99 protein-coding genes, 2 pseudogenes and 2 riboswitches (2 of these 103 cut by a window edge) are annotated in these 114,531 nt (G+C 69.7%); of the genes and pseudogenes, 40 read left to right on the forward strand and 61 right to left on the reverse strand.

What is annotated here, in order from left to right:
- The 4 genes in view from SALPAC6_RS0117225 to SALPAC6_RS0117240 are tightly spaced (at most 15 nt apart) and all read left to right on the forward strand, a layout consistent with a single transcriptional unit that may run on beyond the window.
- Positions 1–1,263, forward strand: the 3' portion of a protein-coding gene (locus tag SALPAC6_RS0117225; RefSeq protein WP_018254618.1) for a hypothetical protein. The gene continues 147 nt to the left of window position 1, outside the view; the window shows 1,263 of its 1,410 coding nt (coding positions 148–1,410); the start codon falls outside the window, past its left edge; its stop codon occupies positions 1,261–1,263.
- Positions 1,260–2,600: a VWA domain-containing protein gene (locus SALPAC6_RS0117230; protein WP_018254619.1), complete on the forward strand. Its 1,341-nt coding sequence runs from the start codon at positions 1,260–1,262 to the stop codon at positions 2,598–2,600. Before SALPAC6_RS0117225 ends, SALPAC6_RS0117230 begins: the two co-directional genes overlap by 4 nt.
- A 15-nt stretch (positions 2,601–2,615) precedes the next feature.
- On the forward strand, positions 2,616–3,728 hold the full coding sequence (locus SALPAC6_RS0117235; protein ID WP_018254620.1) for an ATP-binding protein: 1,113 nt from the start codon (positions 2,616–2,618) through the stop codon (positions 3,726–3,728).
- Positions 3,725–6,541: a DUF5682 family protein gene (locus SALPAC6_RS0117240; RefSeq protein WP_018254621.1), complete on the forward strand. Its 2,817-nt coding sequence runs from the start codon at positions 3,725–3,727 to the stop codon at positions 6,539–6,541. The genes SALPAC6_RS0117235 and SALPAC6_RS0117240 overlap by 4 nt, the downstream gene beginning before the upstream one ends.
- Positions 6,542–6,770: 229 nt before the next feature.
- On the opposite strand, the gene SALPAC6_RS0117245 is transcribed toward SALPAC6_RS0117240, so the two are convergent.
- The 8 genes from SALPAC6_RS0117245 to SALPAC6_RS0117285 all read right to left on the reverse strand — a co-directional run bounded on the left by SALPAC6_RS0117245 (position 6,771) and on the right by SALPAC6_RS0117285 (position 13,038).
- Positions 6,771–7,658 carry an alpha/beta fold hydrolase gene (locus tag SALPAC6_RS0117245; RefSeq protein WP_018254622.1) on the reverse strand — a complete coding sequence of 296 codons (888 nt, stop codon included), beginning with the start codon at positions 7,656–7,658 and terminating at the stop codon, positions 6,771–6,773.
- On the reverse strand, positions 7,655–7,972 hold the full coding sequence (locus tag SALPAC6_RS0117250; RefSeq protein ID WP_018254623.1) for a DUF2516 family protein: 318 nt from the start codon (positions 7,970–7,972) through the stop codon (positions 7,655–7,657). The genes SALPAC6_RS0117245 and SALPAC6_RS0117250 overlap by 4 nt, the downstream gene beginning before the upstream one ends.
- A gap of 90 nt (positions 7,973–8,062) precedes the next feature.
- Positions 8,063–8,638 carry a hypothetical protein gene (locus tag SALPAC6_RS0117255; protein WP_018254624.1) on the reverse strand — a complete coding sequence of 192 codons (576 nt, stop codon included), beginning with the start codon at positions 8,636–8,638 and terminating at the stop codon, positions 8,063–8,065.
- A 106-nt stretch (positions 8,639–8,744) separates the two neighbouring features.
- Entirely contained in the window at positions 8,745–9,401 is a 657-nt protein-coding gene (locus SALPAC6_RS0117265; RefSeq protein ID WP_018254625.1) for a helix-turn-helix domain-containing protein, read from the reverse strand.
- Positions 9,402–9,498: 97 nt separating this feature from the next.
- The gene (locus SALPAC6_RS0117270; RefSeq protein WP_018254626.1) at positions 9,499–10,458 is read right to left on the reverse strand and encodes an asparaginase; all 960 of its coding nucleotides are present in this window, start codon (positions 10,456–10,458) and stop codon (positions 9,499–9,501) included.
- 93 nt (positions 10,459–10,551) lie between these two features.
- Positions 10,552–11,394, reverse strand: a complete 843-nt coding sequence (locus tag SALPAC6_RS0117275; RefSeq protein ID WP_018254627.1) for a BKACE family enzyme — start codon at positions 11,392–11,394, stop codon at positions 10,552–10,554.
- Between the two features lie 109 nt (positions 11,395–11,503).
- The gene (gene ygfZ / locus SALPAC6_RS0117280; protein WP_018254628.1) at positions 11,504–12,613 is read right to left on the reverse strand and encodes a CAF17-like 4Fe-4S cluster assembly/insertion protein YgfZ; all 1,110 of its coding nucleotides are present in this window, start codon (positions 12,611–12,613) and stop codon (positions 11,504–11,506) included.
- Positions 12,610–13,038, reverse strand: a complete 429-nt coding sequence (locus SALPAC6_RS0117285; protein ID WP_018254629.1) for a Fur family transcriptional regulator — start codon at positions 13,036–13,038, stop codon at positions 12,610–12,612. The genes ygfZ and SALPAC6_RS0117285 overlap by 4 nt, the downstream gene beginning before the upstream one ends.
- A gap of 133 nt (positions 13,039–13,171) precedes the next feature.
- On the opposite strand from SALPAC6_RS0117285, the gene SALPAC6_RS26235 reads away from it, so the two are divergent.
- A complete protein-coding gene (locus SALPAC6_RS26235) occupies positions 13,172–14,083 on the forward strand; it encodes an aminotransferase class IV (RefSeq protein WP_050563457.1) in 912 nt (303 codons plus the stop codon).
- On the opposite strand, the gene SALPAC6_RS0117295 is transcribed toward SALPAC6_RS26235, so the two are convergent.
- Positions 14,040–14,633, reverse strand: coding sequence for a nitrobindin family protein (locus SALPAC6_RS0117295; RefSeq protein ID WP_018254631.1), 594 nt, complete (start codon positions 14,631–14,633; stop codon positions 14,040–14,042). The two genes, SALPAC6_RS26235 and SALPAC6_RS0117295, sit on opposite strands and share 44 nt — an antisense overlap.
- Positions 14,633–14,734 (reverse strand): small membrane protein MtfM, encoded by a 102-nt coding sequence (mtfM, locus tag SALPAC6_RS31035; RefSeq protein WP_018218112.1) that lies wholly within the window; start codon positions 14,732–14,734, stop codon positions 14,633–14,635. Before mtfM ends, SALPAC6_RS0117295 begins: the two co-directional genes overlap by 1 nt.
- 13 nt (positions 14,735–14,747) lie before the next feature.
- Between mtfM and SALPAC6_RS0117305 the strand changes: the two genes are divergently transcribed.
- Entirely contained in the window at positions 14,748–15,122 is a 375-nt protein-coding gene (locus SALPAC6_RS0117305) for a DsrE family protein (protein ID WP_018254632.1), read from the forward strand.
- Between the two features lie 3 nt (positions 15,123–15,125).
- Here the strand turns inward: SALPAC6_RS0117305 and SALPAC6_RS0117310 are convergent, their stop codons facing one another.
- Both SALPAC6_RS0117310 and SALPAC6_RS0117315 read right to left on the reverse strand, forming a co-directional pair.
- A complete protein-coding gene (locus tag SALPAC6_RS0117310; RefSeq protein ID WP_026189778.1) occupies positions 15,126–15,977 on the reverse strand; it encodes a hypothetical protein in 852 nt (283 codons plus the stop codon).
- Positions 15,978–16,032: 55 nt separating this feature from the next.
- Positions 16,033–16,488, reverse strand: coding sequence for a winged helix-turn-helix domain-containing protein (locus SALPAC6_RS0117315; RefSeq protein ID WP_018254634.1), 456 nt, complete (start codon positions 16,486–16,488; stop codon positions 16,033–16,035).
- 258 nt (positions 16,489–16,746) lie between these two features.
- On the opposite strand from SALPAC6_RS0117315, the gene SALPAC6_RS0117320 reads away from it, so the two are divergent.
- Complete coding sequence (locus SALPAC6_RS0117320) at positions 16,747–21,111, forward strand: S8 family serine peptidase (protein WP_018254635.1); 4,365 nt, start codon at positions 16,747–16,749, stop codon at positions 21,109–21,111.
- A gap of 215 nt (positions 21,112–21,326) precedes the next feature.
- On the opposite strand, the gene SALPAC6_RS29470 is transcribed toward SALPAC6_RS0117320, so the two are convergent.
- Positions 21,327–21,836, reverse strand: coding sequence for a hypothetical protein (locus SALPAC6_RS29470; protein WP_162561480.1), 510 nt, complete (start codon positions 21,834–21,836; stop codon positions 21,327–21,329).
- A 5-nt stretch (positions 21,837–21,841) separates the two neighbouring features.
- Positions 21,842–31,663, reverse strand: coding sequence for a polymorphic toxin-type HINT domain-containing protein (locus SALPAC6_RS0117325; protein ID WP_026189780.1), 9,822 nt, complete (start codon positions 31,661–31,663; stop codon positions 21,842–21,844).
- Between the two features lie 580 nt (positions 31,664–32,243).
- Here SALPAC6_RS0117325 and SALPAC6_RS0117330 point away from each other — a divergent pair.
- Complete coding sequence (locus SALPAC6_RS0117330) at positions 32,244–34,259, forward strand: tachylectin-related carbohydrate-binding protein (RefSeq protein WP_018254636.1); 2,016 nt, start codon at positions 32,244–32,246, stop codon at positions 34,257–34,259.
- Between the two features lie 241 nt (positions 34,260–34,500).
- On the opposite strand, the gene SALPAC6_RS28020 is transcribed toward SALPAC6_RS0117330, so the two are convergent.
- The 3 genes from SALPAC6_RS28020 to SALPAC6_RS0117340 all read right to left on the reverse strand — a co-directional run bounded on the left by SALPAC6_RS28020 (position 34,501) and on the right by SALPAC6_RS0117340 (position 36,390).
- Positions 34,501–35,292, reverse strand: coding sequence for a pentapeptide repeat-containing protein (locus tag SALPAC6_RS28020; protein ID WP_223874229.1), 792 nt, complete (start codon positions 35,290–35,292; stop codon positions 34,501–34,503).
- Entirely contained in the window at positions 35,282–35,707 is a 426-nt protein-coding gene (locus tag SALPAC6_RS28025) for a hypothetical protein (protein ID WP_080516543.1), read from the reverse strand. Before SALPAC6_RS28025 ends, SALPAC6_RS28020 begins: the two co-directional genes overlap by 11 nt.
- A gap of 443 nt (positions 35,708–36,150) precedes the next feature.
- Positions 36,151–36,390: a winged helix-turn-helix domain-containing protein gene (locus tag SALPAC6_RS0117340; protein WP_018254638.1), complete on the reverse strand. Its 240-nt coding sequence runs from the start codon at positions 36,388–36,390 to the stop codon at positions 36,151–36,153.
- A 195-nt stretch (positions 36,391–36,585) separates the two neighbouring features.
- Here SALPAC6_RS0117340 and SALPAC6_RS0117345 point away from each other — a divergent pair, with 195 nt between their 5' ends.
- Both SALPAC6_RS0117345 and SALPAC6_RS30370 read left to right on the forward strand, forming a co-directional pair.
- A complete protein-coding gene (locus SALPAC6_RS0117345) occupies positions 36,586–36,990 on the forward strand; it encodes a DivIVA domain-containing protein (RefSeq protein WP_018254640.1) in 405 nt (134 codons plus the stop codon).
- Positions 36,987–37,182, forward strand: a pseudogene (locus SALPAC6_RS30370) (hypothetical protein). The gene SALPAC6_RS0117345 and the pseudogene SALPAC6_RS30370 overlap by 4 nt, the downstream one beginning before the upstream one ends.
- Positions 37,183–37,209: 27 nt before the next feature.
- Here SALPAC6_RS30370 and SALPAC6_RS0117350 read toward each other — a convergent pair.
- The 5 genes and pseudogenes from SALPAC6_RS0117350 to SALPAC6_RS0117365 form a co-directional block, all read right to left on the reverse strand.
- Positions 37,210–37,545: a DUF1416 domain-containing protein gene (locus tag SALPAC6_RS0117350; protein WP_018254641.1), complete on the reverse strand. Its 336-nt coding sequence runs from the start codon at positions 37,543–37,545 to the stop codon at positions 37,210–37,212.
- Entirely contained in the window at positions 37,542–38,390 is an 849-nt protein-coding gene (locus SALPAC6_RS0117355; RefSeq protein ID WP_018254642.1) for a sulfurtransferase, read from the reverse strand. Before SALPAC6_RS0117355 ends, SALPAC6_RS0117350 begins: the two co-directional genes overlap by 4 nt.
- Before the next feature lie 182 nt (positions 38,391–38,572).
- Positions 38,573–38,709: pseudogene (locus tag SALPAC6_RS31305) on the reverse strand (Ms5788A family Cys-rich leader peptide).
- A gap of 36 nt (positions 38,710–38,745) precedes the next feature.
- The gene (locus SALPAC6_RS0117360; protein ID WP_018254643.1) at positions 38,746–39,537 is read right to left on the reverse strand and encodes an LmeA family phospholipid-binding protein; all 792 of its coding nucleotides are present in this window, start codon (positions 39,535–39,537) and stop codon (positions 38,746–38,748) included.
- Positions 39,538–39,653: 116 nt separating this feature from the next.
- Positions 39,654–40,685, reverse strand: coding sequence for a hypothetical protein (locus tag SALPAC6_RS0117365; protein WP_026189781.1), 1,032 nt, complete (start codon positions 40,683–40,685; stop codon positions 39,654–39,656).
- A 242-nt stretch (positions 40,686–40,927) separates the two neighbouring features.
- Here SALPAC6_RS0117365 and SALPAC6_RS0117370 point away from each other — a divergent pair, with 242 nt between their 5' ends.
- From SALPAC6_RS0117370 to mshD, 3 genes are all read left to right on the forward strand, one after another.
- On the forward strand, positions 40,928–41,647 hold the full coding sequence (locus tag SALPAC6_RS0117370; RefSeq protein ID WP_018254645.1) for a winged helix-turn-helix transcriptional regulator: 720 nt from the start codon (positions 40,928–40,930) through the stop codon (positions 41,645–41,647).
- A 122-nt stretch (positions 41,648–41,769) separates the two neighbouring features.
- Positions 41,770–42,684, forward strand: a complete 915-nt coding sequence (locus SALPAC6_RS0117375; protein WP_018254646.1) for a polysaccharide deacetylase family protein — start codon at positions 41,770–41,772, stop codon at positions 42,682–42,684.
- Positions 42,685–42,709: 25 nt separating this feature from the next.
- Positions 42,710–43,633: a mycothiol synthase gene (mshD, locus tag SALPAC6_RS0117380; RefSeq protein ID WP_018254647.1), complete on the forward strand. Its 924-nt coding sequence runs from the start codon at positions 42,710–42,712 to the stop codon at positions 43,631–43,633.
- 60 nt (positions 43,634–43,693) lie between these two features.
- Here the strand turns inward: mshD and SALPAC6_RS0117385 are convergent, their stop codons facing one another.
- From SALPAC6_RS0117385 to SALPAC6_RS0117435, 10 genes are all read right to left on the reverse strand, one after another.
- Positions 43,694–44,449: a winged helix-turn-helix transcriptional regulator gene (locus tag SALPAC6_RS0117385; protein WP_018254648.1), complete on the reverse strand. Its 756-nt coding sequence runs from the start codon at positions 44,447–44,449 to the stop codon at positions 43,694–43,696.
- Positions 44,450–44,466: 17 nt separating this feature from the next.
- Positions 44,467–45,333, reverse strand: a complete 867-nt coding sequence (pstB, locus tag SALPAC6_RS0117390) for a phosphate ABC transporter ATP-binding protein PstB (RefSeq protein ID WP_018254649.1) — start codon at positions 45,331–45,333, stop codon at positions 44,467–44,469.
- Positions 45,334–45,394: 61 nt separating this feature from the next.
- Positions 45,395–46,315, reverse strand: a complete 921-nt coding sequence (gene pstA / locus SALPAC6_RS0117395) for a phosphate ABC transporter permease PstA (protein WP_018254650.1) — start codon at positions 46,313–46,315, stop codon at positions 45,395–45,397.
- Positions 46,312–47,259 carry a phosphate ABC transporter permease subunit PstC gene (pstC, locus tag SALPAC6_RS0117400; RefSeq protein WP_018254651.1) on the reverse strand — a complete coding sequence of 316 codons (948 nt, stop codon included), beginning with the start codon at positions 47,257–47,259 and terminating at the stop codon, positions 46,312–46,314. The genes pstA and pstC overlap by 4 nt, the downstream gene beginning before the upstream one ends.
- Before the next feature lies 1 nt (position 47,260).
- Complete coding sequence (locus tag SALPAC6_RS0117405) at positions 47,261–48,214, reverse strand: PstS family phosphate ABC transporter substrate-binding protein (RefSeq protein ID WP_018254652.1); 954 nt, start codon at positions 48,212–48,214, stop codon at positions 47,261–47,263.
- Between the two features lie 248 nt (positions 48,215–48,462).
- The gene (phoU, locus tag SALPAC6_RS0117415; RefSeq protein ID WP_018254653.1) at positions 48,463–49,107 is read right to left on the reverse strand and encodes a phosphate signaling complex protein PhoU; all 645 of its coding nucleotides are present in this window, start codon (positions 49,105–49,107) and stop codon (positions 48,463–48,465) included.
- 163 nt (positions 49,108–49,270) lie between these two features.
- Positions 49,271–50,161 carry an NUDIX hydrolase gene (locus tag SALPAC6_RS0117420; RefSeq protein WP_018254654.1) on the reverse strand — a complete coding sequence of 297 codons (891 nt, stop codon included), beginning with the start codon at positions 50,159–50,161 and terminating at the stop codon, positions 49,271–49,273.
- Positions 50,162–50,214: 53 nt separating this feature from the next.
- Positions 50,215–51,219 carry an inorganic phosphate transporter gene (locus SALPAC6_RS0117425; protein ID WP_018254655.1) on the reverse strand — a complete coding sequence of 335 codons (1,005 nt, stop codon included), beginning with the start codon at positions 51,217–51,219 and terminating at the stop codon, positions 50,215–50,217.
- A 3-nt stretch (positions 51,220–51,222) separates the two neighbouring features.
- Positions 51,223–51,849 carry a DUF47 domain-containing protein gene (locus tag SALPAC6_RS0117430; RefSeq protein WP_018254656.1) on the reverse strand — a complete coding sequence of 209 codons (627 nt, stop codon included), beginning with the start codon at positions 51,847–51,849 and terminating at the stop codon, positions 51,223–51,225.
- 615 nt (positions 51,850–52,464) lie between these two features.
- Complete coding sequence (locus SALPAC6_RS0117435; protein WP_018254657.1) at positions 52,465–52,971, reverse strand: DUF402 domain-containing protein; 507 nt, start codon at positions 52,969–52,971, stop codon at positions 52,465–52,467.
- A gap of 137 nt (positions 52,972–53,108) precedes the next feature.
- On the opposite strand from SALPAC6_RS0117435, the gene SALPAC6_RS0117440 reads away from it, so the two are divergent.
- On the forward strand, positions 53,109–55,160 hold the full coding sequence (locus tag SALPAC6_RS0117440) for an ATP-dependent DNA helicase (RefSeq protein WP_018254658.1): 2,052 nt from the start codon (positions 53,109–53,111) through the stop codon (positions 55,158–55,160).
- Between the two features lie 15 nt (positions 55,161–55,175).
- Here SALPAC6_RS0117440 and SALPAC6_RS0117445 read toward each other — a convergent pair whose 3' ends face one another.
- Entirely contained in the window at positions 55,176–56,453 is a 1,278-nt protein-coding gene (locus SALPAC6_RS0117445) for an AI-2E family transporter (RefSeq protein WP_018254659.1), read from the reverse strand.
- Between the two features lie 181 nt (positions 56,454–56,634).
- Between SALPAC6_RS0117445 and SALPAC6_RS0117450 the strand changes: the two genes are divergently transcribed.
- Positions 56,635–56,973, forward strand: a complete 339-nt coding sequence (locus tag SALPAC6_RS0117450; RefSeq protein ID WP_018221608.1) for a GroES family chaperonin — start codon at positions 56,635–56,637, stop codon at positions 56,971–56,973.
- An 85-nt stretch (positions 56,974–57,058) separates the two neighbouring features.
- On the forward strand, positions 57,059–57,226 hold the full coding sequence (locus tag SALPAC6_RS29730; protein WP_018218073.1) for a hypothetical protein: 168 nt from the start codon (positions 57,059–57,061) through the stop codon (positions 57,224–57,226).
- A gap of 47 nt (positions 57,227–57,273) precedes the next feature.
- Here the strand turns inward: SALPAC6_RS29730 and SALPAC6_RS0117460 are convergent, their stop codons facing one another.
- The gene (locus tag SALPAC6_RS0117460; protein WP_018254660.1) at positions 57,274–58,842 is read right to left on the reverse strand and encodes a PrsW family intramembrane metalloprotease; all 1,569 of its coding nucleotides are present in this window, start codon (positions 58,840–58,842) and stop codon (positions 57,274–57,276) included.
- 24 nt (positions 58,843–58,866) lie between these two features.
- A riboswitch (SAM riboswitch) is annotated at positions 58,867–58,986 on the forward strand.
- A gap of 44 nt (positions 58,987–59,030) precedes the next feature.
- On the opposite strand from SALPAC6_RS0117460, the gene SALPAC6_RS0117465 reads away from it, so the two are divergent.
- Positions 59,031–60,275, forward strand: coding sequence for an aminotransferase class V-fold PLP-dependent enzyme (locus tag SALPAC6_RS0117465; RefSeq protein ID WP_018254661.1), 1,245 nt, complete (start codon positions 59,031–59,033; stop codon positions 60,273–60,275).
- Between the two features lie 62 nt (positions 60,276–60,337).
- Here SALPAC6_RS0117465 and SALPAC6_RS0117470 read toward each other — a convergent pair whose 3' ends face one another.
- Positions 60,338–61,582: an FUSC family protein gene (locus SALPAC6_RS0117470; protein ID WP_018254662.1), complete on the reverse strand. Its 1,245-nt coding sequence runs from the start codon at positions 61,580–61,582 to the stop codon at positions 60,338–60,340.
- A gap of 276 nt (positions 61,583–61,858) precedes the next feature.
- Between SALPAC6_RS0117470 and SALPAC6_RS0117475 the strand changes: the two genes are divergently transcribed.
- Positions 61,859–63,253 carry an FAD-binding oxidoreductase gene (locus tag SALPAC6_RS0117475; RefSeq protein WP_018254663.1) on the forward strand — a complete coding sequence of 465 codons (1,395 nt, stop codon included), beginning with the start codon at positions 61,859–61,861 and terminating at the stop codon, positions 63,251–63,253.
- Between the two features lie 49 nt (positions 63,254–63,302).
- Here SALPAC6_RS0117475 and SALPAC6_RS0117480 read toward each other — a convergent pair whose 3' ends face one another.
- The gene (locus SALPAC6_RS0117480) at positions 63,303–65,114 is read right to left on the reverse strand and encodes a glycerol-3-phosphate dehydrogenase/oxidase (protein WP_018254664.1); all 1,812 of its coding nucleotides are present in this window, start codon (positions 65,112–65,114) and stop codon (positions 63,303–63,305) included.
- A 160-nt stretch (positions 65,115–65,274) separates the two neighbouring features.
- Here SALPAC6_RS0117480 and SALPAC6_RS0117485 point away from each other — a divergent pair, with 160 nt between their 5' ends.
- The 3 genes from SALPAC6_RS0117485 to SALPAC6_RS0117495 all read left to right on the forward strand — a co-directional run bounded on the left by SALPAC6_RS0117485 (position 65,275) and on the right by SALPAC6_RS0117495 (position 69,038).
- Positions 65,275–67,701: a S8 family serine peptidase gene (locus tag SALPAC6_RS0117485; protein ID WP_026189783.1), complete on the forward strand. Its 2,427-nt coding sequence runs from the start codon at positions 65,275–65,277 to the stop codon at positions 67,699–67,701.
- A gap of 117 nt (positions 67,702–67,818) precedes the next feature.
- Complete coding sequence (locus tag SALPAC6_RS0117490; protein WP_018254666.1) at positions 67,819–68,748, forward strand: GNAT family N-acetyltransferase; 930 nt, start codon at positions 67,819–67,821, stop codon at positions 68,746–68,748.
- Positions 68,749–68,834: 86 nt separating this feature from the next.
- Positions 68,835–69,038 (forward strand): hypothetical protein, encoded by a 204-nt coding sequence (locus tag SALPAC6_RS0117495; protein ID WP_018254667.1) that lies wholly within the window; start codon positions 68,835–68,837, stop codon positions 69,036–69,038.
- 57 nt (positions 69,039–69,095) lie between these two features.
- Here the strand turns inward: SALPAC6_RS0117495 and groL are convergent, their stop codons facing one another.
- Together groL and SALPAC6_RS0117505 are read right to left on the reverse strand one after the other, a co-directional pair.
- Positions 69,096–70,718: a chaperonin GroEL gene (groL, locus tag SALPAC6_RS0117500; protein ID WP_018221617.1), complete on the reverse strand. Its 1,623-nt coding sequence runs from the start codon at positions 70,716–70,718 to the stop codon at positions 69,096–69,098.
- A gap of 607 nt (positions 70,719–71,325) precedes the next feature.
- Positions 71,326–71,529: a cold-shock protein gene (locus SALPAC6_RS0117505; protein ID WP_007073263.1), complete on the reverse strand. Its 204-nt coding sequence runs from the start codon at positions 71,527–71,529 to the stop codon at positions 71,326–71,328.
- Positions 71,530–71,739: 210 nt separating this feature from the next.
- Here SALPAC6_RS0117505 and SALPAC6_RS0117510 point away from each other — a divergent pair, with 210 nt between their 5' ends.
- Together SALPAC6_RS0117510 and SALPAC6_RS0117515 are read left to right on the forward strand one after the other, a co-directional pair.
- On the forward strand, positions 71,740–72,276 hold the full coding sequence (locus SALPAC6_RS0117510) for a GNAT family N-acetyltransferase (RefSeq protein ID WP_018254668.1): 537 nt from the start codon (positions 71,740–71,742) through the stop codon (positions 72,274–72,276).
- Positions 72,277–72,433: 157 nt separating this feature from the next.
- Positions 72,434–73,273: an SAM-dependent methyltransferase gene (locus tag SALPAC6_RS0117515; protein WP_033666375.1), complete on the forward strand. Its 840-nt coding sequence runs from the start codon at positions 72,434–72,436 to the stop codon at positions 73,271–73,273.
- A gap of 146 nt (positions 73,274–73,419) precedes the next feature.
- Here SALPAC6_RS0117515 and paaN read toward each other — a convergent pair whose 3' ends face one another.
- The 3 genes from paaN to thrC form a co-directional block, all read right to left on the reverse strand.
- The gene (paaN, locus tag SALPAC6_RS0117520; protein WP_018254670.1) at positions 73,420–75,093 is read right to left on the reverse strand and encodes a phenylacetic acid degradation protein PaaN; all 1,674 of its coding nucleotides are present in this window, start codon (positions 75,091–75,093) and stop codon (positions 73,420–73,422) included.
- 52 nt (positions 75,094–75,145) lie between these two features.
- The gene (locus SALPAC6_RS0117525) at positions 75,146–76,144 is read right to left on the reverse strand and encodes a GNAT family N-acetyltransferase (RefSeq protein ID WP_018254671.1); all 999 of its coding nucleotides are present in this window, start codon (positions 76,142–76,144) and stop codon (positions 75,146–75,148) included.
- 239 nt (positions 76,145–76,383) lie between these two features.
- On the reverse strand, positions 76,384–77,670 hold the full coding sequence (thrC, locus tag SALPAC6_RS0117530) for a threonine synthase (RefSeq protein ID WP_018254672.1): 1,287 nt from the start codon (positions 77,668–77,670) through the stop codon (positions 76,384–76,386).
- A gap of 10 nt (positions 77,671–77,680) precedes the next feature.
- A riboswitch (SAM riboswitch) is annotated at positions 77,681–77,816 on the reverse strand.
- 530 nt (positions 77,817–78,346) lie between these two features.
- Here thrC and SALPAC6_RS28035 point away from each other — a divergent pair.
- Positions 78,347–78,874: a hypothetical protein gene (locus SALPAC6_RS28035; protein WP_223874227.1), complete on the forward strand. Its 528-nt coding sequence runs from the start codon at positions 78,347–78,349 to the stop codon at positions 78,872–78,874.
- A 714-nt stretch (positions 78,875–79,588) separates the two neighbouring features.
- On the opposite strand, the gene SALPAC6_RS0117535 is transcribed toward SALPAC6_RS28035, so the two are convergent.
- The 3 genes from SALPAC6_RS0117535 to SALPAC6_RS0117550 form a co-directional block, all read right to left on the reverse strand.
- Positions 79,589–79,987 (reverse strand): transposase, encoded by a 399-nt coding sequence (locus tag SALPAC6_RS0117535; protein ID WP_450097614.1) that lies wholly within the window; start codon positions 79,985–79,987, stop codon positions 79,589–79,591.
- 425 nt (positions 79,988–80,412) lie between these two features.
- Entirely contained in the window at positions 80,413–81,360 is a 948-nt protein-coding gene (locus tag SALPAC6_RS0117545) for a phosphotransferase (protein WP_026189784.1), read from the reverse strand.
- Positions 81,357–81,938 (reverse strand): HD domain-containing protein, encoded by a 582-nt coding sequence (locus tag SALPAC6_RS0117550; RefSeq protein ID WP_018254676.1) that lies wholly within the window; start codon positions 81,936–81,938, stop codon positions 81,357–81,359. The genes SALPAC6_RS0117545 and SALPAC6_RS0117550 overlap by 4 nt, the downstream gene beginning before the upstream one ends.
- A gap of 36 nt (positions 81,939–81,974) precedes the next feature.
- Between SALPAC6_RS0117550 and SALPAC6_RS0117555 the strand changes: the two genes are divergently transcribed.
- Positions 81,975–82,433: a hypothetical protein gene (locus SALPAC6_RS0117555; RefSeq protein WP_018254677.1), complete on the forward strand. Its 459-nt coding sequence runs from the start codon at positions 81,975–81,977 to the stop codon at positions 82,431–82,433.
- Here SALPAC6_RS0117555 and SALPAC6_RS0117560 read toward each other — a convergent pair.
- Positions 82,430–83,032 (reverse strand): hypothetical protein, encoded by a 603-nt coding sequence (locus SALPAC6_RS0117560; RefSeq protein WP_018254678.1) that lies wholly within the window; start codon positions 83,030–83,032, stop codon positions 82,430–82,432. The two genes, SALPAC6_RS0117555 and SALPAC6_RS0117560, sit on opposite strands and share 4 nt — an antisense overlap.
- A 192-nt stretch (positions 83,033–83,224) precedes the next feature.
- Here SALPAC6_RS0117560 and SALPAC6_RS0117565 point away from each other — a divergent pair, with 192 nt between their 5' ends.
- Together SALPAC6_RS0117565 and SALPAC6_RS0117570 are read left to right on the forward strand one after the other, a co-directional pair.
- On the forward strand, positions 83,225–84,427 hold the full coding sequence (locus SALPAC6_RS0117565) for a helix-turn-helix domain-containing protein (RefSeq protein ID WP_018254679.1): 1,203 nt from the start codon (positions 83,225–83,227) through the stop codon (positions 84,425–84,427).
- A 26-nt stretch (positions 84,428–84,453) separates the two neighbouring features.
- On the forward strand, positions 84,454–85,281 hold the full coding sequence (locus SALPAC6_RS0117570; protein ID WP_018254680.1) for a TIR domain-containing protein: 828 nt from the start codon (positions 84,454–84,456) through the stop codon (positions 85,279–85,281).
- Positions 85,282–85,365: 84 nt separating this feature from the next.
- Here the strand turns inward: SALPAC6_RS0117570 and SALPAC6_RS0117575 are convergent, their stop codons facing one another.
- Positions 85,366–85,599 (reverse strand): winged helix-turn-helix domain-containing protein, encoded by a 234-nt coding sequence (locus SALPAC6_RS0117575; protein ID WP_018254681.1) that lies wholly within the window; start codon positions 85,597–85,599, stop codon positions 85,366–85,368.
- Between the two features lie 194 nt (positions 85,600–85,793).
- A complete protein-coding gene (locus SALPAC6_RS28045; RefSeq protein ID WP_026189785.1) occupies positions 85,794–86,030 on the reverse strand; it encodes a GntR family transcriptional regulator in 237 nt (78 codons plus the stop codon).
- Between the two features lie 333 nt (positions 86,031–86,363).
- On the opposite strand from SALPAC6_RS28045, the gene SALPAC6_RS26240 reads away from it, so the two are divergent.
- Entirely contained in the window at positions 86,364–86,723 is a 360-nt protein-coding gene (locus SALPAC6_RS26240) for a DivIVA domain-containing protein (protein ID WP_033666382.1), read from the forward strand.
- 30 nt (positions 86,724–86,753) lie between these two features.
- On the opposite strand, the gene SALPAC6_RS0117590 is transcribed toward SALPAC6_RS26240, so the two are convergent.
- The 3 genes from SALPAC6_RS0117590 to SALPAC6_RS0117600 all read right to left on the reverse strand — a co-directional run bounded on the left by SALPAC6_RS0117590 (position 86,754) and on the right by SALPAC6_RS0117600 (position 91,258).
- On the reverse strand, positions 86,754–87,653 hold the full coding sequence (locus SALPAC6_RS0117590) for an ABC transporter permease (RefSeq protein WP_026189787.1): 900 nt from the start codon (positions 87,651–87,653) through the stop codon (positions 86,754–86,756).
- Positions 87,653–90,505, reverse strand: coding sequence for an alpha/beta fold hydrolase (locus SALPAC6_RS0117595; RefSeq protein ID WP_018254684.1), 2,853 nt, complete (start codon positions 90,503–90,505; stop codon positions 87,653–87,655). The genes SALPAC6_RS0117590 and SALPAC6_RS0117595 overlap by 1 nt, the downstream gene beginning before the upstream one ends.
- Positions 90,506–90,622: 117 nt before the next feature.
- A complete protein-coding gene (locus tag SALPAC6_RS0117600; RefSeq protein ID WP_018254685.1) occupies positions 90,623–91,258 on the reverse strand; it encodes an SAM-dependent methyltransferase in 636 nt (211 codons plus the stop codon).
- A 230-nt stretch (positions 91,259–91,488) separates the two neighbouring features.
- Here SALPAC6_RS0117600 and SALPAC6_RS0117605 point away from each other — a divergent pair, with 230 nt between their 5' ends.
- Positions 91,489–93,804, forward strand: a complete 2,316-nt coding sequence (locus tag SALPAC6_RS0117605) for an AAA family ATPase (protein WP_018254686.1) — start codon at positions 91,489–91,491, stop codon at positions 93,802–93,804.
- On the opposite strand, the gene SALPAC6_RS0117610 is transcribed toward SALPAC6_RS0117605, so the two are convergent.
- The gene (locus SALPAC6_RS0117610) at positions 93,798–94,307 is read right to left on the reverse strand and encodes a GNAT family N-acetyltransferase (protein ID WP_026189788.1); all 510 of its coding nucleotides are present in this window, start codon (positions 94,305–94,307) and stop codon (positions 93,798–93,800) included. The two genes, SALPAC6_RS0117605 and SALPAC6_RS0117610, sit on opposite strands and share 7 nt — an antisense overlap.
- Before the next feature lie 217 nt (positions 94,308–94,524).
- On the opposite strand from SALPAC6_RS0117610, the gene SALPAC6_RS0117615 reads away from it, so the two are divergent.
- On the forward strand, positions 94,525–94,740 hold the full coding sequence (locus tag SALPAC6_RS0117615; RefSeq protein WP_018254688.1) for a hypothetical protein: 216 nt from the start codon (positions 94,525–94,527) through the stop codon (positions 94,738–94,740).
- Between the two features lie 33 nt (positions 94,741–94,773).
- On the opposite strand, the gene SALPAC6_RS0117620 is transcribed toward SALPAC6_RS0117615, so the two are convergent.
- The 4 genes from SALPAC6_RS0117620 to SALPAC6_RS0117635 all read right to left on the reverse strand — a co-directional run bounded on the left by SALPAC6_RS0117620 (position 94,774) and on the right by SALPAC6_RS0117635 (position 98,323).
- Positions 94,774–95,211, reverse strand: a complete 438-nt coding sequence (locus SALPAC6_RS0117620; protein WP_018254689.1) for a DUF3263 domain-containing protein — start codon at positions 95,209–95,211, stop codon at positions 94,774–94,776.
- A gap of 196 nt (positions 95,212–95,407) precedes the next feature.
- Positions 95,408–96,421 (reverse strand): ABC transporter permease subunit, encoded by a 1,014-nt coding sequence (locus tag SALPAC6_RS0117625; protein ID WP_018254690.1) that lies wholly within the window; start codon positions 96,419–96,421, stop codon positions 95,408–95,410.
- Positions 96,418–97,335 carry an ATP-binding cassette domain-containing protein gene (locus tag SALPAC6_RS0117630; protein ID WP_018254691.1) on the reverse strand — a complete coding sequence of 306 codons (918 nt, stop codon included), beginning with the start codon at positions 97,333–97,335 and terminating at the stop codon, positions 96,418–96,420. Before SALPAC6_RS0117630 ends, SALPAC6_RS0117625 begins: the two co-directional genes overlap by 4 nt.
- 202 nt (positions 97,336–97,537) lie before the next feature.
- Positions 97,538–98,323, reverse strand: coding sequence for a DeoR/GlpR family DNA-binding transcription regulator (locus tag SALPAC6_RS0117635; RefSeq protein ID WP_018254692.1), 786 nt, complete (start codon positions 98,321–98,323; stop codon positions 97,538–97,540).
- A 184-nt stretch (positions 98,324–98,507) separates the two neighbouring features.
- On the opposite strand from SALPAC6_RS0117635, the gene SALPAC6_RS0117640 reads away from it, so the two are divergent.
- Genes SALPAC6_RS0117640 through nagA form a run of 3 tightly spaced genes read left to right on the forward strand, consistent with a single transcriptional unit; the run spans position 98,508 to position 101,508 of the window.
- Entirely contained in the window at positions 98,508–99,437 is a 930-nt protein-coding gene (locus SALPAC6_RS0117640; RefSeq protein ID WP_018254693.1) for an SIS domain-containing protein, read from the forward strand.
- Positions 99,434–100,402 carry an ROK family protein gene (locus SALPAC6_RS0117645; RefSeq protein ID WP_018254694.1) on the forward strand — a complete coding sequence of 323 codons (969 nt, stop codon included), beginning with the start codon at positions 99,434–99,436 and terminating at the stop codon, positions 100,400–100,402. The genes SALPAC6_RS0117640 and SALPAC6_RS0117645 overlap by 4 nt, the downstream gene beginning before the upstream one ends.
- Positions 100,399–101,508, forward strand: a complete 1,110-nt coding sequence (nagA, locus tag SALPAC6_RS0117650; protein WP_018254695.1) for an N-acetylglucosamine-6-phosphate deacetylase — start codon at positions 100,399–100,401, stop codon at positions 101,506–101,508. The genes SALPAC6_RS0117645 and nagA overlap by 4 nt, the downstream gene beginning before the upstream one ends.
- Positions 101,509–101,521: 13 nt before the next feature.
- On the opposite strand, the gene SALPAC6_RS0117655 is transcribed toward nagA, so the two are convergent.
- Positions 101,522–102,733: a DUF4032 domain-containing protein gene (locus SALPAC6_RS0117655; protein ID WP_018254696.1), complete on the reverse strand. Its 1,212-nt coding sequence runs from the start codon at positions 102,731–102,733 to the stop codon at positions 101,522–101,524.
- A 42-nt stretch (positions 102,734–102,775) separates the two neighbouring features.
- Between SALPAC6_RS0117655 and SALPAC6_RS0117660 the strand changes: the two genes are divergently transcribed.
- Complete coding sequence (locus SALPAC6_RS0117660; protein WP_018254697.1) at positions 102,776–103,612, forward strand: phosphatase PAP2 family protein; 837 nt, start codon at positions 102,776–102,778, stop codon at positions 103,610–103,612.
- Between the two features lie 360 nt (positions 103,613–103,972).
- Positions 103,973–104,542: a carbonic anhydrase gene (locus tag SALPAC6_RS0117665; protein WP_026189789.1), complete on the forward strand. Its 570-nt coding sequence runs from the start codon at positions 103,973–103,975 to the stop codon at positions 104,540–104,542.
- 100 nt (positions 104,543–104,642) lie between these two features.
- On the opposite strand, the gene SALPAC6_RS0117670 is transcribed toward SALPAC6_RS0117665, so the two are convergent.
- The gene (locus tag SALPAC6_RS0117670; protein WP_033774551.1) at positions 104,643–106,565 is read right to left on the reverse strand and encodes an NAD-binding protein; all 1,923 of its coding nucleotides are present in this window, start codon (positions 106,563–106,565) and stop codon (positions 104,643–104,645) included.
- 113 nt (positions 106,566–106,678) lie between these two features.
- Here SALPAC6_RS0117670 and SALPAC6_RS0117675 point away from each other — a divergent pair, with 113 nt between their 5' ends.
- Positions 106,679–108,205 carry an FAD-dependent oxidoreductase gene (locus tag SALPAC6_RS0117675; protein WP_018254700.1) on the forward strand — a complete coding sequence of 509 codons (1,527 nt, stop codon included), beginning with the start codon at positions 106,679–106,681 and terminating at the stop codon, positions 108,203–108,205.
- A gap of 24 nt (positions 108,206–108,229) precedes the next feature.
- On the opposite strand, the gene SALPAC6_RS0117680 is transcribed toward SALPAC6_RS0117675, so the two are convergent.
- Positions 108,230–109,105, reverse strand: a complete 876-nt coding sequence (locus SALPAC6_RS0117680; RefSeq protein WP_018254701.1) for an enoyl-CoA hydratase/isomerase family protein — start codon at positions 109,103–109,105, stop codon at positions 108,230–108,232.
- 64 nt (positions 109,106–109,169) lie between these two features.
- Positions 109,170–109,640: an MSMEG_6728 family protein gene (locus SALPAC6_RS0117685; protein WP_018254702.1), complete on the reverse strand. Its 471-nt coding sequence runs from the start codon at positions 109,638–109,640 to the stop codon at positions 109,170–109,172.
- Positions 109,641–109,885: 245 nt separating this feature from the next.
- Between SALPAC6_RS0117685 and SALPAC6_RS0117690 the strand changes: the two genes are divergently transcribed.
- Positions 109,886–111,055, forward strand: a complete 1,170-nt coding sequence (locus tag SALPAC6_RS0117690; protein WP_018254703.1) for a UDP-N-acetylglucosamine--N-acetylmuramyl-(pentapeptide) pyrophosphoryl-undecaprenol N-acetylglucosamine transferase — start codon at positions 109,886–109,888, stop codon at positions 111,053–111,055.
- Between the two features lie 66 nt (positions 111,056–111,121).
- On the opposite strand, the gene SALPAC6_RS0117695 is transcribed toward SALPAC6_RS0117690, so the two are convergent.
- Positions 111,122–112,399, reverse strand: coding sequence for an APC family permease (locus tag SALPAC6_RS0117695; RefSeq protein WP_018254704.1), 1,278 nt, complete (start codon positions 112,397–112,399; stop codon positions 111,122–111,124).
- A 55-nt stretch (positions 112,400–112,454) separates the two neighbouring features.
- Between SALPAC6_RS0117695 and SALPAC6_RS0117700 the strand changes: the two genes are divergently transcribed.
- Genes SALPAC6_RS0117700 through SALPAC6_RS0117710 form a run of 3 tightly spaced genes read left to right on the forward strand, consistent with a single transcriptional unit; the run spans position 112,455 to position 113,787 of the window.
- Positions 112,455–113,111 (forward strand): helix-turn-helix transcriptional regulator, encoded by a 657-nt coding sequence (locus SALPAC6_RS0117700; protein WP_026189792.1) that lies wholly within the window; start codon positions 112,455–112,457, stop codon positions 113,109–113,111.
- 14 nt (positions 113,112–113,125) lie between these two features.
- The gene (locus SALPAC6_RS0117705; protein WP_026189793.1) at positions 113,126–113,488 is read left to right on the forward strand and encodes a cupin domain-containing protein; all 363 of its coding nucleotides are present in this window, start codon (positions 113,126–113,128) and stop codon (positions 113,486–113,488) included.
- 2 nt (positions 113,489–113,490) lie between these two features.
- A complete protein-coding gene (locus tag SALPAC6_RS0117710) occupies positions 113,491–113,787 on the forward strand; it encodes an antibiotic biosynthesis monooxygenase family protein (RefSeq protein WP_018254707.1) in 297 nt (98 codons plus the stop codon).
- Between the two features lie 106 nt (positions 113,788–113,893).
- Here the strand turns inward: SALPAC6_RS0117710 and SALPAC6_RS0117715 are convergent, their stop codons facing one another.
- Positions 113,894–114,531: the 3' portion of an NAD(P)/FAD-dependent oxidoreductase gene (locus SALPAC6_RS0117715; RefSeq protein ID WP_018254708.1), read on the reverse strand. 550 nt of this gene lie beyond the right edge of the window; only the last 638 of its 1,188 coding nucleotides appear in the window; the start codon falls outside the window, past its right edge — the gene reads right to left on this strand; it ends in the stop codon at positions 113,894–113,896.

The following is a 114,531-nucleotide window of genomic DNA, read 5'->3' on the forward strand; positions in this document are numbered from 1 at the left end:
GCCGGCGCGCTGTCGACCACCCCGTTGGCGAACCTGGTGGCCGAGGCGGTCGACAAGATCGCTGCTGGTTCGGGAACCCCGGAGTATGTCGCTGCGCTCGCTGGAGCGCGCTCGGCGGTGCTCGGAGCGGTGCACGATGCCCTGCTCACGCAGGTCGACGTCGCCCTGGGTCGCAGCCGCGCGCTGTGGACGCCGGTTCCGGCCGCCGTACCCGGCGAGGTGTCGCCGGCCCTGGCCGGGGCGCGCGCGTGGTTGTCCGAGGTGGCGGTGACCGGGTGGCACGGCGTCGACCACGAGTTGGTGGCCGAGGCCGGGTCGGTGGTGGAGGCGGCGTTGGCCGTACCGGAACTGCGGCGGCTCGCGGTGCTGCTCGACGGTTTCGCCGCCGAGCTGCGCGCCTGCGTGCCGGTCGCCAGGATGGTGCAGGTGCCGCAGCGCCGCTGGGCCGACCTGTGGTCCCGTGGGGTGCTGCTCGCCCAGGACACCGCCACCGGCGATGCCGCGCTCGACGTCGCCGAACGGGTGTCGGGACGGCTGCTGCCGCTGGCGGTGGACGTGCACGAACACGACACCGCGGTACAGATCCAGGTGCACGCGATCTTCGAGCCGGCCGATGGCGGGTCGCCCCGGCTGGTCCGTACCGCGGTGGGCGCCGCGAAGGTGGACAGCATCGGTGGTCCGGCGCTGTGGCGACTGCTGCCGGCGCACCCCGTCCTGCTGGCGGCGCTGGCGCAGCGGTGCGGTGTGCTGGTGGCCGACGTACCGATACGGGGTGCGGACATGCACTGGCAGGACGACCGGGCGCGGCTCGACGAGCCGGTCGATCCGTTCGCCGCGGCACGGGTCCTGCTGCCGGATGCCCTGGCGGCGGCACCGCATCCGTTGGACCGGCACCCGGCTGGGATCGCCGAGCCTGTCCTGGTCGAGGAGTACGCCGTCAGTGACCAGGAGGGTGGGCTCACGGTGGAACTGGACGGCCACCGCCTCGCCGTGGCGGTCGACCGACTTCCCTCCTGTGGTCCGCTCACCCCGGAGCTGGTCGCCGCCTCGTCGGCATGCCTCGGGCTGCTCCGGTGGGATGCCGGCCGGTGGCTGCTGCAGCCGGTGGCGGTGCAGGCCACCGTCAAACGCAAGATCATCACTGTGCACACCGGCGACTGGGCGTGCGGGGTCACCGACGCAAAGGCCGCGAAGGCCGACGCGAAAGCGGGCGACGCCGTGACGGTGCTGCGGGAACGGGCGGGACGGTTGCTGCGCCGATGAGCCTCCACCATCACGATCGTGCCGACGAGAATCGGCGGCAGGTGCTCTACTGGCGGCTACTGGCCCGGCTCTTCGACCCGACCGAGCAGCCCACGCTGGAAGCGGCGAGCCTGGCCGTGGTCGAGGACCTGGAGCTCCCGGCCGCGCTGTTGGACCCGGGTGTCTCGGTGGACACTGTGATCCAGCGCCATCCGGCACTCGCCGCGGAGCTGCGCGGCCTGCTCACCGCTGCCGAACACGCGCCGGAGACCGACGCCGCCACACCGGAACCCGGCCCGGCCGAGGTGCGGCGGGCTGCGCTGGTGTCGAAGGTGTTGCTCAACGTGTTCGCCGCCGGCACCGGGCCGGTCAGCGCTGGCCGGCTGGCCGGGTGGCAGTCCGACGCCGGCTGGTTCGAGCAGGCGCTCGGCGCCGAGCCGGGCGAGCTGCGCCGGCAGGGCGGTACGGGGCTGGGAGGCACACTCGCCGCGCTGGAGGGCGACCTGGTACGCCGGATGCACCTGCGCGAGGTGCTCGCCGACCCGGTGCTGGCCAGCCAGCTTACGCCGAGCATGTCGCTGATCGAGCAGCTGTTGCGGGACAAGGCGAACCTGTCCGGGGTAGCTCTGGCCAACGCCAAGGCGCTGATCCGCCGGTTTGTCGACGAGGTTGCCGAGGTGCTGCGCACGCAGGTGCAACAGACCAGCGTCGGCACGATCGACCGGTCGGTACCGCCGAAGCGGGTGTTCCGTAACCTCGACCTCGATCGCACCATCTGGCAGAACCTGACCAACTGGAGTCCCGAAGACCAACGGCTCTACGTCGATCGCCTCTACTACCGGCACACCGCCCGCCGTACGACGCCGGCTCGGCTGATCGTGGTGGTGGACCAGTCCGGTTCGATGGTCGACTCGATGGTCAACTGCACGATTCTGGCGTCAATCTTCGCCGGGCTACCCAAGGTGGATGTGCATCTGATCGCGTACGACACGCAGGCGCTGGACCTGACCCCGTGGGTGCGCGACCCGTTCGAGGTGTTGCTGCGCACCAAACTGGGCGGCGGCAACGACGGTCCGGTCGCCATGGCGATGGCCCGTCCCAAGATCGCCGAACCGCGGAACACCGTCCTGGTGTGGATTTCGGATTTTTACGAGTTCGACCGTTCGCAGCCGCTGTTCGACGGCATCGAGGCCGTACACCGTTCCGGCGTGCGATTCATCCCCGTCGGCTCAGTCAACAGCTCCGGCCAGCAGAGCGTCAATCCCTGGTTCCGGCAACGCTTCAAGGACCTGGGCACCCCCGTGATCTCGGGTCACATCCGCAAACTCGTCTCCGAGCTCAAGAACTTTCTTACCTAGGAGTCCAACCCCCTCATGTCTGAGATGCTGCGTGCCCCTGTCGAGGTCAAGTACGCCGACGAACTCGACTACCTGGCGTCGGTCGACACCGATCCGAAGCCGTTTTCCTGGCGGCTCAGCCCACGCATGGTCCGGCTGTTCGTCCTCGGCTCCGAACGCGCCGACGGCCTGGACCGGGTGATCCCACAGAAGTGGTTCGGCGACCGCAGCTTCGTCGAGCGCAGCATCGTCACCTTGGCCTCTGACCGAGGTCTGCTGCTCATCGGTGATCCCGGCACCGGCAAGAGCTGGCTGGCCGAGCTGCTGGCCGCCGCGATCTGCCGCAACTCCACGCTGGTGGTGCAGGGCACCGCCGGCACCACCGAGGACCACATCAAGTACTCATGGAACGTGTCCATGGTCATCGGCCGGGGGCAGTCCCGGGAGTCGATGATCCCGTCACCGATCATGACCGCGATGGAACAGGGCACTATCGGCCGCTTCGAGGAGCTGACCCGCTCCACCAGCGACGTACAGGACGCACTCATCTCCATCCTGTCGGAGAAGTACGTATCGATTCCGGAGCTGGACCACGACAACATCGTCTTTGCCAAGCCGGGTTTTTCGATCATCGCCACCGCGAACAGCCGGGACCGCGGGGTCAACGATCTGTCCTCGGCACTGAAGCGACGGTTCAATTTCGTCCGGATCCCGGTGGTGACCAACAAACGCAGCGAGGCGGAGATCGTCCGATTCCGCACCGAGGAGCTGCTGCGCCGGCACCGCATCGAGGTGGAGGTGCCGCCCACCCTGCTGGACATCCTGCTGCAGAGCTTTGCCGACCTGCGGGCGGCTGCCGCAGGGGCGACCAGCGATGACGAGAAGCTCGAGTCGGCGCTGTCGACGGCGGAGCAGATCGGCGTGCTGGAGGACGCCATCCTGCACAGCCAGTTCTTCGGTGATCGGGCGTTGCGGGCCGAAACCCTGGCCGGGTCGCTGATGGGGTCGTTGGCCCGGCGAAGCCCGGAGGACCTGGCGATCCTCAACAAGTACCTGCACGGGGTGGTGGAGCCTCGGGCCAAGCAGGACGGTGACGGCTGGAAGGGCTTTCTCGACGGCGGCCGGCACGCGATCGCCGCTCTATCGTGACCGCGCCCGTCGCAGGCGGCCCCTTCACTGGTCTGCGCCACCAGCTCACCGCCGCCGCCGCTGCCTTCGCCGATTCCCCGGACACCCTCGCCAGCATCCTCACGGGTATGGTCGACGACGTTGACCGGGCTCTCGCCGTGCCGCTGGAGATCTTCCCGGTGTGCCACCACTCGCCGGCCTCGGCGTTGGCCGTGGTGCGCCGACTACGCGAGAAGCAGCCCCAGGTGATCTATCTGGAACTCTGCGAGGATCTACGACCACTGCTAGATGAACTACGCAACTGCCGGCTTCCGGTGGCGGTACAGGCCTTCGCCTCCGAACTGGACGGCCACCCGAGTGAGTGGGGCCCGCTCAGCGTCGTCGCACCGATCACCGAGGCCTCTGCCGAATACCAGGCCATCGTGTACGCCCTCGAGACGCCCGGGGTCGAACTGGTGCTGGTAGACCGTTCCACCGACCACGTCTTCCAGTGGCTGCCCCGCACTCCGGAGCCGCAGTCAGACCCTGCCTTCCAGGCGGGCGAGGAGGGGGGCCGGCCCGGTGACGACGCTGCCCTGCACGGCGACGCGGTGGGGGTGGAGATCGGTGACCTGCGCCCCGGCTTCGCGGAGTTGGAGGCCTACCTGCTGCACCACGGCAAGGTGCGGCACTGGTCGGAGTGGTGGGACCAGTACGTCGAGCAGCCCCTCGCCGACGCCGACCACGACACCTATCGGCAGGTGATGGTCCTCATCGGCAGCCTGTTCCGCCGGCTACGTCCGGCTCGCTCCGAGCGAGCCTACCGCGACGAAGACCGTGAGCGATACATGTGGACGCGGATGCGCGAACACCTCGCCGCCTCCGGCGTTGACCCCGGCCGCTGCCTCTACGTCTGCGGCGCCTTCCATGCCGCCAGTCAGGTCGAGCAGTTCGGCCTCACCCCCGACGCCCCCACCTACGAAATCAGCCCGCGTACCGGCACCCGCTGGCAGTACGGGCTCATCCCGTCCAGCCATTCCGCCATCGAAGCGCAGTTCGGCCTGGCCCCCGGTTCGGTCTCCATCGCCGCGGCGACCTGGACGAAGGTGTTGACACGCTCGGGTCTCACCCCGTATCGGCTGGGCGGGCAGCGCGGCACCCGCGGCCGTGGCGGGCGAAACGGGCGGGGCGCCGCCGCACCTGCCACCGGCCCGACCGACCGGCTCTCCGGTTTCCTCGCCGCACCACCCGAGCTCAACGGACTCGACGAGGCGGAGCTCCGCGGCTGGTGTGTCGACATCATCCGGCTCGCCCGACGCAACGGCTACCTTGCCAGCACCGCCGACGCGATCGCCGTCTACGAGACCGCCATCCTCCTCGCCGGTCTACGCAACCAGACCCGCCCCACCCCGTACGACTTCGCCGACGCCGCGGTCACCTGTATCGAGAAGGACGTCGTCCCCGGCCGGCGGGACGTCCGCCGGCTCTGCGAGATCCTGCTCGGCGGCGACCGAGTCGGCCAGGTCGGCTACGCGGCCCTTCCACCGCTGGCCCGCGATGTCCACGAACGTCTCCGCCCACTCGGCTTGGACCTGAAGAAGCGTACCGTCCAGCGGGCTCTGCTCGATCTGCACGCAGACCCCAGGCTGGCACCCTGCTCCGATCTGCTCTGGATGCTGCGGTACCTGCTCCCGCACGACGCGGTTCGTCCGATTATGGGAGAGCGGCGGCTGGGTCACCGTTCCATCCAGGAGAGTTGGGATGTCGCTCTCGGCCGCAACCAGCGCGCCCTGATCGAGCTGGGCTACGAGGGCGTCACCGTGGAGCAGGTACTGGAGCAGCGGCTACGTCGTGCGGTACGTGGGCCAGAGGCGACTACTGCCGGAGCTCTGGCGGCCATCGAGGATGCCATCCGACTGCTTGACAGTCCTCGTCTGGTCGACGAACTCGGCGCTCGGGCTGTGGAGCTACTCGCCGCCGAGCGCACTGTCGATGACGCCCCGGACGTGCTGCGCCGGATCCGCCGGCTACTGACGCACCACCGCGCCACCGCGACAGCCCTGCCGGGCTGGTGCGAGGCGTTCGTGGCCGCCGGATACACGCACTACTGCACTCTGCTGCCGAGCGCGTTCGTCGACGAGCAGGCCGGGGTCCGGCAGGTCGGCGCCATGCTCGGCTTCCTGTTCAGCATGGAGAGCCTGGCGTTGTCCCTCGGCTGTGACCGGACGCAGCTCGAACTCGCCGTTGCACAGGCGCACCCGGAGGCACCCGCCAAGGTGGCCCTGCACTGGGCGGCCCAACACCAACTGGGCCTGCTGCCCCTCGCCGAGTTGCGCGGCCGCTGCACCGAGCTGCTGGCCAGCCCACTGGTGGTGCCGATCTTCCCGCAGTATCTCTCCGGCTTCGTACAGGCCCTCGACCCGGTACCCGGGCTGGCGTCGTTCGTGGTCGAGCTGATGTCGAGCGCTTTCGCTCAGCTACCCGACCCGATCCTGCTGCCCTGGCTGCCCACCCTCATCACCACACTGCGCGAGCACGGCCCGGAGCTGGTGCCACTGCTGATCCGCGAGGCGGCACGCACCTTCCCCGGCACCCTGCCCGCGCTGGACACCTGGGTGCCGCCCTGGGCCACCGCCACCCCACAGCCGGCCCCTGCGGTCGTGGCGGCGGGGCCGGCAGTCGGCCTGCTGACCGACTATCCCGACTCCCTGGACGCGATCGCCGCGCTGCTCGGCTGCTCCGACCCGTGGCGGCAGCACGGCCAACTCGCTCATACCGAGGCAATGGCGCTTCTCACCCAGCATCCGGACACCGCAGCAGCCGTGGTAGACCTCCTGCCACAGAAGGCACGGTGAGCGACATCGACCTCGACCAGGCGTCGAGGTCACCCTCGGATACCTGACTTCGACACTCGCGCCCCGGTTACAGCAACGAGTGCGCCGACGGTGCAGCTTATGATCGAGTTCGTTGGCGATGGTGTTGAACTCAACGAGCCCTTTCGAGCGGTTCAGCGAGCAGTTCTCTCACTTCATTGCCAAGAGGAGCGAATCGTTCACACGTCGCATTGACGGGCCAGGTGGAGGGCTACTCGTTGAGGAAGGTAGAGATGCGCTCCCGCAGGTCGGCACGCTTGGCCCAGAGGACACCAGGCCGGTCGTACACGTGCAGGGTGGCCTGGGGCAACGCGGCGGCGAGCCGCTCGGCGACCTCGACTGGATGCAGCTCGTCGCCCACACACCCGATCACCAGGGCCGGCACCGCGACCTTGGCGAGCTCCGTGGCGTCGCGGACCGGCACCGATTCGGGCAGGCCGACCAACCCCGAGGCGAGACCGTCCCGCATGAGCTGATCGAGGCGCTGCCGTAAGTACGCCCAGCCGGCCGGCGTGTTCCGGACGGCCGGTGGAAGCTCCAGCTGGACCACCTCCGCGAGCTGACCGACATCACCACGGTCGAGCGCGTCGAGCAGCGCTGTCAGCCGGCGGCGGGCGGCATTGCCTCGCGGCTGGTCCACCACCGCCGGCAGATAGAAGACCAGCCGGTCGAACCGCGTCGGGCTGTCGGCGAGTAGCCGGCAGAGCGCACCCGCGCCCAGGCTCGCGCCGAACGCCCGGGTAGCGCGGCCCCGGTCAGCGACCGACCGCAGGTCGCGTGCGAGATCGTGGTAGGTCCACGGCCCGGGCGGGGCGGCGGAGCGACCATGCCCACGGAACTGGAAGAAGAGCCGACGGCCGGTAACACCACTGCCGAAGGGACGGGTGGTGGCGATGCCGCTGCCCAGACCGTGCGCGAAGACGGTGACCGGATCGCCGGCGCCGGTGACCAACTGCTCCAGGTGGACGCCGTGCGGGGTGGCGACCAGCTCGGTCTCCGGCTCCGGCAGTGCGGGCCGACCGGTGCGGGGAGCACTCGGCCCGGGACCCCAGGTGCGGGGGCCACCATCCGGTGGGGGTGGCCACCGGAAGCCTCTCACCAGGAGGTCCCCCGGCCACCCCGGAGGTCCCGCAGACCCGTGCGGACGTCGAGCAGATAGATCAACCCAGCGGCGATGCCGACCAGGCCAAAGAGGCTGATCGGGCCGAAGCCAAGCAGGGTGAGCACCAGACAGACGGCGAGGATCGCCGCCCAGGCACCCTTCGGCAGGGTGCCGACCGCGGCGAACGCGTCGGACCGCTGGGTGATGACGTGGACCAGGGCGACTCCCTGCACGATGAGTGCGAAGACGAGCAGGATCAGCTCTATCACGTCGCGGACGGCAAAGGCGAAGATCGGCGCGGCGATGGCCATGCCGGCAAGCTTATGCCGAAGACCCCGGAGACGTACGCCAGGCTGCTTCCGGGGTCTTCGGCGCCATTGGGCAATCGCCCGTCGGCACGGTCAGTCGCGGGCCGGCGGGGTCCGCTTCGTCGCGCGCGGTGACTTCGTTGACGAGGTGGCCGGCTTGCCGGCGGCCTTGGTGGCACGCTTCGTGACGGCGGGCGGCTTGACCTCGGCGGCCTCGGCAACCTGCGCCGGGGTGGGCGGGGCCTGCTCGGTCCTCTCGATGTCGGTGTTCACCGTGTCGGCGGCTTCGAGCACTCCAGCGCCGACGACCCGCTCCCCGTGGCCGACGAGCGCACCGTAGGTGGTGACTGCCCGCTCCTGCGCGGCCTGGGCGCTGGCGACCACGACGGCTGCGTTGCGGGTGGCGGTCTCCCGAAGCCGGCTGAGGTCCAGGTCGCTGGCGGCCCGCCGACGCAGGTTCTCGGCGGTGACGGTCGCCGTACGCCACGTCTCGGTGGCCTTCTGGCGCAGCTCGGCCCCGTCTACCGCGCTGAGGTCGGCAGCGACCCGGTTACGCAGCTCGGTCACGGCCGCGGGAAGCTTTCGCAGCTGCTGGTAGGCCAGATCACCGACACCGGCGGCGGCATAGATGGGAGCGGGGATCCGACTGGTTTTGGGCTGACTAGTCATCATTTCTCCTCTTCGACCGCGTCGGCGACCTCGGGGTCGCCCTTCGGGCGGACTGCTGCACTGGCGTCGGGACGGAAAACGGAGGCGGGGTCGATGACGGTGCGACTCACGCACCGCCGGTCGGCGTACCCCCGGTCGTCGTTGGGCCGGTCACCGCGATGTTGGCCAGGTCGGCGGAGGCCCCGGACGGCTGAGCTGGGCTCGGCTCCGGTTCGGTGGTGCGCGGACCGGCGACCGATTCGGTGGTGACCGTGCCGGGCGCGGACTCGGTGATGGCGGACGGGGCGGCGACCGGCTCGGTGGTGACCGTGCCGGTCGCGGACTCGGTGATGGTGGACGGGGCGGCGACCGGCTCGGTGGTGACCGTGCCGGTCGCGGACTCGGCTGACGCCGCGTCGGCGGCGGCGGTCGCCTCCGCGAGCCGCGCGTTCTCTCGACGGAACGTCTCGTAGATCTGGGTGAGCGACTGCTTCTGCGCCATGGTCAGGTCGGGGTCTGCGGCTATCGCGGCGAGGACGCCCTGCCCCTCGCGGTCGTCCAGCAGCCCGGCCCGCAGGTACATCGCCGGAGTGGAGACCCGCAGCGCGCTGGCGAGCTGCTGAAGCACCTCCGCGCTGGGCTTGCGCAACCCGCGCTCGATCTGACTCAGGTACGGGTTGCTGACTCCCGCCTGCTCGGACAGCTGCCGGAGGGAGATCTTCGCACTCCGGCGCAGGTCACGAATGAACCCGCCGATGTTGGGAAGGTCTTTACCACTGGCCATAACTCCACACTAGCTCGCGGTGCTAACTCCTGCAAGCAAAATGCTTGCCAGAGTTAGCACCGGGTCCAACCCGCACCGCACTAATTCCGCCAGGTAGCTACCAGAGTGACCGGACGGCGCCTACCGGCTGCCCCCCGCCGAGGAGCGGGACCTCGGCGAACTCCGCCAACGCTGGTGCGGTCATCCCAAGCCGACGCAGCGCGGAGACCAGCACCGGCATCCGGGCCCGGCCGGCGCCATCGTCGATCTTCACCGCAATCGCCCCGACGCCGGGGACCGCCGCGGCGATGACCCCCTCCACCCCGATCTTCGCGAGTAGCCCCGGCACAGCCCGCATCACCCGGCTGTCGTCGGCCCGCGTGCCGCCGACGATCTCCGGATGGGCCCGCATCGCGTCCGCCACCGCCCGCTCCGGCGAGCCCGGCTCCGCCTGCACCAGCCGCAGGTACGCCAGCGCGAGGCCAGACAGCGACACGGCCAGCACCGGTGCGCCGCAGCCGTCGATTCCGACCGCCGCCGCCGGCTCGTCGGTGAACTCCTCAACCGCTGCTCGCAGCCGCTCCTGCAACGGGTGCTCGCTGCGCCAGTACCCCTCCCCGGGCCAGCCCGCGGCCTGACAGGTCAGCCGCATTCCAGCGTGTTTTCCGGAACAGTTCATCTGAATCCGGGTCGGGCCGCCGCCGGCACGCAACACCGCCGCCCGCGCCTCCTCGTCCGCCGGCAGGTCCGGCGGGCAGTGCAACGCGGACTCGTCGAGCCCGGCCCGCGTCAACAACCCACCGACCCGGGCCCGGTGAAAGTCCTCCCCCCTGTGGCTCGCCGAGACCAGGGCGAGGTCAGCCGGGTCGGCGAGCCGCAGCCCCGCACGGATCATTCCGACCGTCTGCAACGGCTTGTTCGACGATCGGGGGAAGATCGGCGACGTCACATCCCCCGCCCTCGCCACCGCCGCGCCAGTCGCGTCGAGCGCCACCACCGAACCGCGATGCACGCCCTCCACGAAACCCGACCGGACCACCTCAGCGAGCGGAACGCCGCCCTCGTACGTCTTTCCCACGGCGTGGACGTTACCGCCCTTCGGGAACGTCCAGCCGAGGGGCGACCAGGGAACTGGGAACGCAATGTCAGGGGGCGCCCCTCAACACACCACTTACCGGTGAAGGGCGGGCACGCCGAGCAGTTCCCGGGCCTGGGCGGTGGCGAGCGGAGGACGCTGGGCGAGCTGGGCGAAGCCGACCGCGCGGGCCACGAGCTGCATGTTGGACTCGACCGGCTGCCCCTTGGCATAGGTCACCGTGTCCTCCATGCCCACCCGGAGGTGTCCGCCCGCCGAGAGCGAGGCCAGCAGGACCGGGAGCGTGCTCCGACCGACGCCGGTGGCCGAGAACGTGGTGCCCGCGGGTAGGTCCCTCAGCATCTGCTCGGCGGCGACCAGGGCCGCTGGGGTGCCGGGCATTCCGCCGGGGACACCCATGACGAAGTCGACGTGCACATGCCCGCCGGCCGGCAGGCCGTACCTGCCGAGCAGGCGTTGCAGTGCGGTGAGGTGCCCCAGGTCAAAAATCTCGTACTCCGGGACAATGCCCCGCTCCTGCATCCGGGTGTGCAGCTCGACGATGAACTCCCATCGGTTGAGAAACACGTCGGTGCCGAAGTTGACCGTGCCCATCGTGCAGGAGGCCATGTCGGGGGCGGCATCGAGCACGGCGAGCCGGTCGGCCTCCGGGTCGGTCACCGCGCCACCCGAGGAGAGCTGCACGACCAGGTCGGTGCGTTCGCGAAGCGCCGCGACGGTCTCGCGCAGCCGCCCCTGGTCGAGGGTTGGCTGCGCCGCACCGTCCCGGACGTGGACGTGGACCACGGAGGCGCCCAGGGCCTCGCACTCCTTCGCGGTCAGCAGCAGCTCATCGAGGGTGACCGGCAGCGCCGGCACCTCGGCCTTGGCCGACTCCGCCCCGGTCGGGGCAACCGTGATCAACGTCCCTGTCGTCATGCCCGGATCCTAGTCGCCCGACCGGCGACCGATCGATCGAAAGTCTTCCGGTATCCCGGCCGCCACACCGGAACCCTTCCGCCGCAACGGCGTCCGCAGGGGCCCTTCCCTAGCTGTCGATCATCGCGGCGGTCTCCCCGACCACCAGCCGGGCGTCGTCGGGCACGTTGCGCTTGACCACCGCCAGGGCGACCTGGCCCAGCTCGTGGTGGTGCACCGCGGTGCCGACGAAGCCGACCGTCCGCCCGTCCCGAGTCACCGGAGTGCCGGCCGACGGTGGCTGGTCCGTGGTCACCCCGTCCAGGTGCAGGAGGACAAGCCGACGCGGCGGTCGACCCATGTTGTGCACCCGGGCCACCGTCTCCTGCCCCCGGTAGCAGCCCTTCTCCAGGTGTACGGCCGGCCCGACCAGACCCACCTCCGCCGGAATGCTCCGGTGGTCGGTATCCAGCCCGACCCGAGGCCGGCGGGCGGCCACCCGCACCGCCTCATACGCCCAGAGCCCGGCGACCGGCACGTCCGCGTCGCGCAGCTCGGCTACCACCCGGCCCATCGCCTCCCGAGCCACCAGCAGGTCGATGCCGAGGGGGCCACGGCGGGCCCAACCCCCGATCGGTAGCGCGCGGACGTCGTAGCGCACCGTCGACCGGGGCGGCACCGAGCCGGCCCGGAACTTCGGGCCGGGCACCTCGAGCAGGTCCGGCTCTGCCAGGCCGGAGACGCCGAGCGTCGCCACGGTGTCCACCGCCGCCGGCCCGACCAGCGAGAGCAGGGCGTACTCCGGCGTCACGTCGCGCGGCTCCACCTTGCTGAAGAAGCGCATCCGCTCCAGATACCCGAGCAGCCCGCCGGTGTCGCCCGGCTCGGTGTCCAGCCAGGTCGTACCGCCCTCCTCGGCCACCATCGCGTGCTGCTCGACGTGCCCGTGCGGGGAGAGCACCAGCAACTCGGTGCCCTGCCCGGCAGGCAGGTCCGCCAGGTGTTGGGTGGTGAGCGTGTGCAGCCAGCCGAGGCGATCCTCGCCCGGTACCGCGATCACCCCCCGGTGCGAACGGTCGACCAGGCCGACCCCCGTCTCCAGGGTGCGCTGCTCGCGCAGCGGATCCCCGTAGTGCGCCGCCACCGACCGGACCCCCGCCGCGGCGTGCGCCGGCTCCGGTTGATCCCGGCTGTCCTCGTCGATGCTCTCGACGGAGACCGCCCCGGCAATGTCGATCATTCCTGCGCCCCGTTCTCACAGCGATCACAGCGGCCGAAGAGGGAGACATGGCCGACGTCCACCCGGAACCCCCGCTGCTCGGCGAGTTGGTCGGCCAACGGGCGCAGCAGCGCGGGATCGATCTCGTCGATCGCGCCGCACTCCCGGCAGACCAGATGCACGTGCTGGTCCTCGCCAGCCGCGTGGAAGGTCGGCGAGCCGTGCGAGAGATGGGTGTGCGTCACCAGGCCGAGCCGTTCCAGCAGCTCCAGCGTGCGGTAGATGGTAGTGATGTTGACCCCTGCGGCCACCTCCCGGACGGCCGTGTGGACCTGCTCCGGTGTGGCGTGCCCCAGGTCCAACACCGCCTGGAGGACGAGCTGCCGCTGCGCCGTCAGGCGCAGCCCACGAGCCCGGAGCAGTTCCGCGAGGGAGGATTCGGACACCGTCCAATCATAGTTCGCTCGGGCCGAACACCATTCGCCCGTACTACCGGCCCCGTTCTGCCTGCGCCGGTGTGGGTGGTGCCGGGCCGGACCCCACCCGGCGCAACCCGCCCGGGCCCTATGCTCGGCGGCCATGACGACGGCGAGGATCGCGGTGCTCGGGCGGGGCCGGGTGCCGGTCACAGAGCCGGTGCTGCGCGGTGACGACCTGGGCGTCCTGCACGGCGACGGGCTCTTCGAAACGATGCACCTGCGGGCGGGCCGGCCCTGGCTGCGGGAGGCACACCTGGAACGGATGACCAGGGCGGCGCCGCTGATGGGCCTAGCCCTGCCACCGACCGACGCCCTGGTCGCGCTGCTCGACGAGATCTGCGTCGACTGGCCCACCGAGGTCGAGGGGGCGCTGCGGCTGGTCTGCACCCGAGGCGTGGCCAGCGGCGCAGCCCCGACCGCGTACGCCACGCTGGCCCCGGTGCCGCCGTCGGCTCGGGCGGCCCGCCGCGACGGGATCACCGTGGCGACGTTGCCGCTGGGCGTGCCGGCCCGCGGCCGTGCCGGCCTGGACTGGTTACCCACCGGCAGCAAGACCACGTCGTACGCGGTGCACAACGCCGCCCGCCGGTGGGCGTCCCGCAACGGCGTCAGCGACGCGCTCTGGACCTCCACCGACGGGTACGTCCTGGAGGGGCCGACCGCCAACGTCCTCTGGCTCACCGACGGAGCGCTGCGCACGGTGCCCGCCGCGGCCGGCATCCTGCCCGGCACCACCGCCGCCTGGCTGCTGGCCCACGCCGAACAGGTGGGCCTGGGCGCACACGAGCAGCTGGCGACCCCAGCCGAGCTGCACGCCGCGGACGCGGTCTGGTTCAGCTCGTCGGTCCGGGGCCTGGTCGAGGTCCGCGTCCTCGACGGCATCGGCCGACCCCGGTCGGCCTACACCCGGCGGCTGCAGGACCTACTCGGTTTCCCCGTCCCGCCCGACGACGACCGACGCACTGTTCTCAGCCGCCCACCCGAATCAGCCGGGCGGACAGGTGCGGGGTGAGGCCGTGGCCGACGGCGGCCATCTCCTGCGCGTAGAGCAGGGCGCCCTCCACGATGCCGAAGAGGCGGTGACCGGCGGTCACCTCCTTCGCGGTGGGAGTGCGCACCACCGCGTCGGTGGCGAACTCGAGCTGGGTGCCGGTGCGCTTGCCGAGGTGCAGCTCCATCACGCCCGTGGGCGTGCTCATCAGCGCTTCCCACTCGTTGGTCGCCCGGTCGTCAGCGTCGAGCACCGGCCGCCACCAGCCCATCTCCCGCCCGGCCGGGCGGACCGGGCGGCTCTGCTCGTCCAGCAGCCACGCACGCGACTCATAGCAGAGGAACGGCCGGCCGTCGTGGCTGATCCGGATCTCCTGCGCGTAGTCGAAGTCCTCAATGGTGGGGTAGCCGCCCCGGCCCCGACCCCGCCACACCCCGATGTACGGCAGTAGGCCGTCCAGAGTGGGGTGCAGTTTCGGGCCGGTCCGTAGGTCGTGGCTCTCCTCGTAGGGGTACGGGTCCACCGGAGGCGCGTTCAGCCACGGCGGCTGAAGCGGATTCTCGTCACTCACTAATGCCCTCTCGATATGCGTACGGCAAGGTAGACCAACCCGCCGGCGAGCCCGCCCAGCGCGGCGACCAGCAAACTTACGAACCCTATCTCGGTGACCATCGGCGACTATCCTATGCTGGCGCTCGTGGGCCGAACCCTCGTCGTCAAGGTCACCGCCGGTGCCGATGCCCCGGAGCGGTGCGCACAGGCGTTCACCATCGCCGCCACCGCAGCCGCCGCCGGAGTTGATGTCTCACTCTGGCTGACCGGCGAGGCGACCTGGTTCGCGCTGCCCGGCCGGGCGCAGGAGTTCGAGCTGCCGCACGCGGCGCCACTGGGCGAACTGCTGTACGTGATCCTGACGACGGGCCGGGTGACCGCCTGTACCCAGTGCGCGGCCCGTCGGGACATCGGGCCCGGCGACGTGCTGTCGGGCATCCGGATCGCCGGTTCGGCGGTCTTCCTCGAGGAGGTCATGGCCGAGGAGGCCCAGGCGCTCGTCTATTAGGCCTCACCCCGCACAGCCGCTGGAGAGCATCAGGTGCAGCTGGTCGCCGGTGGCGTCGGCGACGATCAGATCGCTGCCACTGCGGTAGGCGTACACCTCGGGGGTGTCCACCACAGCGGTGCCGGGGGCGGCCAACGGAGCCAGGGCGCTCAACGATGCCGGCTCGGGGCCGACCGGCACCCGCTCGGTCCAGGCCTTCGCGCCGCCCGGGCACGATGTCCAGATCCGATCCACCTGCTCCGGCACGGGGCGGCCCAGCGCCTGCAACGCGGCACGCAGCGCTGGTTCGGGCGGGATCCCGGGCAGCGGATCGCCGGCCGCGGCGTCGGTCGGGCGACAGCCGGTCAGCACCTCGAACCGAACCCGGCCCGGACTCGTCGACTCCCCCTCGACCAGGACAAACTCACCGGCGTCGGCGCGCAGCAGCGGGCCCTCGGCGGCGTCCCGAACGCCGGCCGGCCACCGCTCCGGCAGCGCGTCGGCGACGCGGCTGAGCAGGTCGCGCTCACCTCCCTCGGCGACCAGAACGTCGATCCCGCGGGTCAGTTCGGCACCCGTGCTGACCGGGGTGACCCGGCAGCCCCGCACCGTGCGGGGCGGGGTCATCGCCCACGCCGTGCCGTCGAGCGCCGCGACGAGCTGGCCGACCGCCGCGTTGACCACCGGCGTCGCCTGCTCAATCGTGCGCTGCTCCCGCGCTGTCGGCTCATCGGTGCGGGCCGACCACCAGGCCAGCCCCGCCAGCAGCACCGCCCAGGCCACCGTGCCCGCGATCAGCAAGCGCCGGGCCCACGGCCGGGACGGCGGGCGATCAGGCCCGGAGGGTGGGGCGTACCCCGGATGGACGGCGCTCACCGCGCCATCGTGTCATGGCCCGGACCCGGCAGCAGCCGCCGCCGGGGCGGCCACCTCACCCGCCCGAGTCGTCGGAGCCCAGGACAAGCCGGTAGCCGACCCCGCGCACGGTCAGCACCCGTGGGCCGCCGGAGAGCAGGCGCAGCTTGCGCCGGAGCCGCTTGATCGCCGAGTGCAGGATTGCGGTGTCGCCCAGGTAGGCGCCGCCCCAGACCGCGGCGAAGAGTCGCTCATAGCTCCAGAGCCCGACCGGCGGGGTCACCAACCGGGTCAACAACCGCCGTTCGGTACGGGTCAGCGCCAGTGGGCACCCCCGCCAGGTGACCACATGCCCCGGCGGATCAACCACCAGCTCGCCGTAGCTGACCGGGGTCTCCGGTGGACCGGTGCCCCGCTCCTCGGTGGCGGACGGTTCAGGAAAGAGCATTGCCCGCAGCTCCGCAAGATCAGCACAGCTCAGCACCGGCCCCACCCCGTCGAGCCGACGCAACACGCGCTCGCGCACGGCCATGTCGGGGCTCACGCAGACCACGATCGGACCTTTCCCCTCAGACACGCTGCCTCCCCAGGCACCCGCGTTGACGTGACGGGCATCACCCCGTCGAGATGATGTGCGGCTGAACACCGAGTCAGCGTACGGCCAGAAGCGCGCCCAGTCACTGATCGAATACTGACCGAGACAATATATTGATCAATGTCGGTCTTTTCACGAGCATGGCTGGCGCGGGCTCGGAACAGCCCGGGCCCCCCGTGGACATGGGGAGGACACGTGTTCGTACGACCATCCGCGCGGTCACGCCTGGGGCGTCTGGCTGTCGCGTTCGGGGCGCTGGTGCTGGGGTTGAGCGCCCAGCCCGCGCTCGCCGCGTCACCGCCCGGCGCACCAGAGCGGGCAACCGTCGCACCCGAGCTGCTGGACACCAGCGACAGCACCAGCTTCCTGGTCTTCCTACGGGAAACCGCACCACTCGCCAGCACCGCGACCCTGCACAAGCCCGACGACCGGGCCCGCGCGGTCCACCAACTCCTGACCGACACCGCCGCACGCACCCAAGCCGACCTGCTGCGGCTGCTCGATGCGCGGAAGGCGGAGCACACGTCCTACTGGATCGCCAACGCCATCCAGGTCCACGGCGACGGGGCCCTGATCGACGAGATCGCGAACCGACCCGAGGTCGAGCGGATCGAGCCGATCCGCAGCCGCCCGCTGATCGAGCCGACGCCAGCCGAGGCCGAGGCCCGCATCGACGCCGTCGAGTGGGGCATCGCCGAAATCGGTGCGCCCCAGGTGTGGGACGAGTTCGGCGACCGCGGCGAAGGCATCGTGATAGCCAACATCGACACCGGCACGCAGTACGACCACCCCGCCCTCGTCAACTCCTACCGGGGCAACCTCGGCGGCGGCAGCTTCGACCACGCCTACAACTGGTTCGACCCGACGGGCATCTGCTCCGACTCGGAGCCCTGCGACAACAACGACCACGGCACGCACACCATGGGCACGATGGTCGGTGACGACGGGGGCGACAACCAGATCGGCGTCGCACCGGGTGCCCGGTGGATAGCGGCGAAGGGCTGCGAGTTCACCACCTGCTCGGACCCCGCGCTACTCGCCTCCGGCCAGTGGATCCTGGCCCCGACCGACGCCAACGGCGAGAACCCCCGCCCTGAGCTGCGCCCCGACATCGTCAACAACTCATGGGGTGGCGGTCCCAACGACCCCTGGTACCAGCAGACCGTCGAGGCGTGGCGGGCCGCCGGGATCCTCCCGGTCTTCTCCTCCGGCAACGCCGGCCCGAGCTGCGGCAGCGCCGGCTCCCCCGGAGACTACGAGAGCTCGTACGCCGTCGGGGCGTACGCGTCGAGCGGCGCCATCGCCAGCTTCTCCGGCCGTGGCTCCGGTACCGAGCTGCTCAAGCCGAACATCGCCGCGCCCGGGGTCTCCGTGCGCTCCAGCATCGCTGGCGGCGGATACGCCGCGTTCAGCGGCACCTCCATGGCGGCCCCACACGTCGCCGGCACGGCGGCCCTGATCTGGTCGGTCGCGCCCAGCCTCCGCGGGGATCTACCGGCGACCGAGGCGCTGCTGGACCGCACCGCCCGCGATGTCGATGACACGAGCTGCGGCGGGACCGCGGCCGACAACAACGTCTTCGGCGAAGGCCGGCTCGACGCGTACGCGGCGGTCAACGAGGCCCCCCGCGGCCCGGTCGGGCGGGTCACCGGCACGGTGACCTCAGCCGCTGACGGCGAGCCGATCGCCGGGGTGACCATCGACGACGGCACCCGCGACACCACCACCGGCACCGACGGCCGGTACTCGCTGACCGTGCCGGCTGGCGAGACCACGGTGACGGCCACCGTGTACGGCTACGAGTCGCAGTCGGACACCTTCGTGGTGGACGAGGGCGGGGCGGTTACCCGAGACTTCGCGCTCGTCCCCCACCCGGTGGTCACGGTGAGCGGTCAGGTCACCGACGGCTCCGGGCACGGCTGGCCGCTCTACGCCCGGATCGACATCGCCGGAAAGCCGGGCGACCCGGTCTTCACCGACCCGGTGACCGGAGAGTGGTCGACCACCGTGCCCGGCAACAGCACCTACTCGATCACCGCCACCCCGCAGTACCCGGACTACCAAGCGGCGACTCGGGAGGTACCGGTCGGCAGCGACGCCACCACCGTCGACCTCGCCGTTCCGGTCGACGCAGCCTGCACAGCCGCTGGCTACAACGGCAACTACGGTGACCCCCTCCTGACCGAGGACTTCGCCGACACCACCACGCCGGAGGGCTGGTCGGTGGTCAACCGCACCGAGGACGGCGGCTGGACCTTCGAGGACCTCGGCGGGCGAGGCAACCTGACCGGCGGCAGCGGCGGATTCGCGATCATCGACAGCGATGCGCTCGGCGCCGGCGGCAAGAGCCAGGACACCGACCTGGTGAGCCCGACGCTGGATCTCTCCGAGACCGACGCACCGGTGCTGCGGTTCAACAGTGACTTCTGGGCGCTCGGCAACGGCGACAGCGCCGACATCGACGTCACCACCGACGGCGGCGAGACCTGGACCAACGTCTGGCACCAGACCAGCAGCCTACGTGGGCCGCGGGTTGAGGAGGTGCCGTTGACGCCGGCGGCCGGCGCGGCGGAGGCCCGGGTACGGTTCCGCTACGCCGGCAGTTTCTCCTGGTGGTGGCAGGTTGACGATGTCGTCCTGAGCAACCGGGACTGCAACCTGGTGCCCGGTGGTGTGGTGGTCGGCACCACCACCGACCTGAACACCGGCGAACCGATCAACGGCGTCACCGTGACCAGCGTGGATCAGCCCGAAGACCGGGCGGTCTCGGCTGGCACGCCGGACGACCCAGCGGAGTCGGACGGCTTCTACTGGCTCTTCTCCAGCCTCACCGGCACCCACCCGTTCACCGCGGAGCGGACGCCGTACCCGCTGGCCACCCAGGACGTGACGATCACCGCCGACGAGGTGCGGCGGGCCGACATCGCGCTGGCCGCCGGAGAGCTCACGGTCACCCCGGCCGAGGTGGAGTCACACCAACCGTACGGCAGCACCCGGAGCACCCAGGTGACGGTGAAGAACACCGGCACCGCCCCGGCCAACGTCGAGGTGTTGGAGCGGGCCGGCGAGTTCGAGCTGTTGAACCAGCCGGGAGCCCCGCTGCGCGAGGTCACGGTGAAGGGCATCAGCACGGCACAAACCGGGACCCGGTACGGTGGCGCGCTGGCCGAGACCGGCCCATCGGCGGACGACGCCTGGACCCGGGTCGCGGACCTGCCGGCGGCGATCTTCGACAACTCCGCCGTCACCCTGGACGGCAGGGTGTACTCGATCGGCGGCGGCACCGGTAGTGGGCTGGAGAGGAAGGTCTGGGTCTACGACCCGGACGCCGACTCCTGGTCCGAGCTGCCGGAGCTGGCCGGTTCGAGGGCGAAGCCGGGCGTCGCGGCGGTCGGCGGCAAGATCTACGTGACCGGCGGGTGGGCCGACAACGGCAACCCCGACGCCACCGTGGATGTCTTCGACCCGGACACCGAAAGCTGGAGCCGCCTGGACGGGGTGACCAATCCCGCACCGGTCGCCGCCGCTGGGACCGCCGTCGCCGGGGACAAGATCTATCTGGTCGGTGGCTGCACCGACGGCGCCTGTACCGCCTCGGACGAGACGGTGGCGTTCGACCCGCAGACCGAGACCTTCACCACCCGTGCCCCCTACCCGCACCCGGTTTCCTGGATGAGCTGCGGTGGCATCGGCGACCAGGTGTACTGCGCCGGCGGCACCGGCGGCAGCGACTACACCGACGCGCACCGGTACGACCCGGCGTCGGACACCTGGAGTCAGGTCGCGGACATGCCGCTGGACCTGTGGGGCTCGTCGTACACCGCGGCCGGCGGGATGCTCGTGCTGGCCGGCGGAGTCACCGGCGGCTCCACCACGGTGACGAACCGGACGATCGCCTACGACCCGGCGTCCGCAACCTGGCAGGACCTGCCGAACACCGAGTTCGGCCGGTACCGGGGGGCCGCCGCCTGTGGCACCTACCGGATCGGCGGCTCACCCAGCGCGTTCGTCGGATCGGCAGAGGCGGAACGCCTCGGCGGGCTGGAACTGTGCGCCGAGGAGGCGGAACTGCCGTGGCTGAGCACCGCACCGTCCAGCTTCACGCTGGAGCCGGGCGAGTCCCGCAAGGTGAAGGTGACGCTCACGGCCACCGCTGAGGCCGGGGTCGAGCAGCCCGGTCGCTACAGCGGCGAGCTGGCGTTCACCGCCGACACGCCGAACCAGGTCCCGCCAGTGCAGGTGGAGATGAACGTGTCTCCGCCGAAGAGCTGGGGCAAGCTGCAGGGCACGGTCACCGGAGTGACCTGCGGCGGGGAGACGGCCGGCGTGCCGGCCACCGTCCGGGTGAACGCGGCCGGCAGCGGCGCCGGCTTCACCCTGACGGCGGACGCCTCTGGCAAGTACATGGTCTGGCTGCCCAAGGGCCGCTACGACGTGATCGTCGCCAAGGACGGTTGGGTTCCGGAGTTCGACCGCATCCGGGTCACGGCAGGGTTCGTCGCCACCCTCGACTTCAGCCTGGAACCGTCCGCGGACTGCACGAGAGCAAGCGGCATCTGAGTAGGTCGGTGGCCGGTGACCCGAACGGGTCACCGGCCACCGACTCCGACGGGCTAGCGTGAACCGGCCAACGACCGGCGCCCCACCCCTTCCGGGTGGGGCGCCCTCGTGCTCTCACTGCAGGGCAGTCGCTACTTCCCGCCACAGTCATCAGTGACACCTTGATCAGGCCCGTGAAGAATCAGGGTTGATTCGCCTCGTTACAGCGCTGTGCGCTACCAATTTCGGACAAACCGAAACCCGCCCTTGTCGTCACCTTCTTCGTAACCCATGGCCTGGATCGTCCTATCCTCCGGCGACCTGCGCAGGAAGTCAAGTAAGCCAATCGCACGACCTCCGGAAAGATCATTCGCCGCAGCAAACTCCGAATTGGGATCGTGGCCGATCATCTCAGAGGCTCGATATAGTAATGAAAGCGCAGCCAGCGACTCTCGCAGATCGCCAGTAATTGCCTGAGCAATCGCTGCAGCCAGGATGCCGGCGCGAAGCTCGCGTGCATCCTGATGACGAACCGCGATGGACGCGGCTCGCTCCGCGAACGCGTTTAGAACCCGGTCAGCATCACCTGGCATAAGCCGCTTGACCTGCTCAAGTGAAGCGCTGTCTGCCGCGCCTAGCAGCAGGTCCCGAATCTGGCGGTCCCTGGCCGACGGCAGGGTATCGCGGCCATAGTTCACGTTCTTGCTTAGCTCAAGAAATGAAAATGACTGTTCATCGAGGTTCATAACGATCAACTCCTTGGGGGGCGCAGATAGTCCCCATCCCACTTGTAGCCAGCGCCTGTCAGCATTTTCAGTTCCCGAGCCAAGACGGTCTGTCGACCGTTAGCCGCGTCCCACAGGTTTCGGTGTGTCAGTGGGGATGCGACGTACACATCCTGCTTATTCTTAATAACCGCATTCACCCATGCATCATTCTTTGTGATGGTCCAGTCCGGGATGTTGAGAACATCGTGGCTCGCCCAGTCGCGGGCCACGGCAGTGTCCTCAAGACGACCGACAACTGCAGTGTTTCCTGCCTTCGGAGCTCCAGCACCAAGGATTGTGCAGTTGTGGACCAACACCGGTGTGCTACCGGCAACCACATAGTACGTGTGGAGGCCGTCAACGGTGAGGTTGTAGACCTGCTGGTGCTCAGTCCACTTACGGACGGCCACCACCGTGGCCGGCCGGTGGTCCGCGGTTTCAAACTCATACCCGGGTTCGAGATCCCTCGCCTCGACCCAACGACCGTCGCCGTACTCCCAGAAGGGGTGACCGTCGGTGGCGGTGAGCTTCGCGGTTTGGTCGCCCGCATCACCATCGGTGTCGACAGTGATCTCGACCAGGTCCTTACTACCGGCACCTACGATCAACGCGGTGACGACACGCGCCTCGGTCCGGCCGGTGGTGGGGTCGGTGGCGAGTACCCGGTCACCGATACGGACCTCACTGATCGCTCTACGACTACCGTCGGCCAGCAAGACTCTGGTACCCGAAGTGAAGCTGTTGGTCCGGCAGCCCCTGTTAAATTGGCGTCCGGCGAGACTACGGACCTTCGACGCACCAGCGCCGATTGCTCTGCCGCCAGAAGCCAGGAGATTTCCCCCGACGTTGCCGGCCGCCCGCAGGCCGCCGCCGAGGGCGCGGACTCCCGCGCCGATCGCTCGGCCGGCGATGGGGCCGAGGGCGCCGCCGACCGCACCGAACGCAGCACCCGTCGCCACCTCGCCGAGCAGGTCCGAGCCGCGCTTTCCGATCACGCTGCCGGTGACGGCCGAGCCGACCGCACCCGCGAGGGCACCACACGCCACCGCGCCGACGCCGGTCCAGCCGATCGCCATACCGCAGCCAACACCGACTGCGACGCCGGCCGCGATGCCGGCGATCTCGGCGGCATGGTCCTCGACGAACTGGGTTGACTTGTCCCATACGTCAGTTACGCCCTCGACCAGCGGCGCTACTTTCTCCGCTGCCGCGTTCAGGAGCTTCTCTCGGAACTTTTCCGGGTCCTTGATGGCCTGGGCGGTGACCGAGACGACACTGGCCGCGACTTTGGCACCGGCAGAAACCAGTTCTTTTGCTGCGATCAGAGGTTTTGTCAGCGCTTGAACAACCGGCAGTTTGGTGAATTTGACCAGCTTTTCCTGCGCTGCCTTGGCTGCCCGCGTAACCTTGGCCTTGACTTCATGTGCGGCGGCCCTGGCCTGTTCCTTCGCCCAGTCGCCGAGCTTGCCGTCCTGGTAGGCCGCGTAGCCCTCTCTCGCCTTGTTCTTAACCGCGTGGATCTTATCGCTAACCCAGGTCTTCGCCGCGGTAAGGGCTGATTTCACACGGTTGTACTGCTTCGTAACCCAGGTGCGTGCATTCTCCCACAGCCTGGACCCCCAGCTCTTTGCAGAATTCCACGTCCGGCCCACAGCCTTCTTGGCGGACTTCCACTTGTTGGATACCCAGCTACTTGCTTTCTTGACAAAGCTGGGCCAGTGGCCGTCGGGGTCGTAGAAGTCGAGTGGGGCGCCAGCACCGTAGCCGTACCGGTTGGCCAGAATCGAATCCCCAGCGGCGTAGGTGACGCTGTCCCGCGAGGTGAACGAACCGGTACCGGGGTCGTACCAGCGGGCACCCATGTCGACCTGGCCGGTGTCTGGATCGGTCCAGTCACCCTGGAAGCCCAGGTTGCCGGTGTCGCCGACGCTGTCGATCTTTTGACCGAACGGATCGTAGGCAGTCGAGTCGTTGAGTGCGGCGAGCTCGGTGTTGGCCGGGTCGAAGGCGGCCACGACATCGCCGTGCACGTCGGTCAGGGACAGCCGTTCGTTGTTGCCCTGGCCGGTGGCGAGCAGTTCCCCGCCCGGTCCGCGAGCGAAGTACTCCACCCCGTCGTGGACCACCTCATCCCCGAAGCCGGCGTAGGTGAAGGTCGTCCCGGTACGGGAGGTCACCCGGTCCAGGCCGTCGTAGGTGTAGGTCTGCTCGTCGGCCTCGGTGAGCCGGTCGAACGCGTCGAACGAGTACCGCTCGGACAGGCCGGAGCTGGTCCGGGTACTCAGGGTGCCGCGGGCGGTGTAGGCATAGGTGTAGTCGCCATCGGAGAGCAGGCGGTTTCGCTCGTCGAACGTAGCGGTCTTCGACCCGGCGCTGATCCGGTTACCGCTGTCGTCCCACTCGTACGCGACCGTGCCCTCCGGGTTGGTCCACGAGGTGAGCCGGCCCGCCTTGTCGTACGTGTAGGTGTTGTCGCCCGCGCCCGCGGTGCCCGTGGTCTTCTTCTCGGTCAGGTGACCGTTCAGGTCGAAGCCGTAGGTCACTGAGGCGACGGTGGAGCCGGCGCTGTTCTGCACAGTGTCGCTGGCGACCCGACCAAAGTCGTCGTACCCGAAGGTGCGAATCCGGCCGCCGCCGTAATCGACCGTCTCCACCTCGCCGGCGGCGTCGTAGCTCAGCCGCTGTGCCTGGCCGGTGATGGAGTCGGTGATCGTGTCGAGCCGACCCTTGACGTAGTCGAAGGTGGATGTCCCGGTCAAGTCGGTCCGGGTCGTCATCCGACCGTCGTCGTCGTAGGTGAAGCTGGCGGTGCCGGACGGGCCGGCGGTGGAGAGCAGCGCCCCCTGGTCGTTGTAGGTATAGCTATTGGCACCGCCCGGGGCGCTCACGCTGGTGGGCCTTCCCACCAGGTCGTAGCTGAGTTCCCGCGCGGTGGTCGCGGTGTCGCCACCTGATCCGGTCTCGGCGGTGAGCCGGCCGCCGGCGTCGTAGGTCCGCTGCCGGCTGACGTCGCCCGGTGCGCTCAACCGGACCGCCTGACCTTCGGCGTCGTAGCCGACAGTCCAGGTGCGGTCGGCCACCGCCGGGTGGGCGGTCGTCGCCGGTTCGATCGTCGACTCCGGCAGGCCGAGCGTGTTGTACGTGTAGGTGGTCGAGTTACCCCGGCCGTCGGTGTAGCGGGTCCGGTTGCCGGCGACGTCGTAGCCGAAGGTGGTGGTGATCGACTTTTTGTCGGTCGCCGGTTCGATCTGTGTGCGTAGCCGGCTCAACGCGTCGTACTCGTACCGGGTGACGGTGCCGTACGGATCCGTTGACGAGATCATGTTGCTTGCCTCGTCGTATTCGTACGTCTGGCGGCGAAGCAGCGTCCCGTCCGCGTCCAGGCTGGCATCGCTGGCGCGGTCGCCAAACCGGTCGTACTCGATGCTGACGGTGCGGCCCAGTCCGTCGGAGGCGCGGATCTGCCGGCCCGCGTGGTCGTAGCCGAAGACCATCGACTCGCCAGTAGGCGCGGTGGTCCGGATCATGTCGCCCACGCTGTCGTAGGCGTTGACCGTCGTCGCACCCGACGGCGACACGATCGAGGTCAGGTTGCCGTAGTCGTCGTAGGCCATCTGGGTGACGAGGTTCCGGGGCGTCGGTTGCCGTTCCACGCGGGTCTGCGTGATCTGGCGGTCCAGATCATCGTAGGTGGATTCGATCCGAGCACCGGTCGGGTCGGTGACCGACAGCACTTCGCCGACGCGGGTGTACGAGTAGTGGGTCACCGCCCGGTCATCGTTGGTCGATGCCGGATCGTCCCGGGCGACAAGACGGTTGAGCTGGTCGTAGGTGAACTTGGTGGTGCCACTCGGACGGATTGCCTCGACAACGTTGCCCAGCCCGTCGTAGCTCTGTCGGGTTTCCGGGATGATCTGCTCGGAGACTCCCGGCGGCAGGTAGGCCGGGGCTAGGGTGCGCACCGGACGGCCGAGTTTGTCGTACTCGACGTGGGAGATCTGCCCGCGTGGGTCACGCGCGGCGACCTGCTCGCCGAAGGTGTTGTAGCTGAACGCGACCTCGGCGCGGGTCGTGACGGGCTCGCCGCCGTCGCTCTCCGCCGCCGCCGCCGGGCCGGTCGAGCTGACCTGCCGGCCGAGTTCGTCGTATTCGTAGGTGGTGGTGAAGGCGGCCTTATCGGCACCGCTCACGTTGCCCCGGGGGTCGGTGGCGCTCAGTCGCAAGCCCCGCTGGTCATACGTGTAGCTGGTCGTCCGGGTCTCGCTGCCTGCCGTCACCTTCTCGGTCAGCAGGTTGCCATCATCGTCGTAGGTGTAGTCAACAGTTTCCGTGACAACCGGCACGACCCACGGCACATTGGAGGCCTTGCCGCTGCGGGTCGTCCGCGTCACGTTGCCGTTGAGGTCGTACGCCATGGTCTCGGTCCGGGTCAGCCCGGTCGGATCCAGAACGCTGGTGAGGAGCTTGCCCGCCCGGTCGTACGTGAACTCGCTCGTCCGGGTGCCGTTGGCTTCCTTCTTGAGGGTGAGGTTGCCGGCCGCGTCGTACTGGCGTTCCTCGACCACATAGTCACGCGTGGTTCCGTCCTGGTCCCGGAAGTCCTTCATCGTGATGGCGTGCAGGCGGTCGTCCCGGTAGTACGTGTACTCCAGGCGACGACCCATCGCGTCGGTGTCGCTGGCGAGTCGACCCGCGTGGTCGTACGAGTAGGCGTGCAACACCAGATAGTCGCCGGTGTCCGGGGCGGGTATGCCGTCCGGGTCGCTGCGCCAGCCGCGCAGCCGCACCTCGGCGACCTTGTTCTGAGCCGTGTACGCCCAGTCGTACCGGTTGTCGTTGGCATCCACCATGGATGTCCGGTTGCCGAACCGGTCGTACTCGTAGCTCTCCTCGTTGCCTTCGGCGTCGATCATCCGCACCGGGCGGTTGTACTCGTCGTACTCGGTGGTGACGATTCGCTCCGGGTCCTCGCCGAGCAGGTCGGCGACGGTTACCTCGGTGACGTTGCCGTCCGCGTCGTACTCGTTGGTGGTGCGCGCCTGATGCTCCGCACCGGAGATCTCCTCGGTGACTACCGGGCCAGTGACGGTCTTGACCCGGGAGTGATCGTCGTAGGTGAAGGTGGTGGTGACACCCTCGGGGTGGGAGTCCGAGACGATCTTCTCGGTGAGTTGCCGGCCGAGTGTGTCATAGGTGTACTCGCTGACCAGACCGCCTGGCTCGGTGACCCGGGCAAGGTCTCCGTTGCTGTAGTAGACGAAGCGGGTGACCTTGCCACGGGCGTCGGTACTGGTCTTGATCAGGCCGGCCGGTGGATTCCCGCCGCCAACGGCGACTTCGGCACCGAAGGTGTACGTGTGCCTGACGGTGCTTCCGTCCGGGTTGGTCTGCCGGGTTAGCTGACCGTCTATCGCGTATTCGAAGGTGGTGCGGTACTGATTGTCGGTGGGGCTGCTCGACCGGCTGTCCCTCGACTCGACGACCAGGTCCACCCGCGGGTCCAGCCGGTCGGTGATGGTGGCGGAGTAGGTGAAGTAGCGGGTATGGCACTCAGAGGTGGTACGGCAGTTCTTACGGGTCGTCAGGCGACCCTTGCTGTCGTAGGTCATCTCCACCGAGTCACCGTTTTCGTTGGTGACCTTGGTCTGGTAGCCCTTTTCGTCGTACGAGTAGCTGCGGATCGCCATGCCGTCGAGCGGATGCTCGACGAAGACCGGCCCACCGGAGTCGTCCGGAATGATGGTGCAGAAGGCAGGGTCGATAGGGTCCGGTTCCGTGCACGTCTCACCGGGCGGAGGGCCCGGCGACGGAGTTGGCTCACCCGGCTGGTCCTCCGGCCGGGTTTCCAGGCCGAGCGGAATGCCGGAGCGCAACATCTGCCCGGTCAGCGCGTCATACTCGTAGAGGTGCGGACGGTTGGCCGGGTCCAGGAGCTGGACACTCCGGCGGAGATCGTCGTCGCCGCCGTAGATGGCCGGCTGACCGATCTTCCATGTACCACCGTTCTCGTCGGTGTATTCCTTGACCCGGTCGGTGGCGGTGTCGTAGACAACCTCGCTGGCGACCTTACCGCTGGGCAGCGTGATCTTGGTGAGCTGCTGTGCGGCGGGCTTCGCGTACTCGAAGTGTGCCGCGGCGGTCTTCGGGCCAATGGGATGCGAGTAGACGGCGACCTCGTCGATCGTGCCGGCGAAGTACCGCCGAGCCGTCCACCCCCAGCCCGGCCACGAGCCGGGCGTCGTAGCCGAGGCGGCACCGACCTGGTTGAACGTCAGCAGCGAGTGTTCGATGGTCTGCCCGGTCCGCTCGCCGACCTTGACGCCGTCCAGATACATGGTCTGGACGTTGCCCATGGCAGACAGTACGACGTGGTGCCACTTGCCGTCGTTGACAGGAACGGTGGAGGAAATCGGTGCGATGGTGCCTCCGGCGAGCTGACCACGCAGGCGGCCGTCGATGCCGGTGTAGAGGATCGGCACCCCGCTGGTGGCGGCGGAGTCGAGGGCCTTGTCCTGGTAGCCGATCAGCGGGCCACCGGTCTGGGTCTTGCCGACCTTGAACCAGAGCTCGACAGCGGTGTCACGACTCTTTTTCACCAGGCCCTTGGGGAGCTCCACATGGGAGGAGGTGCCGTTGAAGGAGGCCGCGGTGTCGCCGACGCCCTCGATCACACCAGGTTGGGCAAGGGTCACGTGGTGATAGGTGGCGGAGTCCTTGCCCAGGTTGATCGCGACGTCGCTGGCCGCCGCGGTGCCCTCACCCTCCCCGAGTCGGTAGTACGAGTCCGGGCGGGCATCGAGCACTGCGGTACGGTAGTGCGAGCCCTCCGCGTACTCGTAGCTGGTGCAGGCGTCCGTCGGCGAGCACACCTTGGTGAGCAGATCGCCGCTGTAGGAGTAGGTCCAGGTCAGCGGGGCGCCGTCAATCGCGTCGGTCTTGACGGCGGTGATGTGGTCGTCGGTCCACGAGAAGTGGAGCGCTCGGCCCGCGGTGTTGGTAAAGCTGTTCGCGACCTGCGCCCGTGCCAACTTGCCGGAGAAGATGTCGTACACCAGCTTGACCGACCGGGCCATCTTGTCAGTGATCCTGACCAACTTGCCGGTCAGGGAAAACTCGTAGGTGGTGCCGGAGCGGTCGCGCAGCTTCCAGCCCGTGTCATCGAGGGTCAGCCGGGCCACCCGACCCGACGGCGCGACGTACGTCCCGTCGGAGTTCCGCCCGAACCGTACCTCCTGCCCGTCCGGGTAACGGATCACCACGTTGCCGGAGCCGTCATCGTCCGGCGTCAGCTTCATGTCGTACCGACTGGACCAGCCGGCGCCGAAGACCGCGGACGGACGCGGGTCGAGGCTGTTGTACGTGCGGAGCAGATTCAGCTCCGGCCCAACGGTCATGGCCGTGACGTCGATCGCCGAGGTACTGACGTTGCCGACCTGGGTGTCGAAATCACGCCCCCGTTCGGCGTCTGGCGATCTGGCGATCCGGGAGAGCACGTCCGGTTGGGGCACGGAGGTGAGTAACACCGAGTCGGGGGAGCGCACCTCGTTGGCGCCGTCCCTGACGTAGGCACGCCACAGGTAGGACTCGCCCCAGGACAGGCGACCGTCCGGGATCACCCACGCGTGTTCGTCGAGGTAGCCGGAGTCCGTGCAATCGGTTTCCCCGCCGTCGTCGGTACGGTCACAGACCTCGAACTTGAAGCTGAGAGTTGCCCCGGGTGGGGCGTCGGTGTCCACGGCTTGCGCCCACAGCAGCGGGTTCAGGGTGGGGGCGTGGTACCCGTTCGGTGGGTACAGCTCCTGCACCACCGGTGGCACGTCGAAGACCTGGAGCACGATCCGGCCCGGCGGGACCTGGTGATCGGTGAAGACGGCGCCGCCGGTACGCACCATGGTGAAGTCGAGGAAGTACGTTGCCGGTTCCAGCCGTTTCACCGAGGCGTCGAGGGTGACCGTGGCGCCGCGGGCGAGGGTCGACGGCAGGCTTGCCGACCGCTGCTGGGTAACGGCCTCTCCCGTCTGGGCGTTGTAGACCCGGTAGGCGAGGTAGTAGTTCGCGGGCGTCCAGTCCTCGGAGCCCCGGTTGGTGACGGTCACCTGCACGTTGCCGTCCTGGTTACGCAGGACGGGCGGCTCCGGGGTCGGGTTCGGGATCGCGTACTCGGCGTTGTAGGGCGAGTGGGTGATGTACAGCGTTGGCGCGTTGGCGGTACCGGTACCGGCAAGCCGCTTCCAGGCCGAGGAGTCGGTCGTCGAGGCCCGCAACGACAGACCGTTGTTGGCCTGTTCACCGTTCACCCACCGCTGTACCAGGTCCCGCCCGGCCGTACCAAGGTCGAACATCTCGTTGGCCGCCGGGCACGCCGACTGGGACTGCCCCAGGCCGATGTAGCCATGCGCGAACGAGCGGCTGGCGAGCGAGCTACCCACCGACGGACCGGGGTACGAGTGGCCGGTGCCCGCGGTCCACGACTCGGTGACCGGGTGGACAGTGATCTTCCGTGGCTTGCAGGAGGCCGCGTCGTAGTTGACCACGGACAGGGCGGCCCCGTGGATAGTTTGATCACGTAGCTGGTCAACCAGCCCGTTGAACGTGAGGTACGCCGCCGCGTTGGACCCACTGGCGCGTCCCACCAGCAGCTCCTGGCCTCCAGAGGTGGAGCTGCTGCCGTGCACGTACATGCTGCTGTCCGCGCCCTCGCCGGTCACCGGCGGACCCACCGTCGGGTCAACCTCGACCGGGAAGCGACGATCCGGATCGCTCAACCACGCCGAGTCCAGCGTCAGTCGCAGCGCGGGTTGATCGTCAACGTTGACGAGTTCGTAACGCACGCCGGTGGAGGTGGCAGGACCGCGATCGCCCTCACCGGCATCCACCATGTACCCGGGCGGAATGACCCCCCGTTGCACGCCGGCTTTGTCGGTCAGTACGACCTGCCCGTCAACGAGCCGGGCGGTCAGGTCGCGTAGGTGAAGCGGAAAGAGATACGAGGTCGGAGCGGTGGCGGAGTGCAGAACGAGAGTTTCCTTGACCCCGCCGGGACGCGGTTCCAAGCGCAGATCCATCTCCGGTCGAACACCGGGATAGACAATCGCGTCACCAGTGACCTGCCCGACCGTCCCGGCGGCGTCGGCGACGCTGTAGCCGAACTCGATGTCCTCGTCGAAGATCAACCGGACGAGATCGCCCGCGTCAGACCGAGGAGCCAGTCGGACCTGGGTCGCGTCCGCCGCGTTCTGCCAACCACCGTCACCGCTGGGCACCAGACTGCTGTCAATCGGTGCCCAGCTTCCGTCTGACGTCTGGTAGTTGATCGGCGCGGTCGAGAATTCGACGGTCTGGGTGCCATCGGCGTTGTGGTAGACCCGCTGGTTGGCGTCACGCTCGGCCGGCTGCTCGCGACTGGTCTTCTGGTCGAATCCCTTTGCCTCACCCGCCGGCGGCTGCTCCACGCTGGCCTTGTTGACGACCGACTTCGGCTCCTGCGCCAGGCGATGCAGCGGGTAGCGGCCGCGCTGTGTGGTCGGCAGCTCCCGATTGACCCGGCCCCGGGCAACGTGGTCGCTTCCGGTCGCCGCCGAACTCCACTTCTGGGCAGGCGCCCCAGCCGCTGCCCTGCGCCCGGCCTCGTCTCCTGCAACGGGCAGCGGCGACAGACCACTCACCCCGCCGCCGCCCAAACCGAGAGCGAGTACGCCAACCATGGCAGCAGCGACGAGAGAACGCACCGTGCCCGTGTGCAGCAGCGGAGCACGCCTCGACGGCTGTGCCGACCGGTCGAACGTACGTCGCGGACCAAAGGACATCGTCAACCCCTGGGCTGATGGATCAATTGACAGCAGGAAGACTGCGGATCAGCCTCGAGCGACTCGACCTCGAACGGTTCCGCAGTGTTAGTGCATTGCTGAAAACAGCCGAACAACGCATAAATACAGAAATTGCCAGCACATAAGCGCGCCGGGCGACACGCGACAGACAAACGTCAAGCCAGCGCGAGAACAGCCTCAAACACAGGGACAGTGTGCACACCCGCAGCGGCCATTAAAGGCAATCAGCCATTGTGAACTTCCCGTTAGCAAACCCGCTTCTTCGACTGTCCACTGCTACTCTCCGTCACCGTCCCATCTCGACTCGCCGCCGTACAATCCCAGCAACGCAGGCCATTGTCAAGGCGTCATCCGACCCACTCAACCGGGCAGGCGCACCTCCTGACGGGACGGCAATGAGGGGGCACGGTGCAGCCCCGATCGACTACCATCCAGCACGGCCAAACAAGCAGGGCCCGCAGAGCCTCCCAGTTACAAAGACCTATTACTTTATTCCACACAATCCAAGAATGCCGGCATACCGGGCAAACAGCACACACACTGAGAAAGGTGTTTGAAAATGTTCCGTCCCACACATGTTCGCAGGCGGGGAACAGTCCCCAGGCGCAGCGCACTCCGTTTAGGACTTGCGATTGCACTGATCGGCAGCGGCATCACCGTCACCGCTGGCGCACACCCCGCACAGGCGTCCGAAGATGCGTTCAGCTGCACCGGCGCGGCACAGTTCTTCAACTCCACCAGCAGCGGCACACTGACTCACCGAAAATACGAAACCCCGGGATACGACGACGGCAGCAGCGGAGAGTGGACCGCCGCCACCACCATCGGAGTCGGCTGGCAACAGTTCGGACGCGTCCTCGGGGGCCCCGACGGGCGGGTCTACGGGATCAAATCGGAGGGAATGTTCCGCTACCGGTGGACCGGATTCGGGTGGGAAAGGATCGACGGCGTACAAGGACCGCAGATCAGCTCCAGCTTCGGGTCGTACGCCGAATCAGCAAATCGCAACAAGATCACCATTGACGAGTCGGGTGACTTCTACACCATCGACGACACCGGAAGGCTTCGCTGGCACCGCTACAGCGAATCGTCAAAAACATGGACCGTCGACGGCCGAGTGATCGACACGGGATGGGACCGGTACAACCTCCTGTTCGCCACCTCCCCGGGAGTCCTCTACGCCCGCGCCGCCGACGATCGTCTCTACCGGTATCGCTTCGACCCGACGACGCAGCGATGGATCAGCTACAACCTCCACGTCGGTTCCGGCTGGGGCTACTACACCAGTATCTTCTCCGCCGGCGGTGACACCGTCTACGGCGTCCTGGACAACGGCGACCTCTACCAGTACCGCTACCGAGAAGACCTGCTCGACTGGGAGCTCGTCTTCCACAAGGCCGGCTGGGGATGGCGTTTCCCCGAGATCTTCGCGACCACGAACACCTGCCACCAGGGCGCGATCAGCAGCCCCGCGCTTCCTTCGATACCGTTGCAGCCGAACATGCCGATCGCGGCGATGCAGGCCCCAGCAGCCTCAACAGCCCTCGGCACCCTGGAAATCGCCTACAACGACAACATCGGCCAAATCCGACACGGCCGGGCTAACCCCGACGCCCTCGGCACAATCCAATGGTCAGCCCCCGCCAACATCGTGCACGTGGGCACGCCGGCCCTCGTCGCGGACGCCGAAGACAACGTAAACGTCTTCAGCCAGACCAGCACCAGCGACATCCAACGACTCACCCAGAAAGCCCCCGCCTCCCCCGACTGGAAACCCTGGCTGGAACTCGGCGGCGCAATGAAATCCGCCCCCGCCGCGATCCAACTCTCCGACGATAGCCTCGCCGTCTTCGCCTACGACACCAATGGCACCCTCTGGTCACGCCAACAAGACGGAACCACCGGCGACCTCCTACCCTGGACCTCCACCGGCGCCACCGGCCTAACCGGCACCCCAATCGCCCAAATCGGTCCTGACCGCACCGCCACCATCCTCGCCACCACCAGCACCGGCAAAGTCCAAACCGCCACCTGGCAAGCCGGAACTCTCACCACCGAATGGACCGACCTCGGCGACACCCAATTCACCGGCTCACTAACCACCACCCTCCTACCCGGATACCGAGTAATGGCCGTCGGTCACGCCACCAACGGCACCATCCAAACCCAACTACAAAACATCAACGGCACCTGGCCCGGCACCTGGACCACAATCGGCGACAACTCAATCACCCCGGACGGATCACCCAGCACCATCCTCAGCCCCACCACCGGCCGCGCCTGGGTCTTCATCCGGGCCACCGACGGCAACATCTACCGCACCCGCCACACCGCCGCAGGATCAACCACCTGGACAACCTGGGGACCCGTCACCTCCGGAGAAACCTACCCCGTCGACCCCACCGCATTCACCTGGCAAAACTCAAACGGCCACCAAATCGCCTTCGTAACCCGCAACACCAACGGCTCCATCCGCCTCTACGCCGCAGACGAGACCACCACCACCACCACCACCACGAAGACCACCACAGAACCCACATTCACCCAACACACCATCCCAACACCACACCAGTAACCAACAAACCCCGCCGGTGGCCGACAAACTCATGTGGCCATCGGCGGCCCTCCAGATCGCGGCCACATTACCTCGGTGGCGTCGAAGAGCCACCCATCGGAGTAGGCCACCGATCGTTGCCGCAGGTGTCGTCCAGCCCGGACGTCACCTGCGGCTCCAGGGTTACAGAGCCCGCAATCTCGGGCCCTCGATAGGCCGCTCCGGACCAGCGACAGCGTTCACTCGACGCCTACGTGCCCGGTCACACGACAACGGATGGGCGAATCCGGCCGCCAGCGTCTGGTAGCACGACGTAAACGCCCGGTTGATCCGGCCATTCCGCCGACCGGAACCAGATCTCCGCTGCCCGCTCGGGTGGCCAGATAGTGGCCCAATCCCACCGTGCCCCCGCGAGTGTGGTGCTGGTGAGAACGGCACCGTAGAGGTTGGCCTCGCGGAGGTTGACGCCGGTGAGGTTGGCGCGATCGAGGTTGGCCTCACGAAGATCGGCTCTGGTGAGGTCGACGCCGGTGAGATTGACTCCGCGAAGGTCAACACCGGCCAGGTTGACGCCGGCAAGGTCAACACCGGTGAGGTCGGCACCGATGAGCAGCGTGCCAGTGAGGTTGACGTCGGTGAGGTCCGCGCCGCGGAGGTCAACACCGGCGAGGTTCGCGCCCGTGAGGTCGACGTCGGTGAGGTTCGCGCCGCGGAGGTCAACACCGGCAAGGTTCGCACCGGTGAGGTCAACGCCAGCGAAATTGGCGCGGGCGAGGTTGACACCGATGAGATCAGTCTCGCGAAGGTCCCTGTTGTTGAGCTCCACGCCAGCCAGGTCGGACTTGCGGAGGTCGGCGGTGCGAGAGTCGTCCTGGTGGAGATCAGCGCTGGACAGATTTACGGTCTGTTGGCTGGCGAAGGCTGGGGTACGTCGGCTCAGGGCATCAATGAGGTGTCTTAAACGGCCAGGTCGGGCTGCTCGTGGTGAGTGAAAGGCGGGGGTGGACCGACCGAGCGCGAGCACAAGTTGGCGGCGGAAGGAGTCAGTCGACATCGGAAGAGCCCGCTTCTCCCGGGGCCCGCTTCTGGTCCTTTGCTATCGGGGGTGGTACGGATCGGGTGAGGGGTAGTGTCGAGTGGTGGTGCGGTGTGGTGGCTTCGGCTGGCGCCATGTCAACCTGGCGCAGAATCTTTTCGATCAATAGTGGTGCGGTGATGCCGAGGAGCCCGGCGGCGAAAGGGCTGGCTAGCTGCCCGTCGGCTCCGATGAGTGCGGCGAGCCCTGCGCCAGCGGCGAGCCGGAGCACGACTGAGGCCAGGTATGCGGGGAGTCCCGGCTCATCGGGGCGGTTCCATGGCAGGGTTTTCGCGCGGCGCAGCGCAGCGCCAAGTTCGAGTGCTTCCACAATAAAGCTACCTAGCAGCCCCCAGAGGGCTGACTCCATAGTGGAAAGGGGCTCGAACGACATAGGCGAACAATAGCCGCCCCCTTCCTTCTTCCACCGGTTGGCCGGCGGCTGGCAACCGGCCAACCAGCGGCTACGGGAGAACATCGAAGTCGGCGAAATCTTAGAACCCGGACTGGGGATAAATCAATGCCGGGACGATGAATGTGGTGAACGATCACACTGACAAGTAGTTCACAGTGTTAAAGTGAACGTTCGATTTGTCACCGTCTTGCGGCATAGCTCCCACAGGACTACCGCCGAGGACACGGAAGCCGGCTTTACGCTCAAATCGCCCAAGGCGCCCAAGGCGCCCTGGCGCAGCTTTCGGGCATAGCCGATGATTAGGCCAAGCAAACCTTGGTGGTAGTCCACCCCACCGCCACGCCTGTGGCACCGGCCAGTCAACAGCCAGCCGCGCGACCATCGGTTGCGCGCCTTGCCCGAGGCCGGGCGACACCGGCGGGTCAGGGTTTACGGAGCCACGTCTTCGGATCGGTCACGAAGACACCCTTGCCCTGGTGACGGTTGATCACCTCCAGCGCCTCCAGCCGTACGTTGACGAGCTGGATCGTGGACGGGCTTACGTGGTACCGCTCGCAGAGCTGAGCGATCGAGGGCAGCTTGTCCCCCGCTTTGTATCGGCCTGACCTGATGTCATCAATGATCTCGTCGGAGATCCGGATGTAGTCCGGTGTCGCTGGCATGTCACTCCTCGCGTGGCACCTCCGATTCGATCACGAGAAAGACAAGAACGACAAGTTTAAGGTGTTACTTGCCTATCTTGGCTTCCTTGTATAAGTTGAGCACCAGGTCCTCCTCGCGTGGCAACGAGTTAGGGCTCGATCCCCCGGTCGGGGTGGGCTGGGCACGGCTCACCCCGACCCGTCCGGTCAGGAGAGGTGGTTGACGTGCGTAACCCGTTCCGACGATTCCGTCGCTGGCGAGACCGCCCCGCCCCGAGCCACCCCACTGCTCGCACCGACTCGCTGATCGGTGCGAACGTGCGCCGCCCCACCGGCACCGACAGCGAGGTGGACCGCCACCGGTCGTACGCCGGCAACGCATGCGGGCACCACCGGTCGGCGACCCGCTGGCCGTTGACCCCCGAACAGGTACGCCAGCAACAGTTCCCGCAGGTCCGGCGGGGACTCGACGCATCCGAGGTGGAACTCTTCCTCTATCGGGTCGCGGCGGACCTGTCCGCGCTACAGACCGAGCTGAGGAGGACCCGGGACGAGAACATCCGGATCAAGCGGGCGCTGCGCGACTGGCAGTCCCGGTTCACCCCGGGCGTACGGGCATGAGCGCGCCCGACCGCGACGATCGACCGCGCCTCGTCGTCCATGTGACCCTGCACGCCGACGACCTTGCCGACGCGCGGCTGGCGCTGCCTGCTGCGGCCCGACCACGACGGCGGCTGTTCCCGACGGTTCCTCCAGCCCATCGTCGGCCGCGTGCGAGGCGACCGGAGGACTGCGGCCCGCAACCGGAGGTAGCGGGCCGCAGTCGGATAGCGCGTGGTGTCAGTCGACGGCGACCGGGACGATCGCCTCGTTGATGCCCCGGCGGGCGGTGAGGACAGTGTCACCGTTGCCGTGCCGGGACAGCGCACGCAGTCGCCACGTGCCTGGCGCCGCGAAGAAGCGGAACTGCCCGGCCGGCGACGTGACCACCTCGGCGGTGAACTCGTCGGTGGAGTCGAGCAGGCGGACGTAGGCACCGGTCACCGGCTCACCCGCAGCGTCGCGGACAACGCCGGTGATGACGGTCTCCTTCTCCAGGTCGAGGCTGGCCGGCAGCGGGGCGGCCTGATCCGGGGCGGCGCACCCGGCCGTGGTCGAAGCTGTCATGACGTTCACTCCTTCCCGGGCTCGTCGCCGAGCGCCACCGGCACGCCGACCAGCGAGCCGTACTCGGTCCAGGAGCCGTCGTAGTTCTGCACGTTCCGGTGGCCGAGTAGTTCCTGGAGCACGAACCAGGTGTGCGAGGAGCGCTCACCGATCCGGCAGTAGGCGATGGTCTCCCGGCTGTCGTCCAACCCGGCAGCGGCGTAGATCTCGCGCAACTCCTGGTCGGACTTGAAGGTGCCGTCCTCGTTGGCCGCCTTGGACCACGGCACGCTGATCGCGGTGGGCACGTGGCCCGCACGCTGCGCCTGTTCCTGCGGGAGGTGGGCGGGGGCGAGCAGGCGGCCCGTGTACTCGTCCGGGCTGCGCACGTCGACCAGGTTCTTCGTCCCGATGGCGGCCACCACCTCGTCGCGGAAGGCCCGGATGGTGTGGTCCGGCTCCTGGGCCACGTACTGGGTTGCCGGGCGGGACACCGCCTCGGTGGTCAGCGGGCGGGCGTCCAGTTCCCACTTCTTGCGACCGCCGTCGAGTAGCCGGACCTTACGGTGGCCGTAGAGCGCGAAATACCAGTACGCGTACGCGGCGAACCAGTTGTTGTTGCCGCCGTAGAGGACGACGGTGTCGTCGTTGGCGATGCCCCGTTCGGAGAGTAGCGCCGCGAACTGGTCCTTGTTCACAAAGTCCCGGCGGACCTGGTCCTGCAGGTCGGTCTTCCAGTCCAGCTTGATCGCGCCGGGCAGGTGGCCGGTGTCGTAGGCCGAGGTGTCCTCGTCGACCTCGACGAAGACGACACCCGGGGTTTCGAGGTTCTTCTCAGCCCAGTCGGCCGAGACGAGTGCGGTGTCACGACTCATCAGATCACTCCTGGTGAGGATGGATGGTGAGCCAGCGCGCGGGAGTTCATGGTGCGTCAGTGGTCCACCACGCGCGGGATCCATGGCTCGGATCGGATCACGGGTTCGTGCGACGGCGCCGCTGGCTGGCGCAGGCGGAGGCACCCCGTCAGGTGCGCAGGCCTGGGCGCTGGGAGGCCGCGTCAGGCGGCCGAGAACAGCCCCGCCGTCAACCGGCCGGGCGACACAGGCAGGTGGCCACACGGCACAGGTCGACCGCGCGCCGCTTGGTGAGGAACATCCCCATGGGCAGGGAGACTACCAGCGATATCGCCGCCAGCCGCGGCTACACCAGCATCCGGGACACGTACTCGCCTCAGCTCGCCGCGTGGATCGGCACCTCGACCGCCTCCGCGGTGACCTGGAGCCCTTCGGGTAACGGCCGGACCTCACTGACGGTGAGGTCGAACGGGAGCACTGGCAGTGGCACGTCCACGGAGATGCCCTCGGCGAAGCTGCTCAGTAGCGCCTGGACCAGCGACCCGTTCGGCACTCCCTCGGGGGTCAGGTCGGTGAACCGCAGCGCCACCCGGCCCTGATCAACCGTGATGTCGGCGGTGCCGCTGACCGGCACCCGCTGCCCGAGGAGTTCCACCGGAGCGGTCACCGCGAGTTGGCCGTCTCGCTCCCCCAGCTTCAGCCCCTCCCGGTCGAGCCGGGCGGCGAGGCTGTCGTAGCTGATGGTGCCGGTGCCGGTGACGCTCCCGGCGATCACCCGGCCTCGTCCGGAGCGAAGGGTGTCCAGTGATGCGGTCACGTCGTAGGCGTCGATGTCGAGGGTCGGCAGGGCCAGCACGTCGCCCTGGACTGATCCCCGGACCTCATTGAGTTGGATGGAGATGCGCTCGTAGCGGCCGCCGAGGACCTGGGTGACGAAGGGGAAGCCGCCCACCTCGACCTCGGGGGGCCCGGCCCGTACGTCCTGTGTCGCGAGCTCTTCGCGGACCTGCTCGGCCAGCGCACGTTCGGCCACCCCCGCCGCCAACCGGTCGGCCACCACCAGCAGCCCGACCAGGACCAGAAGCAGGACCAGGAGCACGACCAGCACGCGCCGCCCGCGCTGCCGCCGGGGGCGTTCGTCCTGGTACAGGCGCTCCTCGGTCGTCACAGCTCCTCCTGGCACCACTGTCGCTCCTGTCGCCGTCGTCGCTCCGGTCACCGCTCGCTCTCCTGACACCGCCGTCACTGCGGCGAGGCTACCCGGACCCAGGGCGCTCCGACCGCTCAGAGAACCAGCTTGCACAGGCCGTACGCGGCCGGTGCGGCGAGGGCGAAGCCGGTGAGCGGACCCTCGATGTGCTGAATCGCCCACCCGGGCGTCGGCTCGCCGGCCATTTCTCGACCCGCCTCGGCGAACCCAACGGCGAGGTCGGCCAGGACGGCGACGAACGCCGCGACCAGTCCCATGATCGCAGCCCTGGTCGGGGTGAACGGGGTGACGAGATAGCTGCCCAGGAACGCGCTGACCATTGTGCCGATCATGGCGCCGCCGACCACACCGACCGCGCCCCGCGGCACCTGGGGGGCCAGCCGGGGCCAGGCGACGAACGCGTCGGTGATCCGGGCCACGGCGAGCGCAACCCCAGCCGCGACCAGACAGACCATGATGACCTGGGTGCCCATCGGGATCCGGGTAAGCACAATCATGGTGGGGAAGGCGACAGCCCCGGCGACGATGAGCACGGTGCCGCGCAACGACTCGAGGACCTGCGCCCGGTCGACCCGCCGAACGAACTGCCCCACAACCGCAGCGACCAGGCCGACCAGCAGGACCTGCACCAGCGGCATCAGCCGGGCCGGATCGCTCCGGACGGCGACGGTGTCGGCGACGATCGCGGCGACGATGCCCACCCCGGCCACCGTTATCAACGCCGGTGGGCGGAGCGCCATCGTCCAGCTCAGCACCGCGAGCACCTGGACGCCGAAGATGACGACGGTGAAAGGTATCCGGTGCCCGGGGTCGCTGGTCTGCGCCGCCAGCACCAGCCCCATCCCGAGCAGCGCCGCGAAGCCGGCGATGGCCAGTGCGAGTGATCGGCGCACCTCGACCGGCGGGGCCTCCTCCGCGTCCTGGTCAGGGCCGTCGCCGGGGTCGCCCGCAGGCCGGCGGCCCGGCTCCCCGTCCCGCCGGGCTCGGCGTGGGCCGCCGCGTTCCGGCCGCCCATCGTCGCCCCCGGCCCGCGGCGCGGGCGGACCGCTGGACGGCTGTTCGGGCCAGGGCTCACGGCCGGTGTCGGGCCTGCTGGAGGGAAGCACCCACCGATCGTGCCAGACCACACGGCGCCACGGGCCGCACGGTTTCGGTGACGTTAAAACCCACCCCCCAATTATGGACGTAAAAGACAAAACGGATTTACGTTGAAGGTTGACGCACGGCAATCGGTTAGGCTCACCCTGTTTACCCGCCCGTCAGTGACGCCGGGACCACGCAGTACCCCAGTGCCCTCAGTGCGGAGTGCGCGCTGGTCACGCGCGGCCACCGCGCCGCCGGGACGGAGGTGATCGTGGAGATCCTGCTTCTGGTGACGGCACGCGCAGGTGAACCATCCGCTGTGCTGCCAGCGCTCGACTTACTGCCCCACTCGGTCCGCACCGCCCCACGCGACGTACGCACCCTGGTCGCCGGCCCCAGCCCGGACGTGGTCGTGATCGACGCCCGCTCCGAGCTGAGCGAGGCCCGGGACACCTGCCGCATGCTGCACGCCACCGGGCTTAACGCGCCCTTGCTCGCAGTCGTCACCGAGGCCGGGCTGATCGCACTCCACGCCGACTGGGGCGTTGACGATGTAATCCTCACCTCAGCCGGCCCGGCTGAGGTCGAGGCTCGGTTACGCTTAGTGATCGGCCGATTGGCAGACGCCACCGTGGGGGCCGACAGCTCGATCCGAGCCGGCGAGTTGACCATCGATCCGGACACCTACGCCGCGAAGCTGAAGGGTCGCCCCCTCGACCTGACATACAAGGAGTTCGAACTGCTCAAGTTCCTGGCGCAGCATCCGGGGCGGGTCTTCACCCGGGACCAGCTACTGCGCGAGGTGTGGGGCTACGACTACTTCGGCGGGACCCGCACCGTGGACGTGCACGTCCGACGGCTACGTGCCAAGCTCGGCTCCGAGTACGAATCGATGATCGGCACCGTCCGTCAGGTCGGCTACAAGTTCGTTGTCCCGCCCGCACGGGCGCTACCGGAGTCGGAGCCCACCCCGATCTCCGTCTGATCTATTACTACCTATTCGCCCGATTATTACCGATAATCGGGACTATTCTCATGTTCTAGGACCACTTACCGGTAAGTACGGGGGTACATACGGTGCAGACGAAAGGCGGCGATTCCACCCGATTGGGCGGGCTGAGGAAGCTCACCCCAGCCACCCGTTCTCTCGCCATCGCAGCCGTGGTCGTGATCGCGCTGCTCGGCTCCGCGTTCGCGATCGGGCGCGGCATCGCGCCGACGGGAGAATCGGTCACCAGCAGCAGCACCACCACCACGCCGCACCCAACCGACCAACCAGCTCCCTCCGAAACCCCGTCCCCCGACGGCGACCCCGCGAGCGCGGAGGCGCACGACGGCGGCACGACGGCGACCCCGGAACCAACCGCGGTTGACGAGAGCTCGTCGGCCTCCCCGGAGCCGACCGCAAGTAGCGACTACTACGACGAAGGCACCCAGCGCACCACCGGAACCTCGACCGTGGCCCTGACCTTTGACGACGGGCCAAACCCCCAGTACACCCCACAAATCCTCACGTCCCTGCGGGAGTACGGGGTCACCGCCACCTTCTGTGTGACCGGCAAGAACGCCAGCGCCTACCCGGAGCTGATCCACGCGATCGTGGCCGACGGCCACACGCTCTGCAACCACACCTGGGACCATGACATCGCCCTCGGCTCCCGGTCACCGGACGAGATCCGGGCGGACCTGATCCGGACCAGCGACGCGATCCACGCCGCCGTCCCCGACGCCCCCATCGCCTACTACCGCCAGCCGGGAGGGGCCTGGACCTACTCGATCGTGTCGGCGGCCCAGGAACTGGGCCTTACCCCACTGCACTGGACGATCGACCCGCGGGACTGGGATGCACCCGGCGCCGACCCCATCACGACGACCGTGCTCGACGGGGTGGAACCCGGCTCGATCGTGCTGCTGCACGATGCGGGCGGACCCCGGCAGGGCACCGTGGATGCGCTCAACCAGATCCTGCCGGAGCTCACCGCCCGCTTCCCGGTCGCGGCGCTGCCACCGAGCATGAACTGACCGGTGGGCGGGCTACCGTGATCCGATGAACAGCACCGCACCCGACAGCGACCGGGTGACCCGAACCGATCGGCTCAGTCCACCGGAGATCGCCGACGTGCTGGCACTCGCCCGAGCCGCGGGGGACGCCGACGGCGCGGACCCGTTCGACGAGCACACCCTGCTCCGGCTCCGGGACCCGCAGGCACCCACCCACCACCTCACCGCCCACGCCGCAGACGGCACCTTGACCGGGTACGCGCACCTGGACATCACCAACCCGACCGCCGGCACCGGGGTGGAGTTGGCGGTCCACCCCGCGTACCGCCGTCGGGGAACCGGACGAGCCCTGGCCCGGGGCGTACGGGCGGCTGTAACCGGTCCGCTTCGCGCCTGGGCGCACGGCGACCACCCCTCTGCCGCCGCGCTCGCCGTGGACCTGGACTACCGGCGTACGCGGGTGCTCTGGCAGCTCCGCCGACCACTCACCGCCCCGATCCCGGAGCCGCCCCTGCCCGACGGGGTGACGCTGCGCCCGTTCCGGCCCGGAGCCGACGACGACGCCTGGCTGGCACTCAACGCCAGGGCCTTCGCCGACCACCCGGAGCAGGGCCGGTGGACCGCCGCCGACCTGCGGGCACGCCGCGACGAGCCGTGGTTCGACGCGGCCGGTTTCCTCCTCGCCGTCGACCCGGCGGGGCAGCTACTAGGCTTCCACTGGACCAAGATCCACGAACGGCCCGGCTCCGCCCGGATCGGTGAGGTGTACGTGCTGGGTGTTGACCCGGCCGCCCACGGCGGAGGGCTCGGCAAAGCGCTCACCGCGGCCGGGCTGGCATACCTACGAGACCGGCAGGGCCTGGACCGGGTGATGCTCTACGTGGACGAGTCCAACACCGCGGCAGTGGCCCTCTACGAGCGGCTCGGCTTCGCCCGGTGGTCAGCGCACGTCAACTACCAACTGGGCTGACAGACCACGGCGCGGGTCCTCGGCGCGGGGTGGCCGCCGTCGCGGCCACCCCCGCGGGCGTCACCGAGGAGTCGTCGCGGACGACTCAGTCTGCTCCGGCGGGGTGAAGCGGTAGCCCAGCCCCCGCACCGTGATGATGAGCGGCTGCTGCTCCCCCTCCGCCTCCAGCCGCTTGCGGAGCCGCTTGATGTGCACCGTGAGGGTGTTCGAACTCTCCCCGGTCGACCCGTCCCACACCGCCGACAACAGCTGTTCCCGGCTGACCGTCCGGTCGGCATGCGTCATGAAGAAGTACAGGAGGCGAAACTCTTTCAACGGCAGTGGCACCGGACGGCCGTGCAGCGTCACCTCGTACGTGGCCGGCTCCATTCGGAGACCGCCCAGCTCAACCGGCGGGTCCGGACTGCCGACGCTCTCCGGCCGGATCCCACGCAGGATCGGCACCATCTCGTCCACCCGGTACGGCCGTCGGACGCAGGCCGTGGCGCCGGCCCGGAGCGCCCCGACGACCACCGACCCGTCGTCATCCCCCACCCCGACCAGGGTGGGGATGCCGGCCTGCCCGACCAGCAGCCGGACCAACTCGGTGCTGGCCATGGTGGTGAGCCCAGCCGACACGATGGCCGCGTCCGGTTGCAGGGCACCAGCGGCCAGCAGCGCCTCGGCGGCGTGCGGAAAGTACCGCCCGTGCACCCGAAGCGCGGACAACTCCGTCACCAACTCTGGTCCGGCAACCTTGTCGTCATCCACCACAAGCAGCAGAAAGCGCCCCTCTGCCCGGTAGTCACCCTTCGTCTTCTCGACGACCCTATTCATCGACACCGGCCGCGGGATCAGCCGAAGCGGCCGGTGATGTAGTCTTCCGTGCGCTTATCCGCTGGGTTGGTGAAGAGCTTGCCGGTCTGACTGAACTCGACCAGCCGACCGTGCCGCTCCTGCTGCTCGTCCACCTCGGCGGTGAAGAAGGCCGTGTAGTGGCTGACCCGGGCCGCCTGCTGCATGTTGTGGGTGACGATGACGATCGTGTAGTCATTCGACAGCTCCGACATCAGGTCCTCGATCTTCGCGGTGGCGATCGGGTCGAGCGCCGAGCAGGGCTCGTCCATGAGGATGATCTCGGGCCGGACGGCGATCGTCCGGGCGATGCAGAGCCGCTGCTGCTGACCGCCGGAGAGGGCCAGGCCACTGGTCTTGAGCTTGTCCTTGACCTCGTCCCAGAGCGCGGCGTCGCGCAGCGCCCTCTCCACCAGGTCGTCCATGCTGGAGACCTTCATGCCAGTCACCCGCGGCCCGTAGGCCACGTTGTCGTAGATCGACTTGGGGAACGGGTTCGGCTTCTGGAAGACCATGCCGATACGGCGCCGGACCTCGATCGGGTCAACGTCCTTGGCATACAGGTCCTGGCCGTGGTAAGTCACCGCCCCGGAGACGCGGGCTCCAGGAATGAGGTCGTTCATCCGGTTCAACGACCGCAGGATGGTCGACTTGCCGCAACCAGAAGGGCCGATCATCGCCGTGATCTGCTTTTCCTGGATCGGCATCGACGTATCGCGTACGGCCTCGTACGCGCCGTAGTACACGCTGACGCCGGAGAGCTCCATCACCGGGTCTGCCGCGTCGGACCTGGGGGCTCCGGTCGATGGGGTGCCAACGCCGGCAATGCTGACGCCGGGCCGGATGGTGGTGTCGGTGGGGTTCACGGTGCTCACCTCTGGATGGGGTGGGTGGGACGGTGGAGCCGGTGATCCGTCATCGGACTACTCACCAGCGCTTCTCGAACCGGTTACGCACGAAAATCGCGATCGAGTTCATCGCGAGCACAATCGCCAGCAGCAGGACGATGGCACCGGCAGCGAGCTCCGTGTACTCCGACTGCGAGCGGGTGATGAAGGTGTAGATCTGGATCGGCAGCGCGGTGTACCCGCTGTCCAGCCCATCCGGGTTGAAGGTGATGAAGGTGACCGCACCGAGGACGATCAGCGGGGCAGCCTCCCCGATCGCACGGGACAGGGCCAGGATCGACCCGGTGGCGATTCCCGGAACCGCCGACGGCAGCACCTGCCGCGACACGGTCTGCCACTTGGTCGCACCGAGGGCGTAGGAGGCGTGCCGGATCGACTGCGGCACCGCCCGGATGGCCTCCCGAGTGGCGATGATGACCACTGGCAGGACCAGCAGCGACAGCACGATCGCCGCGGTGATGACCGTGAACCCGAGGCCGAGCGCCCGGGCGATGATCCCCAGGCCGAGGATACCGAAGATGATCGATGGCACGCCGGCGAGGTTCTGGATGTTGAGTTCCAGCAGCCGGTTGTACCAGCGGGTGTTGTCCGCGTACTCCTCCAGGTAGATCGCGGACAGGATGCCGATCGGCAGGCAGATCAACGCGACCAGCGAGATGATCCAAAGCGTGCCGACCAGCGCGGACTGCACGCCGGCACCGTCCAGCCGACTCGCCAGACCGGTGGGCATCTCGGTCCACAGCCGGGAGTCCAGCCGGTTCCAGCCCTTGACGAGTACCCAGGTCAGCAGGGCGGCGAGTACGCCGAAGGCGATCAGCAGGCAAGCCTGCATCGCCAGCCGGAACGCGACCTCACCCGGACGGCTACGGCGCTGGGTAAGCGCGTCACCCGACGCGGACGAATCCGGTCGGGTCTCGGTGGTGATGGTGGGGGTGCTCACTCGTAGACCTCCCGGAAACGACGGACCATCCGGATCGACACCGCGTTCAGCGCGAAGGTGATGAGGAAGAGCAGCGCGCCGACGGCGAAGACCGAGTCGTAGTCGAGCGACCCGACCGGGATGTCGCCCGAGGAGATGTTGGCGATGAAGGCGGTCATGGTCGCCGCCCCCTCCAGCGGATTGAGGACAATCCGGTCAGAGGTGAGGCCACCGGCGATCGTAACGATCATGGTCTCCCCCACCGCGCGGGAGATACCCAGGACAACCGCGGCGACGATGCCGGACATCGCCGCCGGCACCACCACCCGGGTGGACACCTGCATCTTCGTGGAGGCCAGCGCGTACGCGCCCTCGCGCAGGCTGCGCGGAACCGCCGCCATCGAGTCCTCGGAGATGCTGGCGATGGTCGGCACGATCATGATGCCCATCGCGATACCCGCGATGAGCAGGTTCTGGAAGGCCGGCCCGTTGTCGGTCGGCCACCACCTCTGCAGCAGCGGGTTGAGCGCGAAGAGCGCGACGAAGCCGTACACGACCGTCGGCACGCCAGCGAGCAGTTCGATGATCGGCTTGAGTACCTTGCGGGTACGCGGGTTGGCGTACTCCGAGAGGTAGATCGCCGAGCCCAGGCCGAGCGGAACAGCGATGGTCAGCGCGACGCCGGTCACCGTCAGCGTGGCGGCGACGAGGGGCAGGACGCCGTAGGCCTTCTGCGCGAAGGTCGGCGTCCAGCTCGTGCCGGTGACGAACTCAACGATGCTGACCTGCTGGAAGAACCCGACCGTCGGCTGCGCCAGTGCGATGACGATCCCGATCGTGGTGGCGACCGAGACCAACGCGGCAGCGACGAGCAGGACCTTTACGGTGCTGTCAACGGGGCGGCGCCGGCCCCGCCGCAGGGCGCTGCCTGCGGCGGAACCGGCGTTCGAGGTACTGGTGGACACCTCAGGCCGCAGCCTTCAGGGCGTCGAACTCAGCCTGGAGGGTGCTCTTCTGCTCCTCGGTGAGCGGGACGTACTTCGCCTCCAGGACGATGTCGTCGATCCGCTCGATGTAGAAGTTGACGAAGTCCGCGACCTGCTCCTTCTTGACAGCGGCGTCGCTGACGTAGACGAACAGCGGCCGGGAGAGCGGCTGGTAGGTGTTCTCCTGCGCGGTCTTCAGGCTCGGCTCGACGCAGCCGGAGCCACCGTCAACCTTGAGCGCCTTGAGCTTGTCCGCGTTCTCCTCGAAGTAGGTGAAGCCGAAGTAGCCCAGGCCACCCTTGGTGCCGGCGACGCCCTGCACCACGACGTTGTCGTTCTCCGACGCGGTGTAGTCGGTGCGGCTGGCACCCTCCTCACCGTTGATCTCGTCGGTGAAGTAGTCGAAGGTGCCGGAGTCGGTACCCGGGCCGAAGAGCTTCAGCGGCTCGTCCGGGAAGCTGGGGTCGACCTGGTTCCAGTTGACGACCTTGGAGTTCGGCTCCCAGATCGTCTTGAGCTGGTCAACCGTGAGGCAGTCGGCCCAGTCGTTGTCCTTGCTGACGACCACCGTGAGAGCGTCGTTGGCGACGACCAGCTCCTTGTACTGGATCCCGGCCGCCTCGCAGGCCTCGATCTCCGATTCCTTGATCGGACGGGAGGCGTCAGAGATGTCGGTCTCCCCCTTGCAGAACCGCTCGAAGCCGCCGCCGGTGCCGGAGGTGCCGACGGAGACGTTGACGCCGCTCTGGACCTCCCGGTAGAAGGTGGCCGCGGCCTCGCTCAGCGGAGCGACCGTGCTGGAGCCGTTGACCTTGACCTCGCCCGAAAGCTCGCCGTCATTGGCGCCTTCGTTGTTGCTGCTGCAGCCGGTAAGCGCGAGCGCGGCGAGCGCGGTGCCGGCGAGGACGCGCCGCGAAAGCACGTTGCGGTTCACCAGAAAGCCTCTCTATCGGGGTGTGCCAGCCCGTCCGGGCCGTACGAGAAGTCAAGGTAGAAGGCCCAGGTAGCCGCGCGACCGGCGCTAAGTGAACGAAAAGTGAACTCCACGACGAAGATCGTGGCCGGGAACATCAGCATTGGGACTTTCAGGGCACTGCGCCTCCCCAGTTGCCCGATCGCGGAACCCCGAAATCCGGGTCTGCGTCCCGCCCGGAGTCGCGAGGCCGGCCCTGACGTGACGGCCTAGCGCCGGATGGTGCCGGTGACCAGGTAGACAACCTGACGCGCCACGTTGACCGCGTGGTCCGCGTACCGCTCGTAGTAGCGGCCGACCAGGGCGAGGTCGATGGCGCTCTCCACCCCGTACTGCCAGCTGGCCAACAGGAGCGACAACAGGCGCGACTGGGCGGTGTCAACCTCGTCGTCGTCGAGCCCGATCTGCATGGCGGTCAGCGGATCACGGGTGGTGAGCACGGTCGAGGCCTTCTCCGCGATCCGCGCCGCCGCTTCCGCCATCTCCGTCACCACGGCTGCCGCCGGCGGCGGGACGACCATGACCGGGTACCGCATCTGCACGACCTTGGCGATGTGAACGGCGAGGTCGCCCATCCGCTCGAGGTCGGCCGCAATCCGGATGGCGCAGAGCACCAGGCGCAGGTCTGAGGCGACCGGCTGCTGCCGGGCGAGCAGCTCCGGAACGGCTGCCTCGATCTCCCAGCGAAGCTCATCGAGGACCGCGTCGTTCCGAATGACCTGCTCGGCTGCCTCCCGGTTTACGTCCAGCAGCGCGGTGCCCGCACCCCGGATCGCCGCCACAGCCTCCCGGCTCATCACCGCCAGGGCGCCAGTCAACCGATCAAGCTGCTCGTCGTAGCCGCTCCGGACCATCGCGCCTCCACCTGCTCGCCTCACGGCTCCACCATCGTCCCGAGGGCGGGTACGCCTTGGCGAACCACGAGTCAGCCACATCGCATAGACAGCAACCTACCGACTGCGGCCCGAATCAGCCGAATCCAGCATCGACGCTGGGCCGGAAACCCTGACCGGCCAGTCAGCTCAGGAGAAACCGGGGTGGCCCGGTGCCGGAGTCCTCCAGCCGAGGCATCACCGGACTCGCCGAATCGCGGGTCACCGCGGCGGCGATGACACCGGCCAGGTCCCGGCAGGCTGCCACCTGCCCGAGGGTGACCAGGGTGGGCGGAAGCATGGTCAGCTCCCCGGTGGCGCAGGCGTCGGCCGGGGAGATCCAGAGCGTGCGGTCCGCCTCACCGGAGACATCCCGGGTACGCTGCCCCGCCGGTAGCCGGGCGACGAAGAAGTACGTGTCGAAGCGACGCGGCTCGAACTCGGGTGTGATCCACCGGCTCCACGGCAGCAGCAGATCCGAGCGGAGGGTGAGCCCTCGCTGGGCAAGCAGGTCGGCGAAGCCCACCTCCCGTCGTTCCAGGGCTGCCCGGGCCGCCTCCCAGTCACCGCCGGACACGTCACCGACGACCGTGTCGGCGTCGGGGCCGGCGAGCAGGACCCCGGCCTCCTCGAACACCTCCCGCGCGGCGGCGCAGACCACCGCCTGCGCCGCCGTCGGAGCCAGCCCCAACCGGGTTCCCCACTGGTCCGGGCTCGGTCCGGCCCAGCCAACGTGGGCCGTCGAGTCCGATGAGTCCACGCCGCCACCAGGGAAGGCGTACACGCCACCGAAGGCCATCGCCGCGACCCGGCGGATCAGGTATGCCTCGAGGCCGTCCCGACCGGCGGGCGGCGGGGCGGCGGGGCCTTTCGGCTGGTCTGCCCCGCCGTCCCCGGCAGCAGCTTCGGCGGGGCGAAGCAGCAGTACGGTGGCCGCCACCCGGGGTGCCGCCGGGACGCCCCCCTGCTCGCGGAACCGGCGGGCATGCTCCACCAGCGCCGATGGGGCAGGGAAACCATCGCCGTCGCTCGTCATGGAGCGAGCCTAGATCCCGGCCGGCGGAACGCCCAGTGCCCCCTGCCCGCAGCTCAGCTGAACAACGGACGAACCATGAAGTACGTCAGGGCGCCGATGCTGCCGGCCGCCGGGAAGGTGAGAATCCAGGCGCCCACGATGTTGCCGGCGACCCCCCAACGAACAGCGGAGAGCCGCTTGGTGGCGCCGACACCCATGATCGCCGAGGTGATCGTGTGGGTGGTGGAGATCGGCGCGCCCAGCACCAGCGCATTGAAGTAGAGCACCGAGCTGGCCACGGTCTCGGCGGCGAAGCCCTCCGGCGGCCGTAGGTCGATAATCTTCCGGCCCAGGGTCCGGATGATCCGCCACCCACCGGCGTACGTGCCGGCGGCGAGCACCGCCGCAGAGGTCCAGAAGGCCCACTCCGGGATGTGCGTCGGACTGTCCTGGAAGCCACCGACGAAGAGGGCGAGCACCACGATACCGATCGTCTTCGCCGCGTCCTGCATGCCGTGTCCGACCGACATGGCCGCGGCCGAGGCACTCTGGGCCCAGCGGAAGCCCCGGTTGAGCTTGCCCGGATGCCCCCGCCGGAAGATCCATTGCACCGCCACCATCACGATGTAGCCGAGCAGGAGACCGACCATCGGCGACAGGACCATCGGAATGATGACCTTCTGGCCGATACCGGTCCACAGCACCGTGCCGGACGCCGCCACGCTGGCGCCGACCAAACCGCCGATCAGGGCGTGCGACGAGGACGACGGCAGGCCGTAGTACCAGGTGACGAGGTTCCAGACGATGGCACCGACCACACCGGCGAAGACGATCGCCAGGCTGGCCGTCCCGGTGGGCAGATCCACCAGGCCGCTGCCGACGGTCTTGGCGACCTCCGCGCCGAAGTGCGCACCGATGAAGTTGCCGACCGCCGCCATGGCCAGGGCAACGCGGGGGGTCAGCGCTCGGGTGGAGATGCTGGTCGCGATCGCGTTGGCGGCGTCGTGGAATCCATTCGTGTAGTCGAAGACCAACGCGACTGCAATCACCGCCAGCACGGCGACGAGTTCAGGGGTCACGGATCAGGACTCCTTGACCGCGATTGTCTCGACTGTGTTCGCCACGTGCTCGAAGGCGTCGCAGGCGGCCTCAAGCTCGTCGGCGACCTCCTTCATCTTCAACACGGTCAACGCGTCGTACTCGCCGGAGAAGAGCCGGACCAGCAGCATCCGGTACGCCTGGTCGCCGTCGTTCTCCAGCCGGTTGCACTCGATCCAGTAGTCCTCGAGGTCCCGCATCGACTTCAGTCGGGGCATCGCCTCGGCGGTCAGCCTCGCCTGCTGGTCCAAGACGTTGACCAGCTCATGCATCTCCCGCGGCAGCGACGGCAGCTCGGTCAGGCCGTACAGGTAGAGCAGGTTGCCGACCGCCTCCAGGTGGTCCATGACGTCGTCGAGCAGTGAGCCGAGCCGGTAGATGTCCTCCCGGTCAAACGGCGTGACGAAGGTAGAGTTGATCTTCTTGTACAGCTCGTGGGTGATCTGATCGCTGTCGTGCTCCACCTCGGTGAGCCGCTCACTGACCGACTGCACCACAACGCCGGGCAGGGCCAGCTCGTTGAGGAGTTCGGTGCCCCGCACCAAGTTCTGCGCGGCCCTGGTGAAGAGCTCGTAGAAGGCACCCTCGTTCGGGCGGAAGGAAAACTTCACAGGACGGACCTCGTCGTGTCGGTGGGGGGTGGCAGCCACCTCGCGGGGTGACCTGAGTGGGAATGCTAGGTGCCGCCGAAACGCCGAATGAACCGGCCCACCACTCGCCTACCCCCGTTCATGTTTGGTTCACTTTCCGTTCACCTTTACTGGGTTCCGGGCCTCCGTTCCAGCCCGGGGCGCCGAGCCTGCAAGCGGATACCCCAGCCGTCCGATGCCGAACACGGACCCACGGACATACGGTGAGGCGCGCTGTCGAGCTGCACGCACGGAGGGGCAGGGATATACCTCACACTGAACCGGCTCCGGCCCGGCCCAAGCCCCGGGACAACAGTCAGCAGACACATTTGGGTACATCCCCCGCAGGTGTTCGCGACACCCAGTCGAACCCAAGAAGCACTCGAACCGGCTTACGGAGGTTCGACTGGTTCAGCGGACCGCCTCAGCTACACCCGCCAGTCCCAAACCGACATGACGGGTCGCCCCCGAGACCCGGGCGACTCCTTACCCAGCCTTCGGCAGCCGGGACCGAGCCCGCCGGATTGGCGTGGTCACCGGAGGCGCAGATGCGTTGTGCTGACCCTCGGACCGAGGGCCACACTCCAGCCAGCCCGTTCAGACCACCAGGGCCAGCCACTTGCGGTAGGACGTAGCGAACGGCTCGGTGCCATCGCCCAACGCAGTGAACAGCCAGTGAGCTGCTGCGTGGGCCTCGGAAACCACCTCGTCCGGGTAGTCGAACCGCTTGCGGTGCTCGGCGAACTCGTCTTCGTCCAGCAGCTCCACCAGACCAGAGCCACGCCGGCGCACCACGTCAAGGTCAAGGTCGAAGAGGTGCACGGTGTCGTCGTTCTCCCAGCGGGCCGGACTGGCGATGTCGCAGTAGACCTCGCTGGTCCGCGGCGGCGGGTTGAACATGCCGGTCCACCACGCGTGGTGCGGCACCAAGAGCACGAACGGGATCTGCTCGACCGAGGGGCGGCCGTGGTAGACCGAGGGGGTGCCGACCGACACACCGAGCCAGACGCCGAGGTCGTCCCCGGCGAGTCGGCGAGCCGGATAGTCGCGGTGGGCGCTGCCGTCGTACTTGCGGTAGATCACGCGGACCACGTCGCTCGGCATGACTGGCACCCTAGCCGATTCGGTGGATCCGACGTAGCAGGGTGCTAACCGGACACCACCGGTCAGTCGTCAGACCGTGGCGACGCCACGCCGCCTGCCGAGAGCCGGCTGTCGGCGCCGACCGGTACCGTCGCACGGTGACCCCGCCCCGCACCGCCACCGATTCCGCCAGCCCAGAGTCCCGAACCGGCAGCCGGCGCTCCGGCGGCGGGGTGACCGGAGCCGACCTGCTCGCTGCGGCTGTCAACGCGGTCCCCGGAGGCGCGGCACGACCAGGTCAGCAGGAGATGACGACGGCGATTGAGGCGGCCGTAACCGCCCGCGAGCACCTGCTGGTGCAGGCCGGCACCGGTACCGGCAAGTCCCTGGCCTACCTGGCGCCCGCGCTCACCATTGACGGCCCGGTGGTGGTCTCCACCGCCACCCTCGCGCTCCAGTCCCAGCTGGTTGACCACGACCTCCCCCGGCTGGCCGACGCAGTGGAGCCGCTGCTCGGTCGGCGGCCCACCTTCGCGGTGCTCAAGGGACGGCACCATTACCTCTGCCTCGCCCGGCTCGACAACGCCACCGAGGCGGAGCCGGGCGACACCCTCTTCGATGCTCCGAGGCCGGGCGGCACGACGTGGCTCGGCGAGGCCGGGCGCCTCGGCCGGCAGGTCCAGCGGCTACGCGACTGGGCCGAGAAGACCGACACCGGCGACCGGGACGAGCTTGATCCCGGCGTTGACGAGCAGGCCTGGCGCTTGGTGTCCATGCCGGCCCGCGAATGTGTCGGTGCGACCCGTTGCCCGTTCGGCGCCGAGTGCTTCGCCGACGCCTCTCGGGCCCGCGCCCGCGAGGCCGATGTCGTGGTGACCAACCACAGCCTGCTCGCGGTGGACATGCTCGCCGGGCGACACATCGTTCCGCCACACCAGCTGCTCATCGTGGACGAGGCGCACGAGCTGGCCGATCGGGTCTCCTCCGCCGCGCAGGCCGAGCTGGTACCGGAGTCAATCGACCGGTCCACCCGTCAGGCCCGCCCACTACTCCGCCCGGAGACGGCCGAGGCACTCACCGCGGCGGGGGACGCCTTGGCCGTCGGGCTCGCCGAAGCACCCGCAGGGCGGCTCACCACCGGGCTGCCGAGCCCCCTGCGGGAGGCGTGCACGCTGCTCGACGCCGCCACCCGCGCGGCGCTCGACGCGATCGGTGAGGTCAAGGCCGACGACCCGGACCCGGTCCGCAAACAGCAGGCCAAGGCGGTACTCGACGAGCTGTCCGGCACCGCGCAGCGGCTGCTGGAAGAAGCCGACCACGATGTGGCCTGGGTGGAGCGCAACGACACCACCGGGCGGCGGGCCCTCGTGGTCGCCCCGCTCTCGGTGGCCGGAACCCTCGCCACGCACCTTTACGAGGAACGCACCGTCGTCGCCACCTCGGCCACCCTGACCCTGGGGGGCCGCTTCGACACCGTTGCCCGCGCTCTGGGTCTGGAGGTTCCGGCTGCCACGACCGATGCGCCGGTCACCTCCGGCCCGGACTGGACGTCACTCGACGTCGGCTCTCCGTTCGACTACGCCCGGCAGGGGATCCTCTACGTCGCCGCACACCTACCCCGGCCCAGCGCCTCCGGTCTGCCCGATGCGGCCGGCGCCGAGCTGCTCGAGCTGGTCGAGGCGCTCGGCGGTCGAACGCTCGGGCTCTTCTCGTCCCGGCGGGCCGCGCAGCAGGCGGCGGAGCTGCTCCGGGAACGCACCGACCTGCCCGTGCTACTTCAAGGCGAGCAGGCACTGCCACTGCTGGTCCGCCGATTCCGCGAAGAACAGGCGAGTTGCCTGTTCGGGGTGATGTCGCTCTGGCAGGGGGTGGATGTGCCGGGCGACGCCTGTCAGCTAGTGGTCGTCGACCGGCTGCCCTTCCCACGGCCGGATGAGCCGCTCGCCGCTGCCCGTGCCGCCGCCGTCGATGCCGATGGGGGGTCGGGGTTCGCCGCGGTCAGCGTGCCAGTCGCGGCCGTCCGGCTGGCCCAGGGCGTAGGCCGGCTGATCCGCGCCACCGGCGACCGAGGTGTGGTCGCGGTGCTCGACTCCCGGCTGGAGACCGCCCGGGGGTACGGCCCCTTCCTCCGCCGGTCGCTTCCGCCGTTTTGGTATACGACCCGTCGCGACGTGGCGCGCGGCGCCCTCGAACGTCTCGCCAGGGCGTGACCGGGTAGCGCCCGATCAGGGGGCCCTGCTCTCGACGACGATAGCGTCCGATGGGGTCTCCGGGACGGTACGGGCGGCGAGACGGCGTATGGCTGTGTTGAGCACCGCGATCAACGGCACCGCGATCAGTGCCCCGGTGATCCCGGCGAGTACCACGCCGGCGGCGATACCAACGATCACCGCGAGCGGGTGGATGGCCACCGCCCGCCCCATGATCAATGGTTGGAGCACGTGGCCCTCAAGCTGCTGCACACCAATCACCGCACCCAAGATGATCAATGCGGTGATCAGTCCGCTGTCCACCAGGGCGACGAGCACCGCGACCCCGCCGGACAGCGTTGCGCCGATGATCGGAACGAACGAGGCAAGGAAGACCAACGCGGCGAGCGGAAACGCGAACGGGATATCGAAGATCACCAGGAAGATGCCGATGCCGAGCGCGTCGATGAAGGCCACCAGCACGGTGGCCCGCACGTACGCGCCGAGTGTCTGCCAGGAGGCCCGGCCGGCGTCGTCGACCTTCCAACGGGCGTTGACCGGCACCAGCCGGACCAGGAAGCGCCAGATCCGGTTGCCGTCACGGAGGAAGAAGAAGGTCGCGAAGAGCACCAGGATCGTGCCCGTCAGCACCTCGGCCAGGGTGGCCGCGGTGGAGAGCGCTCCGCTGGTCAACCCAGCCGTATTCTCGTTGAGCCACTTCTCGGCCTCGTTGATGTAGTTGTTCAGCTGGCGGTCGTCGAGTTCCAGTGGTCCGGTTCTCAGCCAGTCCTGGATCTGGCGTACGCCCTGGGACGATTTCGCGCTCAGCTCCGGCACACCCTGGATGAACTCATTGACCACCATGGTCAGCGTGCCGATCACTGCGGCCAGCCCGCCCACCAGCACCACGGCGGTCGCCAGCGACCGCGGGAGCCGGACCCGGAGTAGCCAACCAACGGCTGGGGCCAGCAGCGCCGACAGCAACAGCGCAATGGCCAGCGGGATGATCACAATCCGGATCTGACCCACGATCCGCAGCAGGGCCCAGGCGACGATCCCGATCGCGAGCAGCCGCCAGGACCACGCGGCCCCGACCCGGAGCGCGTGCGGCACATCCGCGTCGTCCCGGCTGGTCGTCGAGCTGTGCAGCGGCGCGGATGTCTCCGCGCCGCTGACGGCCGGTGGTGGCGGCGGCGGGGCTGGTGCCGGGCTGGGCGCGGCCGACGAGGTGGTACCAGGCGTCCCGGCGCGCAGGCCCGCCGATCGCCGCCGGACCCGGTACGACTCGTACGCGCGCCGAAGCCCTCCACGCATCCGCTCGAAACGGCTCAAACGCACCTCCTGGCGTCGACGCGATCCGCTCCACCGATAGGTCGGACAGGATACGCCGTTACGCCAACCGTCGTGGGGGTTAACCTGCCACCGGATGCCCCCACGGCCGCCACCGGGGAACCACGGCCGGGCGGCGGAACGGGACACGGTAGCGTCTGGCCCCGTGACCAACGACGAGAATCTCGACTCCGGCCTGCCGATCCGGTTGCTGCACGATCGGGTGCTGGTCCGCATGGAGGGCAGCGAAGGTGAGCGTCGCTCCACTGCCGGCATCGTGATTCCGGCAACAGCCGCCGTCGGCAAACGGTTGGCCTGGGCAGCCGCGGTGGCGGTGGGGCCGAACGTCCGTTCCATCGTCTCCGGTGACCGGGTGCTGTTCGACCCGGACGACCGCTCCGAGGTTGAGCTGCACGGCCGCGGATACGTGCTGCTGCGCGAGCGAGATGTACACGCCGTCGCCGCCGAACGTGTCGAGCCGGACTCCACCGGCCTCTACCTGTAGCCCCCGGTCCACGGCCCCCGCCGGCCGCTGTTTGCTCCGCTCCTTCCCGGGAAGTTAGCCGCACCAGGTGCCCTGGGGAGGGACGATGCCGGTACTGCTCAAGAAGTTGCTGTTCTGGGGCTTCATCGCGTTCCTGATCTACTTCATGGCGTTCCGACCCGATGGCGCGGCGGAGATGGTCAAAGCGATCGGGGGGGTGCTGATGGCGTTGGCACAGGGCCTCGGCGACTTCCTCACCAGTCTGATGACGTGACCGTCGGTCCTGCCTGACGCCCAGACGGGTGTCAGGCAGGATCCGGGTCAGAGCTGGCCAGGGGGCCCGGCGGCGGGCGGCCCGGCGGCGGGCGGTGGCGGATAGCCGGGCGGAGCGGGGTAGCCGGGCGGTGGCGGATAGCCGGGCGGCACCCGATAGCCGGACGGAGCGGGATAGCCGGGCGGTGGCGGATAGCCGGGCGGCACCCGATAACCGGGCGGAGCGGGTGGCGCCAGCACGACCGGGATCGGTACCACCGGTTCTTCCGGCGCCGCTACCGCTCGCTGCGACCCGTCCGGAAACCGCAGATGGTAGCGGTGCCCGTCCCATACCCCGGCGGGAGCGCGCGGATCCCGGCCCACAAAGAACGCCCGGTAGCCGCTGATCAGCTCCAGCAGGTACCGTTCCTCGGCCATGGCCCGCTCCCGCTGCGCCGGGCGGTCGTCCAACCCACGGCGCATCCCGTCCCGCAGCAGCGCGAGCCGGGTGGCGGCGAACTGGTAACCACGCATCGCCTTACGCCCCTGGTCGCCACCGACCCGCTTGGCCCACACCCGGGCGGCGTGCCGCCGGCCGAGACTGCTCAACGTCGCCACCTCCGGCGGAGTAAGCCAACCGGAGCGGACGTAGTCGGGCAGGATTCGCTCCGTGAGCCGCCCCTCCCAGGATCGCAGCCAGACCGCCAGCCCAACCATGCCGAAGAAGATCGGCACCATGACGCCGATGAGGCCGTAGAGCTGAATCAACAGCTCCCCGGTGGCCTGGGTCAACGTCGGCAGCAGGTTCCAGGCACCGTGCAACATCATCGCCAGCAGCAGGCCGGCCGCGGGGGCCAGTACCCGCACCCGCCGATCGCCGCTACGGGCGGCGATTCCCAGCCCCACCCCGGTCATGGAGGTAAACAGCGGGTGGGCGAACCCGAAGAGCAGGATCCGGATGATAAAGATCGAAATTACCTGCTGCGTGCCGGTCGCCGGACCGTACTCCTCCACACCCGTCCGATATCCGAGCCCGCCGAGGTAGAGGATGTTCTCCACCATCGCGAAACCGATCGCGGAAAGCCCGCAGTAGACCAGGGCATCGGTGATTCCGGAGATCTCCCGACGCCGGAAGATCAACAACAGGATCGGCCCCAGCGCCTTGGTCAGCTCCTCGATGAAGGGCGCGACCAACACCGCCGTGAGCGCGGTTGACAGACCCGCTGCCTCGAACCGGCCCGCAGCGAAGGTGTTTACCACCAGCGACACCGCGGTGGCCACGAACGCGCCCCAGGCGAAGCAGAAGACCAGATAGCGCAATGGCTCCGGCTCGTACCGGTCGAGCCAGAGGAAGCAGGCGACCAACACCGGGACCGGAAGAACCGCCACGATCACACCGATCAGCAACGCCTCCGCGCCGAGGCTGTCACCAAGGGACCAGAGCATGAACACGGCGCAGGCCGCGATCAGCAGGATCACCCCGGCCAGAACGAGGTAGCGAAGCCAGTTTCGGCGGCGGAACGGCATCTGCGGAGCGGCCGTCGGTGCGGCGGTGATCGGCGACGGCGGGGGCGCGCCGGGCGGGGTGTCGGCCATTCCGTCAGCGTAGTCACCACCGACCCGCCCGGCCGGCCACACCGCTGCCCGCTAGACTGACAAGCAGGTCACGAGCGCCAGCGACAAGCCCCGGCTTGCTGGCCGGCAACCCTCGTCGAGGTTCGCGGTGGGGTGCCCCGGGTGATGACCGGGCCTGGCGCGGCGCGTGCCGGGCAAGCGCGGGCCCCGTCCACCCACCCGGGGTCCCTGACCCCGGAGAAGCCACCCTGATGACCTGCGCCCTCACCCCGTCGCCGACCGTCACCGGCCCACTCGACGTACTTGGCGTCCCCGGTCAGATCAACCTGGACTACGCGGCCAGCGCCCCGTGCGCGCAGGCCGCGGCGGACGCCGTGACAGCACTGCTGCCCTGGTACGCCAGTGTGCACCGGGGCGCCGGGGCCCTGTCGCAGCACTGCACCCTGGCCTACGAGCAGGCCCGGCAGACGGTCGGCGACTTCTTCGGCGCCCGCCCCGACGACCACGTCGTCTTCACCCGGAACACGACAGACGCGCTCAACCTACTGGCCCGCGCGCTACCCGCCGGGACCACGGTGGTGACGTTCGGCGGCGAGCACCATGCCAACCTGCTCCCCTGGCCACGCGGGCCGGTCCGGCTGCCCATACCAGAGCACCCCGCCGGTGCGGTACGCGCGCTCGACGCCGCCCTCGGCGAGCTGCGCCGCGGCGCCGACCGTGAGCCGCCGGTGCTGGTCGCGGTGACCGGCGCAAGCAATGTGACGGGCGAGCGGTGGCCTCTGGCCGAGCTGGCGCAGGTGGCCCGGCGGCACCGGGCCCGGATCGCCGTGGACGCGGCGCAACTCGCCCCGCACGCCCCCGTTGACGTCCACGCCCTCGATCTTGACTACCTGGCTATCTCTGGTCACAAGCTGTACGCGCCGTTCGGCGCGGGAGCGCTGATCGGGCGGGCCGACTGGCTGGACGCGGCTCCGCCGTACCTGGCCGGTGGTGGCGCGACCAGCCATGTCGGTGTCGCGACCCACGACATCCGGTGGGTTGCCGGGCCGGGCCGGCACGAGGCCGGCACGCCGAACCTGCTCGGTGCGGTAGCGCTCGCCGCGGTGTGTGACGCCCTCGCCAGCGCCGACCGGGCTGCGCTGCACGACGCCGAGCAGCGGCTGCTGGACCGGCTACGGGCGGGCCTCGCCGAGTTGCCGGACGCGGTCGAGCTGCATGCCTTCGGAGCGACCGCACCGCGGGTGGGGATCGTCTCGTTCGTGCTGGGTGGCCGGGACTCGGCCAAGGTCGCCGCCTACCTGGCCCGACAGCACCGGATCGGGGTACGCGACGGGCTGTTCTGCGCCCACCCGTTCGCCCGGCGGTTACTGACCGAGGCGTCCGACCGCAGCGGTCGGCGGGACCTGCCGCCGACCGCACTGCGGGCGAGTATCGGGCTGGGTAGCAACCGGGAGCACGTGGACCAACTACTCGCCGCACTCGCCGCGCTCGAGTGACCCGCGGTTTCGCGACGGCTCGTCGTGACGGTGGCGGGGACCATGACCGACACCTCGCTGGATCAACCCGCCGCGGGTGGGGGCTCCGACTTCCGCTCGGGCTCCTCCGACTCCCGCTCGGGCTCCTCCGACTCCCGCTCGGGCTCCTCCGATTGCACCACGCGCTTGTTCTGCTTCAGGTCGCCGAAGGCCTCACGGACCAGTCGGTTCGCCTCCTCCTGGGTGATACCGGAGGCGACCAGTAGGTCGCTGGCGACGGTACGCACCTGGGCAACCACCACGCTGCCAGAGAAACCCACGCCCTCGGTGTACGCCTGCGCGGCCTCACTGACCGCGCGCAGCGACCGCTCGCGGGACCGCTCCGGCTCCTCACCGACGGCGAACTCGTGCCGGAGCAGCCGCACCGACTCAGCGAGGTGGACCATCGAGGTCGGCATCGGGTCGGGGATCGGCTCCGCGTCCTCGACCAGGGTGATGGAACGCCGGGTCAGCGTGGTGCTGTTTCGAATCGCCCGTTCGATCGGGTCGGCCGCCTCCGCGTAGTGGGTCAACTCGTCGCGGCGGTGCCAACGTGCGGGGGACAGCGTCGCGGTCTCCTTCGCACCCTGGATCGCCTCGTCGAACGACGCCACTTCCTCCTTGTGGTCACGGAGCTTGTCCAGCGAGTGTTGCACCTTGTCCCGGTCCCGTTGTCGCAGCCCTTCAGCGGTCGCAGCGATCTGGTTGGCGAGCAGGTCCAACGCCGGCTGGGCAGCCCGGTTGAGCACCTGTACCGGGTTCAGTGGTAACAGCAGCGCGGTCACCAGTAGCGCGGCGCTACCGCCGATCAACGCCTCGAGGAATCGCGGTATCTCCAGGCTGTGCCCGGCCGGGCTGAGCGTGACGATCAGGACGGCCGTCGCCGCCGCCTGGATCAGGATCGCGACGCTCCCGCCGGCGAAGACGGTCAGGAGAATCGCCGAGGTCACCACGAGACAGAGCTGCCACGGCCCGGTGCCCAGCAAAAAGATCAAGAGGTCACCGACCGCCACCCCGACCGCCACCCCGATGATCAGCTCCATCGTTCGGCGGAAGCGCTGGCCGACCGAGACGGCGAGGGTACCGACCGCCGAGATCGGCGCGAAGACGGGCTGCGGGATGCCCAGCAGCTCATGCGCCACCAGCCAGGAGATGCCAGCGGCGAGTCCGGCCTGCACGGAGAGCACCAGCGTCGCGCGGACCCGGGACACCCGGTCCTGGAGATTCGCCTGACCACGACGGCGCAGCCGCTGCACCGTCGCCGCGAGCCGGGCGCCGTCGATGTCCATTCCACCGCCATCCCGCGACCGAGTCGCTACCCCAGTGAAGGTCGCTCGTCCCAGGCCACGGCGGGTACTACCCACACCACACCCGGTCGAATCCTCTCCGCAGCGTTTCCCTACCGCGCGCCCGGATCGGACCGGCAACGGCCGATGCCAGCGGAACGGGAGGAGGCGGGCGTGAGGGCGGTCTTAGGTCAGACGCGAGGACGGGTCTGAGTCGGGCGCGAGGACGGGTCTGAGGGCGGGTTTGGGGCCGGGCAGCGCGGGTCGTAGCCTCGGCTCATGGGTCCCCTCCTCGACGAGCTGCGTGCCGCGCTCGGTGACGACGCGGTGTTGACCGACCCGGACCTGCTCCGGGCGCACCAGCGGGACGAGGCAGATCTCTGCGCCGCCGGCACACCACTCGTGGTTACCCGCCCTCGGGACACCGCCCAGGTGGCGGCGGTCGTACGCGCTGCGGCGCGGCACCGGGCGCCGGTGGTGCCGCAGGGCGCCCGGACTGGGCTGGCGGGCGCGGCGAACGCGGTGGATGGCGCCGTCGTGATCAGCACCTCGGCCCTGACCACCATCCTGGAGATCGATCCGGTCAGCCGAATCGCGGTGGTGCAACCCGGAGTGGTCAACGCGGCCCTCGGCGCCGCCGTCGCCGAGCACGGGCTGTGGTACCCGCCGGACCCCGGCTCCTGGGAGTCGTCCACCATCGGCGGGAACGTCGCCACCAACGCCGGTGGCATGTGCTGCGTGAAGTACGGCGTGACCACCGAGTACGTGCTCGGCCTCGAGGTGGTGCTCGCCTCCGGCGAGGTGCTGCGTACCGGACGGCGTACCGCGAAGGGGGTGGCCGGGTACGACCTGACCCGACTCTTCGTCGGCTCCGAGGGCACCCTCGGTGTGCTCACCGAGGTGACCGTAGCGCTGCGGCCCGCTCCGGCGGAGTCGCTGACCATGGTGGCGGTCTTCCCGAGCACCATCACCGCGGGGGCCGCGGTGGCGAAGATCGCCGCCGAGGGCCTCTCCCCCAGTCTGCTGGAACTGCTCGACCAGACGCACCTGCGCGCCATCGAGGCGTACCGGCCGATGGGCCTGCGCCAGGATGCCGCCGCGCTGCTGCTGGCCGCCGTCGACACCGGTGCACGCGCCGCCGACGACCTCGCCGCGCTCACGGCGGTCTGCACAGCGGCCGGCGCCGACGAGGTGTACGCGGCCACCGACGCAGCCGAGGCAGCAGCGCTGCTACAGGCGCGACGACTGGCGCACCCGGCGATGGAGCGGTTCGCCGCTGACACGTACCCGGATGGCAACGGCGGCCTGGTCATCGACGACGTGGCGGTGCCGCGCGGATCGCTGGCCGCCATGCTCGACGGGGTGGCGCGGATCGGCACCGAGTGCGACGTGCCGATCGGTGTGGTGGGGCATGCCGGAGACGGCAACCTGCACCCGAACATCGTGGTTGACCGGGCGGACCCGGTGAGCCTCGACCGGGGACGACGAGCGTTCGACGAGATCATGCGGTTGGGGCTCGAACTGGGGGGCACCTGCACCGGAGAACACGGAGTCGGCCTGCTCAAGCGCGACTGGCTGGCCGAGGAGATCGGTCCGGTCGGGATCCGGGTGCACCAGGCAATCAAGGCGGCGCTGGACCCGACAGGCCTGTTCAATCCGGGCAAGGTGCTCTGACCCAACGGGCCCGTTCAACCCGGTTGGGTGCGCTGACCCGGCTCCGTCGCTACGGGGAGGGGGCGGCGCTCTCCACCGAATCCCCGTCCCCCCGGTCGGCGGCGAAGCCACGGACATCGGGTGCACCGAGCCGGGCCGTGTCGGCCGTCGCGTCATCCGGCATCAGCTGTGAGTTGCGCTCCGCCGCCACCCGCGCCCGGTAGTGCGCCACCTCCCGGGCCCGGGCCTCGGCGTTCCAGCCCAACACCGCGCCCATCAGCTCCGCCGTGTGCTCGGCCGACTCCAGGCCACGATGCGCGGTCTCGATGGAGATCCGGGTCCGCCGGTCCAGCACGTCCTCCAGGTGCAGCGCGCCCTCGGCCCGAGTCGCGTAGGTCACCTCGGCGGCCAGGTACTCCGGGGCACCGGCCAACGGCGAGCCGAGCAACGGGTCGGCGTCGATCAGGGCCAGCAACTCCAGGGCGAGGCTGCCGTACCGCTCCAGCAGATGCTCGACGACGCCGACCGGCACCCCGTGCCGACGGGCCAGGTCCGCCCGGTCCCGCCACATCGCCGCGTACCCGTCGGCACCGAGCAACGGCAGGTCGGCCGTTCGCGACCGACGCGACGCGCCGAGCCGGTGCGCCGCCCGGTCGACCACGTCCGCGGCCATCACCCGGTACGTCGTGTACTTGCCCCCGGCGACCAGCAGCAGCCCGAGCATCGGCTCGATCACCGCGTGTTCCCGAGACAGCTTGGAGGTGGAGTCCGCCTCGCCGGCCAGCAGCGGTCGCAGACCCGCGTACACGCCTTCGATGTCGGCGGTGGTCAGCGGCCGGTCCAGGACGGTGTTGACCTGGGCCAGCAGGTATTCGATGTCCGGGGCGGAGGCCGCGGGGTGGGAGCGGTCCAGCCGCCAGTCAGTATCGGTCGTACCGATGATCCAGTGCCCACCCCAGGGGATGACGAAGAGCACGCTGGTGGCGGTCCGCAGGATCAGCCCGGTCTCGCCGGTGATCGCTGATCGGGGCACCACCAGGTGCACGCCTTTCGAGGCCCGGACCCGGACCCGGGGGCGTAGGCCGACATCGTCGAGCATTCGGGACATGTCGTCGCTCCACACCCCGGTCGCCGCGATCACGGTGCGGGCCCGCACCTCGAACTCGGCGTCCGGGGAGCCGGCCGGCGCCTCCAGGTCCCGAACCCGAACCCCGGTCACCTCGCGGGCCTGCCGGATCAGACCGACGGCGCGGGCGCTGGTGACCACGGTCGCGCCGAGGCTGGCCGCGGTCCGGGCGAGCGTGACCACCAGCCGTGCGTCATCAACCTGGCCGTCGTGGTAGCGGATCGCTCCGGCCAGCCCCTCCGCCTTCAGGCTCGGGAAGGTCCGGCGGGCCCCCTCTCGGGTCAGGTGCCGGTGCAGCGGCATCCCCCGGCCTCCGCCGAAGACACCGGCGAACGCGTCGTACGCCGCCACGCCCGCGCCGTAGTAGGAACGGCGCAGAATCCGGGCCGGCAGGTCCCGGAGCCCGCCGCCGGGCAGCGGCACCAGGAACGGCACTGGGCGGACCAGGTGCGGCGCGAGCCGGGTGGCCAACAGGCCCCGCTCGGTGAGCGCCTCGTGGACCAGGCCGAACTCAAGCTGTTCGAGGTAGCGCAGGCCGCCGTGGATCAGCTTGCTGGACCGGCTGGACGTGCCGGCCGCGTAGTCGCGCGCCTCGACGAGGGCGACCTTCAGGCCACGCGAGGCGGCGTCCAGGGCGGCGCCAGCGCCGGTGACCCCGCCGCCAATGATCAGGACATCGAAGTGCTCGACCGCCAGGCTGCGCAGGTCGGCGGCGCGCCGTTGCGGAGAGAGCTGGCTGGCCGTCGCTCGGGACATATTCGGGTCACGCACGCCTCCACGGTAGCCCTCCCCGTCCCGGCCGGCGCAGCGGCGAATTCCGGGACACTCCGTCCCAGCGCCGGCCCACGGCGGGCTCGACGTCGTACGGCGGCGAATCCGAGGACGTACTGCGGCGAATCCGAGGACAACGTACGGTGTGCCGGTGCAGCCTGGACCCTGGCCAGCCCACCCCCTCCCGAGCCCGGCCGGCCCACCGCGGAGCAGCCCTGCGCCGGTGGTCGCCGCCGTCTTCCTCGGCCTGTGGATCGTCGGCCTCACCCTGGTCACCCAGCTCGGCGGCTGGTTGACCGACCAGCTCCTCCTCCTGATGGGCGTGGACCGGCTGGTCTGGCTCTGGCCGGTGACCACCATCGCGGTGGTGGCCCTGGCCGGCATCCCCACCCTGCTGCTCGCCCTGCTGCCCCGCTCCCGCGTGGTCCGCACCGTCGGCCAGCTCTGGCTGGTGGGTCTGCTGGTGTTCGGCGCGCTGAGCCTGCCGCGGGCGCTGCCACCGGTGCAGCACGAGGCGTATCTGGCGACGCTCGCCGGCACGGCCGGGCTGGCGGCCCTGCTCATCCACCGACTTGTCGCGCACCGGATCGCGCCGAGGGGCCCGGGGGACGAGTCGGACCGACGGCGGCGCACCTCGCCCCCCGCTCCGGTGACGCTGCTCGGGCTCACCGGCGGGCTGGCCCTACTGCTGCCGTGGGTCTGGGTCGGCGCGCTCGGTGGACTGCTGGAGACACTGCTCGCCGCACTCGCCGCCACGGCCGTCGGTGGGCTGGCAGCCACGCTCCTGTCCGACACGTCCTGGTCCCGCCGCAGCGCCGATGCTCCGCCCCGACCAGGCCAGCTGGTGCTGGTGGACGGTCTGGTCGCCGGCGTCGTTCTGCTGCTGCTCGGGGCGGGAGTCGGGCAGTCCGGTGCCCAGCTGCCGCTGCTGCTGACGCTGCCACCGGCCGGGTTCGCGCTGGCGGCCTTGGCCGCCGCCGCCCGGCGGAGAGCGACCGGTGTCAGGCCCGCCACCGCCGGGCTGGTTGGGCTGAGCGTCTTCGGCCCGCTCGCCTGGGCCGACCCGGAGGAGGTCAGCCTGGTGCTGGCCACCGCCCGGGACGTGCCCTTCTGGGTGGCGGTCGCCACCGGCGCCGGCTTCACCGTCGCGGTCCTGCTCGCCCTCGGATACGGGGTGACACTCGTCCGGCGTCCCGGCGTCCGACCCAGTCGGACGGTGGCCGGGGTGGCGGCGGCCACCCTACTGGTGACGACCGGGGCGGTAGCGGTCGGGCCGGGGCAGCCTGGGCTGCACGGTGAACGGCTCTTCGTGGTGCTCCGGGAGCAGGCCGACCTGAGCGGCGTACCCACCGCCACCGGGCGGGCCGGTCGCGCCCGCCGGGCCGCCGAGGTCTACCAGCGGCTGGTGGAGACCGCCGAACGAACGCAGGCCGACCTGCGCCGGGAGCTGCGCCGGTTCCGGCTGGACCACACGCCCTACTACCTGGTCAACGCGATCGAGGTCGACGGCGGGCCGGTGGTACGGGCCTGGCTGGCGGACCGTCCCGAGGTGGATCGGGTGCTGGTCAGCCAGCGGGCCCGCCCACTGCCCGCGCCCGCCCCCGTCACCCAGGGGGACACCGCACCGCAGCCAGGCGCGGACTGGAACATCCGGCTGATCCGCGCCGACCGGGTCTGGTCGGAGCTGGGGATCACCGGTACGGGGGTGACCGTGGGCAGCTCCGACTCGGGGGTCGACGGCACCCATCCGGAGCTGGCGGCCGGCTTCCGCGGCGGTGACGACTCGTGGTTCGACCCCTGGAACGCCACCTCGGCCCCACGGGACCGGGGTGGGCACGGCACCCACACGCTCGGCAGCGCGGTCGGGCGGGACGGAGTCGGGGTCGCCCCCGGGGCCAGCTGGACCGGCTGCGTCAATCTGGACCGCAACCTCGGCAACCCCGCGCTCTATCTGGACTGCCTCCAGTTCATGCTGGCGCCCTTTCCTACCGGCGGGGATCCGTTCCGCGACGGTCGCCCACACCGCGCACCGGAGATTCTCACCAATTCGTGGGCCTGCCCCGCGCTGGAGGGCTGTGACTCCAGAGCACTCCAGCCGGCCGTTGCCGCCCTGGCCGCTGCGGGGATCCTCGTGGTGGTCGCCGCCGGCAACACCGGTCCCCGCTGCCGCTCGATCGAGGGTTCCCCGGCTTTCCACCCCGATGTCCTGACCGTCGGCGCGGTTGACCGGCAGCGACGGGTGGCCGGCTTCTCCTCGCGCGGCCCGGGCCTCGACGGCGGCACCAAGCCAGACCTGGTCGCCCCCGGCGCGGATGTGCTCAGCGCGCTGCCGGGTGGCGGGTACGGCGCGCTCAGCGGCACGTCGATGGCGACTCCGCAGGTGGCCGGGGTGGCGGCGCTGATGTGGTCGGCCAATCCGGCGTTGATCGGGGACCTACCTCGGACGCGCCAGATCCTGACCGAAACGGCCACCGCGGTCCGGGTCAGCGGCGACCGGTGCGGCGACGAGGCGCATGTCGCGGGCGCCGGCCTGGTGGACGCGTACGCCGCCGTCCGCGCCGCCCGAGGCTGAACGACGGGCCTACGCCGAGGCTCCGCCGGCCGGCCCGCCGGCGGACGCGGATCTCGTCCGCCGACAGCAGGGAACCTTCTTAACAACAGTTCTCTGGTTGGCCTAGGGTCAGCGTCCATGGACCTGAACGTCACCGAGCTGACGCCGGAGCGGCTGCCGGCCGTGATCAAGCTGTGCAGCCGGTCCCTGGATCTGCCGGATGACGCCGCCGAAGCGGGGGCCATCGTGGAGACGCTCTGGCCTCGGGCGGTGGCGAGCCGCCCCGTCGTTGCGCTGGGCGCGTACCGGGACGGACAGCTCATCGGCGTACTGCTCGGCTCGCTCTCCGCGCCGAGCAGCCCAGCCGCGCATGTGGACCTGGTCGCGGTGGAGCCGGCGCATCGGCGGCGGGGCGTGGCGCGGGCACTGGTGTCGCGCGCCGAGCAACAGTTCGCCGGCCTCGGGGCGAGGGAGGTGCTGCTGGCCGGCAACCCGCCGTACTATGCCTGGCCCGGCATTGACGTGCGCTACACGCCGGCGATCTGCGCGGCGGAGGCCCTCGGGTACGCCCGGGACGGCACAGCCTGGAACATGACCGCCGACCTCTCCTGCGCCGAGAGCCCGGCGCTGCGGACGACGGCACCGGCGGAGCAGCGGCTGGCCGGTCGGAGAGTGACCATACGGCGGGCGGAGCCGGCGGATCTGCCCGCGCTGACGGCATTCGCCTCGGGGACCTTCGACAGCACCTGGGCCGCGGAGGTGGCCGAGTCGATCGGCCGGGACCGGGCCGGCTGCCATCTCGCCGAACGCGACGGCGACCTCCTCGGCTTCGCCGCCTGGGGTTCTTCCCGGCCGAGTTGGTTCGGCCCGATGGGGACCGCGCCGGCCGCAGCGGGGTCCGGGATCGGCGGGGTGCTGCTGCGTCGTTGCCTCGCCGACCAGCGCGCCGCGGGGATCACGCAGGCGCAGATTGGCTGGGTGGGGCCGGTTCGGTTCTACTCGGGCAGCGCGGGGGCCTGGATCGAGCGGGTCTTCTTCGGGTACCGGCGGAGCCTCGGCGAGCAATAACCGGCGAAAAGGATAGATCACCCGATAACGTCATTCGCCCCCATTAACCGGCAACGGACCCTACCGTTTCGGTGAAGGAGGCCCACATGACGACGGACGACGAACAGCCCGGGCCGCCGTTGCCCTTTGATCGCCTCGACTTCGGCGACGCCGAGCAGCGGGCGGAGATGGACGGCACCGACGAACCGCCCGCCGACGAACCGGTGACTCTCGTGGACGAGCCGGTCCCGGCACCCCAGCCGTACAACCAGACGCAGAAGCGGCGCAACCAACGGCCGCTACCAACGTAGACGCGCAAAGGGGCGGACCGCTGAACGGCCCGCCCCTCCGGTCTCGCGAAACTGGACTCAGAAGTCCATTTCCCCGCCGCCCGGGCCAGCCGGGGCGGCCGGGGTCTTCTCCGGCTTGTCCGCGACGACGGCCTCGGTGGTGAGGAAGAGCGCCGCGATCGACGACGCGTTCTGCAGCGCCGAACGGGTCACCTTGGCCGGGTCGATGATGCCCGCGGCCATCAGGTCCACGTAGCCACCGGTCGCGGCGTTCAGGCCGTGGCCGGCCTCGATGCCACGGACGTGCTCGACGACGACGCCGCCCTCGAGGCCGGCGTTGACGGCGATCTGCCGCAGCGGGCCGTCCAGCGCGATCTTGACGATCTGGGCGCCGGTCGCCTCGTCACCGGTCAGGTCGAGCTTGTCGAAGGCGGTCTTGCCAGCCTGCACCAGCGCGACGCCACCACCCGGGACGATGCCCTCCTCGACGGCAGCCTTCGCGTTGCGAACGGCGTCCTCGATGCGGTGCTTGCGCTCCTTCAGCTCGACCTCGGTGGCCGCGCCGACCTTGATCACCGCAACGCCGCCGGCCAGCTTGGCCAGCCGCTCCTGCAGCTTCTCCCGGTCGTAGTCGGAGTCGCTCTTGTCGATCTCGGCCCGGATCTGGTTGACCCGACCCTGGATCTGCTCAGCGTCGCCGGCACCGTCGACGATCGTGGTCTCGTCCTTGGTCACCACGACCTTGCGGGCGCGACCCACCATGTCGAGGCTGACGGCGTCCAGCTTGAGGCCGACCTCCTCGCTGATGACCTGACCACCGGTGAGGATGGCGATGTCACCGAGCATGGCCTTGCGACGGTCACCGAAGCCCGGGGCCTTGACGGCGACGGACTTGAAGGTGCCCCGGACCTTGTTGACGACCAGGGTCGCCAGGGCCTCGCCCTCGATGTCCTCGGCGATGATCAGCAGCGGCTTGCCCGACTGCATGACCTTCTCCAGGATCGGGAGCAGGTCCTTGACCGAGGAGATCTTGCTGTTGACGATCAGGATGTAGGGGTCGTCAAAGACGGCCTCCATCCGCTCCGGGTCGGTCATGAAGTACGCGGAGATGTAGCCCTTGTCGAAGCGCATACCCTCGGTGAGCTCGAGCTCCAAGCCGAAGGTGTTGCTCTCCTCGACGGTGATGACGCCTTCCTTGCCGACCTTGTCCATCGCCTCGGCGATGATCTCGCCGACGCTGGGGTCACCAGCGGAGATGGAGGCGGTGGAGGCGATCTGCTCCTTGGTCTCGACGTCCTTGGCGAGCTTCAGCAGCTCCTCCGAGACGCTGGCGACCGCGGTCTCGATGCCCCGCTTAAGGGCCATCGGGTTGGCGCCGGCGGCCACGTTACGCAGGCCCTCACGGACCATGGCCTGGGCCAGGACGGTCGCCGTCGTCGTGCCGTCACCGGCGACGTCGTCGGTCTTCTTCGCGACCTCCTTGACCAGCTCGGCGCCGATCTTCTCGTACGGGTCCTCGAGCTCGATCTCCTTGGCGATGCTCACACCATCGTTGGTGATGGTGGGAGCGCCCCACTTCTTCTCGAGCACGACGTTGCGGCCCTTGGGACCGAGGGTCACCTTCACGGCGTCAGCGAGCTGGTTCATGCCCCGCTCGAGGCCGCGGCGAGCTTCCTCGTCGAACGCGATCATCTTGGCCATACGGCGTTGTCCTCCTGGACACTCACGGGCCACCCGAGAGGATGTCTCCCGGATGGGCCGCCTGGTTACGCACCTTCAGACATCGCCACCTGGCGACGACGACGTCCGTCGGCCGGGCCGGATAGCCCGCGACGACCGGCCAACTGCCGCACCCGCGTCTTGCGACGCCGCTGCAACCGTGGCCCTCCCGCCCCGACCATTGGCACTCACGGTATGCGAGTGCCAAGACCTGTTTAGCACTCCCCCTTGCCGAGTGCAAGCACGATCGCCCAGGGCAGTCGAGTTCCACCGCCCGCCGAGCGATGTTCACCTGCCCCTCGTCCGCCGACGGTGTGGCAGCCACGGCAACGAGCCCTACCTGCTGCATCAGGTAGGGCTCGGGAGATGACGGTGACGGCGCCGGGGCCGCTGCGGTAGAGGAACAGCTACACAGCGGGAGCCGCGCCAGGCACGGGAGCACCAACACGGCGAGAGCCGTGTCACGAACGAACAGCGGCACAGCGGGAGCCGCGTGATCCGACCGCCTGCCAGTCCGAGTCGGCCGGCTGGGCGACGACTATTGTGGGGCGACCGTCATGGCGGTCGCCCCCGAGGCAGTGCCGGTCGCTCAGGCGACGACGCGCACCCGTTCGGCCTGTGGGCCCTTCTGACCCTGGGCGATCTCGAACTCCACCCGCTGGCCATCGTCCAGCGCCTTGTAGCCGTCCATCTCGATAGCAGAGAAATGGACGAAGACGTCCTGCCCCCCGTCAACGGCGATGAAGCCGTAGCCCTTCTCGGCGTTGAACCACTTCACTGTGCCCTGTGCCACGGTGCACTTCCTAACTCTGCGCGACTCCACTCACCCCGGCCGAGCCGGCACGTCGACCGGCAGGTAGCACCGGTGCGACGATCGGCGACGGCCGCTGAACCGGTGACCGAAATCGCACGCTACACGAGGCGTGACGACGGCGCACGACCACAAATCGGACATAGGCCGAGTGAATCCCATCGTCGGACATCGTTGTGATAGATAACCGACATGACCAGCGAGCCCGCCCCGGGGCCGGCATCGACCCGGCGGGCGCGGGTCCGTCGCGTCCAGCCCGCCGACGCCGCCCGAATGCGGGCGCTGCGGCTGGAGATGCTCGCCGACGCACCGCTGGCCTTCCTGGAGACGATTGCCGACGCAGCGGCCCGCCCCCACGCCGACTACGCGGCACGCATCGCGTACACCTCGGCGGGCATCACCAACGCACAGTTCGTCGCGGACCCGAGCGGCCGACTGGTCGGACATGCCGGGGGCACAGCGACGCCGGACGAACCGGGGCTCACCGTCATCTTCGCCGTGTACATCACCCCGTCCTGGCGGGGTAGCGGACTGCTCCCCGACCTGATCGACGCGGTGGCCGGCTGGTCCCGCGCCTGCGGTCGTCCGGAGCTGATGCTGGAGGTCGTGGTCGGCAACGAGCGGGCCTACCGGGCGTACCGTCGGTTGGGATTCACCGACACCGGCCTCCGCCTTCCGCACCCGACGATCCCGACCCTCACCGAGCTACAGATGCGCCGCCCGGCCTGACCGACGCGGAACGACGCCCGACCGGGGTCCGGGCCACCGACCAGCGTGCCCAGCCGGTAGCACCCGGACCGCGGCCGGCCGAACTCCGGGAATGCCGCCGGTGTCGATGTCCGGCTAGGCTGAGTGCCGCCCGCTCCACGAGCACCCTTAGCAGGAGGTGACCGTGCCCGGTAGTAACCCGGCTACGGCAGATCAGCAGCGGACCAAGTCGTCCACGATAGATAACGGTGTGCCCCACTCCGCGCGGATCTACGACTACTGGCTCGGGGGCAAGGACAACTTCGCCGCTGACCGGGCCGTCGCCGAGGCTCTGATATCGGCGATCCCGACGCTGCGGTCTATGGCCGCCGAGAACCGTCGATTTGTCCACCGAGTGGCCCGTTACCTGGTCGGACAATCCGGCGTGCGGCAATTCCTGGACGTCGGCACCGGCATCCCCACCCGGCCGAATCTGCACGAGGTAGCCCAGGAGATCGCCCCGGAGACCCGAGTGGTCTATGTCGACAACGATCCCATCGTCCTGGCCCACGCCCGGGCCCTAATGACCAGCACCGAGCAGGGACGCAGCGAGTATATCCACGCCGACTTGCGTGAGCCGGAGTTGATTGTCAACCACCGGACACTGCGCGAGGTGCTTGACCTTGACCAGCCGGTCGCGCTGACGATTATCGCGACCCTGATGCTGCTCGAGGACGCCGACGACCCGTGGCGCACAATTCGCGTATTGATGGACGCCCTGCCGTCCGGTAGCTACGTGGCGATTACCCATCCGACCGGTGACTTCAACCCGGAGGCCGTCAAGACGGCCGTTGACGCTGCCGTTGACAGCGGCATGACCCTCGTGGCCCGAAGTCGCGACGAGGTGGCCCGGTTCTTCGAGGGTTGGGAGCTGGTGGAGCCGGGAATCGTCCCGGTGGCGGCCTGGAAGCCGGATGATGGCGCGCCCACCGACCCGCACGCGGCCTACTACTGGGCCGGCGTCGCTCGCAAGCCCTAGCTCGTCTTCACCGCTGAGGTCAGCTTTGGCCCCCGGGCGGACAACACCGCGAGGGAGTCGCCCGCCCGGAACTGCCCACTGTGCAGATCATGATTGCGAGGAGTGCGCCGCGGTGACGCACCCCCTGTCGTGAGTGGTGGGTCTACTCAGACGTGGCGACGGCTCTGCACGATGCGGAATCGGTTGGCGACGTAGGCACCGTCGGTGAGAGCCGCGTTGGCCGCCGGGTTGGCGCCGCTGCCATGGAAGTCGGAGAAGGCCGCCGACTGGTTCACGAAGACACCTCCGGTCAGGTTCGCCGACAGGTGCACCCCGACCTCGACCGCCGCCGTCTCGGCCGCGTCCAGCACGGCCTCGTCGGTGGAGTAGACCGCCGCGGTCAAGGCGCCCTGCTCACCCACCGTGGCGCGCAGGAGCTCCAGGCTGTGCCCGGTGGAGTCGGTCCCGATCACGAACGAGATCGGGCCGAACCACTCCCGCGTGTAGGTGGCGGTGTCGTCGGCGTTCAGCCGGACGATGGTCGGCGTCCGGACCACCGCGCCGGGGAAGGCCGGGTGGGTGACGGTACGGGACTCCAGCACCGGCTCACCGACCTTGGTCACCTCGTCCAGCCGCGCCAACACCCCGTCGTTGACGATCGCGCCGGTCAACTCCACGCCACGGGCCGGGTCGGCGGTCAGCTTGCCCACCGCCGCCGCGACCCCGGCCGCCACCTCGGCGAAGCTCTTGTGCCCCTGGTCGGTCTCGATGCCGTCCCGGGGAATCAGGATGTTCTGGGAGGTGGTGCACATCTGGCCGCTGTAGAGGGTCAGCGTGAAACCCAGGTTGCGGCACATCCCGCTGAAGTCGTCGGTGGAGTCGATCACCACCGCGTTCAGGCCGGCCTTCTCGGTGTAGACCTGCGCCTGCCGGGCGTTGGCCTCCAGCCAGTCGCCGTACTCGGAGGAGCCGGTGAAGTCGACGATCCGCACCGCCGGATGCTGGGCCAGCGTGGAGGCGAGCTTCTCGCCCGGCGCTTCGGGGGCGAGCTGCACCAGGTTCGGGTCGAAGCCGGCCTCGGCGAGCACCTGACGGGCGTACCGCACCGTGATCGCGAGTGGCAGCACCGCGCGCGGGTGCGGCTTGATGATCACCGGGTTGCCGGTGACCAGCGAGGCGAAGAGCCCCGGGTACGAGTTCCAGGTCGGGAAGGTGTTGCAGCCGATCACCAGCGCGACGCCCCGCGGCACCACGTGGAAGGTCTTGGTCATCCGCAGCGGGTCGCCCTTGCCCGCCGCCTTCTCCCAGCCGGCCGTTCCCGGGTGCCGGGTCATCTCCGCGTAGGCGTAGGCGAGCGCCTCCAACGCCCGATCCAAGGCGTGCGCGCCGCCCGCCTGGAAGGCCATCACGAACGCCTGACCGCTGGTGAACTGCACCGCGTTGGCCAGCTCGAAGACATTGCGGTGCAGCCGATCCAGGATCTCCAGACAGACGCCCACCCGGGCCTGAGGGCCGGCGTCCCGCCATGACGGCAGAGCCGTCATGGCGGCGGCGGTGAGGTGGTTGGCCGTCATGTGCGGGTAGCCGACTCCCAGGTCGACGCCGAAGGGGCTGACCTCGGTCTGGACCGTGCTCTCGGCACCGGCTTGGTCAAGGGGAAAGTCACGACCGAGGTACGCCTCGAAGGCCGCCTTGCCGTCGTCGGCGGCGGTCTCGCCGTACACCCGCGGGCTGGGCGACTCCGGGTAGGCGGACCAGTACCCGCGCTGCGAGATGGCGGTCAGCGCCCGGTCGAGGGTCTCGGCGTGCCTGTCGTACAGGGGGTGCGGGGTCTCCGTCATGCCCGACATCATGCAACAGATGTCAGCACGATCAGTAGAGCCGCGTCACAGATCAGATCGTCAACTGCCAGTTGGTCCAGCGGTCCGCGACCCGGAACCCGAGTTGCTCGTTGATGGCGATCATGTGGTCGTTGGCGGCGGCGTTGAAGGTGCTGATGACCCGCACCGCCGGTTCGTGGGACCGCAGGTACCGCAGGTTCTCGAGCTTGACGAGCAGGCCGAGGCGGTGCCCCCGGTGCTCCGGGTCCACGATGGTGATCTGCTGGAGCGCGTGCCAGTCGACGGTGGCCGCCACGTCGAGCATGGTCCATCCGACGAGCCGGCCGGAAGCCTGATGACGTACCCCGGCGTGGTAACGACGGCGGCCGCGCGCGTCCATCGCGATGTCGGCGGCCCGAACCCGTTCGGCGTCGTACCGCTCCGGCTCCCACGCCAGGTCCCCCATCGGCGCGTCGCTGACGAGTCGCCCCTCGAGGTAGGCGACATCGGCCCGGTATTCCTCCGGGGTGAGACCCTGCCAGAACACCACCTGGTAGTCGGCGGCCCGGCCCTGGGCCTCGGCCAGCAGACGGTCCAGCACCGCGGGGTCGAGTTGGGCGAGGTCCAACCGGCGGCGGACGTCGGCCAGCACGGAGTCCGCCCCGAGCGTCCGGGCGAAGGCGGCGCCGGCCGCCACCGTGTCCAGGGTCATCGTGGTCAGCCGCTTGCGCCCGTGCTCCCGGGCCAGCTCAACCGCGCGGTCGAACAGCGCCCGGCCGACCCCCCGGCGCCGAGCGGCCGGATGCACCGTCAGTTCGACGGAGGCGTTCTCGGTGTTGTCCAGCTGCGGCAGCTCCAGGGTGAGCAGGCCGGCGGCCGCACCATCGAGGTGGGCCAGCAGGTGCACCGGCGCGTCGCCGGGCATCGGGTGCCGCACGGACCCGATGAGCCGCTGTGGGCAGAAGAGCGGAAAGTCAGGCATATCAACCACGGCGGCGGCTGCCCCGATCCGGACCGCCGCATCGATCGCCCGCTCGTCGGCGGGGCCAAAGGGAGTAACGGTGACGCTCATACCCGCAGCCTGCGTCACAGGGCGCTGACCGGTCCAGTCATTTATCGGCGGCCCGAATCAGGAAAGGTTGGGATGGTCGGGAGGGACTCCCACACAACGCCGCTGGCGCTGGGTCGAAAGAACAACGTCTCCGGCGAGAGCCCTCCCGCACTAGATATTTTTCGTCACGAAAAACCGGACGTCAAGGCCGCACGGGCAGTTTTCACGCACTCCGGCAATACCAATCATTAATCAGCCGATCAACCCATCAGGCCGGCGTCCCGGGCCGCCCGCAGCGACGCCTTGATCCGGTGGCTTGGGCCCGCCTGATCCGCCACCGCGTCCAGGGTCTTGAGCCCCTCACCGGTATTGAAGATCACCGTCTCGGCGGTCGGATCGAGCCGGCCGGACTCGACGAGCTTTCGCAGCACCGCCACGGTCACCCCGCCGGCGGTCTCGGCGAAGACCCCGGCGGTACGGGCGAGCAGCCGGATCCCGGCCCGGATCTCGTCGTCGTCGGCCGCCGCCATCCATCCGCCGGTACGGCGGACCGACTCCAGGGCGTACGGGCCGGCGGCCGGGTCACCGATATTCAGCGACTTGGCGATGCCGGTCGGCTTGACCGGGTTGATGGTGTCACTGTCGGCGTGCAGGGCAGCGGCGATCGGGCTACAGCCCGCCGACTGCGCCCCGAACACCCGCCAGCCGCCGGCCGGCGCCTCGACCAGACCGATCTCGACCAACTCGGCGAACGCCTTGTCGACCTTGGTCAGCAGCTCACCGGAGGCCATCGGAATCACCACCTGGGCGGGGATTCGCCAGCCGAGTTGCTCGGCCACCTCGTAGCCGAGCGTCTTCGAACCCTCGGCGTAGTAGGGCCGCACGTTGACGTTGACGAAGGCGGTGTCCTCGAACTCGTCGGTCTCCACCAGCTCGCCGCAGAGCCGGTTCACGTCGTCGTACGACCCGTCGATCGAGACCAGGTCCCCGCCGTACACGGCCGTGGTGAGCACCTTGCCCTGCTCCAGGTCGCTGGGGATGAAGACCACCGACGGGGCGCCGGCGCGGGCGGCGTGCGCGGCGACCGAGTTGGCCAGGTTCCCGGTGGAGGCGCAGGCGAACCGGGTGAAGCCCAACGACCGGGCGGCGGTCAGCGCCACCGACACCACCCGGTCCTTGAACGAGTGGGTCGGGTTGGCGCTGTCGTCCTTGACCCAGAGCGGCGCGGTGAGGCCCACCTCGGCGGCCAGCCGCGGGGCCGCGACCAGTGGGGTGAAGCCCGGGTCGAGGGTGACCCGGGTGGCCGGGTCCTGCCCGACCGGCAGCAACGGCGCGTACCGCCAGATGTTGCGCGGGCCGGCCTCGATCTGCTCACGGGTGACGGCGGCCAGCGCGGCGGGGTCGTGGTCGACCTCAAGCGGGCCGAAGCACTCGTAACAGGCGTGCTGGGCGATGAGCGGGTACCGGGCCGAACAGGCGCGGCAGACCAGGGCGCGGGCCGGGCTGGCGGCGGGGTCGATCCCGGACGGGGCGAGGGTGGACGTCATCTCGAGATTCCTCTCATCTGCCCCCGCGTCGCACTCTGCGGCGGGGCCGGAATTGGCACCTGCCCCCGCCGATCACTCTGGGTGATCACGTGGGATGGTTGCCGGGGCGTCTTCGGGCCGTGTCCCTCAGCCCCTCTGGATGAGGCATTCAGTTGTGCCGCCGAGTGTAGGCCGGCGACCACGACCGATGACCACCCGTTCCCACCCTGTGGCGAAGTGTGATTCACCCCGCAGTGGCACCGAGCCACCGCTCTGCCCGGCCCACCACGACCACCACCGCATAACTCCCTGTGACGGTGGGGGTGGGGGTAACTCCATCCGGCTACCCACAAACCGCGACACGCATCGACACAGGCAACAGTGGTCACTACCGGTCTCGGCGGTGCTGACAAGTCACGCTTCCTTCGATATGGTCGGCGGGACCACTACCTCGGCCACAGTTGACTGCCATTCGCGACCAAGGGCAGGCGCATCATTCGAGTCGCCCGCCTCGGGCCACCGGAAGGGGCACCGATTCAGGTACCGGCCGACACGAAGAAAGGCGAGGCGAAAGTGATGGCAGCCAGCGAGACCTCGCCCGCGATGTGACTACACCAGGTCACCAAATATTTCGGTGACCCGACAATGGGAACGGCTGCGCTGCGTGCGGGATCGAGCGACCAGCGGAGGAGCTCACATGGGGAGAACAACCGCCTATTCGTTAGCACTTGGCGGCACCGTAGCCCTGCTGGCACTCTCATTCACCGTTGCGTTCACGACAGGCACGGACCAGGAGAGTCCCCGCCAAATTCAGCTAAGGGAAGCCGAGGAGCTACTTTCGGAAGCGGTAGACCTGGCACAGGCCGGTAAGTTTGCCGACCTGTGCCAGACTGCCGGTAGTCAGTCGAATTGCCGGTCAATTCTCGAATACACCACGTCCGAGGAATGGCTACCGAACGATGGGATGCCGCGTGTGATGGCCGTCAAGCGCTATCCAGCCAGTAACACACATGCGGAGCACCTGGTGTTACGCGTTAAGGGCAGTCGAGCCGATGGCACGACCTACGAAACTGACTTTCCGGTGGTACGGGCGGATGACGGAGAGGCGGTCAGCCTCTACCCCATCTACTGGTCCGGAATGGCATTTTCCGCATCTGCAGACGCGTGCAGCAGGCAGGTTGGCAAGGCTTGTGCCCAGACTCAGATTGATGCCCCTACGGGGTGATCCACCTGTGGGCCACACCTGGTCGCCTGGATGCGATGCAACGATTGCCAAGCACGAGACAGGGCCACATCCCACCTGCCACCTGACCGCGTTACCCCAGCTCTGGACCAACAACACATCGGGATTCGTGACCCGGCACCCAAACGACGCACAGATCCGACAGCATGCCAGTGTTCAGGCAGAGCCGTCCAGACTGACGACGTGACCGTTGAGGGTGTTGGCGGTGGCATCGGCTCGTGATACACCCCAGATCACGGACGAGGTTCCCGTTTCGGTCCAAATGAAGTGTTCTGTGAGGCTACCGGGGTGCGACTGCACCGCGCCGCCGATCGTCTGGTGCGTCGTGGTTCCCGCGATGTGGATGCCGGCTGTGCTTCCACCGTATGTATATGCCCCGAACAAACTGCAGCTCGTGCAGTTTCTCATCAAGAATCCTTCGGTGGTGAATACCTCGGCGCCGCAGCTAGTTAGGGTAACGGCTCTGCATCCGAAAAGCGCGTAGCCACGCCTGCCTCCGTCACAGGCGCATCCGGTCAGGGACGAGTAGCTCACGGTGTCCAATTCGTAGCCGTTCTTAGCATTCCCTAGTAGCGCTTTGTTAGGTTCGGTAGCGTTTGTTGCGGTGTAGCGGTTTCACGGGTTGGTGGCAGGTGATGCAGGCGCCGGTCCAGGTCGCGAGGAGTCGTTGTAGCTCGCGGATGATCGTGTAGAGGGTCAGGCCGGCGCATCCGCTTGTGGGTCCAGGCGTAGTTCGGTGATGAACAGGTGCGCGGCGGTGACCAGGGTGACGTGGCGGTGCCAGCCGGTCCAGGAGCGGCCTTCGAAGTGGTCCAGGCCGAGGCCGGTTTTCAGTTCGCGGTAGTCGTGTTCGATGCGCCAGCGGATCTTGCCGTGGCGGACCAGGTCGGTGTGGTTGGTGGTGGCGGGCAGGCTGGACAGCCAGTACTTGACCGGCTCAGCTTGGTCGTGGGGCCGCTGCCCCGTCTGCGGCACCCGGGGACGGTGTAGACCCTGGTCGGAGGCGTACGGCGAGCTAGTCGCCCTTGACCTCCTCCGGCTGCATACGGCGGTCGGCGAATGGAAATCGATATGCACGAGCTTGCTTGGAAGCATATGCGCTGCGACAACAGGCACCCGGCGATGCCGGCGGCATCACCGCTGGTTTGCCGGTCTCTGGCTCGGCCAGCCCGCTGCGGCCGTCACGACGTGTTCACGAGGCAGGCGCAGGACAACCGAGTGTTCTGGGAGGCCGTCAACCAAACGACGGTCCCTGAGCCGGCCGACTTGCACGGCCTGCTCAATCAGGTAGTCCGTCACCTGCGAGAGGACAACGCTGCGAGCGGTATCGACGGTTGATGCCACTCCTATCCCAGTAACCACGTCTTGCGGCGACTCCCAACCGCGGTCGAAGCGAGGCGACAGTCGGTCCCGGCGATCGGCGGCGCGAACGTAGCCAGTTCTCGGTGATGCCGGCGGCATCACCGAGAACTGGTTCTTCAGCCCCAGACTGGGCGGACAACCCACCTTTCGGCCCCTGCTCAAGAGCTCCAGGCTGCGCGCTCGTCGCCACTCAGCAGCCGGGCTGCGCTGGTGACCTGTCGGCGGATGATCTGTTCCACGCGAACATCGTCGGCGTCTTCGTCGCCGGATGTGGCGAGGCGTAGGAACCAGGCGGTGCTCCAGAGGCGGTGCCAGCCCAGCGCCCAGACACCGGCGGGTCGTCCGCCGCGAGGGTCGAGCACACGTGGGTCACCACCTGCGTTGATGTAGGCGTGGAGCTGGTTGTGGATTCGGGCGGGGTCGGGTGGCTGTCGGGTTCCTTGCCAGGCCGCGAGGTCGAAGATGCCTGGTCCGACAAAGGCCATGGCGAAGTCAATCACGCGTAGGCCGGTGCTTCCGATGTGCAGCGCGGTGGGGTGGAACTCGCCGTGCACGACGCCGAACGGCGGGGTTTCGGCACCGGCCGCCAGGTGTGGGGCATCCCTAGCGAGGAGTTCCAGGGGCCGCAGGAGGTCCGCGGCGGTGGCGAACCGGCCACCGGCGCGCAATCCGGTGAGCAGTGCGACCGCATGGGACGGGATGTCTGCGAGTTGGGCTTCGCCCCATACGGGCAGGCCACCGGGCTTGATCGTCGTTTGATGCAAGGCTGCGGCAGCTGCGGCACCGTCGATGTCATTGGGCTGGCGGACGGGCTCCCCGAGATCTTCCATGATCATGATCAGCTTGTTGTTGTGGATTGTTGCTGCGTGTACGGCGGGCACGGGCGCACCGGCGTGGGCTGCGGCCGTCAGTACCTGGGCCTCCCCCATGAACGGCGCCGTGGCGTATTTGACGATCACGGTGTGGCCGTCGGCCAAGGTGAGCCGTTGCACTCCGGACAGTTTCCATACCCGGATAGCCGCACGCCTGGTGGGGATGGCGAGGCCGGCACGCTGACACAGGTCCTCGCAGACCGCGTCGAGCTGGGGCACATTGAGTGTGCTCATGCTCTGGGGACGGTCGCCGTTGCCTGGGCCAGGTCGGCCAGGGCCGCGTCGAGGGCCAGGCTGAGGGTTGTGGGCACGGCGCCGATGCTCGTGCGCTGGTAGGTGTGGAAGAAGGCGAGCAGGTCAAGCAGCGGGCGGCGGCGGACGAAGAACGCGGTGACATCGCCGAACAGGTCGGCTCGCCGCAGCAGCGACCGCAGGGCCACGACTTTGTCCGCCGTGGACAGCAGCATGAGGTGGCTGTCAGCGAGGTCGGGGATGAACGGCGTTCCATGGTCCATGGCGTCGTGCTCGGACTGCATACCCCGAATCAGTCGGCGGACCTCCGGGCTGAATCGGTACTCAAGGAAGTGGTCGAGCTTCAGGGACACGGGCGCGAATTCGGGCGCGTCATGTAGCAGCGCGGCGGCCACGACATCGACATCCACGTCAGGTCGGTGTGCGCCGACAGTGACGGCGACTCTGGCGGCGTGGGTGAGCGCAGGCCGGTCGTCGATCGTGCGCCCCGCGCACCATTGCTTGGCCACGGCCAAGGCGTCCTCGATGATCGGCGCCCGGGGCAGTGCGAGAATCGTCATCGCCAATACCTCCTGTTCAGCCCGTACGATGTGGGGGTGGAGTTGGACGGTCCGCTGGAGCGCTGGTGCGAGGAGACGTGCGGGATCTGCCCCGCGCAGACGCTCGCGCCCGGTCGGTTCGATGTCGTCGCCCGGCCGGCGAACGAGTTGGCGTTCAATCGGCAGCTCGGCTGGCGGGCAACCCCGTCGGGGACCCCGGTGTGCGTGCACCCGTACCGGGTGGGGATGCCGCCCGGGGCTTACGCGTCGGCTGGTGAGCCGTTGCCCGACCTGGCGACTCTGCAGGTCTTTGAGCCACCGGAGGAAGCGCTGGTGCTGCCCGATTCGCTGGATGATCTGAGTGCGTGGATGGTGGCGCATCTGCGGAATACCGATCCGGATCGGATCTTCAGCACGGTGGCTCGGCTGGAGCAGGCTGCTGGGGAAAGGTTCGCACCCGGCGAGGTCGTGAAGATCCTGCGCCGGGTGCTGTCAGTCGAGATGGCCAGGGTCTAGACGGCCGCCGGCTTGGGGTCGTCGGTGAACATGGTGTCGAAGTCGATGTCGTGGGACCGGCCGCCCGCCGTGATGCCGACGGCGCCGTACAACTCGTTGAGGTGGGCGATACGACGGTTGGTCTCGCGGGAGTCGAGCCAGTAGCGCAGCGGCTGCTCGCCCCAGCCGGCCGCGGCGTAGTACACGTCGGTGACACACCCACGGGTGTAGGTGAAGTCCTCCAGGTCGGTGTCGTGCGGGAACAACACCCCGAGGTCGCGCTCGATCCACGACATGACGGTGTGCTGGGCCAGGACGGCGTGGACCATGTCATCGACGGGCAGCGGCAGCAACAGTTCGGCGGCCTGCTCGTCGCCGCCCGACAGCTCGAACACGGCAGCCTTGAGTGCGAGCGCCCGCATGGCCTCGACCAGCAGCGGCTGCCCGTCCGAGTCCAGGTTGAACCGGCTGACCGAGGGCATGCCCGTGTACGTTGCCCAGCACGGGCTGTACTTCATGCTGCTGGTCGTGAATCGCTCCCAGAGATCGTGAGCCTGCATCTGGCTCAGGATCTCTGCGGCGCGGGTACCAACGGCCGCGGGATCGAGTGTGGTCTTCATGTCTACTCCTTTGCTTTCGCCAACAGGTCCGGGTGCAGCGGCCTGGAGGCTTAGTCACGGACCGCCACGTCCCGTGACCCGACGGTAAATCCATCGATCGGTGTAGCTGGTGCCAACTGGCACCACAGCGTCTACGCTGGTAGCAGGCCATAACCGAAGAAGTCGATCATTCACAGGGGAAGGAGACGTGCGATGCGGCCACCGCGACTGATCTCCGACGAACCGATCGGCGAGCGCATCAAGCTGCTTCGCCAGCAGCGCGGCTGGTCGATCCGCTACGCCGCCAGCGTCACCGGGATCAGCCACACCACCTGGTCTCGCATCGAGAACGGCCTACGGTCGGCCGACAACCGGTTCGTCCTCGCCGAGATCGCCACCGCACTGCGGGTGCCGCTGTCCGACCTGACCACAACCGGGGTACTACCCGGTGACAAGGGTCAATCCCGCGACGCGATTCACGGCATCACCAAGGCAATCATCGAAGCCGACCTCGACTACCCAGCCACCGTCGCGGCCGGGCCGCTGCAGCCGCTGCTGCACCAACTCGACACCGTGACCGCGCTGCGGTTCGGCTGCGACTACCTCGGCACCGCCCGCCTACTCCCCGACCTCCTGGCCGGTCTGCACGCCGCAGCCGCCGGACACGAACGCACCGAAGCACTCAAGGCCCTGGTCTTCACCGCCGACGCGGCCTCATTCGTCATCCGATACCTCGGCGAACCCGCCTCCGCCGTACTCGTGGCCGACCGCGCCCGGCAAGCCGCGACCGCACTGGAAGACCCGATCATGCTGGGAATGGCCGCCTGGTCGCAGGCCCACGCCGCCAGCGGCATCGGCCTCTACACCCGCGCACAGATCATCGCCGATAAGGGCACTACTGCGCTGCAAGGGCATCTATCCCAGCCCGGCTGCCTCGAGCTGCTGGGACAACTGGTTACCGTGTCCGGGTTCGCCAAGTACGCCCAGGGCGACATCAGCGGTGCCGCCGCCGCCGTCACCGAGGCCGCCGATATCGCCGAACGCACCGGCCAATCCGACGCGCTCGGCTTACACTTCGGTCCCACCAACATCGACTTCTGGCGCATCAGCATGGAAGCCGACGGCAACGACCCCGGCCATGCCGTGCAGATCGCCCGTGGCGTTACCCCACACCTTGTACCGGCCGTGTCCCGGCAGGCCGCGTTCTACATCGACCTCGCCCGCGCACTGTCGAATACCGGCAAGGACATCGAGGCAGTGCGGATGCTCCTGGTCGGCGAACGCCTCGCACCGCAGCGCGTGCGCAACTCCCCGATCGTGGCCGAAACCCTGCGCGGCGCCTTGGACCGGGCCCGACGTGGCTCTGGCTGGGCAGAGCTGCGCGGCCTGTGCGAACGTGTCGGCATCCCGCTCTGACCAGTCACCCAGCAGAAGGAGAGCCCGTGGGAAAGACGGTCGTGGTGTACGCCGGCGAGCAACCCCCCGACAGTTGGCAAGCATCCGTGTTCGTCGCCGGGCCGATGCCCCGCGATCCCGACGCGCCGTCCTGGCGACCCGACGCGCTGCGCCTGCTCGCCGACGGCTGGACCGGGCCAGGAACCCTCGTCGTGTTCGTCCCCGAGGCACGCGACCGCCACCAGCCACAGCCCGGCTACATCTCCCAGAACTGGGAGGAACGCTGGATGGCCATCGCCGACGTCATCCTGTTCTGGGTACCACGCCGGATGCCCGACCTGCCGGGGCTGAACACCAACATCGAGTACGGGCGGACGGAAGCCTCCGGCCGCGTCGTACTCGGCCTACCGCCCGACGCGGTCAGCGTTCACTACCTACGCCGCGGGGCTGAGGCCCACGGCGTCCCCGTCCGCGACACCCTCGACGCCGCCATTGACGCCACCCTCGCGGCGATCGGCGACGGTGCACAGCGCAACGGCGCGGACCGTGACGTGCCGCTACTAGTCTGGCGTACGGCCGCCTTCCAGACCTGGCGCAGCCGCCGCGAACTGACCACCGCCCGGGTGCTGTGGACATGGACCCCACAGCCGACATTCGCGCTAGCCGCCTGGGCAATCCAGGTCCAGGTTCCGCTGGACGACGGCGACGTACACACAATGCTAATCACTACGACCGGCAACGGCCCGACGACCGAAACCCCAATCGCCGATGGCGTAGCCCCGCGCCAACCCTCCCCCAGCCGGTTCAGACACCAGGCCCAACAGGGCTCGCCGAACCGTGTCGGAGGTGACACAGCAGCTCCGCACAGGAGCTGATCCGGCAGGCGGTACGGCAGTGGCAGCCACCCTTGCCGGGCCAGGTATGAGGCATGACCACATCCCACGTGCTACCGGACCGCGCTACCCCAACTCGGGACGCTCCACGACGTACGTTCCCTTGCCCTGGTGCCCCTCGACCAGTCCACGCTCCCGAAGTATGCGCAGCGCGGTTTGGGCAGTAGTGACACTGATCTTGAAGTGGTCGGCAAGCTGCGCGTAGGTCGGCAGCTTGTCTCCAGGCGCAAGCTCACCCGCTCGAATCTGAGCAGTGATCGAATCCACGACCCGAATGTAGTCAGCGGTACGGCGGGACATGACGGTGCACTCCTCGCGTGGTAACTCTCCGCTAGCAAATTTCATGCAACCCTGGACACCGACTCGGCCTGGGAACGCGCTATGTCAGCAACTACACCCTCGACCGGCGACCTAGATTGCAGTCCCCTGCGGCGACCGGTGTCAACAAGGCTCGCCACGGACGGTCGCGAGGTCCGCCGGCGGCATCTAGCGCCTCAACGATCAATCGCTGGCGGAATGGCCACGAAGACGCCCATTCCCTGCCTACCCAGTAACTCGCCAGACTCAATGAGGATATCGACTGCTTTGCGCACTGTGACTGGACTCGTCTCATACTGGTCCGCAAGTTCCCGCGTGCTGGGCAATTTGTCACCAGGCTTGAGGATGCCCGCCTTGATCCGAGCGCGAAGGTCATCTCGGATGACTCTCCAGAGCGGGACGGCATGAGGCATAAGTTCATCTGACCACTCGCATTTTTGATCATGGTCGACAACCTTGTCTTTAACTGCATTGCTTGTAAAGTGTGCTACTGTCAGCTTCGGATTGAACACGAGCGACAAGTAGCGGGGGCGACAGTGTGTCTACCTGGGCCGACGGCCAGCGCTACCGGGGCGATCGAGCAGGTGACGGCGTACCCACACGGGATGTGTCCCGCCGTTTCTTCTGCCACCGCTGCTGGGGCGGAGGGGCGAGGTAGCGCAGACGTGCTGGATCTGGGCGCCGACGCCCTGAACACCAGACGCCCGCTCGCGAACGTGTGCGACGTGGGAAAGGGCCCGGGGCGGGTGCCGGGCTCCGGCCGGTACGCCACGCGCGGACGTGCCGGTCGCCCCCGCCCGCCTCGGCGCCGCCCCCGACCCAACCTCGACCGAGAGGACGTGACCGCCATGATCTACCGAGCCCGACGCCTGTTCTCATCCCAGGTTCGCGCCGCGACCTTCGCCCGGCGACGTTGGCGCGGCCTGGACCCCGAGCAGGTGTACGCCTATCTCGACCGCGTCGCCGACGAGCTGGAACGACTCACCCGGGAGGCGACCACCGCCCACGCCGAGGGTGAGCTGATCCGGCAGGCGTTGCGGCAGTGGCAGTCCCGACACACCGACTGCCAGCCCGCCACCACCCCGAACAGCCGATGGCACCGCTGAGCGCGGTGGACCGACCGCATCCGCGTGCCGTCAGGACACGACGTCCTTGCGGGTGAAGCGCCAGAAGGCCAGGCCCCAGAAGAGCGTCGCGTAGCTGATCGCCGAGATCGCTCCCCGGACCACGTCGTCGGTCTGGATCGGTGTCGACAGCAGACCCAGCCAGGCGGTGCTGTAGTGGGTTGGCAGGAAGGCCCGCAGCACGCCGAGGGCGGTGATCTGGTCGAGGATGCTGGACAGGATCCAGAGCAGCACCGCCCCGCCGACCGCGCCCAACGCGGCGTCCGTCGACACTGACAGCAGCACGGCCAGACCCGCCACCACCAGCAGGACGACGGCCAGGTAGCCGAGCACCGCCAGCAACCGCAGCAGCCCCTCCCCCGGCTCAAGCTGGGCGGCGACCGTGCTGCGCAGCGGGCCCCACCCGTACCGCACGGTGCCGAGCAGCAGCGCGGTGCCGGTGATCAGGAGCAGCGCCAGCGCCGAGTAGGCGAGCGCCACCAGCAGTTTCACCGCGAGCAGCCGGGCCCGTGGCACCGGCACGGCGAGCAGGTACCGCAGGCTGCCCCAGCTCGCCTCGCTGGCCACCGTGTCGCCGCAGAAGAGCGCCACCACGACCACCAGCAGGAACGACGCGGAGACGAAGAGGGTGAAGAGGGTGAAGTTCAGTCCGCCGGAGGTGGCGAACTCGACCAGGCTGCCGAACTCGCCGCGCCCGTTGTCGTCATCGCCGGAGTCGAACTGGAACGCGATCAGGATGATCAGCGGCAGCAGCACCATGAAGCCCAGCGCGAGCTGGGTCCGTCGCCGCGACGCCTGCCGCCGGAACTCGGCCCGCAACGGCAGCGTGGCGGAGGGCTGGTAGCCGGCCGCCGCGCCGGACGGGGTGCCGCCGGAGTCGCCCGCACCGGGCTCGACCGTCGTCTGCGCCATCATCGATCCCCGCTTCCCCGAGAGTTCTCGCCGACCAGGGCCAGGAACGCGTCCTCCAGGCGCCGCCGGGGCACCACCCGGTCCACCCCGATGCCGGCCCGCACCAGCTCGGCGACCACCTCGCTGCGGGCGGTGCCGTTGGTGTCCACCACGAGCTGCCCGTCGCCGTCGGGCAGCACCGAGACGCCCGTCAGCCGATCCAGCACCTCCCGCGCGGCCACCGGGTCGGTGACCTCGAGCAGGACGCTCGGCGACTCGCCGACGATCTCCTCGACCGGGCCGGACGCGACGATCTGCCCCTTGGTCACCACCACCGCGTGGGTGCAGGTCTGCTCCACCTCCGCGAGCAGGTGGCTGGAGACCAGCACCGCCCGGCCGTCGGTGGCGTACCGCCGCAGGACCCGGCGCATCTCGGCGATCTGCGGCGGGTCCAGGCCGTCGGTCGGCTCGTCGAGCACCAGCAGCTCCGGTAGGCCGAGCATCGCCTGCGCGATCGCCAGGCGCTGCCGCATGCCGTGGCTGTAGGTCCGAACCTTCCGGTGCACCGAGGTGCCCAGCCCGGCGATCTCCAACGCCTCGTCGACATGCGCGTCGGCCCACGGCCGCCCGGTCGCCCGCCAGTACGCCGTCAGGTTGTCCAGCCCGGAGAGGTGCGGCAGGAAGCCGGGGCCCTCCACCAGGGCCCCGATCCGGGACAGCACCGGGGCGCCCGGCACCAGCCGGTGCCCGAAGACGTAGACCTCGCCGGCGGTCGGCTGGGTCAGCCCCATCAGCACCCGCAGCGTGGTGGTCTTGCCCGCGCCGTTCGGGCCGAGCAGGCCCACCACCTGCCCGGGGTGCACCTCAAAGTCGACGTGGGAGACGGCGACGAAGCCGTCCGCGTACTCCTTGCGCAGTTCCCGGACGGCGAGCGGGACGCCCGCGTACGCCGGGTGGACCCGGCTCTCCCGACGCCGGTGTCGGCGGCGGAGGACGACGATGACCACGACGAGCCCGACCACGATCGTGGCGAGCAGCCCGGCGAGGACCCAGCGCCAGACGACGGCGTCGGTGGGGATCGGCTCGCTGGCGACCGTGGGCAGGGTCACCGCCCCACTCGCCAGGGCCACGCTGTAGACGGCCGGTTCGACCGGGGTGGCGTACGCCTGGTCGGAGGTCGCCACCACGACCCGAAGCCGGTGCCCGGCCTCGATCCGGCGGACGATCGCCGGCAGGGTGACGGTGACCGGTTCGGCGTCCTCGACGGCCGCCGGTAGCCCCTCCAGCCGGATCGGCGCGACCAGCCCGTTCGGCAGGGTCGCTGACCCGTCACCGGCAACGTCGTAGAGCTTGACGAAGAGTACGGCCGTGCCGGTCGGGGACGCGGCTCGGATGGAGACAGTCGGCGCACCGACCACGTCCACCGCCGCCGGCAACGGTGCGGACTCGAACCGGGCGTGCTGGCCGGGGATGTCCCCGGCCACCCCGTCGAGCAGCGACGAGAGCTCCCCGGCGAAGGGCACCGACGAGATCGCGGCCGGGTTGCCGGCCGGCGGGTTGGCGACTGACTGCGCCGGACCGCTCACCGACACCGGCTGCTGGCCGGTGCCGTCAATGCCCGGGTAGCCGGTGGCGCGGAAGCCGCTGGCGACCAGACCCCGGTCGAGGGCGTCGAACCCGGCGATCCGGGAGAAGGTGAAGTCGTCGGCCGGGGCCGCTCCCTCGCCCTTGACGTAGTGGTCGAGCCACCGCGCGGTCAGGTGCCGTACCCGGTCCGAGTCGGTCGTCGGGCCGTCGCCGCCGTCGTGCCCACCGGTGAACCAGGCCACCTGGACCGGGGTGCCGGTCGCGGCGATCTCCCGGGCGCTCGCGTCCGCCTCGGCGAGCGGAAAGAGAGTGTCGGCCGCCCCCTGCACCAGCAGCGTCGGCGCCTCGACCCGGTCGAGTTTCCCGGCCGGGCTGGAGCGGCGCAGCAGCGCGACGGCGTCCGGGTCGGCCCGCCCGGTGGTGGCGATCCGCAGGTACGCGGCGCACACGTCGGCGGCGAACCGCCCGCAGGAGGGGTCAATGGCGCCGGCCGTGGTGGCCGCGTTCTCCGGGAGGGAGCCGCCCGGGACGGAACCGCCACCCGGGGCAAGGCCGCCGGCCGGGCCGGAGCCACCGAGGGGGGCGGGGCCGGGGTTGCCGCCGCTGCCGAAGAAGAGCCCGGCCCAGCCCTTCTTGAACACCCCCTGCTCCGGCCCCTCGCCGCTCTGCTCCGGCAGGAAGGAGCGGGCGAGGTCGTTCCAGGTGATCATCGGCACGATCGCGTCGACCCGCTGGTCCTGCGCGGCGAGCAGCAGCGCCAGCGCGCCGCCGTAGGAGCCGCCGACCACGCCCACCCGCGGGTCACCGGCGGCGTCGGTGAGGACCTCGGGGCGGGCGGCCAGCCAGTCCAGCAGGCGCTGCGCGTCGCGGACCTCGTAGTCCGGGTGGTCCAGGTGGATCTGCCCGCCGCTGCGGCCGAAGCCCCGCGCGGTCCAGGTCAGCACCGCGTACCCGCGGTCGGCGAAATCCTCGGCGTCGGCGCGGACCGACTCCTTGGTGCCGCCGAAGCCGTGCCCGAGCAGCACCGCCGGCACCGGGGCGTCGGCGGCCGCGGCGGGGGGCAGATACAGCGTGGTGTCCAGCTCGACCGGCTCGTCGCCGCTCGGCCCGGACCGGACGGTGATCAGCGCCGCCTCGGTGCGCAGGTCCGGTTCGGCGGGTCGGAGGGTACCGGCGACTCCGGCGGCGAGCAGGACGACGACCACCACCGCCGTCGCCGCGGCCAGCGCACGCCGACGGGTGGGCAGGGCGCGCCGGATCCACGCGGCCGGTGACGGCGATCTCATGCGGCACACGCTACGGGGGGAGAGCTGAGGATCGCCTGAGTGAACACAGAACGCCCCACTGTCGGCGGAGAGCACCGGGCCGTCGCCGGGCTGGGCGTCGGCCCGGTGCTGTCACCGTCAACGACTGCGGCGGGCGGTGAGCACGGTGTCGTGGATGGTCACCGGCGTGCCGTCCGGTGTGGTGGCGGCACGCGGGCGGGCGGCCCGGGTGCGCACCTCCCAGTCGCCGGCGGGCAGGTCCTGCGCCAGCTCGTCGGCCGTGTAGAGCAGGTCGGGTTCCGGTAGTCGGGGCATGGCGGTGTCCAGGTCGCTGGGGTGGTGCCCAACGATCAGCAGGTGGCCGTCCGGGGCCACCCGGGTGGCGAGAGTGGCGAACACCCGCCGCCGCAGCGCCCCGGGGAAGTGCAGGTAGGACGTGGCTACCAGGTCAAAGCGGGGGCCGTCGTCGGGCTGCCAGTCGCGAATGTCCGCCCGCTCCCACCGCAGTCGCTCGGCCAGGGAGGCGGGTACACGCTCGGCGGCGCGGGCGAGGGCCTGCGCGGAGAAGTCAACGCCCGTGACCTGCCAGCCGTGTCCCGCCAGCCAGATGGCGTCCGCTCCCTCGCCGCAGCCCACCTCCAGAGCCGTACCCGGGGCGAGGGAGGCGACCTCCTCGACGAGTACGGGGTTGGGGTCGCCGCTCCACACCTGCCCGCTCGCGCTGTATCGCTGGTCCCAGTAGTCAACGTTGAAGATGGCGTCCAAGTCAGTCATCACAGGTTCCTCTGCCGATCACCGGATCACATGGAAGTGCCACCCTCCGGCAGCACGGGGCAGGCCGCAACCATCCTTGCCAGGTTGGCAAAGTGGGTGGGTGGCCAGCCCCACGCCGAAGCCGGCCGGCGGGTCCACCACGACCAGCGCCGGATCGGGATCGCCGCCGGCTGTCGCGCCACCGCGGCGGTTACCGAGACCCCTTCCGCGTACCGGCTAGGGTTCGGTGGGTGGGGGGACCGGAGCTCGTACTCAACGCCAGCCGACAGCCGGCCGCGCTCGACGCCCGACGGGGCATCGTGCGGCTGCACCCGGAGGTGCTCACCGCGCTCGGGATCAGCCCCGGCGACCCGGTCCGGCTGGCCGGTCGGCGGGTCACCGCCGCCCGGGCCGCGGCGAGTGAGCCGGAGGCCACCCCCGGTGTGCTGTACGCCGATGACCTGACCCTGGGCAACCTCGGCCTGCGCGACGGCGGTGAGGTCACCGTCGGCCCGACCCCTGTCACCGCCGCCGCCCGGGTGGTGCTCACCGGCGCACCGCAGGTGGTCGCGGCCGTCTCCCCGGAGCTGCTCCGGCTCGCACTACTCGGCAAGATGGTCACCACCGGCGACGACATCTCGCTGCTGCCGCAGGAGCTGCCGCCCCAGGAGGCGCTGCCCCGGGCGGTGCTGCCCGACCCAGCGTTACGTGGCCTCCTGACGGCGGCCCGACAGAGCCTGGCCAACCGGGTCGGCTACGCCTGGACCAGCACCCTGCTCACCGTCACCGCCGCCGCGCCGGCGTCGGCGGCGGTGGTGGTCACGATGGAGACCGCCGTCGGGTGGGAGCACGGCCCCGCCACCCACGACCTCGCCGCCCATGACCCTGGCAGCCACGACCTGGTGACGCCCCGGGCGCTCTCCCCCGCCGAGGTGTCGCCCGTGCCCCGGACCGCCGCGGCCGCCGGGGCACGGGATGCCGCGCCGGCGGAGACGACCGACCCGGCCATGCCCACACTGGAGGAGCTACCCGGGCTGCGCGCCCAGGCCGAAGAGCTGACCGAGCTGCTCGACCTCGGCTTCCACCACGGTGCGGTGCTGCGCCGGCTCGGCACCAAGGTGGCGCTCGGCGTGCTCCTCGAGGGCCCGGCCGGGTCCGGCAAGTCCGCGCTCGTGCGCGCGGTCGCCGCCCGGGTCGATGCGCGGGTTCGGCCGCTCTGGGGGCCGGAGCTCGCCGCGTTGACCAACTCGGCCGCCGCCGAGCAGCTACGGACCGCGGCCGCCGCGGTACGCGCCGACGGACCGGCCGTCCTGCTGGTCACCGACGTGGAGGCGCTCGCCCCGGCAGCCGCGCCCGGCCCGGTGACCACCGTCTTCCGCCAGGTGGTGGCCGAGACCGTCGGGGCCGGGGCCGCCGTGGTGTGCACCACCAGCCGCCTCGACGCCGTGGACCCCGCCCTGCGTTCCCCGGACCTGCTCCCGCTGCGGATCAGCGTCCCGCTGCCGGACGCCGCCCTGCGCCGGGAGCAGCTCGGGGTGCTGACCCAACCGGTGCCGCTCGCCGAGGACGTACGGCTGGACGAGGTCGCGGCGCGTACGCCCGGCTTCGTCGCCGCTGACCTGGCCGCACTGGTTCGCGAAGCGGGGGTCCGCGCCGCCCTGCGGCAGAAGACCGTTGAGCAACCCAGCATGACGATGGCCGACCTGCACGCGGCGCTGGCGGTGGTCCGCCCGACCACGATGGCCGCGTCGACCCTGGAGCTGGCATCGGTGACCCTCGACGACGTGGGGGACCTGGCCGAGGTCAAGCAGACCCTGACCGAGTCGGTGTTGTGGCCCCTCACCAATCCGGGCACCTTCGCGCGGCTGGGGGTGCAGCCGCCCCGCGGGGTCCTGCTCTACGGCCCGCCGGGTTGCGGCAAGACATACCTGGTGACCGCATTGGCCGGTTCCGGCCGGGCGAACGTGCTCTCGGTGAAGGGCGCCGAGCTGCTGTCGAAGTGGGTGGGCGAGAGCGAGCGTGCGGTGCGCGAGCTGTTCCGCCGGGCCCGCGAGGCCGCGCCGACCCTGGTCTTCCTGGACGAGGTGGACGCGCTGGCGCCAGTACGCGGTCAGGCCACCGACGGCGGTACGGCCGACCGGGTGGTGGCCGCCCTCCTCACCGAACTGGACGGAGTGGAGTCCCTACGCAACGTGGTTGTGGTCGGTGCGACCAACCGCCCGGACCTGGTCGACCCGGCTCTTCTGCGTCCCGGCCGGATGGAGCGGCTGGTCTACGTCCCGCCGCCGGACGAGGCGGGACGCGCGGAGATCCTGCGGGCGGCGTCGCGCACCGTGCCGCTGGCGCCGGAGGTGGACCTCGGCGCGCTCGCCGGAGACCTGGACGGCTTCTCCGCTGCGGACTGTGCGGCGCTGGTCCGGGAGGCGGCGCTCGCCGCGATGCGCGAATCGCTCGCCGCGGCGACGGTGACCACCGCTCACGTCGCGGTCGCCCGCACCCGCGTACGCCCCTCGCTGGACCCAGCCCAGGTCGCCTGGCTGGCTGCGTACGCGCGGAACCGTCAGTGAACGGTCGGCGTGGCGTCCAGCGACAGCTCCGCGTGGACCTGGCCGTCCGCTTCGCGCAGCCACGCGCCGCAGTTGGTGAGAACGGAGAGCGCACCCCGGTTGTCGGGGGTGGTCGCCGCGACCACGCGGCGCATGCCGACCGCGGCGGCCTTGTTGAGTAGCTCCCGGAGCGCGGCCGACCCGATCCCCCGGCCCCGCGCCGAGCGCCCCAGCCACAGCCCGGTTTCGACCGCTTCCGGCTCGTCACAGCGAGTCATCCGGATCGCCCCGACGACCTCGCCGGCGGCCAGGACGGCGTACATCCGGGTGCGGGTCGGGCCCGGCAACCCGGCGAAGCTGGCCCGGTGGAACTCGCGGAACGCCTCCCGCCGGGCGTGTGACCAGCCGGCCGGGGCCTCGACCGGCGGCATGACATCGGTCGGATCCGCCTCAGCGGCAGCTACGGAGAGCAACGACTCGAGGTTCCGTTCGCTCACCGGCTCCAACCGCACATCACTCGCCACGTGAGGCAGTGTGCCGGGCCAACTGGCGAGCGTCCAGCTCAATCGGGGCGGACTGACGATCCGGACGAAGGGATCGACCGGTCGGCCCTATCCGAATCATCCTCACCCTCCGTTGCTGATTTCTCCGTCCCCCACCACGCCAGCAGGTAGCGTCAGCACTGGTGGCCCGCCGGGCTTCCGTGGCACGAGCCGACCGTTTGCGACAGGGGGATCGCGGATGTTGCAGCGCCTTCACGAGACCGGCCTTCGAGCGGAGCACGCCTATCTCGCGGGTTTTGTAAGCATTGGTCTGTCTTTTGGCAGTTGGTTCCTCTCCAAGCATCTGGAGCGGGCGGGCATGGCCCGCGCCGACCGCTGGGGGATCTTCATCGGCGAGTGGGCTCCGACCTTCATCGCCATCGGCAACGGCCTGCGCATGTATGAAAAGCGCTGACCTGACCGCAGGGGCCGGCTGTGGGCCGGCCCCTCAGCGACGTCGGTCGCGGGCTCGGGCCGAGCGCAGGCGACGCAGCCGCCCCACCAGGAGCGGCTCGGCCGCCAGGGCCGCCGGGTTGTCCAGCAACAGGTTCACCAGCTGGTAGTAGCGGGTGGCGGTGCAGCCGAACCGGTCCCGGATCGCCTGTTCCTTGGCGCCCGGGTGCCGCCACCACTGCTGCTCGAAGTCGAGGATGTCCCGCTCCCGCTCGGTCAGCCCGGCGGTCGAGCCGACAGCTTCCCCCGGCGCGTCGCCGACGGCGTCTCCCGGCGCACCGCCGCCGGCCCCCACGGAGTCCGGCTCGAGGTCGGCCGACGCGACGGCCTCCACCTCGGGCACCGGCCGGGGCGGCGGTACGACCGAGCGCCCGTCGCCGGACCGCCCGGTACCGGAGGGTTCGGCGGCGGCCTGGGCGGCGTCGGACGACATGACACTCCTCGCGGGGACGGTCGGCCCGGTACGGCTGGCCCGGGGGTGCCTCAGCCTAGTGCGCGCTCGGCCAGGCGCACGAGACGGCCGGCCGAGCGGTGAGGCGGGCGGGCCCGGGCCAGCCGGCCTGCTGGACCGGCTCACCGGACGAGCGAGCCTGCCGGACGCGGGCGGTCCGCGGGCGGTTCGGCTGGCATCAGGAGATGTCCCGACGACGTATCGCCCAGCACGCCCCGCCGAGGATGAGCACCAGCCCCGCCGCGAGCAGCCCGGACGTGTGTTGCCAGGTGAGGGTCAGGGTCTCCGGTTCACATTGACCGAAGGGGTTGACCTGGCACGACTGCCAGTTCCGGAGGACGACCTCCTTCTGCAACCAGGCCTGCACGTAGGTGGGGAGCAGCCACGCCTCGACGAACTTCGCTCCGGTCAGTTTGAGCAGCACCCCGAGACCGAACTGCCCGACCACCACCACCCCGACCGCGCCGCCCAGCGCCATCGCGGTGTGCCGGCCGAGCGAGGCCAGCCCGAAGCCGAGAACGGCGGCGACCAGGACGAGCACCACGCCACGCAGGCTGGTCAGGGCGAAGGACTGCCAGGCGCCGGCGGTCATCCCTTCGGTGCTGCCGCGCGTGGTGGCGATCAGCCAGAAGCCGCCGAACCAGAGCACCGTCGTGGTCACCGCCAACGCCAGCAGCCCGGCGAGAAGGGCCGCCAGCTTGGTCAGCAGGACGGTCACCCGCTTCGGCCGCCACAACAGCATGGTCATCATGCCGCCGGTGTTCCACTCGGCGCCCACGAAGGAGGAGCCCACCACGAAACCGACCAGGGCCAGGATCGCCGCGGGCGCGATCAGCGTCCCGCCGAAGCTGGCCCGAAAGTCGAAGGTGGCCGGTAGGTACTGTTCCGCCGGGAAGATGTCCCGGGGTGGGGGCGAGATCCCGGAGCAGTCCCGGGGGAAGCGACCCGACTGGTCGCCCCGGGCCGCCGCCTGCTCGCACTCCGCCCGAATCTCTTCGCTCTGCCGCACCTGCTGCTGCCAGTCTTGCTCGGCGGCCACCTCGGCCCTGGCCCGGGCCGCGTCGTCGATCTTCTGGTTCGACAGGAAAACCCCGACAGCCACCGTTGCCAACACCGCCAGGCCCAGCACGGTCGCCCAGCGGGTGAGGCGCCGCAGCACCAGTCGGCGTAGTTCCGCACGGTAGAGACTCACGATCCCCACCCTCCTGTGCTGCTGGGACCCACCGCCGCGGGCTTCGCCGACTGGTCGACCTGCCGGCTTTGGCCGGGGGCCGGCGCGGTGGCGGTCAGCTCGAGGAAGACACTCTCCAGATCGGCGTCGACCCAGACCAGCTCGCTGACGTACAGGCCCTGACCGGCGAGGAGGCGGGTCACCATAGCGGCTTTCTCCACCCCGGCGAGCATCAGGTGGTCCGGCTCCCGGGTGACCCGGAACCCAGCCCGGGTCAGCGCCTCACTCGCCGCCGGCAGGTCGGCCACCACCTCCAAACGCACCCGGACGGTGCCGGCCGAGTGGGCCGCCAGCACCTTCTCCACCGGGCCGAACGCGACCCGGCGGCCCAACGAAATGATCGTGACCGAGTCACAGATCAGTTGGATCTCGGCGAGGATGTGGCTGGAGAGCAGCACCGTGGTGCCGGCGTCGGACAGGTTTCGCATCAACGCCCGCATCTCCCGGATGCCACCCGGGTCGAGCCCGTTGGCCGGCTCATCCAGGATCAGCAGTCGCGGCTCCTTCAGCAGGGCGGAGGCGACGGCCAGCCGCTGCTTCATGCCGAGCGAGTAGGTCTTCACCCGCTCCCGGGACCGGTCTCGCAGCCCCACCAGCTCCAGCACCTCGTCCGTCCGGCTGGAGCGGACCTGTCCCGCGGTAGCCAGCAGGGACAGGGTTTCCCGGGCGGTGAAGTGTGGGAAGAACTGCGGGCTCTCCACGATCGCGCCGACCCGACCGGTGACCGCTGACAGGTCGGCCGGGACCTCGTGGCCGAGCAGTCTCATCCGACCGCCATCGGGCCGGATGAGACCGAGCAGCGTACGAAGGGTGGTTGTCTTACCCGACCCGTTCGGGCCGAGGAAGCCGTGCACCTGGCCCGGCTCCACCCACATGTCGAAGCCGTCGAGCGCGTTGCGGGTGCCGCGCCTTCGGCTTCGATAGGACTTTCGCAGACCCTCTATTTCCAGGACAGCCGTCAAGCTGCACCTCCCCCGTTGGCAGCACTAACGACACAATACGCGGTACTACCTTTTACGCAATACCCAACTCGCGCATCATGGCGGAAAGCGGCGATAGGAGGTGTGGTCGTGCGATTCAGGCGCAGACAACCCGCACGCCAGCGGCGCGGAAGGCGGCGACCACCTCAGGCGCCGCACCGGAGTCAGTGACCAGGGTCTCCATCCGGTCCACCGGGCAGATCCGGGCAAAGGCGTGGCCACCCAGCTTGGACGAGTCGGCGATCACCACCACCCGCTTCGCCCGCGCCACCATCAGGCTGTTCATCGCCGCCTCCCCCTCATGGTGGGCGGCGGCGCCGAGCTGCGGGTCAACCGCGTCCACCCCGAGCAGGGCCACATCCAGGGTGACCTCGCGCAGCAGGGCCCCACCCAGCGGGCCGACCAGCTCGAATGACTTGGGCCGCACCACCCCACCGGCCACCACGACCTTCATCCGGGACCGGACCAACAGCTCGTTGGCGATGTTGAGGGCGTTGGTGACCACGGTGAGCTGGGCGCCCTCGGCGCTGGTGTGCAGATCCGGCCGTACGGCCAGCGCTCGCGCCACCTCGGTGCTGGTGGTGCCGCCGTTGAGACCGACCACCGTGCCCGGGGCCACCAGCGCCGCGGCCGCCGCGCCGATCCGCTGCTTCTCGGCTGAGTGCTTCGCGGACTTGTACCGCAGCGGCAGGTCATACGAGACACCGTTGGCAACCGCCCCACCCCGGGTACGCGTGATCATCTGCTGCTGGGCGAGCTGGTCGAAATCCCGGCGGATGGTGGCCTGCGAGACGGCCAGGCGCTCGGCGGCCCCCTCGACACTGACCCGGCCGCTGTCGGTCAGCATCTCGAGCAGGGCGTTCCATCTCGCGTACCGGTCCACCCCGAGCCCTCCAGCGGCTGCACGATTGCTGATTGTGCGTGCACACTAGTGCGCGAAACTACGTAAAGGCAACGCCGGTTCTGCTCGATCCCGGGCCTGGTTGCCACCACCACCTCAATCGGCGCACAATGGCGCGCGAAAGCCGGGCCTAACGAGCCAAATTGCGCACGTTCAGGAGAACCTGATGTCGTACGTCGACATGGAGATCGCGAGTCAACCCGACTGCTGGCGAACCGCGGCACGGCTGGCCACCTCGGTGGTCGACCGACTGCCCCAGCCCGGCGAGCGAGTCGCCGTCGTGGGCTGCGGCACCTCCTGGTTCATGGCGATGGCCTACGCCGCCCGCCGCGAGCACGTCGGCCACGGTGAGACCGACGCCTTCCAGGCCAGCGAGTTTCCCACCGGCCGCCGCTACGACCGGCTGATCGCGATCACCCGCTCCGGCACCACCACCGAGGTGACCGATCTGCTCGCCGCGCTCCGCGGCGTGCTGCCCACCACCGTCCTGGTCGGTGACCCCGCCGCCCCGGCCGCCGATCTGGCCGACGCCACGGTGCCGTTGGCCTTCGCCGACGAACGCGCGGTGGTGCAGACCCGATTCGCGACGACCGCGCTGGCCCTGCTCCGCGCCCACCTGGGCGACAACATCCCCGCGCTCTCCGCCGACGCCGAGGTGGCGGTACGCGCTCCCCTACCGATCGACCCCGCCCGGATCGAACAGGTCACCTTCCTCGGCCGGGGGTGGACCGTCGGGCTGGCCCACGAGGCGGCGCTGAAGTGCCGCGAGGCCGCCACCTTCTGGGCCGAGGCGTACCCGGGCATGGACTACCGGCACGGCCCGATCTCTGTCGCCGCACCAGGCCGGCTGGTCTGGGCCTTCGGAGACCTGCCCGAGGGGCTTGCGGAGGATGTGGCGGCCACCGGCGCAGCCTTCGTGCACAGCCGCACCCACGGATGCCGCAGCGTGATCGGGAACTGGGCCGCCAGTCGCACACCGCTGGACCCGATGGCCGACCTGATCCTGGCGCAGCGCTTCGCCGTCACGCTCGCCACCAGCCGCGGCCTCGACCCCGACGCGCCGCGGCACCTCGCCCGCTCCGTGGTGTTGGCATGAGCAGCGGGAAGCTGAGCGGAGCGCCGAGCGGCGCACCCGACCGGCAGCAGGTCGTGGTCGCGATCGATGTCGGCGGCAGCGGGATGAAGTGCGCCCTGGTCCATCGGGACGGCACGGTCGCGCGCACCGAACACCACCCGACCCAGACCGCGCGCGGCCCGGCGGCGGTGGTCGACACCATCCTCGACGTCGCCGCGGCCCTGGCAGCCACGGCCCGCCACGAAGGGCTCGCCCCGGTGGCGCTCGGCCTCGCCGTCCCGGGCGTCATCGACGAAGCAGCGGGGGTGGCGATCTGGTCGTCCAACATCGGCTTCCGCGACGTGCCGCTGCGGGCCCTGGCCACGACCCGGCTCGGGATACCGGCGGTGCTCGGCCATGATGTCCGCGTCGGCGGCGTCGCCGAAGCGCGCCTCGGCGCCGGTCGGGCTGATCGACACGTTCTCTTCGTCGCCATCGGCACCGGCATCGCCGCCGCCCATGTGATCGACGGAACGGCCGCCGCCGGCGCGCACGGCGCTGCCGGGGAACTCGGCCACATCCTGGTCCGCCCCGGTGGACCGCGCTGCGGCTGCGGGCAGGCGGGCTGTCTGGAGGCGATCGCGTCCGCCGCGGCGGTCGCCCGTCGCTACGCCGAGCTGGCCGGCAGCACACCGGGGCCGAGCGCGGCCGAGGTGGCCGCCCGCGCCGCCGCCGGCGACCCGCTGGCCCAGCAGGTCTGGACGGAGGCCGTCGCGGCCCTCGCCGACGGCCTCGCCACCGGCCAGGCCCTCTTCGACGTGGAGACGGTCATACTCGGCGGCGGGCTGGCCCGTGCCGGCGCCCAACTTCTCGACCCGCTGCGGGCCGCACTGCACGACCGAATGACCCTCCACCGCGAGCCGCGGCTGGTCCCAGCGGCCCTCGGCACCGAGGCGGGCTGCCTCGGTGCCGCCCTGCTCGCCCTCGACAACCTGGAGAAGCGATGACGGTACGGGTGACCGGTAGGGTGGTGACCCCGGCCGGGGTGATCCGTCAGGGCTGCGTAGAGATCAACAACGAGCAGATCACCGCGGTCGCCGAGTACCCGTCCGGGCGCGACGGGCACTGGATCCTCCCCGGCTTCGTGGACATACACACCCACGGCGGCGGTGGGCACACCTTCACCACCGGAGACGCCGACGCGGCCCGTGCCGCCGCCGGCTTCCACCTCCGACACGGCACCACCACTCTGCTGGCCAGCCTGGTGAGCTCGCCGTTCGCGCTGATGCGCGCCGCCACCACCGCCTACCGGCCGCTGGTCACCGAAGGGGTGCTCGCCGGAATCCATTTCGAGGGTCCGTACCTCTCCGCGGACCGCTGTGGAGCGCAGAACCCGGCGTACCTGCGCGACCCCTCGACCGAGGAGCTGACCGAGCTGCTGGAGCTGGGCCACGGGACGATCCGGATGGTCACCCTCGCCCCGGAGCGCGAGGGAGCGACCGCGGCGATCAAGCTGCTCACCGCCCACGGGGTGACCGCGGCGGTCGGCCACACCGACGCCACGTACGAGCAGACCCAGGCCGCCATCGCCGCCGGCGCGAGCGTCGCCACCCACCTGTTCAACGGGATGCGCCCGGTGCACCACCGGGAGCCGGGGCCGGTGATCGCCCTGCTGGAAGCTCCCTCCGTGGTCTGCGAGCTGGTCGCCGACGGGGTGCACCTACACGACGGCATGCTCGCCTTCGCCACCACCACCGCCGGCGTGGATCGGACCGCCCTGGTCACCGACGCGATGGCCGCCGCCGGCCAGCCCGACGGCGAGTACGAGCTGGGCGGCCAGCGGGTCACCGTGGCTGCCGGCGTGGCCCGGCTCGCCAGCGACGGGGCGGTCGCCGGCAGCACACTGACGATGGATGCCGCGTTCCGCAACGCGGTCGCCACCGGGTTCGCCGTCCCGGAGGCCGCCCAGATGGTGGCCACCACGCCCGCCCGTGCGATCGGTCTCGGCGATCGGGTCGGTTCCCTCCAGCCCGGTCGCCGAGCGGACCTGGTGGTGCTCGACGACGACCTGAACGTGGTCCGGGTGATGCGCGCCGGCAGCTGGCTGGACTGACGCAGGCCGCCGGTCAGCTCGGGGGCGGAATCTCCACCCCGAGCACCGCCTGCTCGTCGGGACGGTGCACCAACACGTCGCCGAGGTACGACTGCACCGCCGGGGCCATGCCGACATCCCGGCCGGCCCGCTGGGAGAGCAGCCACTTGTGCTCGATGATCTGCGCGAAGATCTCCTGCGGTTCCAGCTTGCGGCGTAGGTGCGCTGGCACGGCGCGGACCACCGGCTCGAAGACCTCGGTCAGCCAACGGTGCGCCGCCTGCTGCTCATCGATCAGGTCGCTCTCGGCCCGGTAGGCGTCCAGGTCGTTGAGGAGCCGACGAGCCTGGTTCTCCTCCGCGTCCAGACCGGTCAGGCGAAGCAGCCGCCGGGTATGGTAGCCGGCGTCGACCACCTTCGGCCGCACCAGATACCGCCCGTCGTCGATCGTCGACATGGCGATCTCGGCTACGTCGAAGCCCAGCTCGTTGAGCCCACGAATGCGGCCCTCGATGTCGTGCCGGGCCTCCCGCTCGATCTGCTGCTCATAGGTGATCTCATGCCACAGCCGCTCGTACCGCTGCACGACCTCCTCGCACACCACCGCCGGGTCGATCGACTCATGCAGCAGCCCGGCCGCCTGTAGGTCCAACGCCTCACCGAAGATATTCACCCGGGCGATCTCCAGGTCCTCACCACGCTGCCCGTTCGACAACGAGCGGTGCAGCACCCCGGTCTCCGCGTCCACCAGGTAGGCCGCGAACGCGCCCGCGTCCCGACGGAAGAGCGTGTTCGACAGCGAGCAGTCGCCCCAGAAGAAGCCGGTCAGGTGCATCCGTACCAGCAGCGCGGCCAACGCGTCGAGGAGCCGCTGCATCGTCTCCGGGCGCAGCGTGTGCGAGAAGAGCGCCCGATAGGGCAGGGAGAACTGGAGATGCCGGGTGATCAACACCGGGTCCAACGGTTCCCCGGCTTCGGTCTGCCGGTCGGCGATGATCGCCACTGCCTCCACCGTCGGGAAGTCGATCCGCTCCAGGGCCCGCAGCAGGTCGTACTCCCGCTCGGCCACCCGCTCACCGGTCTCCTTGACCGCGTACACGTAACCGCCGAGCCGGACGAACCGGACAACATGCCGAGAGATGCCCTGCGGCAGCGCCACCAGGTGCTGCGCCGGCCACTCCACCAACGGGGTCGACCAGGGAAGGTCGAGCAGCGCCGGGTCAACGAGAGCCGAGGTGATCCGCACGCACTCCAGTTTGCGCCCTCCCCCGCCGGAACGCCTCCCCGCGTGGTTCGGCACACAGCCACCCGGGCCGGGCCGGAAGCCCCGCGGGCCGGTAGCGTGGCCGAGATGCGGCAGGTGACGACCCGGTGGCGAGCGGTACGGCTCCGGGCGGTCCACCCGGCCGGCTGGTGGTACGACGGGCTGCTCCTCGCCGGTCTGGTGGCCCTGACCGCCGCCCTCGCCGCCGGTCACCTCTTCGGCCTCGACCGGGCGGTGGCCGACTGGTCGGACGCGCACCGCCCGGCCACGGCGTACTGGATCGCGTGGCTCCTCAACCACCTCGGCCAGGGCGGCCCGCTGACCCTGGTCGCGGTCGGGCTCGGCGCTCTGCTCGCCGTGCGGCTCCGCTCCGCCCGCCCGCTGCTGCCGCCGATCGCCGGGCTCGTGCTGATCAACCTCGTCGTCGGCGCGCTCAAGGTGGCGACGGCCCGGCCCGCGCCCAGCGCCAGCACGCGCGAACCCTTCCTCGCGCCGGAGCAGACCCTGCCGCTCTTCCAGCACGAGTTGGCGCTGCAGTACACCCGCTCCTACCCGTCCGGGCACGTCGTCAACGCGATCGTCTGGTACGGCGTGATCGTCCTGCTCCTCGCCCAGCTGCTGGAGACGTACGGGCGCACGTTGCCACCCCGGCTCGCCATCGCGGTACGGGTCGTCCCGCCCCTGGTGGTGTTCACCACGACCATGTACCTGGGCTGGCACTGGTTGACCGACTCGATCGCCGGGCTGCTGCTCGGCCTCCTGCTGGACCGGGTGCTGCACCGGCTGCCCTGGGACGACATTCCGCTGCCCAGGAGGATCGACCAGGACCATCGGAGGCACACCTCCGAGCCGGCGGACTGACTCGGACCGCTGTCGCGTGGGTCGAGGGCGTGGAGCTGCTCGTCCGACGACGGCGAGGGGCCTGCGCGCCGAACCACCACCTGCCGCCAGCAGATCACCACGAATGCTCCTGTTGTGTCCCTCTATGGGAGCTTAGACATATGATTTCCCCGCTCAAGGTGAGAGTCTGGCTACACACTAGTTCAGGGGAAATTAATGAATAGAGTTGTACGCCCGAATCGAAGGGCGTTGCTCTCCGGCGCGCTTGTCGGCACCGTGGCCGCGCTCGCGGGCTGCTCATCGACGGAGGCACAGTCACCAACGACCAGCACCTCCCCCCAAGCGCCACCCACCACGCCCGAGGCGGCACTCGAGCGGCTGATGGAGGGCAACCAGCGGTGGGCACAGGGCGACCCGCAGGCCCCCAACCGGGACCTGGCCCGGCGTCAGGCCGTAGCCCAAGAGCAGAAGCCCTTCGCGGCGGTCCTCTCCTGCATTGACTCGCGGGTGCCACCGGAGCTCATCTTCGACGTCGGCCTGGGCGACCTCTTCGTGACGCGCACCGGCGGCGAGGCGGTTGGCCCGGTGGTCACCGGTTCTGTCGAATTCGGACCCCTGACCAGCGGCACTCCGCTCATCGTGGTCCTCGGTCATCAACGTTGCGGCGCCATCAAGGCGGCGTACGCCGCCCTTCGTGACGGCAAAACGCTGCCCGGCAACCTGCCGGAGATCGTCACCGCCCTTCAGCCGGCGTACGAACAGGTAGCCGCAGCGGGGGGTAGCGACCCGATCGATGCCATGGTCCGTGCCCAGATCGAGTTGGCCGCGAACGACCTGCGTTCCAACCCGGACCTCGCCCCGCTCGTGGCGAAGCAGGACCTCGCCATTGTCGGCGCCTACTACTCCCTCGACACCGGTGCGGTCGAGGTCCTCAGCGGCGCACCCTCCTGACCAGCCGAACGGTGACCGAACAACACTGGACCCGGCACCGAGGCATGGGTATTAGCTTCGGGGCTTCTCCGCTGGTGCTGGAGCCTTCCGCGACCCTGGGCTAGTCGGAGAAGTCGGGTTGTTGACCAACCACACCGTCCTGCTCCCCCTCCCGGGGCAGTGGCGGGCCGGCCGGGGGCGTTGCGGCCTCCGGCGACGGGCCGGCCGGGGGCGATGCGGCCTCCGGCGACGGGCCGGCCGGAGGTGCCGCAACCTCCCGAGACGAGCCGGCCAAGGGCTCGGACAACTCTGCATCGAGGGGGCCGGTCGCACGGAGTAGGGCATTCAGCCCGGCCCGGCGGGCAACCACCGTCAACCGGTCCCCGGCCATAATCACCAACCGGTGGTCGAACTCCCACTCATACCGCTGGCCGAAGCGGGCGTGGGCGAGAAGTCGGACGCTCCCCGCACGGCCGACGGTAGCGAGTGGCTGGCCTTCGAGCGAGGAGCCGGCGGCGACCGGGACCTCGGTTACCAACAGGGCGTGCCGGCCGACTGAGATGGTGGCGATGACGGCACGATCCAGCAGGGCACCGGCGAACGACGGCGCTGCCAGGTACGACACGCTCCGTGAGACGCCGATGCCGAAGGACCGCTGGACGCGCTCGGCGAAGTGCCCATCAAAGAGCCGCAGCACCACCTGAACATCGTCGTTGAGAGAACGGGCGGTCAGCGCGGCCCGCAAGTTCACCCCGTCGTCGGTGGAGACCACGACGAGGGCCTGGCAGGTAGCGACCGAGGCGGCACGCAGGGTCTCTTCGGCGGAGGCGTCCCCCACCACCAGCGGCACACCGAGCCGCCGGGCCAGCTCGGCGCCGCGCGCGTCCGCATGCTTGTCGATGGCGACCACCTCGACGCCGAAGTCGCGGAGTTGGGCGGTCACCCGGGTGCCGATGTTGCCGAGGCCAACCACGACCACGTGCCCGGAACGGTCGGTCAGGGGCCGCCCGGAGTGCAGCGCCAGCCGGGCGTTGACGAGGCCGTCCACCACCACGGCGGTGACCAACGGGATCAGCGCCAGCCCGGAGAGGTTGAGCACCACCTGCAGGACCTGTTCGCCGATCGGCTTGGCGGCGTCCGGATCCTGCCCGCTCAGGGCGGTGACCAGGGTCAGATAGAGCGCCTCCCCCCAGCTCACCTCGGCGGTGCTGGCGTAGAGGCCGCCGAGCACGACGATCACCGCCAGCAGCACCAACACGGCGATGCCGATCCGGCGGGTGGCGAAACCGCGGACCGCCCGGAGCAGCATCGAGACCGGCCGGCGCCACCGCCGGGCCCGACGCAGTCGGCGTGCGGCCACCTCGGTTCCCGGTGGCGTACCGGCCGCCTCAGCGAGCACCACGTCGGCGGCGGTCTCCTCCGCGGGCAGAACCCGGACCTCCCGCGGGTCCCGGGTGTCCGCCACCGGGCAGACGAGGTCCTCGTCGCGAAGATCGACACGGCGGGCCACGTAGAGGGTCCGACCGCCATGTCGGAAGTGCGCCGGCGCGACCTCGCCCAACGCGGCGGCGACGAAGGCAGGGGCCGCCATCGCGGCGTCGGAGAGCACCGCCGAGTCGGGGAAGATCTGTCGCACCCCGTTGGCCAGGCTGGTGTTGAACATCCGCACCACCAACCGCAGCCTCGGCTGCACCTCCTGCGCACAGAGCGCGGCATGCATGTTGCCCACGTCGTCCTGGTGCAGCAGCGCCAAACCCTCGGCCCGGTCCAGGCGAGCATCGCGAAACGTCACCTCGTCGAGCCGATCGGCCCGGATGACCTCGATGCCGTCGAGATCTCGACCGTCCGGGCTGTCTGTCCGCTGCCGCTCGGGCACCACCAACGTGATCCGGATCCGGGTCAGCTGCGGCTCGGTGGCGAGCAGCGACCTGACCACCCAGTACGCCAGGGCGTCGTGGCCACAGACCACATAGTGGGCCCAGGGATCGCTGTTGCCTCGGAGCCGTCGCCCGCTCCACCATGCACGATCGAAGGGCCCCGTCATACGACGCATGGTAAGCAGTCGATAGCGCTCGCGCAGCCCGGTGATCACGACTGCGGCAGATCAGTAGCGCGAGTCCATTCTCCACGTGGGCACGACTCCGGCACACTGGGGCGATGGCGCTGTCGCAGCTGGCGGGTCGACCTTTCGGCGTACGCAAACACGTGGTGGACCCCGGTGGCGGCGGTGCTCCGCGGCTGCCGGACCCCGCGCCCACCGTGGTGGTCGGCGGCGGAATCGCCGGCATGTCCACAGCGGTGGTGCTGGCCGAACGGGGAGTCCCGGTCACCGTCCTGGAAGCCGCCCCCACCATCGGCGGGCGGCTCGGCGCATGGCCGGAGGCCTCGCCCGACGGCACCCGGACCAACGAACACGGCTTCCACGCCTTCTTCCGCCAGTACTACAACTGGCGGAACATCCTCCGCCGGGTTGACCCGGCGCTGGGATTCCTCCGGCGGATCCCGCGCTACCCGGTCCTGTCCACGAGCTGGCCGACCGAGGAGTTCGGCAAGCTGCCGCCCGCGGCACCAGCGAACCTGCTCGCCCTCCTGCTCCGCAGCCCCAGCCTGCGCCCACGGGACCTGCGCGCGATGAACCGGGACGCCGCGCTGCCGTTGCTCAGCTACGACCCGATCCAGACGTACGCCGAGTTCGACGACACCACCGCCGACGCCCTGCTCACCTCGCTCCGGCTGCCGGACCGAGCCCGGGCGATGCTCTTCGAGGTCTTCTCCCACTCGTTCTTCAATCACGAAGCGGAGATGTCGGCCGCCGAGATGATCGCCCAGTTCCACTTCTACCTGTTGGGCAACCCGGAGGGGCTGGCCTTCGACTGCCCCGCGACGGACTACGCGACGTCGATCTGGCAGCCCCTCACCCGGCACATCGCGCAGCACGGCGGCCGGGTCGTCACCGAGGCCGCGGTCACCGGGCTGCACTGCGACGCCACCGGCTGGCAGGTGGCGAGCACCGCCGGCGCGTACGAGGCCCGACACGTTGTGCTCGCCGTCGACCCACCGGCCCTCGCCGCGCTGGTCGCGGCCTCCCCCATCCTCGCCGAAGCTGCTCCCGACCTGGTCGCGCGAATGCCCGAGTTCGGCCAACCCGGTCCGCCGTACGCGGTGGCCCGCTACTGGTGTGCGGGGGACGTGGCTCCCGGGCGGGCGGTCTTCAGTGGGGTCTCCCGGCAACCCACCCTGGACTCGGTGACGCTCTACCACCGGCTGGAGGAGGAGTCCCGCCGCTGGGCCGGGCGCAACGGCGGTGCGGTGGTGGAGTTGCACGCGTACGCCTGCGAACCGGACGTGCCCGCCGAGGAGTTGGCCGAACGGATGTGGACCGAGCTGAGCTCCCTCTGGCCAGAGGCGGGGCGGCTGCAGATCCGCGAGCTGCGGGCCCGGGTGGAGGCCCAGGCACCCGCGTTCCCGCCCGGCGGCCACGCGGGGCGGCCCGGCGTCCGCACCGACGCCGACCGGCTCTACCTGGCCGGCGACGGCATCCGTACCGACTTCCCCAGTGCGCTGATGGAGCGCTCCGCCGCCACCGGCATCCTCGCGGCCAACCACATCCTGCGGGATGAGGGTGGCGCGACCGAGCCGGTCTACTCGATCCGCCCCCGAGGCCTGCTCGCCCGAGCGCGCTGATCGGGGGCGGGCGCGGCCCAGCCGCTACCCGGTGCCCGTTTCACCGGGCCTCGCCTCGGGCGGGGACCACGGAAAACGGGCCGGCCGGCGCTCGTTGGCCGCCGTCACGCCCTCCCGGGCCTCCCCGCTGGCCCGCACCTGCCCATGCCACCAGGCGATCTGGTCGTCGTCCGCCCGCCCGTCAACGATCTCCTTGGCGGCCATGACGCTGAGCTGAGACCGCTCGGTGACCATGGCGGTAACCGCACCAACCCGGGCGGAGAGCGCGGTGGCGGGAAGCACCTCGTCAACCAGGCCAACCCGGAGCGCCCGCCCGGCGTCGATCAGCTCCGCCGTGAAGAGCAGGGCCTTCGCCGTGGACGGCCCGACCAGCCGGGCCAGCCGGCCGGTGGTGGGCGCCGGATAGACCAGGCCGAGCCGGGCCGGCGGTACGCCGAACCGCGCGTCGTCGGCGGCGAGCCGCAGGTCACAGGCGACGGCGAGTTGGCACCCACCGCCGACGCAGGCACCCCGAATCGCGGCGATTGTCGGCTTGGCGAAGGCGGCGAGCCGCTCCTCGGCCGTGACGGCGATACTGGCGTCACCGGCGTCCAGCAGTTCGTCGAGGTCGCCGAGGTCCGCTCCGGCGCAGAAGGTGCCGTCGGCTCCGGTGAGCACCAGGGCCCGTACCGCCGGATCGGCCTCCAGCCGATCGAGCACCCCCGGCAGGCGCCGCCACATCGCCGAGGTCATCGCGTTTCGGCGGGCCGGATTCTGGATCACCACGGTCGCCACCGGACCGGCCACCTCGACAAGCAGTTCCGCGTCCGCCGCCACCGAAACTCTCCCTCCGGTCCACTTCGCCGCGGTGACGATATCGACGCAGCCGCCGCCCCGCCCCATCCAGGTGACGCCGGTCACGGTCCGGTGGCTCTTCCTGACGAGGACGCGCCCCTCTTCCCAACCGGGTGGCCGGGCCTTCTTCCTAACCGGTGGCGCGGTCAGAGCGGGGCCAGACGTATTCCAGGTCGATCGGGATGTCACCAAACTGTGGGCGATAGTGCTCCGGATCCTTGCGCAGCAGTGACGAACGGTGGCTCAGGTGCAGGTCGTCGCGGCCCAGCCAGGGCGGCAGCTCACCGACCTCAGCCAACTCGGCCTGGGTGCGGACGGTACGCATGCCCCGGGCGGCGGCCAGGTCGGTGACCAGCGTCGCGGCGCAGGTGTCGGCTCGCCCCGGCTCGCACCAGACCGCGCACACGTCCAGCCCGTACCGGGTCAGCGCCTCCTCGTAGCCGACCCACATCTTCACTGCCGGGTGGTGCCGCCAGCCGTAACCCGGACGGATCAGCCCCCGCAGCACCTGAATCGCCTCCACCCGCTGCTTGCCGAGCCGACGCTGGTCCAGCGCGGCCGCGCTGGCCAGGAAGTCCGGGTACGGAAGGAACGTCTGCACCCCGGCTTCCTACCCACCGCCGCACCCGACAATCCTCTCCGGCGGTGCTGCGCCTCCGCCGAACCGAGACCGGACGGAGGCCGAACACCGCGCCGAAGCGGTGCCGCCCGGCGCGGCGGCGGGTGACGAAGCGGCGGAGTTCGCTGACGTTATAGTCGATCTAGAACAACGCCAGAACGCTCGCTCAGTCCATTCCGGCTCACCGGCAAGGCTGCCAGCCGGACAGACCCTGCACAGGGGAACGCGTGGCCGTCTACAGTGCTCAGCAGCTCCACGGCTTGCGGATCATCGTCACCGGCGGCGGCACCGGGGGGCACACCTACCCGGCGCTGACGACCATCCGGACGCTACGCGCTCGCCTCGCCGAGACCGGCGCCGCGCCCGACATCCTCTGGGTCGGTGTCGAGCAGGGCCTGGAGGCGAAGATCGCCCGGCAGGAGGGCCTGCCCTTCCGCGCCATCACCACCGGCAAGTTACGGCGTTCCCCCAATCGCCAGGAGCTGTGGCGCAACATAACTGACGCGTTCCGGATTCCGATCGGCGTGCTGCAGGCCATGGCGACCGTGCTGCGGGTCCGGCCGCACGTGGTCCTCTCCACCGGTGGCTACGTCGCCGTCCCGATCGGTCTGGCCGCCTGGCTGGCCCGGCGGCCCCTGGTCATGCACGAGCAGACCCTCAACCTGGGCCTGGCCAACCGGATTCTCGCCCTCTTCGCCAGCCGGGTGCTGCTGAGCCACACCTCCTCGCTGACGAATCTGTCGAAGCGGGCCCGGGCCCGGGCGGTGGTCACCGGCAACCCGGTCCGCCCTGACATGCTCGCCGGAGACCCGGTTGCCGGCCGTGCCGCCTACGGGCTGGAGCCGCACCTGCCACTGGTCTTCGTCACCGGCGGGGCGCAGGGCGCGGTGCAGGTGAACCAGATGATCGCCGAGGTCCTCCCCGATGTCCTGCAGCGCTGCCAGGTGCTGCACCAGTGCGGGGAGTACAGCCTGGACCGCATGCGACAGGTCGCCGCCCAGCTACCGCCGCACCTACAGGCCCGCTACCGCGTCGTGGACTACATCCATGGACAACTGCCCGACGTGCTCGCCGCCGCCGACATCGTGGTCGCCCGCAGTGGCGCCGGCACAGTAGCCGAGCTGACCGCGTTGGGCCGGCCGGCGATCCTGATCCCGCTCGTGCCGACCTCCGGCGACGAGCAGCGGCAGACCGCCCGGCACCTCGCCGAGGCCGGCGCGGCGCGGATGCTCACCGGCGGCAACGCCACCGGGGCCGCGCTCCGCGTCGAACTGTTGACGTTGCTCGACGACGCGCAGCGTCGGCACGCCCTGGCGGAGGCCGCCCGCCGCCACGGCCGGCCGGACGCCGCTGCCGCCGCCGTCACCGAGCTGATCGACGCCGCCCGGCGCGGCTGACCCGCACCGAGGAGACACCTTCGCGACCGGGTCGGCGTGGGGCCGGAGGTGACGCTGACGAGTTGGTCAGCGGCCTCCGGCGCGGTCGAGGTACCGCCGACGCAGCGCGTACCAGGCGGCACCGACGGCGAGCACGCCGAGACCCGCCCCGACGCTGGCTGGCGGCAGGCTGACCGCCAACGTGACGCAGCCGACCAGCCCCAGCACGGCGAGCAGCCGTACCGGCAGTCGACGGCCCGGGTCACGGCCGAGGGTGAGCGCCGCGGCGTTGGTAATCGCGTAGTACACCAGCACGGTGAAGCTGGAGAAGCCGATTGCGCCGCGCACGTCACCGACGAGGACCACGGCCGCCACCACCACGGCCACCGCCAGCTCGGCTCGGTACGGCACGTGGTGCACCCGGTGCACGGCGGCCAGGCCGCCCGGCAGGTCCCGTCGGCGGCCCATCGCCAGCAGGGTCCGCCCCACGCCGGCGAGCAGCGAGAGCAGCACCCCGATCACCGCCACGGCCGCACCGACCCGGACCACCCAGGCGAGACCGGGCAGCCCGACGGAGGTCACCACGTCGGCCAGGGGTGCGGCGGAGGCGGCCAGCCGGTCCGGGCCGAGCACCCCCAACGTGATCACCGCCAGCGCCAGGTAGATCGCCAGCACCACACCCAGCGCCAGCGGCACCGATCGGGGGATCGTTCGCCCCGGGTCGCGCACCTCTTCACCGAGAGTGGCGATCCGGGCGTACCCGGCGAAGGCGAAGAAGAGCAGCCCCGCGGCGGTCAGCACCCCGGCGCCGCCGGCGTCGCTGAACACCCCGCCGCCGACCGAGCCGACGTCGCCGATCCGCTCCGCCGCGAAGCCGGTCAGGCCGACCACCGCGACCAGGGACAGGACCCCCAGCACCACCCCGACGAGCACCTTCGTGGCCAGCGCCGTCTTTCCCACACCACGCAGGTTCACGGCGGTGACGGCCGCAATGGCGACGACGGCGACGAGCCGGGCTCGGCCCGGCCAGAGGTACGCCCCAACCGTCAGCGCCATCGCCGCACAGCTTGCGGTCTTGCCGACCACGAATCCCCAGCCGGCCAGGAACCCGGCGAACGGCCCGAGCCGCTCCCGCCCGTAGACGTACGTACCGCCGGATTCGGGGTAGCGGGCCGCCAGCCGGGCCGAGCTGGTCGCATTACACAACGCCACGAACCCGGCCAGAGTAAGTGCCAGCAACACGCCGGTCCCGCCGGCCGCCGCGGCTGCCGGGGCGAAGACCACGAAGACACCCGCACCGAGCATCGCCCCCAGCCCGATGACCACCGCATCAGCTACCCCCAACCGCCGCACCAGCCGCTCCACGGAACAGACCCTAGGGGGCCGAGATGAACAGCACGGAATTTACCCAAATTGCCCTGTGTATATTTGGGTCGTGACGAGTCGGCGAACAGCCCTGCGCCAGGTTCTCCACCGGGCAACCGGCGCCATGACCGCCCAGCAGGTCGCGGACGAGGTGGGCTGGCCGGTCGAGACCACCCGGCTGTACCTGGAGGAGCTGGTTGGTGCACAACTCGCCGAACGCGTACCCGGCGCTCCGCGCGGCCGTGGCCGCCCACCGATGACCTATCGCGCGACGACCAGTATGGACCCGACCGGGCCCACCCGGTACCGCTTGCTGGCGGGGCTCCTCGCGCGCACCTTGCGTGCGGAGCCGAATGGTCGCGCACTCGCACGTGCGGCCGGACAGGCGTGGGCGTCCGAGCAGCCGACAGCGGCCATCGACGGCGCCCCACTCACCCGTGCCACCACCGCACTCACATCCCGCTTCGAGGCCCACGAGTTCGCGCCGACAGCCACCCTCACCGGGGACCGCGCCGACATCACGTTGTGGCACTGTCCCTTCCTCGACCTCATCACTGACTACGGTGACGTCATCTGCTCCCTGCACGACGGCATGGTGGACGGGATCACCCGCGTCACTGCCGGGACCTCGGTGGCGGCCCAACTCACCCCTTTCCCGCGACCTGACTCGTGTCAGATCACGTTGACCCGCCGCACCCGAAGGGAAAACTGATGCTCGCGACGCCGATGAAAAGTCTGCACGAAATCGGACAGGAACTCCTGACCCGCGCTCACGAAGCGTCGTCCGGGCGAGCCACGGCTGCGATCAATGCAGATCACCGCAGCCTGAAGCAGCTGGTGCTGGCACTGTGCGCCGGGTCGGCGTTGAGCGAGCACGAGAATCCAGGGCAGGCCACCCTGCAACTGTTGTCGGGAACGGCCGTCGTGCGTACCGCCGAGACGGCGTGGCGCGGCTCCGCGGGCGACTACCTGGTGATTCCAGACCGCAAACACGACCTGCGAGCCGTCAGCGACATCGTCGCCATCCTGACGTTCGTCAAAGACCCCGAACACTCTGAGCCACCCGCGGCGACCGACCCAAAGGAGTAACGATGAGCATCGTCAAAATCAATGCGATCGACATCACCGAAGGTCACGGTGACGAATTCGTCGAACGGTTCTCGGCCCGCCCAGGCAAAATCGAACATGCGGATGGGTTCGAGGGCTTCCAGGTACTGCGTCCCACCGACGACCGCACGACCTGGTTGGTGGTCACCCAGTGGCGTGACACCGAGGCGTACGACGCGTGGTACGCCACCCGCCCGCATCGCGCCCCCGAGTCGGTGACCTACGCCGACAAGTGGGCGCTGTGGTCCTTCGACGTCCTCACCGCGGCGGAGCCCGCCTGAGGCCGCCCCGCCTGGCCTGGGTCAGAACGAACCCCGGCCAGGCGGGACAGGCAGTGGATGTGCACGACACGGGAACAGGCCCGGTGGTGACGAGCACTTCACCAGCTCACGCGGATGCGGTGCGCCGCTCCTTCCGGATCACAGCGGTGCGGCGGCGACGGGCCGGTAGCAGCAGCGTGGGGTGGAAGACGCTCCAGGCCGCTCCCTTACAGACCATTTCCTTGTAGCGGGCTGCCATCCTCCCGGCGAGGAACGACGCTTTGGCGCGGTCATCGGCGGTCACGAACTGGATGAGTCCGTCCCGCCGGCCGAGGCTGATGCACTGGTTGAAGTAGCGGAGCGAGACCTTTGGCACCTCCTGACCGGTCAGGCGCGCGGCGATGGCGTCGGCGGCCTGCCAGCCCATCGGAATTCCGGAGGCGCAGGACATCCGAAGTGGCTGACCGCCAGGCCCCTGGGCGAACGCGGCATCACCGACCGCATACACGTCGGGATGCGAGATCGCGCGCATGCTGGCGTCCACGATGATCTGTCCGGTCTCGGCGAGCTTCAACGGCGTGGCGGCGGCGATGGGGTGAACGGCGAAGCCCGCCGTCCAGACGGTCACCTGAGCCGGAATGGCTCGGGCGTCGCCGGTGACCGCGCTCTCCTCCGCAACTCCGACGACCTCGGTGTGCTCGTGCACGGTGATGCCGAGCCGGTCACAGACGCCTCGCAGGTGGCGCCGCGCCCCGATGTTCAGCC

It is taken from the genome of Salinispora mooreana (assembly GCF_000379065.1).
GTDB lineage: Bacteria > Actinomycetota > Actinomycetes > Mycobacteriales > Micromonosporaceae > Micromonospora > Micromonospora mooreana.

Bases quoted from the DNA above. Each gene is read 5' to 3' on its own strand.
- SALPAC6_RS0117235 (WP_018254620.1), top strand. From the start codon at position 2,616: ATGTCTGAGATGCTGCGTGCCCCTGTCGAGGTCAAGTACGCCGACGAA.
- SALPAC6_RS0117330 (WP_018254636.1), top strand. From the start codon at position 32,244: ATGTTCCGTCCCACACATGTTCGCAGGCGGGGAACAGTCCCCAGGCGC.
- SALPAC6_RS0117620 (WP_018254689.1), bottom strand. From the start codon at position 95,211: ATGTCGTCCGACGCCGCCCAGGCCGCCGCCGAACCCTCCGGTACCGGG.
- SALPAC6_RS0117250 (WP_018254623.1), bottom strand. From the start codon at position 7,972: ATGGCCATCGCCGCGCCGATCTTCGCCTTTGCCGTCCGCGACGTGATA.
- SALPAC6_RS0117445 (WP_018254659.1), bottom strand. From the start codon at position 56,453: ATGCGTGGAGGGCTTCGGCGCGCGTACGAGTCGTACCGGGTCCGGCGG.
- SALPAC6_RS0117675 (WP_018254700.1), top strand. From the start codon at position 106,679: ATGGCGCTGTCGCAGCTGGCGGGTCGACCTTTCGGCGTACGCAAACAC.
- SALPAC6_RS0117420 (WP_018254654.1), bottom strand. From the start codon at position 50,161: ATGACGAGCGACGGCGATGGTTTCCCTGCCCCATCGGCGCTGGTGGAG.
- SALPAC6_RS0117550 (WP_018254676.1), bottom strand. From the start codon at position 81,938: ATGACGATTCTCGCACTGCCCCGGGCGCCGATCATCGAGGACGCCTTG.
- SALPAC6_RS0117355 (WP_018254642.1), bottom strand. From the start codon at position 38,390: ATGAGTCGTGACACCGCACTCGTCTCGGCCGACTGGGCTGAGAAGAAC.
- ygfZ (WP_018254628.1), bottom strand. From the start codon at position 12,613: ATGATCGACATTGCCGGGGCGGTCTCCGTCGAGAGCATCGACGAGGAC.
- SALPAC6_RS0117710 (WP_018254707.1), top strand. From the start codon at position 113,491: ATGAGCATCGTCAAAATCAATGCGATCGACATCACCGAAGGTCACGGT.
- SALPAC6_RS0117495 (WP_018254667.1), top strand. From the start codon at position 68,835: ATGACGACGGACGACGAACAGCCCGGGCCGCCGTTGCCCTTTGATCGC.
- SALPAC6_RS0117595 (WP_018254684.1), bottom strand. From the start codon at position 90,505: ATGAGATCGCCGTCACCGGCCGCGTGGATCCGGCGCGCCCTGCCCACC.
- SALPAC6_RS0117535 (WP_450097614.1), bottom strand. From the start codon at position 79,987: ATGCTTCCAAGCAAGCTCGTGCATATCGATTTCCATTCGCCGACCGCC.
- SALPAC6_RS0117545 (WP_026189784.1), bottom strand. From the start codon at position 81,360: ATGAGCACACTCAATGTGCCCCAGCTCGACGCGGTCTGCGAGGACCTG.
- SALPAC6_RS0117665 (WP_026189789.1), top strand. From the start codon at position 103,973: ATGGAGGGCAACCAGCGGTGGGCACAGGGCGACCCGCAGGCCCCCAAC.
- SALPAC6_RS0117265 (WP_018254625.1), bottom strand. From the start codon at position 9,401: ATGGCCAGTGGTAAAGACCTTCCCAACATCGGCGGGTTCATTCGTGAC.
- SALPAC6_RS28025 (WP_080516543.1), bottom strand. From the start codon at position 35,707: ATGTCGTTCGAGCCCCTTTCCACTATGGAGTCAGCCCTCTGGGGGCTG.
- SALPAC6_RS0117640 (WP_018254693.1), top strand. From the start codon at position 98,508: ATGTCGTACGTCGACATGGAGATCGCGAGTCAACCCGACTGCTGGCGA.
- SALPAC6_RS28045 (WP_026189785.1), bottom strand. From the start codon at position 86,030: ATGCCTCATGCCGTCCCGCTCTGGAGAGTCATCCGAGATGACCTTCGC.
- SALPAC6_RS0117480 (WP_018254664.1), bottom strand. From the start codon at position 65,114: ATGTCCCGAGCGACGGCCAGCCAGCTCTCTCCGCAACGGCGCGCCGCC.
- phoU (WP_018254653.1), bottom strand. From the start codon at position 49,107: ATGGTCCGGAGCGGCTACGACGAGCAGCTTGATCGGTTGACTGGCGCC.
- SALPAC6_RS0117435 (WP_018254657.1), bottom strand. From the start codon at position 52,971: ATGCCGAGCGACGTGGTCCGCGTGATCTACCGCAAGTACGACGGCAGC.
- SALPAC6_RS0117490 (WP_018254666.1), top strand. From the start codon at position 67,819: ATGGACCTGAACGTCACCGAGCTGACGCCGGAGCGGCTGCCGGCCGTG.
- SALPAC6_RS0117465 (WP_018254661.1), top strand. From the start codon at position 59,031: ATGACCTGCGCCCTCACCCCGTCGCCGACCGTCACCGGCCCACTCGAC.
- mtfM (WP_018218112.1), bottom strand. From the start codon at position 14,734: ATGGTCACCGAGATAGGGTTCGTAAGTTTGCTGGTCGCCGCGCTGGGC.
- SALPAC6_RS28035 (WP_223874227.1), top strand. From the start codon at position 78,347: ATGGGGAGAACAACCGCCTATTCGTTAGCACTTGGCGGCACCGTAGCC.
- SALPAC6_RS0117705 (WP_026189793.1), top strand. From the start codon at position 113,126: ATGAAAAGTCTGCACGAAATCGGACAGGAACTCCTGACCCGCGCTCAC.
- SALPAC6_RS0117525 (WP_018254671.1), bottom strand. From the start codon at position 76,144: ATGAGCGTCACCGTTACTCCCTTTGGCCCCGCCGACGAGCGGGCGATC.
- SALPAC6_RS29470 (WP_162561480.1), bottom strand. From the start codon at position 21,836: ATGAACCTCGATGAACAGTCATTTTCATTTCTTGAGCTAAGCAAGAAC.
- SALPAC6_RS0117560 (WP_018254678.1), bottom strand. From the start codon at position 83,032: ATGAAGACCACACTCGATCCCGCGGCCGTTGGTACCCGCGCCGCAGAG.
- mshD (WP_018254647.1), top strand. From the start codon at position 42,710: ATGAACAGCACCGCACCCGACAGCGACCGGGTGACCCGAACCGATCGG.
- SALPAC6_RS0117275 (WP_018254627.1), bottom strand. From the start codon at position 11,394: ATGACGACAGGGACGTTGATCACGGTTGCCCCGACCGGGGCGGAGTCG.
- nagA (WP_018254695.1), top strand. From the start codon at position 100,399: ATGACGGTACGGGTGACCGGTAGGGTGGTGACCCCGGCCGGGGTGATC.
- SALPAC6_RS0117470 (WP_018254662.1), bottom strand. From the start codon at position 61,582: ATGGACATCGACGGCGCCCGGCTCGCGGCGACGGTGCAGCGGCTGCGC.
- SALPAC6_RS0117510 (WP_018254668.1), top strand. From the start codon at position 71,740: ATGACCAGCGAGCCCGCCCCGGGGCCGGCATCGACCCGGCGGGCGCGG.
- SALPAC6_RS0117645 (WP_018254694.1), top strand. From the start codon at position 99,434: ATGAGCAGCGGGAAGCTGAGCGGAGCGCCGAGCGGCGCACCCGACCGG.
- SALPAC6_RS0117230 (WP_018254619.1), top strand. From the start codon at position 1,260: ATGAGCCTCCACCATCACGATCGTGCCGACGAGAATCGGCGGCAGGTG.
- SALPAC6_RS0117630 (WP_018254691.1), bottom strand. From the start codon at position 97,335: ATGTGGGTGGAGCCGGGCCAGGTGCACGGCTTCCTCGGCCCGAACGGG.
- SALPAC6_RS0117575 (WP_018254681.1), bottom strand. From the start codon at position 85,599: ATGTCCCGCCGTACCGCTGACTACATTCGGGTCGTGGATTCGATCACT.
- thrC (WP_018254672.1), bottom strand. From the start codon at position 77,670: ATGACGTCCACCCTCGCCCCGTCCGGGATCGACCCCGCCGCCAGCCCG.
- SALPAC6_RS0117565 (WP_018254679.1), top strand. From the start codon at position 83,225: ATGCGGCCACCGCGACTGATCTCCGACGAACCGATCGGCGAGCGCATC.
- SALPAC6_RS29730 (WP_018218073.1), top strand. From the start codon at position 57,059: ATGCCGGTACTGCTCAAGAAGTTGCTGTTCTGGGGCTTCATCGCGTTC.
- SALPAC6_RS0117590 (WP_026189787.1), bottom strand. From the start codon at position 87,653: ATGGCGCAGACGACGGTCGAGCCCGGTGCGGGCGACTCCGGCGGCACC.
- SALPAC6_RS0117475 (WP_018254663.1), top strand. From the start codon at position 61,859: ATGGGTCCCCTCCTCGACGAGCTGCGTGCCGCGCTCGGTGACGACGCG.
- SALPAC6_RS28020 (WP_223874229.1), bottom strand. From the start codon at position 35,292: ATGTCGACTGACTCCTTCCGCCGCCAACTTGTGCTCGCGCTCGGTCGG.
- SALPAC6_RS0117385 (WP_018254648.1), bottom strand. From the start codon at position 44,449: ATGAATAGGGTCGTCGAGAAGACGAAGGGTGACTACCGGGCAGAGGGG.
- paaN (WP_018254670.1), bottom strand. From the start codon at position 75,093: ATGACGGAGACCCCGCACCCCCTGTACGACAGGCACGCCGAGACCCTC.
- SALPAC6_RS0117340 (WP_018254638.1), bottom strand. From the start codon at position 36,390: ATGCCAGCGACACCGGACTACATCCGGATCTCCGACGAGATCATTGAT.
- SALPAC6_RS0117600 (WP_018254685.1), bottom strand. From the start codon at position 91,258: ATGACTGACTTGGACGCCATCTTCAACGTTGACTACTGGGACCAGCGA.
- groL (WP_018221617.1), bottom strand. From the start codon at position 70,718: ATGGCCAAGATGATCGCGTTCGACGAGGAAGCTCGCCGCGGCCTCGAG.
- SALPAC6_RS0117305 (WP_018254632.1), top strand. From the start codon at position 14,748: ATGCTGGCGCTCGTGGGCCGAACCCTCGTCGTCAAGGTCACCGCCGGT.
- SALPAC6_RS0117615 (WP_018254688.1), top strand. From the start codon at position 94,525: ATGTTGCAGCGCCTTCACGAGACCGGCCTTCGAGCGGAGCACGCCTAT.
- SALPAC6_RS0117670 (WP_033774551.1), bottom strand. From the start codon at position 106,565: ATGACGGGGCCCTTCGATCGTGCATGGTGGAGCGGGCGACGGCTCCGA.
- SALPAC6_RS0117255 (WP_018254624.1), bottom strand. From the start codon at position 8,638: ATGACTAGTCAGCCCAAAACCAGTCGGATCCCCGCTCCCATCTATGCC.
- SALPAC6_RS0117315 (WP_018254634.1), bottom strand. From the start codon at position 16,488: ATGGCCGTGCGCGAGCGCGTGTTGCGTCGGCTCGACGGGGTGGGGCCG.
- SALPAC6_RS26235 (WP_050563457.1), top strand. From the start codon at position 13,172: ATGACGACGGCGAGGATCGCGGTGCTCGGGCGGGGCCGGGTGCCGGTC.
- SALPAC6_RS0117325 (WP_026189780.1), bottom strand. From the start codon at position 31,663: ATGTCCTTTGGTCCGCGACGTACGTTCGACCGGTCGGCACAGCCGTCG.